This window comes from Pseudomonas sp. UFMG81, assembly GCF_015354575.1.
Lineage (GTDB): Bacteria > Pseudomonadota > Gammaproteobacteria > Pseudomonadales > Pseudomonadaceae > Aquipseudomonas.
In genome coordinates this window covers 111,512-225,568 of sequence record NZ_JACAFQ010000008.1, presented here as the reverse complement: position 1 = coordinate 225,568, position 114,057 = coordinate 111,512, and the positions used below count along the sequence as shown (strand labels likewise).

Genomic DNA, 114,057 nt, shown 5'->3' with positions numbered 1-114,057 from the left:
CCTTGGAGTCGGCGCATGGCTTGGACAGGTTCTTCAGCTCGGCGACGACAGCGGCGGTGGCCTTGTCGATGCCGCGCTTGAGGTCCATCGGGTTCATGCCGGCAGCGACGGCTTTCAGGCCTTCGTTGACGATGGCCTGGGCCAGGACGGTGGCGGTGGTGGTGCCGTCACCGGCAGCATCGTTGGCCTTGGAAGCAACTTCCTTGACCAGCTGGGCGCCCATGTTCTCGAAGGCGTCCTTGAGCTCGATTTCTTTGGCGACGGAAACGCCGTCCTTGGTGATGGTCGGCGCGCCGAAGCTCTTGGCCAGGACCACGTTGCGGCCTTTCGGGCCCAGGGTCGCTTTTACCGCGTCAGCCAGAACGTTGACACCAACCAGCATTTTCTTACGAGCGGAATCGCCGAATTTTACGTCTTTAGCAGCCATGATCGTTTAATCCTTGGAATTCTTTGGAGTAACGGGAAGTCGGGGGAAATCAGCCTTCGATGACGGCGAGGATTTCGTTCTCGGCCATGACCAGCAGGTCTTCGCCATCGACTTTCACGGTGTTGCTGCCCGAGTAAGGGCCGAAAACCACTTTGTCACCCACTTTCACGGCCAGCGCGCGCACTTCGCCGTTGTCCAGGATGCGACCGGCGCCGACGGCGACGACTTCGCCGCGGTTCGGTTTTTCAGCGGCCGAACCCGGCAGGACGATACCGCCAGCGGTTTTCGATTCTTCTTCGCTGCGACGGATGACGACGCGGTCATGCAGAGGACGAAGCTTCATTGTCGATCTCTCCCAAATTGTGGTTTTCATCGGCCGGTTTCAGCACCGGCGGGTTGATGCGGTCCGGCGTTGCCGGGGGTGGCCCGCGAAGGGCGAACCACCTGTGTCATGTCTGGTGTCGCCACCAGAAACCTTGCGGTGACCACATACATGAGGCCGGCTTATTCGATTACAAGGCTTGATACGGAAAAATTTTCATTAGGCCGCTGACTGGCCCTGTTCGACCAGCATCCTTGACGCGGAGCTGGCCGTGTAGGAGCGGCCTTGTGTCGCGAAAGGGCCGCGAAGCGGCCCCTGGGTTCTGATGGGGATCAACATTGCTGGGGCTGCTGCGCCCCCCTGTCGCGACACAAGGGCGCTCCTACAGAAGACTTGCAATTACTTGTCGCGACGTTCGTACTCGCCCTCGATCACATTGGGGCGGTGGTTCGTATCGCGAGGTTGGGCCTGGAACGGGTCATCCTGGAACGCCCGCTGACGCAGGGCCTGTTCTTCGGCGCGGCGGCGCAGCTTGCCGGCCACCAGGCGGCGGGTGAACGGCAGCAGGCACAGCAGGCCGAGCACGTCACTGATGAAGCCTGGCAGCAGCAACAGGCCACCACCGACCGCCATCATCAGCCCCTGGAACATTTCTTCGGCAGGCAGTTCGCCGCGCTGCAGGCTCTCGCGGGCACGCAGTGCGGTGGCCAGGCCGGCCACGCGCATCACCAGCACACCCAGGGCGGAGCCAGCGATGATCAGCAGCAGCGCCGGGAAGAAACCGATGGCGGCGCTGACCTTGACGAAGACGAACAGCTCCAGCACCGGGAAAATGAGAAACAGCAGTAGAAAGGCACGCATCAAGAATTCCTCGACGGAAGAGAATCTTCCTGTAAGACCTTCAGATGGATGCGTGCACGCGGATTTTCAACCCTCGACCGCTGCCGCCACCGGCCACTGGTCGGCGCGAGCCAGTAAAACCAAGGCCTCGCGTACTTGTGTCGGGGTATTGCAGGTAGTCGGGAAAGCCAGCCAGTAAACCCCTTGGCCGATGCGCAGGTGCATGCCTTCGCTGTCGATGCCGACCATTTCGGCAGCCGCGGTGCGTGGCAGGCCGCTCAATTCGACATAGTGAGCGATGGCACTTTCATGGTCGCTGTTCATGTGCTCGATCATGCTCGCCTCGGCCTGGCCAGCGAACGGGTTGGCCAGGGTCACCTGGTCGAGCCAATGGATCGCGCCGAAGCCGCCGATGTAACGGTGTCGCACCGGCTGCAGCACCCAGAAGTCGAAGTCGTGGGCCTTGTGGTAGTCGGCCGATTCCGGGAAGTAGCGGTAGTAGCGCGCGGCGGCGGCTTCGATGGCCGCTTCGTCGGTCAGCTTGTGCGCCTCGGCCATGATCGTCAGCCGCCCCACCGCCTGCACGTCCTCGGCATCGCGCTCGCCCACCAGCAGCGAGCACTTGGCGTCCTTCTGCAGGTTGTGGGTGTGCTGGGCGATGCGGCTGATCAGGATGATCGGGTGCCCGTCGGCATCGAGGCAGTACGGCACCACCGAACCGAACGGGAAGCCGGGCATCGATTTGGAGTGAGTGGAAAGCACGCCGCGGTATTCCTTGAGCAGTAGTTCCCGGGCGGGGCGAAGGGCGTTGATACTCACGAAGGTGGCTCCTGGCGATGGACGGGATGGCTGACAAGATAAGCATTATCATCCACTGCCGCCATAGCCTGCATCCCGATCGCGGGGCAAGCCCGCTCCCACGGACGAGTGTGGGAGCGGGCTTGCCCCGCGAAAACCATCTACCAGGTCACGCCAAAGCCTGCGGTATAGCGGGTCTTGTCCAGGTCACGCTCATCGGTACCCTTGATCAGGTCCTTCTCCGCCTTGAGGTTGAGCGAGGCCCAATCGGTGACTTTGTAGCGCAGGCCCACCTCGGCATCCAGGGCATAGTCGGCGACGCTGCCAAACGGCTTGCCAACCTCGCCATTGGTGAAGAACTCCACCTTCTTGCCAATCAGGTAACGGTTGTAGTCCCACTTCACCGCCGCGGCGTAGAAGTTGTCCTTGCTGCCGTCGCGGTACTCGAAGTCGGTGCGGTTGATCAGCGAGCCCAGCGAGAACGCCCCCAACTCGTTATCCCAGAACTGGTAACCCGGGCCAGTACCGACGGTGCGCTGGCGCGCCAGGTCTTCGATATGGTCGCGCTTGTACTCCACGCGCCCCTGCCAGAACCACTTGTCGGTGATGAAGCGGTCCAGAGCGTATTCACCGCTCCAGTTGTTGGTGGTGGTGACGTCGTCCTTGGTCTCGCGGTTGTACTCACCCTCGGCGTTGTGCCGCCAGCGGCCATGGCGGGCTGTGGTCTTGAAGCTGACGTCGTAGTCGTCGGTATTGTTCTCGGCGCGCTTGTAGTCCATCGCCACGTCGACATTGCCCTTCCACAGGAAGTCCTCGACCACCGGCTGCGGCTTCATGATCTGCTCGATGCTGGCCAGCTCGACGGTCTTGGGTGCATCACCGTTGGCCAGGGTGACCTTGCCCGGCTCGGCGGCCTTGAGCGACTTGGCCTTCTCGCCGGTGTAGGCGTCCTGCTTGACCAGCAGTTCCTGATCGCTTTCGAGGGTTTTCACCTGCTTCCAGTCCAGGGCGATGGCACCCCCGTAGGGTGTTTGCAGCAGTAGCTTGCCGCCATCGAACACGGTGATCTTGCCGCTCAGGCGGTCACCGTTCTTCATCCACACGGTGTCGGCAAGCGCCGGGGCGCAGAGTGAAACAGCGATGAGACAGAGCAGCGTTCTAGAGTACATAAGCAGACTACGGATTCGATTTGTCGAAAAAAGCCGGGCATTATCCGGATGCCCAGGCCCAGAGCAAGGACAGACCCAGACCATGCCGACGAGTTCCACGCGCATTCACCGTTACCGCCTGTCCGGTTTCATCCGCAGGCCAGGAATCCTCTGATGTCGACCGTTTATCCGCCGCCGCCGGAAAACGCCGAAGCCCGACGAATGGCGTTGTACTCGGTGCTCGGCCAGGTGCCGCAGGGCAAGGTGGTCAGCTATGGCCAGCTGGCCGAACTGGCCGGCCTTGGCCGTGCGGCGCGCTGGGTCGGACGCACCCTCGGGCAACTGCCAGCGGATACCCGCCTGCCTTGGCACCGCGTGCTCGGCGCCGGCGGGCGGCTGAGCCTGGCGCTGGGCACGCCCTCGGGTGACGAACAGCGCGCGCGATTGCGCGCAGAGGGCGTGAATGTAGCCAATAATCGTGTGGATATGGCGTGCCATGGCTGGCGCCCGATGGAGCACAGCGGTTAGAGTGCGCGCTTTGTTTTCGCAAACCTTGAGGCAGATGTTGGCCCATGCCCCGTAAAACCTGGCGCGCTGCGCTCGCTGCCTATGCCAGCCCGTCAACCCTGGTGCTTTTGCTGCTCGGATTCGCCGCCGGCCTGCCGTACATGCTGGTGTTCTCGACGCTTTCGGTGTGGCTGCGCGAAGCCGGTGTGGCGCGCGAAACCATTGGCTACGCCAGCCTGATCGGCCTGGCCTACGCCTTCAAGTGGGTGTGGTCGCCCTTGCTCGACCAGTGGCGCCTGCCGCTGCTCGGCGGCATGGGCCGCCGCCGCTCCTGGCTGCTGCTGTCGCAGGTGCTGGTGGTGGTGGGGCTGGTCGGCATGGGCTTCTGCGACCCGCAGAAGCACCTGTCGTGGCTGGTCGCCCTGGCGGTGCTGGTGGCGTTCGCCTCGGCCACCCAGGACATCGCCGTCGACGCCTACCGCCTGGAGATCGCCGACGACCAGCGCCAGGCCGCGCTGGCTGCCAGCTACATGGCCGGCTACCGGGTCGCCGCCCTGCTCGCCACCGCCGGTGCGCTGTTCTTCGCCGAGTGGTTCGGCTCCACCGGCTTCAGCTACCTGCACCAGGCCTGGACCGGCACCTACGTGCTGTTCGGCGTGCTCATGCTGCCGGCGGTGTTCACCACCCTGGTGATGCGCGAGCCGCCAGTGCCGCTGCGCACCCAGCTGTCCGCCGCCCGCTACGGGCTGCTGCACCAACTGGCGTCGGTGTTCGTGCTGATCATCCTGCTGGTCTCGGTACCGGCAAGCTTCACCCAGATGTTCAATACCGACTGGTCCAGCGTGGTGTTCGGCGACGCCTCCGTGCTCGACCTGCTGCTCGAGGACCGCGCCTTCCTGCGCCTGCTGCTGTATGCGCTGCTGAGCTGGGCCTGCCTGTCGTCGATGGGCCGTCGCGGCCTGGCCCCGGTGCTCACCCCGGTCAACGACTTCATCAGCCGCTATCGCTGGCAGGCCTTGCTGCTGCTGGGCTTGATCGCCACCTACCGGATGTCCGACACGGTGATGGGCGTGATGGCCAACGTGTTCTACATCGACATGGGCTTCACCAAGGACCAGATCGCCAGCGTCAGCAAGATCTTCGGCCTGATCATGACCCTGGTCGGTGCCGGTGCCGGCGGCCTGCTGATCGTGCGCTTCGGCATCCTGCCGATCCTGTTCATCGGCGGCGCGGCCTCGGCGGCCACCAACATCCTGTTCCTGATGCTGGCCGACATGGGGCCGAACCTGGAAATGCTGGTGGTAACCATCTCGCTGGACAACTTCAGCTCTGGGCTTGCCACCTCGGCGTTCGTCGCCTACCTGTCGAGCCTGACCAACCTGAAGTTCTCGGCGACTCAGTACGCGCTGCTCAGCTCGATCATGCTGCTGCTGCCACGCTTGATCGGCGGCTACTCAGGGGTGATGGTGGAGAAGTTCGGCTATCACGATTTCTTCCTGATCACCGCACTGCTGGGCGTACCAACGCTGATCCTGATCGCGCTGCACTGGCGCCAGGAGGTCGGGCGGGGAAAGCAGGTGCCGGTTCAGAACCCGGCGGCTGAACAACCCTGATCCACCCCATTCGCGGCACAAGGCCGCTCCTACAGAGAAACCACGATCTCTTGTAGGAGCGGCCTTGTGCCGCGAAAAGGGCTGCAAAGCAGCCCCAAGGATCTACAGGTAACGCAGACCAGCAAGGCCAGTAGCGATCACTGCGCCACAGCCCCCTCACCAGAACGCCCGCCCACCACGAACCACAACGGCCACAGCGCCAGCGCCCCCGCGATACCCGCAGCCAGGGCGAAGTGCAGCAGGCTCGCCCCTGCCCCCAGCATCGCCAGCACCGCGCCACCCAGGCCCAGCAGGGCGATGGTGATCATCCCCAGCATGGCCGAGACCAGGCCCTTGCTCTGCTCGCTCGAGAACAGCGTCATGCGGTACAGCACCGCGTTGGCCACGCCCAAGCCCAGGGCGTACAGGGTCATGCCCGCCACCACGCTGGGCACCGACGGCCAGCACCAGGTCGCCAGCACCATCAGGCACAGGCCAGCCAGGTAAGGCCACAGCGCACCGCGCACCAGCGCCGGCAGTGGGTAGCGGTCAGCGATGCGATTGATGATCAGGTTGCCAAGGATCAGCCCAGCGAACACCGGCAGTTGCCACAGGGCGTACTCCATCCGGCTCAGGCCCTCGTCGGTGATCAGCAGCACCGGGGACAGGCCGATCCAGCCAATCAATGGCAAGCCCACCAGGCCAAGTGCCGCGCTACCGGCCACGAAGCGGCGGTTGGCCAGCAGCTGGCCATAACCCGCCAGCAGTGGCAGCAAGTGGATCGGCGTGAACGGCAGGCGCGAACCATCGCGGCGCTCCACCCCCAGCGTCTCCGGCATCAAGCGGTACAACAACAGCCAGCACAGCACTGCGCCGCCGGCAAAGGCCACGAACAGCCAGCGCCAGTCCAGCCATTGCAGCATCAGGGTGCCCACCAGCGGCCCGAGCAGCGGCGACAGCAAGGCGATATTGGCCAGCAAGGCCATCATGCGCACCGCGTCGGCCTCGCTGAAGGCCTCGTTGAGCGCCGGGTAGCTGACCGTGACCACGAAACCCAGGCCGATGCCCTGCAACAGGCGCAGCAGGTTGAACAGGCCGATGTCATGCACCCAGAAGGTCGCCAGGCACGCCACGCCGAACACCACGCAACCGGCCAGCAGCAGCGGGCGCCGGCCATAGCGGTCGGAAAGCGGGCCGATCAGCCACTGCAACAGCACCCCGCCCAGCAGGTACAGGTTGAGGGCATGGGGAATGTATTGCGGGCTGGCATTGAGGTCCTCGACCACCACCGGCATGGCCGGCATGACCGCATCGCTGGCCAGGTAGGTGAGCAGTTCGAATAGCGCCAGCGTAAGGCCGAACAGCAGGGCTCGCAGGGGGGTGATGTACAGCAGTGGTTTCATGATGGCTTTCGGGGGGATCAGGTGGGTCAGGTTATATGCCAGAAATGACGGCGGATTGCTGTGAGCAAGTGTAAGGAGGGCAAAAGCATCGCGGGGCAAGCCCGCCCCCACAGACTCGTGGGAGCGGGCTTGCCCCGCGATTGACGCTGAAACGGAAATTACTGCAAGGCAGTCTCCTGCACCACACGGATCACCCGCTGCGGGAACGGGATGTCGATGCCTTCGGCCTTGAGCCGGTCGCGGGCATGCTCGTTGAGCATGAACAACACGTCCCAGTAGTCGGCGGTCTTGGTCCAGATACGCAGCGACACGGTGATCGAGCTGTCACCGAGGGTCGAGATCACCGCCTGCGGCGCCGGGTCCTGCAGCACCCGTGGGTCCTGGGCCAGCTCCAGCAGCACGTTACGCGCCTTCTGCAGGTCGGCCTCGTAGTCCACGCCAACGTCGAACACCACCTTGCGCGTCGGCTGGCGGTTGGTGTTGGTGATGATGCCGTTGGACAGGCTGCCGTTGGGCATGATCACCGTCTTGTTGTCACCGGTGCGCAGCACGGTGTGGAAGATCTGGATGCTGTCCACGGTGCCCGCGACACCCTGCGCTTCGATCCAGTCGCCGATGCGGAACGGGCGGAACATGAGGATCAGCACGCCACCGGCGAAGTTCGCCAGGCTCCCCTGCAAGGCCAGGCCGATGGCCAGGCCCGCGGCACCGATGGCGGCGACGAACGAGGTGGTCTCGATGCCGATCATCGACGCCACGCTGACCATCAGCAGCACTTTCAGCACGATGTTGGCCAGGGTGCTGATAAAGCCCTGCAACGCCGCGTCGGCCTTCAGGCCAACCAGTTTGCCCAACCGCTCGCTCACCCGGCTGATGATCCACCAGCCGATCGCCAGCGTGAGCAGCGCCAGCAGCAGGCGGCTGCCGTATTCCATGATCAGCGGTAGCCAAGTCTGCGACTGGCGAACCAGCTGGTCGACCTCTGCATTCAAATCCATCGTCTTTCTCTCCTGATGCCAAGCGGCAAAAAACAGTGAAGCAGGCCGCACAGCATTCAGCGACCGCAGGAACCCATGGACATCAATACGCCATCAAGGTTCCTGCCCTCCCCCGGTCAGTCGCGGAAGTTGTTGAACTGCAGCGGCATGTCGAATTCCTTGGCGCGCAGCGCCGCGATCGCCTCTTGCAGGTCGTCGCGCTTCTTGCCGGTGACCCGTACCTGCTCGCCCTGGATGGCGGCCTGGACCTTGAGCTTGGCGTCCTTGATGTGAGCGACGATCTTCTTCGCCAGCTCTTTATCGATGCCTTCGCGGAACTTGGCCTCTTGCTTCACTTCCTTGCCGGACGGGTAGGCATCCTTCACTTCCAGGCACTTGACGTCGATCTTGCGCTTGACCAGCGCCAGGCGCAGGATTTCGATCATGGCCTCAAGCTGGAACTCGGCCTCGGCGGTCAGCAGTACGGTCTGCTCCTTGTCCTTGAACTCGAAGCTGCCCTTGCCCTTGAGGTCATAACGGCGGTCCAGTTCCTTCACCGCGTTGTCCACGGCGTTGGTGACTTCGTGCTTGTCCAGTTCCGATACCACGTCGAACGAAGGCATGGTTGTTCTCCATAAAATAAAAGCGCGCTCAGCTTGAAGATGGAGCGCGTCAGCGTTGGAAGGTTAAAATGCGGGCTCATTATAACGGGTTGCGAAACGCAGATGAGCAGCACCTGGCATATTCTCGGCGCCGGTAGCCTCGGCAGCCTCTGGGCCTGCCGCCTGGCAAGGGCCGGCAAACCGCTACAGCTGATCCTGCGCGACGAGCAGCGCCTGGCCGACTACCGACGCGGTGGCGGGCTGACCCTGGTCGAGCATGACGGGCCCCGCCATTACGCGATCCCCGCCGAGACCTTCGCCGCGCCCACGCCGATCCATCGCTTGCTGGTGGCCTGCAAGGCCTACGACGCAGCGCCAGCCGTCGCGCGCCTGGCACCTCGACTGGCCAAGGGTGCCGAACTGGTGCTGCTGCAAAACGGCCTGGGTAGCCAGGATGAAGTCGCCGAACAGGTGCCTCATGCCCGCTGCATCTTCGCCTCCAGCACCGAGGGCGCGTTCCGCGAAGCCGACTGGCAGGTGCGCTTCGCCGGGCATGGTTTCAACTGGCTGGGCGACCCGGCCAACCCCAGCCCGCCGCTATGGTTCGACGACCTGCACGATGCAGGCATTCCCACCCAATGGACAGCGGATATCACCACGCGGCTATGGCGCAAACTGGCCCTCAACTGCGCGATCAACCCACTGACCGTCCTGCACGACTGCCAGAACGGGGGTCTGCTCGGGCACCTCGCCGAAGTCGACCAGCTGTGCGACGAACTCGCCATCCTGTTGCAGCGCTGTGGCCAGCCCGAGGCCGCCCAGGACCTGCATGAGGAAGTGCAACGGGTCATCGTCGCCACCGCAGCCAACTACTCTTCGATGTACCAGGATGTTCGCCACGGCCGGCGCACCGAGGTGCACTACCTGCTCGGCCATGCCTGCCGCACCGCGGCCCGCCACGGTGCCGAGGTACCGCACCTGGAACGCCTGCACCGACGCCTGGTCGATAACCTTCAGGCCCGTGGCCTGCGCAGCGAATGACACTGACCACCCATCGGATATGGACACCTACTGACCCATGACCCTGCGCCAACGCCTGGAAAACCTCCCGGTCGGGCAAAAACTGCTGGCGGCCTTACTGGTGCTGCTGGTGACCATCCTGCTGGTGGCCAACCTGGCGTTCATCAGCGCCGCCTACTGGATCACCCAGGAAAGCATGGCGCCCCAGGCGTTGCAGACCATCGGCAAGCTGGTCGCCAACCCGCAACTGTCGGCCCGCGCCGGCGACTCGCCGGAAACCGCCAGCGCACTGCTCAAGGAGCTCGGCAACTACACCCCCCTGCGCGCCGCAGCCATCTATGGCGGCGACGGGCAGATGCTCGCCCAGCTACAGCATGGCGACGCGCTGGCCCTGCCCAAGCGTTATCGCAACATCGACGGCTGGCGCCTGATGGAGTTTCGCAGCACCCAGCTGATTCGCCTGCCGCGCAACGCCAGCCCGCCCGCTCACTTGCTGCTGGTGGCCAGCAGCGAGCTGCCCACCGCGTTCTACACCGGCACCCTGACCGCCAGCCTGGCGATCCTGGTGTTCAGCATCCTGCTGTGGCTGGTCATCGCCCGGCAGATCAAGCGGCTGATCACCCTGCCGATCAACAACCTCGAAGAACTATCGCGCCAGGTTACCCGCGAGGAGAGCTATGCCCTGCGCGCCCAGCGCGGCAACGATGACGAGATTGGCAGCCTGGCCGAGGCATTCAACACCATGCTGTCGCGTATCGAAGCCCGCGAACAGCAACTCAAAGGCGCCCGCGACGAGTTCCAGCAGGCCTATGACCAAGCCCAGGGCCTGGCCGAAGAAACCCGCCACACCAACCGCAAGCTGGAGCTGGAAGTCCAGGTGCGCAGCAAGATCGAGAAAAAACTCACGGGTTTCCAGAACTACCTCAACAGCATCATCGACTCCATGCCCTCGGCACTGATCGCGCTGGATGAACAGCTCTACGTCACCCAGTGGAACCACGAGGCCACGGTGCTTTCCGGCACGCCGCTGGACGAAGCGCTGAACCAACCGATCTTCCTCGCCTTCGAACCGCTCAAGCCGTTCCTGCCGCAGCTCAAGGAGAGTGTCGAGAAGCACCGGGTGGCGAAGATCGAGCGCGTCACCTGGCCCAAGGGCGACGACCTGCGCCACTACGCCCTGACCTTCTACCCACTGACCGGTGGCGGCGGCCGCGGTGTGGTGATCCGTATCGACGACATCACCCAGCGCCTGTCGCTGGAGGAGATGATGGTGCAGTCGGAAAAGATGCTCTCGGTCGGCGGCCTGGCTGCGGGCATGGCCCATGAAATCAACAACCCGCTGGGGGCGATCCTGCACAACGTGCAGAACATCCGCCGGCGCTTGTCACCGGAGCTGCCGCGCAATCAGGAGCAAGCCACCGAACTGGGCCTGGACCTGCCGGCGGTCAACCGCTACCTGGAAAGCCGCGAAGTGCCGCAGTTGCTCGATGGCATCCAGCAGGCCGGCGCGCGGGCGGCGAAGATCGTCACCCACATGCTCAGTTTCAGCCGCCGCAGCAACCGCCAGCTGGCGCCCTGCGACCTGCCGGCACTGATCGACCAGGCGGTGGAGATCGCCGGCAACGACTTCGACCTGGCCATCGGCTTCGACTTCAAGGGCCAAGCTATTGTCCGGCAGTTCGACCCCGAGCTGGGGCCGGTGCCCTGCACCGCCAACGAACTGGAACAGGTGCTGCTCAACCTGCTGAAGAACGCCGCCCAGGCCATCCACCAGCGCCCGCAACCCAGCGAGCCTGGCCGCATCACCCTGCGCACCCGGCTCAACCCACCGTGGGCGGAAATCCAGGTCGAGGACAACGGCGTGGGCATGCCCGAGACGGTGCGCAAACGCACTTTCGAGCCGTTCTTCACCACCAAGGAGATCGGCCAGGGCACCGGGCTCGGGCTCTCGGTCTCGTACTTCATCATCACCAACAACCACAAGGGGCAGATGGAAGTGCAGTCCACGCCCGGCCAGGGCACCTGCTTCACCCTGCGCCTGCCCCTCGCCCAGCCGGCCAGCCCGGTGACGGCCAACACGGAGGCATGACATGGGCTATCGCCTGTCGAAGATCTACACCCGCACCGGTGACAAGGGCGAAACCGGGCTCGGCGACGGCCGCCGGGTGCCCAAGGACCATCCACGCATCGAGGCAATCGGTGAGGTGGACAGCCTCAACAGCCATCTCGGTGTGTTGCTGGCAGGGCTGGCCGAGGCCGGCCTGGAAGAGCTGGTCGAGGTGTTGGCGCCGTGCCAGCACCGCTTGTTCGACCTGGGTGGCGAGCTGGCGATGCCCAGTTACCAGGCATTGAACACCGTTGAAGTGGAACGCCTGGAGGCGGGCATCGACCGCTGGAACGACGAATTGGGGCCGCTGAAGAATTTCATCCTGCCCGGGGGCTCGATGCTGGTAGCGCAAGCCCATGTGTGCCGCAGCGCGGCGCGGGCGGCGGAACGGCGGTGTCAGCAGTTGAACGCGGTGGAGCCGTTGGAGGGGGTGGGGTTGGCGTATATCAACCGGCTTTCCGACCTGCTGTTCGTCGCGGCAAGGATCATCGGGCGGCGGCAGGGGGTGCCCGAAGTGTTGTGGCAGCCTGCCGACAAGCCGCTGGGCTGAAATCGCCGGGGCCGCTGCGCAGCCCTTTCGCCGGCAAGCCGGCTCCCACAGGTGACGGCGGCAATTTCGTGGGAGCCGGCTTGCCGGCGAAAGGACCGCAAGGCGGTCCCTATCAGAAACGACTCAGGCCTCAGGCCAGAACGCCCTGATCCCGGCAACGCCTTGAGCGCCAACGTCCCAGGCCTGCTCACGCTCACCCGGCCCGACGCCCCCCAGCAGGAACACCGGGTGGCTGATCCCGGCGATCAAGCGCTGTGCCTCGTCCCACCCCAGCGGCGTAGCATCCGGATGGGTCTGGGTCGCCTGCACCGGCGACAAGGTGACGAAGTCGACACCCATCTGCTCTGCCAGCGCCAGCTCTTCAGCACTGTGGCATGACGCCGCCAGCCAGCGATTGCTCGGGAATGGTCGGCCTTTGGCCGCGTACTTGCGCAACTGCGCCGCCGTCAGGTGCCAGCCGGCCGACGGGAAGTCGCCCAGCCACTCCAGCGGCCCCTTGAGCATCAACTGCGCCTTGCCCGCGCACAGCCCGACCGCGTCCACCGCCACATCGCGGTACTTGGGGTCGTACATGTCCGGCGCCCGCAGCTGGATCAGCTTGATCCCACTGGCGACCGCCTTCTGGATGCCCTTGAGCAACTGCGGCACCTCCAGCCCGTCCGGGGTGATCAGGTACTGATCCGGCAAGCGCGCCGCCGCGACGATGGGTTTGTTGGCCTCAGGGAATTCGTACTGGCCCAGGTCCCGTGGTGCCACCCAGGCCAACGGCTGGCCTTCGGCACCGTGGGGCTCGCCGCTGAAAGCGGTGACTTCACGGACATCCAGCAACACCTGTTTGTCCGGGTAATCGTGGCTGACCTTGATCAGCGGGCGCGAAGCGTCGACGTCGATCCCCAGCTCTTCGCGCAGTTCACGGGCCAGCGCCGCCTCGACGCCCTCGCCCTCCTCCACCTTGCCGCCGGGGAACTCCCACAGGCCGCCCTGGTGCTGGGTGTCGGCGCGCCGGGCAATGAGAATGCGCCCGTCGGTGCCGCGAATGACTGCCGCTACTACATGAATCCGTTTCACGCTGCACGCTCCGCCAGGCCTGCCTGCTGCCAGGCCTGGAAGGCTGGCCACTGGTAGAGGGTCTCGATGTAGGCGGCGGCTTCGGCCGGCACCTCGACCCGGTAGGTACGCAGGCGCACCGCCACCGGGGCGAAGAAGGCGTCGACCAGGGTTGGGCGGCCGAACAGGAACGGGCCGGTGTCCTTCGCCACCAGGCGGCATTCAGACCACAGCGCGACGATGCGGTCGATATCGACCTGCACGTCCAGCGGCACGCTTTCCAGCGCGGCGTCGCGGGACAGGTCGAACGGCATGGCACCACGCAGGGCGAAAAAGCCGCTGTGCATCTGCGCGCACGCCGAACGGGCCTGGGCACGGGCAGCAACGTCTTCAGGCCACAGCTTGGCTTGCGGGTGCTGTTCGTTGAGGTACTCGGCGATGGCCAGGGAGTCGGCGATCACCCCATGCTCGGTCTTGAGCAACGGTACCTTGCCGGTGGCCGAGAACGCGAGGATGCGTTGGCGGGTGTCGGGCTGGTCGAGTTTGATCAGGGTTTCTTCGTAGGGGACGCCTGCCAGCTCGAGGGCCAGGGCGCCGCGTAGCGACCAGGAGGAATACAGCTTGTCGCCGATGATCAGGTGATAGCTCATGGGGCGGCTCCATTGAATGGGTAATTGCACAGCCCGGTGGCTGCTGCGCAGCCATTCGCGGGCAAGCCCGCTCCCACAGGGATCGCATCGCTCCCAGGCCACGCATGACCTGTGGGAGCGGGCTTGCCCGCGAAGGGGCCTTTGGATCAATGCATCAAGTGCGGTATTCGGCGTTGATCTTCACGTACTCGTGGGACAGGTCGGTGGTCCAGATGGTTTCGCTGCACTGGCCGCGGCCCAACTCGATACGGATGGTGATCTCTTCCTGGGCCATCACCTTGGAGCCCTGCTCCTCGGTGTAGCTCGGGCTGCGCCCGCCTTGGCTTGCGATGCACACGCTGTCCAGGTACACGTCGATCAGGCTGACGTCCAGCTCTGGCACGCCGGCGCGGCCAACAGCGGCCAGGATACGGCCCCAGTTCGGGTCGGAGGCGAACAGCGCGGTCTTGATCAGCGGCGAGTGGGCCACGGCGTAGCCGACGTCCAGGCATTCCTGGTGGTTGCCGCCGCCGTTGACCTGCACGGTGACGAACTTGGTGGCACCTTCACCGTCGCGGACGATGGCCTGGGCCACTTCCATGCACACCTCGAACACCGCCTGCTTCAGCGCTTCGAACAGTTCGCCGCGGGCCTCGGTCACCTCAGGCACGTCGGCCTTGCCGGTGGCGATCAGCATGCAGCAGTCGTTGGTCGAGGTGTCGCCATCGATGGTGATGCGATTGAACGACTTGTTGGCGCCGTCGAGCATCAGGTCCTTGAGTACCGCAGGGGCGACCTTGGCGTCGGTGGCGATGTAGCCGAGCATGGTGGCCATGTTCGGGCGGATCATGCCCGCACCCTTGCTGATGCCGGTGACGGTGATGGTCTTGCCGTCGAACTGGAACTGGCGGCTGGCACCCTTGGGCAGGGTGTCGGTGGTCATGATGCCGGTGGCGGCTTCGGCCCAGTGGTTCTCGGACAGGTTGTCCAGTGCGGCCTGCAGGGCGCCTTCGATCTTCTCGACCGGCAGTGGCTCACCGATCACCCCAGTGGAGAACGGCAGCACCGACTCGGCAGGTACACCCGCCAGCTCAGCCAGCTTGGCGCAGGTGCGCTCAGCGGCGGCCAGGCCTGGGGCGCCAGTGCCGGCGTTGGCATTGCCGGTGTTGGTCAGCAGGTAGCGCACGGTGCCCTGCACACGCTGTTTGCTGAGAATGACCGGCGCTGCGCAGAAGGCGTTCAGGGTGAACACGCCGGCGACGCTGGAGCCTTCGGCACAACGCATCACCACCACATCCTTGCGCCCGGGGCGCTTGATGCCCGCCGAGGCGATGCCGAGTTCGAAACCGGGAACCGGGTGCAGGGTGGGCAAAGGACCAAGACCAACAGCCATTAGAGCGCTCCTAGAAAATATGCGGGGATTGGGGGGCGCTTCGCGCCCCTTTCGCGACACAAGGCCGCTCCTACAGGGGTGTTGCTATCCCTGTAGGAGCGGCCTTGTGTCGCGATGGGCTGCAAGGCAGCCCCAGGATCTCAAGCCAGGGGTGAGGTCAAATCACTCGATCTGACCATGGCAGTGCTTGAATTTCTTGCCCGAACCGCACCAGCACGGCTCGTTGCGGCCCAGCTTCAGGTCGTTGCGCACCGGTGCCGAGGCAACGGCGACTTCGGCACCTTCCTCAGCCAGCTGCTCGGCGTCCAGGCCAGGGGCTGCGGCATGCTGGAACTGCATGCGGCTGGCCAGCTCTTCGGCTTCGCGGCGCAGACGGGCCTCTTCCTCGGCCGGGTCTTCGCGGCGCACCTGAACATGCGACAGCACGCGGATGGTGTCGCGCTTGATCGACTCCAGCAGCTCCTGGAACAGGGTGAACGACTCGCGCTTGTACTCCTGCTTCGGGTTCTTCTGCGCATAGCCGCGCAGGTGGATGCCGTGGCGCAGGTGGTCCATGGTCGACAGGTGGTCTTTCCACAGGTCGTCCAGCACACGCAGCAGGATCTGCTTCTCGAAGGTGCGCAGGGCGTCTTCGCCGGCCTGGTCTTCTTTCTCGTTGTAAGCCGTGGTGATCTCGGTGATCAGCTTCTCGCGAAGAGTCTCTTCGTAGAGGTGATCGTCCTCGTCCAGCCACTGCTGGATCGGCAGCTTGATGGCGAAGTCGCTGGCCAGCGAGGCTTCCAGGCCGGCCACATCCCACTGCTCGGGCAGCGACTGCGGCGGGATGTGCTGGCTGATGGTGGCATCGAGCACTTCCTGGCGGAACTCGCCGATGGTGTCGCCGATGTTCTCGGCGGCCAGCAGGCTGTTGCGCATGTGGTAGATCACCTTGCGCTGTTCGTTGGCCACGTCGTCGTATTCGAGCAGCTGCTTACGAATGTCGAAGTTGCGGCCTTCGACCTTGCGCTGGGCTTTTTCGATGGCGTTGGTGACCATACGGTGCTCGATGGCTTCGCCGGACTGCATGCCCAGTGCCTTCATGAAGTTCTTCACCCGGTCGGAGGCGAAGATGCGCATCAGGCTGTCTTCCAGCGACAGGTAGAAGCGGCTGGAACCGGCGTCGCCCTGACGGCCGGCACGGCCACGCAGCTGGTTGTCGATACGGCGCGATTCGTGACGCTCGGAGGCGATCACGTGCAGGCCGCCCGCTTCGAGCACCTGCTGGTGACGCTTCTGCCAGTCGGCCTTGATCTTGGCGATCTGCTCGGCGCTCGGGTTGTCCAGCGCTGCAACTTCGGCCTCCCAGTTGCCACCCAGCAGGATGTCGGTACCACGGCCGGCCATGTTGGTGGCGATGGTCAGCGCACCTGGCGCACCCGCTTGCGCGATGATCTCGGCTTCTTTCTCGTGGTACTTGGCGTTCAGGACCTTGTGATCGATACCTTCCTTCTTGAGCAGGTTGGACATGTGCTCGGAGGTTTCGATGGTCGCGGTGCCGACCAGAACAGGACGGCCCTGGGCCATGCTTTCCTTGATGTCGGCGATAATCGCGACGTACTTCTCGTCAGCGGTCAGGTACACCAGGTCGTTGAAGTCCTTACGGGCCAACGGCTTGTTCGGTGGGATGACCATCACGTTGAGGCTGTAGATCTGGGCGAACTCGAACGCCTCGGTGTCGGCGGTACCGGTCATGCCGGACAGTTTTGTATAGAGGCGGAAGTAGTTCTGGAAGGTGGTCGAAGCCAGGGTCTGGCTTTCGGCCTGGATGTTCAGGTTTTCCTTCGCCTCGATCGCCTGGTGCAGGCCTTCGGACAGGCGACGGCCCGGCATGGTGCGGCCGGTGTGCTCGTCGATCAGGAGGATCTGGCCTTCCTGGACGATGTACTCGACGTTGCGGTGGAACAGCTTGTGCGCACGCAGGCCGGCGTAGACGTGCGTCAGCAGGCTCAGGTTGTGCGCGGAGTACAGGCTCTCGCCCTCGGCCAGCAGGCCGGACTGGGTGAGCATGTCCTCGATGAACTGGTGGCCGGCCTCGTTCAGTTCGACCTGGCGGCTCTTCTCGTCGATGCTGTAGTGACCTTCTTGCGTCACTTGGCCTTCGACTTCCTCGATGTGTTGCGTCAGGCGCGGGATCAGGCGGTTGATCTCGATGTACAGCTTGGAGCTGTCCTCGGCCTGGCCGGAGATGATCAGTGGGGTGCGCGCTTCGTCGATGAGGATCGAGTCGACTTCGTCGATCACGGCGAAGTTCAGCTCACGCTGGAACTTCTCGTCCTGGCTGAACGCCATGTTGTCGCGCAGGTAGTCGAAACCGAATTCGTTGTTGGTGCCGTAGGTGATGTCGGCGGCGTAGGCGGCGCGTTTTTCTTCCGGCGGCTGGAATGCCGAGACGATACCCACGGTCAGGCCGAGGAATTCGTACAGCGGGCGCATCCAGTTGGCGTCACGGCGGGCCAGGTAGTCGTTGACCGTGACCACGTGCACGCCCTTGCCGGACAGCGCGTTGAGATACACGGCCAGGGTACCGACCAAGGTCTTGCCTTCACCGGTGCGCATTTCTGCGATCATGCCCTCGTGAAGGGTCATGCCGCCGATCAGCTGCACGTCGAAGTGACGCATGCCCATCACGCGCTTGCCGGCCTCACGGGCCACGGCGAAGGCTTCTGGCAACAGCTGGTCGAGGGTTTCGCCTTTGGCCAGGCGCTCTTTGAACTCTGCGGTCTTGCCCCGCAGCTGCTCGTCGGAGAGGGCCACCATCTTCTCTTCGAAGGCATTGACGGTACCCACCGTCTTGAGCAGGCGTTTGATTTCGCGCTCGTTCTTGCTTCCAAAAAGTTTTTTTAACAAAGGCGCAAACATATCGGCAGGATCTTCCACACGTAGGGATGGAGGGCGGCCCCATGAGTCGCCCGTGCAGCCCTGAGGCCGCATGCGAACGAGCATTCTACCCGGAAACGATGGTGAGGAAAGTGGTGGATTTCCACGATGCTGGCACAGCGCTTTTAGGGGGCCTGACTAACATAGGGGCTTTTTTGCCAAGTTCAAGGTGGCGAAAGATGAAACGTATCGAGAATGACTTGCATCAATAACAGGCAGTCACTGCCTGATCGATCGCCATCGCGGGGCAAGCCCGCCCCCACATTCACGCGTGGGAGCAGCCTTGCCCCGCGATGAAGCCGCAACTGTTAGACTGCCAATCTTGCAACCCTTTGCGTAACTCCATGGCCTACAAACCCACCCTTGCCCGCCCCCCCGCCGACTTGCTGCGCAAGGCGCGCCCGCTGCGCCTGTTGCTCAACCAGGCCGAACGCCTGGAGCACCTGCAACGCCTGCTGGAAAGCCAGCTGCAACCGGCCGCGCGCGAACATTGCCATGTGGCGTCGTGGAAGGAAGGTACCTTGTTGCTGGTGGTGACCGATGGCCATTGGGCAACGCGCCTGCGCTACCAGCAGAAGCGCTTGCAGCGCCAACTCCAGGTGATGGAGGCCTTCGCCAACCTGACGCGCATCCTGTTCAAGGTGCAACCGCCCCTGGTGCCGAGCAAGCGTGAAGGGCACGGGCCGGAACTGTCTGGAAATGCCGCCGAAAGCATTCGCGGCTCGGCCGAAGGCATCAGCGACCCGAAGCTGCGTGCGGCGCTGGAGCGGTTGGCGGCCCACGGGCAGAACAAGCCCTGACCCTGTAAAAGTCTTGCAGACACCGCAATCCCTGTGGGAGCAACTGTCTTGCGCAGGTTTTCTGTAGGAGCGGCCTTGTGCCGCGAAAGGGGTGCGCAGCGCCCCAGGATCTCAAGTACACCTCAAGATCGCTGGGGCCGCTTTGCGGCCCTTTCGCGACACAAGGCCGCTCCTACAGAGATCGCGCAAGATGTGGAAGCGGCTTCAGCCGCGAAGCAGGCGACGCGGTAAATGGCACCGGCTGAAGCCGCTCCCACAGGGATCACGCAGGCTTTGCGGCAGGCATAAAAAAGGCCACCCGAAGGTGGCCTTGATCAACAACTAGAGAGTGTTCGAACTTACACGGCCGCAACAGGGCGCATGTACGAGATCGGTGCCGTGCTGGCATCTTCGAAGGTGACCACTTCCCAGGCGTCGGTTTCTGCAATCAGCTTGCGCAGCAGCTGGTTGTTCAGCGCGTGTCCGGACTTGTAGCCCTTGAACTCGCCGATCAGGCTGTTGCCCAGCAGATAGAGGTCGCCGATGGCATCGAGGATCTTGTGCTTGACGAATTCGTCTTCATAACGAAGGCCGTCTTCGTTGAGCACGCCGTCCTCATCCACCACGATGGCGTTCTCGACACTGCCACCGAGCGCGAGGTTGTGCTTGCGCAGGTACTCGATATCACGCATGAAACCGAAGGTACGCGCGCGGCTGACTTCCTTCACGAACGAGGTGCTGGAGAAGTCCACGCTGGCACTTTGCGTACGGTTACGCAAAACGGGGTGATCGAAGTCGATCTCGAAGCTCACCTTGAACCCGTCGAAAGGCAGGAAGGTGGCGCGCTTGTCGCCCTCCTCCACCGTGACTTCGCGCAGGATGCGGATGAACTTCTTCGCGGCGTCCTGTTCTTCCAGGCCGGCGGATTGAATCAGGAATACGAAGGGACCGGCGCTGCCATCCATGATCGGCACTTCCGAGGCGGAGAGCTCGACGTAGGCGTTATCGATGCCCAGGCCCGCCATGGCGGAGAGCAGGTGCTCGACCGTGTCGACCTTGACGTCACCGTTGACCAGCGTGGTGGACATGGTGGTCTCGCCAACATTGGCCGCGCGCGCCGGTATTTCGACCACAGGGTCGAGGTCGGCGCGACGGAAGACGATGCCGGTGTCGACAGGCGCAGGCTTGAGGGTCAGGTAGACCTTCTCCCCGGAGTGCAGGCCGACGCCTGTGGCACGGATGGTATTCTTCAGGGTGCGTTGTCTAATCATGGCATTGGCCGCTTCAGCGCAAATTGCGAACAGGTATCAACAAAGGCTGGGGATGATAACAGACCCGGCCTTTGCTGAACACCAATCACCCTTATACCCCTGATAAATTCCATTAATCGGCCTGACGACGCAGGAACGCCGGGATATCCAGGTAGTCCAGATCATCCTGAGGGTTGAGTTTAGCGGCTGCCGCAGCACCTGCATGCGCCTGGTTGCGCATCACGGTCGGACGCTCCAGGTCACGGTAGTTTACCGCTGGCTGTTCCTGGCGAACCGGGGCCGGGTTGGACGACTCGTACACCTGCTGGGCGGTCTGCAGGGTGTTGTCGACCACCTTGACCGGCTTCTCGATGCGCGCGCCCAGGCCGGTGGCGACCACGGTGACGTGCAGCTCGTCGCGCATGTCCGGATCGATCACGGTGCCCACCTTGACCATCGCATGGTCGGAGGCGAAGGCCTCGATGATGCTACCCACGTCGGAGTACTCACCCAGCGACAGGTCAGGACCGGCGGTGATGTTCACCAGGATGCCGCGGGCGCCCTGCAGGTTGACGTCTTCGAGCAGCGGGTTGCGGATCGCCGCCTCGGTGGCTTCACGCGCGCGGTTCGGACCGCTGGCGCAACCGGTACCCATCATCGCCATGCCCATCTCGCCCATCACGGTGCGCACGTCGGCGAAGTCGACGTTGATCATGCCCGGACGCTTGATGATGTCGGAGATGCCGCGCACGGCGCCGGCCAGCACGTCGTCGGCCTTGGCGAAGGCGGACAGCAGGCTTGCATCCTTGCCCAGGATGGTCAGCAGCTTCTCGTTGGGGATGGTGATCAGCGAGTCGACGCTCTCGGCCAGCATGCGGATGCCTTCATCGGCGATCTGCATGCGCTTGCGGCCCTCGAACGGGAACGGACGGGTCACCACCGCGACGGTGAGGATGCCCATCTCTTTCGCCACTTCGGCGATGATCGGCGCGGCACCGGTACCGGTACCACCGCCCATGCCGGTAGTGATGAACACCATGTTGGTGCCTTGCAGCACTTCGGCGATGCGTTCACGGTCTTCCAGCGCGGCCTGGCGGCCGACTTCCGGATTGGCACCAGCACCCAGGCCCTTGGTTACGCCAGTACCCAATTGCAGGATGGTGCGCGCGCCGATGTTTTTCAGCGCCTGGGCATCGGTGTTGGCGCAGATGAACTCGACGCCTTCGATGCTGCTCTTGACCATGTGGTTGACGGCGTTGCCGCCGCCACCGCCGACGCCGATCACCTTGATGACCGGACTTTGCGGGACGTTGTCTACGAGCTCGAACATTTTCCCTCTCCTTACAGTTCTCTAGTTGTTGCGCCTACCACTACTGCTTTGAAACTCAGAAGTTGCTCTGGACCCAACGCTTGAGTCGTTCAAGCACTGGCCCCTTGGGTTCATCGCCATAGCTGTTGTTGCTGCTGTTGCTGTTGCTGATACCGGTCAGGGACAAGTCCTCGGACTGCTTTTGCAGCCCGTAGGTGAGCAGGCCCACACCGGTGGAATAGATCGGGTTACGCACCACGTCGCTCAGGCCTCGAACGCTGTGCGGCACGCCCAGGCGTACCGGCATGTGGAAGATTTCCTCGGCCAGTTCCACGGCGCCTTCCATCTTCGCGGTGCCGCCGGTGAGGACGATGCCGGCCGGCACCAGGTCTTCGTAGCCGCTGCGGCGCAGTTCGGCCTGGATCAGGGTGAACAGCTCGTCGTAGCGCGGCTCGACCACTTCGGCCAGGGCCTGGCGCGACAGTTCGCGCGGCGGGCGGTCGCCGACGCTCGGCACCTTGATGGTTTCGCCGGCACCGGCCAGCTTGGCCAGGGCGCAGGCGTAGCGGATCTTGATTTCCTCGGCGTACTGCGTGGGGGTGCGCAGGGCCATGGCGATGTCGTTGGTGACCTGGTCGCCGGCGATCGGAATCACCGCGGTGTGGCGGATCGCGCCTTCGGTGAAGATGGCGATGTCGGTGGTGCCGCCACCGATGTCCACCAGGCACACGCCCAGCTCTTTCTCGTCGTCGGTCAGCACCGAGTAGGCCGAGGCCAACTGCTCGAGGATGATGTCGTCGATTTCCAGGCCGCAGCGGCGCACGCACTTCTCGATGTTCTGGGCGGCGTTGACCGCGCAGGTGACCACGTGCACTTTGGCCTCCAGGCGCACGCCCGACATGCCCAGTGGCTCGCGCACGCCTTCCTGGTTGTCGATCACGTAGTCCTGCGGCAGGGTGTGCAGCACGCGCTGGTCGGCCGGGATCGCCACCGCCTGGGCGGCGTCGAGCACGCGCTCGAGGTCGGCCACGCTCACTTCACGGTCGCGAATGGCGACGATGCCGTGGGAGTTCAGGCTGCGGATGTGATTGCCGGCCACGCCGACGAACGCCGAGTGGATGCGGCAGCCGGCCATCAGCTGGGCCTCTTCCACAGCGCGCTGGATCGACTGCACGGTCGATTCGATGTTCACCACCACGCCCTTCTTCAGGCCACGCGATGGGTGAGTGCCGATGCCGACGATCTCCAGGGTGCCGTCCTCGCCGACTTCACCCACCAGCGCCACCACCTTGGAGGTGCCGATGTCCAGCCCGACGATCATTTTGCCGCTATGCGCGTTTGCCATGGTCCTGCCTCTCTCTAATTCTTCGCAACGGCGGGTTGGGCCGCTGTCGGTGCATTCGGTTCCCGCCAGCCGACGGCTAATCCGTTGGCGTAACGCAGATCGATGCGGGCGATATTGGTGATCTGGTCTTTAAGCGATTTGTCGTAAATGGCAATGAAACGGCGCATCTTCTCCACCAGGTGGTCGCGCCCCAGCAGCAGCTCGATCCCCTGCCCGGTGCTACCGGCACCGGTGGTCAGGAACCAGCTGCCTCGCTCGCGCAGCTCCAGGCGAGCGATGGAAAAGCCCATGGGGCGCAGCATCTGGCTCAGTACCTGATACTGCTGCATGACTTGTTGCTGAGCGCGCTGCGGCCCGAACAGCTGCGGCAGGTGCTCGTAGTTGGCCAGCTCGCGCGGGGTGAAGGCCTGGCCCTGGTTGTTGAGCAAGGCCTCGTCACCCCAGCGCGCCACCGGCAACTGTTCTTCCAGGTGGATCACCACCTCGTCCGGCCACACCCTGCGCACTTCGGCGTGGGCGATCCAGGGCATCTGCTCCAGCTCCACACGCATCGCCGCCAGGTCGACGGTGAAGAAGCTCGCCGCCACATAGGGCGCGATCCGCTGCTGCACCGCCTGCTGGCTGATGTAGCTGAGGTCGCCCTGCACGGCGATCTTGGTGATCGGGCGGTCGGCATAGGGCATCAGGCGGATGGCGCCTTCATAGGCGCCAAAGCCTGCGGCCACCAGCAGCACCGGCCACAGCAGGCGCTTGAGGCCGCCGAAGTTCGGCCGTGGCAGGCGCGCCGATACGGGCTCGTCGGCCACCAGTCGGCTGGCACCGCGCGGCACCGGCTTGCTACGGCCGGGGACGGGTTGCTGCTGACGTATCATCGCGCCTTGCATGGCTGCTTAACCTCGCGTCGCTACGCTGTCGGCCAGGATCGCCAGCACCAGTTGCTGGAAGTCCAGGCCGGCCGCGCGGGCCGCCATGGGCACCAGGCTATGGTCGGTCATGCCGGGTGCGGTGTTGACTTCGAGCAGCCAGAACCGGCCCTGCTCGTCCTGCATCACGTCCAGACGGCCCCAGCCTTCGATGCCGATGGCATCGCAGGCGCGCGCGGTCAGGTCGATCAGCTCTTGCTCTTTGACGTTGTCCAGGCCGCACGGGATGCGGTACTGGGTGTCATTGGCGATGTACTTGGCGTCGTAGTCGTAGAACACGTGCGGGGTGCCCAGGGCGATCGGAGGCAGCACCTGGCCACGCAGCACCGCCACGGTGAACTCCGGGCCGTGAATCCACTGCTCGACCAGCACCTGCGAGTCGTACATGGCGGCGTCTTTCCAGGCGGCGATCAACTCTTGCTCGCTACTCACCTTGGCCATGCCGATGCTCGAACCTTCATGGGCAGGCTTGACGATCAACGGGAAACCCAGCTCCGCGCTGGCGGCGACGCAATCCTGTTCGCTGCCCAGCACGGCGTGGCGTGGCGTGGGGATACCCAGGCTCTGCCACACCTGCTTGGTGCGCAGCTTGTCCATGGCCAGCGCCGAGGCGAGGATGCCGCTGCCGGTGTAGGGGATGCCGAGGCACTCGAGCAGGCCCTGCATGCTGCCGTCCTCACCGCCACGGCCGTGGAGGATGATGAAGGCGCGGTCGATCTTCTCGCTTTGCAGGCGGGCCAGCAGATCGTCACCGACGTCGATGCCGACCACGTCGACACCGGCGCTGGTCAGCGCTTCGATCACGGCGCGGCCCGATTTCAGCGACACCTCGCGCTCGGCGCTCTTGCCGCCATAGAGCACGGCGACGCGGCCGAAGGCGTTGACGTCGAGGGTGGAGTGCAGCTTGTCGTAGGCGCTGGTCATTTCGACTTCTCCTGCTTGGCGCCTGCGAACAGCGGGCTTTTCATCAGTTGCGGGGCCAGCCCGCCGACATCACCGGCACCCTGGCACAGCAGGATGTCGCCGGCGCGCAGCAGCGGCTTGACCAGCGGCGCCAGCTCGGCGCCACGTTCGATGTAGATCGGGTCCAGCTTGCCGCGCTGGCGGATGCTGTGGCACAGCTGGCGGCTGTCGGCACCGGGGATCGGCTCTTCGCCGGCCGGGTAGACCTCCATCAGCAGCAGCACGTTGGCATCGCCGAGCACCTGCACGAAATCGTCGTACAGGTCGCGGGTGCGGCTGTAGCGGTGCGGTTGGTAGACGATCACCAGGCGGCGGCTCGGCCAGCCGCCACGCACGGCCTTGATCACCGCGGCGACCTCGGTCGGGTGGTGGCCGTAGTCGTCGACCAGCATCACGCTGCCACCGTCGACCGGCAGTTCGCCGTACACCTGGAAGCGCCGGCCGACGCCCTGGAAGCCCGACAGGCCCTGGACGATGGCTGCATCGCTGATGCCTTCGTCGGTGGCGATGGCGATGGTGGCCAGGGCGTTGAGCACGTTGTGGTTGCCCGGCATGTTGACCGACACCTCAAGCGGCTCGCAGTCGCGGCGCAGCACGGTGAAGTGGGTCTGCATGCCCTGCTGGCGCACGTTGATGGCGCGGATGTCAGCCTCTTCGCTGAAGCCATAGGTCACGGTCGGGCGCTTGACCTGCGGCAGGATCTCGCGCACCACCGAGTCGTCCAGGCACATCACTGCCAGCCCGTAGAACGGCAGGTTGTGCAGGAACTCGACGAAGGTCTTCTTCAGCTTGTTGAAGTCGCCCTCGTACGTGGCCATGTGGTCGGCGTCGATGTTGGTGACCACCGCGACCATCGGTTGCAGGTGCAGGAAGCTGGCATCGCTTTCGTCGGCTTCGGCGATCAGGTAGCGGCTGGTGCCCAGCTGCGCATTGGTACCGGCGGCGGTCAGCCGGCCACCGATGACGAAGGTCGGGTCCAGGCCACCGGCGGCGAACACCGAGGCCAGCAGGCTGGTGGTGGTGGTCTTGCCGTGGGTGCCGGCCACCGCCACGCCGTGGCGATAGCGCATCAGCTCGGCGAGCATCTCGGCGCGCGGTACCACGGGGATGCGGCGCTCAAGGGCGGTGGCGACTTCCGGGTTGGCCGGGTTGATCGCGCTGGACACCACCAGTACATCGGCCGTGGCGGCGTTCTCGGCGCGGTGGCCGACGAAGATCTCGGCGCCGAACGACTCCAGGCGCTCGGTGACCGGCGACGCCTTGAGGTCGGAGCCGGACACTTCGTAGCCCAGGTTCAGCAGCACCTCGGCTATCCCGCACATGCCCACGCCGCCGATACCGACGAAGTGGATGCGCCGGATACGGCCCATCTTCGGTTGCGGCATGGCTTTCTGGCTCTCAACCATGGGCCACCTCCAGGCAGATATCGACCACGGTGCTGGTTGCAGCAGGTTTGGCCAGGCGCCGCGCGGTGCCGGCCATGGTGTTGAGTTTCTCGGGTTGCATCAGCACCTCGTTCAGGCGTTCAGCGAGTTGCGCTGCGCCAGTTGTCGCTTGTGGCATGAGGAAGGCAGCGCCTTCACGAGCCAGATATTGGGCGTTGTGGGTCTGGTGGTCGTCGATTGCATGGGGCAACGGCACCAGCATCGAGGGCAGGCCCGCCGCCGCGAGTTCGCTGACGGTCAGGGCGCCGGCCCGGCACACCACCATGTCGGCCCAGCCATAGGCGTGGGCCATGTCCTTGATGAACGGTTCTACCTGTGCCTCGACCCCCGCCTCCTGGTAACGCTCGGCGGTGACCGGCGCGTGATGCTTGCCAGCCTGGTGGAACACCTCGGGGCGCAGGTTCGCGGGCACCTCGGACAGGGCCTTAGGCAACAATTTGTTCAATGGTTCCGCACCCAGGCTGCCGCCCATGACCAACAGGCGCGCACGGCGCTCGGCCAGGGGCGCGCGCTGCGCGTCCATGAACAGCTCCGGGCGTACCGGGTTGCCGGTGGTACGCAGCTTGTCGCTGGCTTCGAACGTGCCTGGGAAGGCTTCGCAGACCCGCGCCGACAGTGGCACCAGCAGGCGGTTGGCAGTACCCGCGCGGGCGTTCTGTTCGTGGATCACCAGCGGTACGCCGCACAGCCGCGCGGCCACACCGCCAGGGCCGGTCACGTAACCACCGAAGCCGATCACGCAGACCGGCTTGAGCTCGCGCACGATGCGCCGCGCCTGCAGCACGGCCTTGACCAGGGTGAACGGCGCCTTGAGCAGCGACAGCTTGCCCTTGCCGCGCAGGCCGGTGACCTGGATCAGGTGCAGCGGCAGGCCGGCCTGGGGCACCAGTTCGTTCTCGATGCCGCGCGGGGTACCCAGCCAGTGCACGTTGTAGCCGCGCGCCTGGAATTCGCGGGCGCAGGCCAGGGCCGGGAATACGTGGCCGCCGGTACCGCCGGCCATGATCAATACATTCTTGCCGTCAGCGGCCATGACTGGTCTCCTCGGCAAAGTCGCTTTCGTTGAACTCGTGCTCTTCGCTGCCCAGGTGCGTGCGACTCTCCCACTCGATGCGCAGCAACAACCCAACGCAGGCGCAGCAGATCACCAGCGAGCTGCCCCCGTAGCTGAGGAATGGCAGGGTCAGGCCCTTGGTCGGCAGCAGGCCGACGTTCACCCCGATGTTGATCAGGAACTGGCCGATCCACAGGAACGACAGGCCGAACGCCATGTAGGCGGCAAAGAACTGCTTGGCCTTCTCGGCCCACAGGCCGATGTACAAAGCGCGCACGGTGATGAAGACGAACAGCGCGATGGTCAGCAGCGAGCCGATCACGCCCAGCTCCTCGGCCAGCACCGAGAACACGAAGTCAGTGTGCGCCTCGGGCAGGTAGAACTGCTTCTGCACACTGTTGCCCAGGCCCACGCCCAGCCACTCGCCACGGCCGAAGGCGATCAGCGCCTGGGTGAGCTGGTAGCCGGAGCCGAACTGGTCGGACCAGGGGTCGGTGAAGGTGATCAGACGCGCCATCCGGTACGGCTGGGCCTGCACCAGGACCACCACCGAGATCACCGCCAGCACCACCATCAGCGAGAAGCGGAACAGCCCCACCCCTCCCAGGAACAGCATGGCCGCGGCAGCGCCCATCATCACCACGGTGGCACCGAAGTCCGGCTCCATCAGCAGCAGGCCGGCCATCGGCAGCAGCACGATGAACGGTTTGAAGAAGCCCATCCAGCTCTCGCGCACCTCGGTCTGGCGACGTACGAGGTAGCCGGCCAGGTAGATGACCACGAAGACCTTGGCAATCTCCGACGGCTGGACGTTGAAGAAGCTGAAGCCGATCCAGCGCATCGAACCGTTCACTTCACGGCCGATGCCCGGTACCAACACCAGCACCAACAAGCCGAAGGCGCCGATCAGCATCAAGAAGCCCATGCGCTGCCAGGTGGCGATCGGCACCATCAGGGTCAGCAGCCCGGCGCCCAGGCCGAGCACGACGTACACCAGGTGGCGGAACATGTGGTACAGCGGGTTGCCCGACTGCACCGCAGCCACTTCCGACGAGGCCGAGGTGATCATCACCAGGCCCAGGCCGAGCAGCGCCAGGCAGCCGGCCAGCAGGGCAAAGTCGATGTCGATGCCACGGCCGCTGATCAGCGGCGACGGGTACGGTTTGAGGATGCCGAAGATCATGCCAGCCCCTCCGCCGCCTGGGCGAACAGGCGCCCGCGTTCTTCGAAGTTCTTGAACATGTCTAGGCTGGCGCAGGCTGGCGACAGCAGCACCGCGTCGCCCGATTGGGCCAGCTCGGCACAGCGCTGCACGGCCTCGTCCAGGGTCTGCACGCGCACCAGCGGGACACCATCCTTGAGCGTTTCGGCCAGGCGATCGGCATCGCGGCCCAGCAGCACTACGGCGCGGCAGTACTTGCCCACCGGCTCGCGCAGCGCGCCGAAGTCGGCGCCCTTGCCATCACCGCCAGCGATCAGCACCAACTGCCCTTCGATATCGGCGCCCAGGCCTTCGATGGCGGCCAGGGCCGCGCCGACGTTGGTGGCCTTGGAATCGTCGTACCAGTTCACGCCGTTGCGTTCACGGATCCACTGGCAGCGATGGGCCAGGCCCTTGAACTCGCGCAGGGCTTCGAGCATCGGCGCGAACGGCAGCCCGGCGGCATGGCCCAGGGCCAATGCTGCCAGGGCATTGCTTTGGTTGTGGGCGCCACGAATCTTCAGCTCGCGCACGGGCATGAGCGTCTGGAACTCGAAGGCCAGGTATTTCTCGCCCTCGACTTCGCGCAACCCGAAGGCCTTGAAGTCCGGCGCGTTGAGGCCGAAGCTCCAGCACGGACGGCCTTCGACCGGCAGCGGCCGGCTCAGGGCGTCCTGGCGGTTCACCACGACCTGGCGGGCACCGCGGAAGATCCGGTGCTTGGCCAGGTGATAGGCCGGCAGGCCGCTGTAGCGGTCCATGTGGTCTTCGCTGATGTTCAGCACAGTGGCCACTTCGGCGTTGAGCTGGTCGGTGGTCTCCAGCTGGAAGCTCGACAGCTCCAGCACGTACAACTCCACCGCATCGTCGAGCAGGTCCAGCGCTGGTGTGCCGAGGTTGCCGCCCACTGCCACACGTTTGCCCGCCTTGGCGGCCATCTCGCCGACCAGGGTGGTGACGGTGCTCTTGGCGTTGGAACCACTGATGGCCACGATCGGGGCCTTGGCGTGGCGGGCGAACAGCTCGATGTCGCCGGACAGCGTCACGCCACGTGCAGCGGCCTGCTGCAGCGCCGGGGTGGCCAGGGCCAGGCCGGGGCTCACGTACAGCTCGTTGGCGCGGCACAGGAAGTCCACGTCCAGCTCACCACAGCGCACTTCCACCTGCGGGTAGTCACGGCGCAGGGTATCCAGTTCCGGCGGTTGCTCACGGGTGTCGGCGACCGCAAAGGCAATGCCCCGGCTCGCCAGGAAGCGAACCAGGGACATGCCGCTCTTGCCGAGGCCGACAACGATGCGGAATTGGTCGGAAGCGATCAGTGACACGCTCGTTTACCTCAGTTTCAGGGTGGCAAGGCCGATCAGCACCAGGATCACGGTGATGATCCAGAAGCGGACGATCACCCGAGGCTCGGGCCAACCCTTGAGTTCAAAGTGGTGGTGAATCGGCGCCATGCGGAACACGCGCTTGCCGGTGAGCTTGAACGACGCGACCTGGATGACCACCGACAGGGTTTCCATCACGAACACGCCGCCCATGATGAACAGCACGATCTCCTGGCGAACGATCACGGCGATGGTGCCCAGTGCCGCGCCCAGCGCCAGGGCGCCGACGTCGCCCATGAACACCTGGGCCGGGTAGGTGTTGAACCACAGGAAACCCAGGCCGGCACCGATCAGCGCGCCGCAGAACACGATCAGCTCGCCAGCGCCCGGCACGTAAGGGATCAACAGGTATTCGGCGAATTTCACGTTGCCCGACAGGTAGCAGAAGATGCCCAGGGCGCCGCCGACCATCACCGTCGGCATGATCGCCAGGCCATCGAGGCCGTCGGTCAGGTTGACCGCGTTGCTGGAGCCGACGATGACGAAATAGGTGAGCACGATGAACCCGGCACCCAGCGGGATGGCGAAGTCCTTGAGCATGGGGATGATCAGCGTGGTTTCGACGCTGGTCGGGGCGGTTTTGTAGAGGAACACTGCTGCCGCCAGGCCGAACACCGACTGCCAGAAGTACTTCCAGCGGCTGGGCAGGCCACGGGAGTTCTTCTCGATCACCTTGCGGTAGTCATCGACCCAGCCGATGGCGCCGAACGCCAGGGTGACGATCAACACCACCCACACATAGCGGTTGCTCAGGTCGGCCCACAGCAGGGTGCTGATGGCGATGGCGGAAAGAATCAGCGCGCCACCCATGGTCGGGGTGCCCGACTTGGACAGGTGCGATTGCGGGCCGTCGTTACGCACGGCCTGGCCAATCTGGCGGATCTGCAGGGTACGGATCATCCACGGGCCCAGCCACAGGGCGAGCGAGAGTGCGGTCAGCACGCCCAGGATCCCGCGCAACGACAGGTACTGGAAGACCGCGAAGCCCTTGTGGAACTGTTGCAGATACTCGGCCAACAGCAGCAGCATTAATGTTTCTCCCCGCTGGCACCGCACAATGCGGCCACGACGTTTTCCATCGCAGCGCTGCGCGAGCCCTTGATCAAGATAGTGGTGTCGCTGGCGGTTTCGGCGCGAACGGCATCGATCAGCTCAGCTTGAGTAGCGAAATGGCGGCCATTGGCGCCGAACGCCTGCACCGCATGGGCCATGTTGCTGCCCACTGCGTACAGCGCGTCGACCTTGCCGCGTGCGTAGTCACCTACCTGGCGGTGGCCTTCCTCGGCCCATTGGCCCAGTTCGCCGATATCCCCGAGCACCAGAACGGTGCGCCCGGAAAAGCCGGCGAGTATATCAATGGCCGCACACATCGAGGTGGGATTTGCGTTGTAGCTGTCGTCGATGACCCGCACACCGTTGGGTGCGACCTGCGCCACGGTGCGGCCCTTGACCGGTTGCACGGCATTCAGGCCGGCGGCGATGCCGTTCAAGGTCAGACCAACGGCATGGGCGGCGGCGGCGGCGGCCAGGGCATTGCTGACGTTGTGGGTACCCAACAGGTTCAGCTGCACCGGCACGCTGCCATCAGGGCCGTGAAGGGTGAACGACGGGCAACCACGGGCGTCACGGCCGATGTCGCTGGCATGGAAATCAGCCTGTGGGTTGTCCAGCGCGAAGCTGAAGAGGCGGTGGTTGCCCGCACGCTTGCGCCAGATGTCGAAGGCTTTGTCGGCCAGGTTGAGAATGGCGGTACCGCCCTCGCCCAGGCCTTCGAGGATTTCTCCCTTGGCCTCGACGATCTTTTCCGGGCCACCGAACTCGCCTACGTGGGCGGTGCCGGCGTTGTTGATGATCACCACCTGCGGCCGAGTGAGGCCGACGGTGTAGCGGATCTCACCGATACGCGAGGCGCCCAGCTCGATGACCGCCGCACTGTGCTCAGGCGCGATTTCCAGCAGTGTCAGTGGCGCACCGAGGTCGTTGTTGAGGTTGCCACGGGTGGCATGCACCGGCCCGCGGGTGCGCAGGATCGCGGCCAGCATCTCTTTGACCGTGGTCTTGCCGCTGGAGCCGGTAATGGCCACCACCGGCTTGTCGAACGCGGCGCGGTTCAGCGCACCCAGCTGGCCGAGCGCGACACGGCAGTCGGCGACCAGCAGCTGCGGCAAGTCGACATCGGCGACTTCACGCTCGACCAGCGCGGCGACGGCCCCCTTGGCCTTCACGTCGGCCAGGTAGTCGTGGCCATCGAAGCGCGGGCCGGTGAGGGCGACGAACAGCTGGCCAGTAGCAACCGTGCGGCTGTCGATGCTGACGCCGGTGAAGCTGGCATCGGCACCGACCAGGCGGGCATTCAGCGCGCCGGTCAGTTGGCTGAGGGTCATGGGCTTAAGCATGTGGAGCCTCCCAGGCGGCAAGTGCCTTGTCGGCTTCGACCAGGTCGGAGAAGTCATGGCGTTCGCCGTTGATCTCCTGGTAGTCCTCGTGCCCCTTGCCGGCCAGGACGACCACGTCGTCGGCACTGGCAGTGGCGATCAGGTGGGCGATGGCCTGGCCACGACCAGCGACGAACTCGACGTCGGCGGGTTTGGTGAAACCAGGGCGAATATCGTCGAAGATCCGCAACGGGTCTTCGGTACGGGGGTTGTCGTCGGTGACCAGCACGCGGTCGGCCAGGCGCTCGGCCACTTCGGCCATCAGCGGGCGCTTGCCGGCATCACGGTCGCCGCCACAGCCGAACAGGCACACCAGCTTGCCGTGGGCATGGGGGCGCAGGGCCTCGAGGACTTTTTCCAGGGCATCCGGGGTGTGGGCGTAATCGACCACCACCAGCGGTTTGTCGCCGCCGCCCAGGCGTTGCATACGGCCGACCGGGCCTTGCAACTGCGGGGTGACCTTGAGAATTTCGTCCAGCGAATAATCCAGGGCCAGCAGCGTTGCCACGGCGGCGAGCATATTGCTCAGGTTGAAGCGCCCCAGCAACTGGCTGCGCAGGGTACGCTCGCCCTGGGCAGTGACCAGGGTGGCGTGCACGCCATCGTCACTGAAACGGGCTTCGCGACAGAACAACGAGGCGTCCGGGTTTTCCAGGCTATAGCTGATCAACCGAGCATCGTTGTGACCGGTGATGGGGCGATTGGCAAAGTCGGCTGCCAGGCGCTGGCCGAACCCGTCGTCCAAATTGACCACCTGGCAACGCAGGCTCGGCCAGGCGAACAGCTTGGCCTTGGCGGCCTCGTAGGCCTGCATGCTGCCGTGGTAGTCGAGGTGGTCACGGGACAGGTTGGTCATCACCGCGATATCGAATTCCAGCGCGGCAACACGCCCCTGCTCCAGGGCATGGGAGGAAACCTCCATGGCCACGGCTTTGGCGCCGCCCTTCTTCAGGTCGTTGAGGGTCGCCTGCACGGCAATCGGGTCGGGCGTGGTCAGGCGGCCACTCTGCAGCTCGCCATAGAAACCAGTGCCCAGCGTGCCGATCAGGCCGCAGCGCTGACCGAGGGCATCGAGCGCCTGGGCCAGCAGTTGGGTAACGCTGGTCTTGCCGTTGGTGCCGGTGACGCCGACCAGGTCCAACTGACGGCTCGGCTCGCCGTAGAAGCGCCCAGCGATCTGCGACAGTTGGCCGATCAGGCCCTTGACCGGAATCAGCGGCACGTCGGTGATCGGCAGCACACTGGCGCCCTGCTCTTCATAGGCGACAGCCGCTGCACCACGGGCCAGGGCGTCGGCGATATGCGAGCGGCCGTCGACCTTGGCGCCGGGCACCGCCAGGAACAGGTCGCCCGGCCGCACGGCGCGGCTGTCCAGGGTCAGTTCACGGATCAGCGGGTCGCGGCTGGCGTTGGCGAACAGCTTGCTCAATGGCATCGTCATTATCCACGCCCTCCGTTAGCGGGTACTGCGTTGGCTTGCTGCGTCGAAGGCGCCGGCAGGTTGTCCGGCGGCACATTCATCAGACGCAGGGTGCCCGACATCACTTTGCTGAATACAGGGGCCGAGACCAGGCCACCGAAGTAGCCACCCTTGCTCGGTTCGTCGATGACCACGACGATCGCGTAGCGCGGGTCGCTCATCGGGCCGAAGCCGGCGAACAACGAGCGGTAGGCGTTCTCGGTGTAACCCTTGGAGCCGACGGTGGCTTTACGCGCGGTACCCGACTTGCCACCTACGTGATAGAACGGCACCTGGGCACGGAACACCCCGCGCGGCGCCTCGATCACCTGCTGCAGCATGGCCTGCACGGTTTCGGCGGTTTCTTTCGGGATCGCCTGCACCGCTTCCGGCGCCTTGTCGACCTTGAGGATGGACAGCGGCACCATCTTGCCGTCGTTGGCCAGCGCGGCGTAGGCGTGCACCAGCTGCAGCGCGGTCACCGAAACGCCATAGCCGTAAGACAGCGTGGCGGTTTCGGCCTTGCGCCACTCGCGGTGGTTGGGCAGGTTGCCGACGCGCTCGCCAGGGAAGCCGAGGCCGGTGTACTGGCCAAGCCCGACCTGGGACATCACCCGGTAGATGGCCTCGCCACCGATATCGAAGGCGATCTTGCTCATCCCCACGTTACTGGAGTTGATCAGGATGCCGGTCAGGTCGAGGATCGGGCCCTCGCTCTTGGACACGTCCTTGATGGTGTAACGGCCGATCTGCAGGCTGCCCGGATACACCTCGACCTTGTCGGTGGGTTTCCAGCGGCCGCTCTGCAACGCGGCGCTCATCGAGATCGGCTTGACCGTCGAGCCGGGCTCGAACACGTCGATGATCGCCCGGTTGCGCATCGCTGCCGGGAACATGCTGCGGCGGTTGTTCGGGTTGTAGGTGGGTTGGTTGACCATGGCCAGCACTTCGCCGGTCTTGACGTCCATGATCACCAGGCTGCCCGCCTTGGCCTCCTGCTCGGCAATGGCGTTGCGCAGCTCGCGGGTGGCCAGGTATTGCAGGCGCAGGTCAATCGACAACGCCAAGGTCTTGCCGGCCTTGGCGTTCTTGGTGACCTGGATGTCCTTGATCAACCGACCGCGCCGGTCCTTGATCACCTGCCGCTTGCCGGGCACGCCCGCCAGCCATTCGTCGTAGGCCAGCTCCACCCCTTCGCGACCGTGGTCGTCGAGGTCGGTGAAGCCGACCATATGGGCGGTGACGTCGCCGGCCGGATAGAAACGGCGGAACTCTTCGAGGCCGTAAACGCCAGGGACTTTCAGGTCGAGCACATGCTGCCCCTGCTCTGGGGTGAGGCCCCGGACCAGGTAGATGAACTCTTTGCCAGCCTGCTGCGTCAGGCGCTCGGTCAGTTGCTGGGCATTCTGCCCCAGTGCCGCGGCCAGTTGTGGCCAACGGTCCTTGGCCACCTGCATTTCCTTGGGGTTGGCCCACAGGGTGGTGACTGGGGTACTCACGGCCAGCGGTTCACCGTTGCGGTCGGTGATCAGGCCACGGTGCGCGGGGATCGGGATGTGGCGCAGGCTGCGGGCATCGCCCTGGCCTTTGAGGAAGTCGCGGTCGACCACCTGCAGGTCGATGATCCGCCAGCAGATGGCACCGACCATCAATGCCAGCAGGCCGATGACCACGCGGAAGCGCCAGGGGTAGAGTGCGCCTTCGAGCTTCATCATGGCGCCACCATCCGCACTTCGTCAGCAGCGGGGACGCGCATCTTCAGCTGTTCGCTGGCGAGGCTTTCGATACGGCTGTGGGCAGTCCAGGTGCTTTGCTCCAGGATCAACCGACCCCATTCGGCCTGGGCCTTGTCGCGCTCGCTCAGCTCACCGTACAGGGTGTTGAGCAACTGGCGATTCCAGTGCGCGCTGTACGACACGGCGATGGCCGAGACGAGCACGCCCACGAACAGCAGAAGCATCAGGAAGCTTCCGCCTGGCAGAGGTTTGGCGTACAGCCGGCTCACCGAAGCTTCTCCGCCACCCGCATCACGGCGCTGCGCGACCGCGGGTTGGCCTTGAGTTCTTCGTCGGAGGCGAACTGCGCCTTGCCGATGAGCTTGATCTTGGGCTCGAATACCTTGTGCTGGACCGGCAGGTTACGCGGCAGGTTGTCCGCCTCGCCCTTGGCCAGCTTGCGCATGAACAGCTTGACGATACGGTCTTCCAGCGAGTGGAAGCTGATCACTGCCAGGCGGCCACCCACCTCGAGCGCGTCGATCGCGGCTTCAAGGCCGACTTCGAGGTCGCCCAACTCGTTGTTGACGTGAATACGCAGGCCCTGGAACGCGCGAGTCGCCGGGTTCTTGCCCTTTTCCCAGGCGGGGTTGGCAACCTTGAGCACTTCGGCCAGGTCGCCGGTGCGGGTAAACGGCTGCTGTTCACGGCGCAGCACCACGGCGCGGGCCATGCGCTTGGCGAAGCGCTCCTCGCCGTACTCTTTGAACACACGGGCGATTTCTTCCTCCGCCGCAGTGGCGATGAACTCGGCGGCACTGATGCCGTGGTCCGGGTTCATGCGCATGTCCAAAGGGCCGTCGTTGAGGAAGCTGAAACCGCGCTCGGGGTCGTCCAACTGTGGCGAAGATACGCCCAGGTCGAGCAGGATGCCGCTGACCTTGCCGTCCAGGCCGCGTTCACGCACTTCGTCACCCAGCTCGGCAAAGCTGCGCTGCACAATGACAAAGCGGCCGTCTTCGGCCGCCAGCGCCTGCCCGGTGGCAATCGCTTGAGGATCCTTGTCGAACCCCAGCAGCCGCCCTTGCGGCCCAAGTTTGCTGAGGATCAGGCGGCTGTGGCCGCCACGCCCGAAGGTGCCGTCCAGATAGCAACCGTCGGCGCGCAGAGCCAATGCCTCGACAGCTTCGTCGAGCAGGACGGTGATGTGGTTGAAGCCGCTATCTATGGTCACAGGATCAGGTCACGCAAGTCATCGGGCATGGCGCCCGGTTGTTGAATAGCTGCAAGGTCGGCTGCCGAAACCGCGTTCCAGGCATCCTCATCCCACAGCTGGAATTTGTTCAGCTGCCCCACCAGCATCGCCTTCTTGTCGAGCTTGGCGTATTCACGCAGGCGGGGCGGCACCAGGAAACGCCCACTGCCGTCGAGCTCCAGGTCCACCGCATTGCCAATCAGCAAACGCTGCAGGCGGCGGTTTTCCTCACGCAACGACGGCAAGGCGCGCAACTTGGCTTCAATCTGTTCCCACTCATCGAGGGGATAAACACACAAGCAGGGGTCAACCGCGTCGATGGTCACGATTAACTGACCATTGCAACGCGAATCGAGCTCGTCACGGTACCGACTCGGCATGGCGAGCCGACCCTTGGCATCGAGGCTGACGGCGTTGGCTCCGCGGAACACGGCTGCGATTCCCCACAATGTTAGCTTTTTTGTGCCAGAAAACCCACTTCATCCCACTTTCTGCCACTTGCGCACACTATAGGAATCCGTCCGCCACACCGTCAAGGCACGTTCATAAGGAAAACCCTTACAGGACGTGGATTTAGCGCAACAAAGGAAGGGAAAAGGATTAGCGGAGATGAAAAGCGACGGAAAAAATCAAACGCACTCAGGCGGATAGAGTTCGAAGTTAAAGTAATTTATTAAGAGTAAGATTTTTTCGGTATTACGAAGGGGCATCTGCTATCGAATCAAGCAGGAGAAGGAGAGGTGGAGAGTCGATCTGTAAGCCGGGTTTTGTCGAGGACAGTCATTCCTCTACGACGGCCATCACTGGACGCCTCTAGCAACCTACCCGGTTCCGACGCGGGCCACGCCGTATGGAACCCTATTTGGTCTTGCTCCGAGTGGGGTTTACCTAGCCACGAACTGTTGCCAGCCGTGCGGTGCGCTCTTACCGCACCTTTTCACCCTTACCGGCACCGAAGTGCTTAGGCGGTTATTTTCTGTGGCACTTTCCGTAGGCTCGCGCCTCCCAGGCGTTACCTGGCACTCTGCCCTGCGGAGCCCGGACTTTCCTCCCCCGCCTTTTGCGGAACAAAAGACGGCAGCGACTGTCCGATCGACTCTCCGCCGCCAAGGTTACCGTCAGACGCGCTCAAGAACAAGCGATGCGACAATCAATATCATAGAGCCACTATTGGGCTTTCTGCTTTTCCAGCGCCAACTGATACAGCAGGTTCTTGCGCACACCGGTGATCTCGGCCGCCAATGCCGCCGCACGCTTGAGCGGCAATTCGGCCAGTAGCAGATCCAGCACTCGCTGCGCCTCGGTGCTGATTGCCTGTTCGTCATCAGGTGCAGTCCAGCCCGCCACCAGCACCACGCACTCACCCCGCTGCTGGTTGCTGTCACCTTGCACGAACGCGCGCAACTCACCCAGAGGCAAGCCCTTGAGCGTTTCGAAGGTCTTGGTGATTTCCCGCGCCAACACCGCCGGGCGTTCGGCGCCGAACACCACCTCCATGTCTTCGAGGCACTCGAGGATGCGATGCGGGGCCTCATAGAAGATCAGGGTCCGCGACTCCTCCCTGACCTGTTCCAGGCGCGCACGCCGCCCAGCGGACTTGGCGGGCAGAAAGCCTTCGAAGATGAAACGATCGGAAGGCAACCCGGCTGCCGACAACGCGGCGATCAGGGCGCAGGCACCCGGCACCGGCACCACCTGGACCCCCGCCGCGCGCGCCTGGCGCACCAGGTGATAGCCAGGATCGGAAATCAGTGGCGTGCCCGCATCGGATACCAGCGCCACGTCATCGCCGGCCAGTAGCCTTGTGATGAACCGCCCGCCCTCATCCCGCTCATTGTGTTCATGGCAGGCCGCCAACGGCGTATCGATGCCGAAATGCTGAAGCAGGCGCACCGAGTGCCGGGTGTCTTCGGCGGCAATCAGGCTCACCTGCGCCAGCACTTTCAACGCCCGCGCGCTCATGTCGTCAAGGTTGCCGATGGGCGTGGCGACCACATACAGCGTACCCATCGTCGATTTCGAAGCCCCTGCCACCTCAGTCACTGCGCACACCTGCCGTTCGGATCAAAGGCGCCATTGTAGCCCGAGCGCCCGCAACAGGGCGCAAAGAACTTCACTCCCCGCCCAGCCCAAGCCACCTATAGTGAAGGTTCGCGTTCGGCGAGTTCGCGCCCCGGCCCCCGCTTGGGTACAATTGCCGGCCAACTTGATCGAGTAACAGGACCTTTACATGATCGCTTGCCTGCGGCTGTTCACAGCCCTCTGCCTCGCCGCCCTGCTGGCAGCCTGCGCCAGCTCGCCCTCATCCAGCCTGGGCGAACTGCCGCGCACCCCGGATGCCAGCATCGAGCAGCTGCTCGACAAGGCAGCCACCAGCAAGTCCGCCGAAGACGCGGCGCTGCTGCGCCTGAGCGCCGCGGACCTGGCGTACAAGCAGAAGGACTTCCCACGCTCGGCGCGCATCCTCGAGCAGGTCCCGCTGGATTCGCTCAAGCCCGCCCAGCAAGTGTTCGCCTCCACCCTGGCCGCAGAACTGGCCATGAGCCGCAACCAGCCCAAGGCCGCGCTGACCGCCCTCGCCCACCCGAGCCTGCAACGCGTCGGCGAGCTACCGGAACAGCAGCAAGCGCGCACCTACAACGTCCACGCCGCCGCCCTCGAAGCCGATGGCCAGGCGCTGGCCGCCGCCCAGCAGCGCGTGCTGCTCGCACCCCTGCTCAGCGGCCAGGCCGCCGCCGCCAACAACGACTTGATCTGGGCGCTGGTCGCCGCGCTGCCGGCCGAGCAACTGCAACAGCCGAGCAACAATGAAACCCTCGCCGGCTGGACCAGCCTGGCCTTGGCGGTGAAGAGCGCCGGCACCCTGGAGCAGCAACAGGCCGCCATCGACACCTGGAAAAAACAGCACCCCGATCACCCAGCCGCCCAGCAACTGCCGCTGGCCCTCACCAAGCTTAAAGAGCTGGCCAGCCAACCGCTGACCAAGATCGCCCTGCTGCTGCCCCAGGAAGGCCAGCTGGCCGGCGTCGCCCGCGCCCTGCGCGACGGTTTCATGGCTGCCCACTTCCAGGCCCAGCAAGGCGGTCAACCGGCCCCAGCGGTGCAGGTATTCGACAGCTCGCGCATCACCTCGCTCGATGACTTCTATCGCCAGGCCCAGGCTGCCGGCGTGCAACTGGTGGTCGGCCCACTGGAAAAACCGCTGGTGAAAAAGCTTGCGGACTACCCACAGCTGCCCATCACCACCCTGGCCCTGAACTACGCCGACGCCGGCCAGAAAGCACCGCCACAGCTGTTCCAGTTCGGCCTCGCGGCTGAAGACGAAGCGCGCGAAGTCGCCCGTCGCGCCCGCGCCGACGGCAAGGTCCGCGCAGTCGCGTTGGTACCGCGCGGCGAATGGGGCGATCGCGTCCTCGCCGCGTTCCGCCAGGACTGGGAAGCCAACGGCGGCACCCTGCTGGCCGCCGAGCGCATCGCCCAGCCGGTCGCCCTCGCCCAGCAGATCGCCGACCTGTTCCAGCTGCGCCAGAGCGAAGGCCGGGCCAAGAGCCTGCAAAGCACCGTCGGTGGTGACATCGCCGCGCAACCGTCGCGTCGCCAGGACATCGACTTCATCTTCCTCGCCGCTACCCCGCAACAGGCCCAGCAGATCAAGCCAACGCTGAACTTCCAGTACGCCGGTGACGTGCCGGTGTACGCCACCTCCAACCTGTACAGCGCCAGCGGCGACGTCAACCAGTACAACGACATGAACGGCATCCGCTTCTGCGAAACCCCGTGGCTGCTGGACAACACCAACAGCCTGCGCCAGCAGGTGGTGCAACAGTGGCCACAGGCCGCCGGCAGCCTCGGCCGCCTGTATGCCATGGGCGTCGACGCCTACAGCCTGGCGCCACGCCTCGGCCAGCTCAAAGCACTGCCCGGCAACCGCATCGAGGGCCTGTCCGGCAGCCTGAGCATCAACGCCGCACAGCGTGTCGAGCGCCAACTGCCCTGGGCCGAGTTCTCCGGCGGCCAGGTCAAGCGCCTGCCGGACACCCCACGCTGATGCCCGGCGCATCGCCCAGTAGCGCGGGCCAGGCCGCCGAAGACCAGGCCCTCGGTTTTCTCGAGGGGCAGGGTCTTCAGCTGGTTACGCGCAACTGGCGATGCAAGGGTGGCGAGCTCGATCTGGTCATGCTCGATGCCGATACAGTAGTATTCGTCGAAGTCCGCTACCGGCTGCACGCGGACTTCGGCGGCGCGCTCGGCAGTATCGACGAGCGCAAGCAGAAGCGACTGGCGCTGGCCGCCACCCTTTTCCTGCATAAAGAACCCCGCTGGGCCGCTCAACCCTGCCGCTTCGACGTAGTCGCCCTGCAGGGCCAAGGCCACGCTGGGCAACCGCTTCTTTGGCTGAAAAACGCCTTCGAGTGCTGAACCCGTACCGAATTTTTCGCTCTATGTTTCGCGGGCGGAACCCTGGCGCGCGTCGCGCCGGTCAACGCCCCACTTAAGGTCTCACCAGATGGACATGCAATCCCGAATTCGCCGGCTGTTCCAGGCCAGCATCGACACCAAGCAACAGGCAATGGACATCCTGGCACCTCACATCGAGCAGGCCAGCCTGGTCATGGTCAACGCCCTGCTCAGCGACGGCAAGATGCTCGCCTGTGGCAACGGCGGCTCGGCCGGTGACGCCCAGCACTTCTCGTCGGAGCTGCTCAACCGCTTCGAGCGCGAGCGCCCGAGCCTGCCGGCCATCGCCCTGACCACCGACAGCTCCACCCTCACCTCGATCGCCAACGACTACAGCTACAACGAAGTCTTCTCCAAGCAGATCCGCGCCCTGGGCCAACCGGGCGACGTACTGTTGGCGATCTCTACCAGCGGCAACTCGGCCAACGTGATCCAGGCGATCCAGGCCGCACATGACCGCGAAATGATTGTCGTAGCCTTGACCGGGCGTGACGGTGGCGGCATGGCGTCGCTGCTGCTGCCCGAGGACGTGGAAATCCGCGTCCCCTCGACGGTCACCGCACGCATCCAGGAAGTCCACCTGCTGGCGATCCACTGCCTGTGCGACCTGATCGACAGCCAACTGTTCGGGAGTGAAGAATGATCCCCAAGCGTCTCGGCCTGATGGCCCTTACCCTGTGCCTGAGCATCAGCGGTTGCAGCTCGGTACTGACCTCGACCCGCAACTCGCCCATCGAGGATGACCGCGGCACCCGCACCATTGGTAGCAAGATCGACGACTCACTGATCGAAACCAAGGTTTCGGTGAACATCGCCAAGGCCAACCCCGACCTGGACAAGAGTTCGCACATCGTCGTCAGCAGCTACAACGGTGTGGTCCTGCTCGCCGGCCAAACCCCGCGCGCCGACCTCAAGTCGCTGGCCGAGCAGACCGCCGGCCAGGTCCAGCGCGTGAAGAAGGTGCACAATGAACTGCAAGTGATCCAGCCTTCCTCGATCCTTGCCCGCAACAACGACGCCTGGCTGACCACCAAGATCAAGACCCAGATGCTCGGTGATGCCAATGTTCCTGGCTCGCGCATCAAGGTGATCACCGAGAACGGCATCGTCTACCTGCTCGGCCTGGTCACTCAGCAAGAGGCCAACGCCGCCACCAATGTGGTGCAGGGCGTGTCGGGCGTGCAGAAGATCGTCAAGCTGTTCGAATACATCGACTGACCGGTTCACCGGCAAGGCCGACTCCTACAAACGCCGTAGGAGCTGGGCTTGCCGGCGAAGAGGCCATGACAGACAACAACGATTTCCAACCCTTGAAATGCCAGGAAACACCATGAAGAAGTACCTGCTCCCCACCCTGCTGATCGGCGCCTTCGCCGCCCTGGCCGGCTGCTCCAGCCCGAGCATCATCACCCTCAACGACGGTCGCGAACTGCAGACCCTCGACACGCCGCACTTCGACCGCAACTCGGGCTTCTACGAGTTCAAGCAACTCGACGGCAAGCAGAACCGCATCAACAAGGACCAGGTGCAGAGCATCAAGGACTTGTAAGCGCGAACGGCAGCAACAAAAAAGGCGATCCACTCGGATCGCCTTTTTTGTTACTTGACCACCTTGAGGCTGGGTCGACCACTGGGGCGCGGCGGCTGCCCACCGCCTTGTGGCGGGCCGTCGTCATCCGGCTCGACACCGTCATCCTGCAGATCGTCCTCATCGTCGATCGGCGACTCCAGCTCGAAGACCATGCCCTGGCCATTCTCCCGGGCGTAGACCCCCAGGATCGCGCCTGTCGGCACGTAGAGCGAACGGGATACGCCACCAAAGCGCGCCTCGAAGCTCACCGCCTCGTTGTCCATGTGCAGGTTGCGCACGGCACTGGGGGACATGTTCAGGACGATCTGGCCATCGCTGGCAAAGCCATCGGGCACCTGGACACCGGAATACTCGGCATTGACCAGCATATGGGGCGTGCAATCGTTGTCGACGATCCACTCGTACAGCGCGCGAACCATGTAGGGGCGACTGGAGTTCATCAACGGCTCCTTATTAAACCTTGCGCATTATCAAACCTTGCGCATTTCACGTTCGGCAGCGGACAGGCTCGCCTGGAAAGGCTCGCGGGCGAACTGTCGCTCCATGTAGTCCAGCAGCGGCTTGGCCTGCCGCGGCAATTCGATCCCCATCACCGGCAAACGCCAGAGGATGGGCAGTAGACAGCAATCGACCAGGCTTTGCTCCTCGCTCATGAAGCAGGCCATCTCACCGAACAGCGGTGCTACGCCGGTAAGGCTCTCGCGCAGCTCCTTGCGTGCCTGGCTGCGTGCCGCGTCGCTGCTGCGTGGATCGAGTACGGTGTCGGCCAGCGAGCACCAGTCACGCTGGATGCGGTGCATCAGCAAGCGGCTATTGCCACGGGCCACCGGATAGACCGGCATCAGCGGCGGATGGGGGTAGCGCTCATCGAGATACTCCATCACCACAGTCGATTCGTACAGCGCCAGGTCGCGATCGACCAGGGTCGGCAGGCTGCCATAGGGGTTCACTTCGACCAGCTTGGGCGGCAGGCGTTTGGCGTCGACGTCGATGATCTGCACGGTGACGCCTTTCTCGGCGAGCACCAGGCGTACCCGATGGGAGTAGTGATCAGCGGGGTCGGAATAGCAGGCTAACCTGTTGGTTGCGCCCATGTAGCGCCTCCTCGCACGGGATGCTTGTAAAACGGTAAATGAAAACGCGCCCGGGGCGCCCTGGCAGTATTGCCAAGGCGCCCCGGGCGCGTTCAACAACCAGAAACTACTGCGTGATCAGTGCACGTCCTTCCAGTATTCGCGCTTGAGCAAGTAGGCGAACACGAAGAAGAAAGCCAGGTACAGAAGCACATAGGTACCGATGCGCTGGCTTTCCAGTTTGACCGGGTTGGCCGAATAGGCCAGGAAGGTCACCAGGTTCTTGACCTTCTCGTCGAACTGCTCGGGCGTCAGGGTACCGGATTTCTCCTCGACGGTCAGCTGGTCGCATGCTTCATGGGTCAGCGGGCTGCCGGTCAGGGGGTCGAATTGCTTCTTGCCATCGACCACGGTCTGCACCTGCTTGCAACCAATCACCTGGTTGCCCTGCAAGCCCACCAGCACGTTAGGCATACCCACGTTGGGGAACACCTTGTTGTTCACCCGGTAGGGGCGCGATGGGTCCTCGTAGAAGCTGCGCAGGTAGGTGTACAACCAGTCATTGCCGCGCACCCGGGCCACCAGCGTCAGGTCGGGCGGCGCCGCACCGAACCAGGTCTTGGCATCGTTGGGCTGCATGCCGATCTTCATGTGGTCACCGATCTTGGCACCGGTGAACACCAGGTTCTCGAGCATCAATTCATGGGGGATCCCCAAGTCATCGGCCACCCGCTCATAACGCTGGAACTTGGCGCTGTGGCACCCCATGCAATAGTTGGCGAAGGTGCGCGCCCCGTCCTGCAGGGCAGCCTTGTCAGTGAGGTCGACGTCGACCTTGTCCAGCTCCAGGCTATGCTCGGCAGCGAAAGAAAGCCCCGGCATCAGTGCCAGCAAGCATACTGCAATAAACTTTTTCATCAGCCAGTCACCCTTTCCGGAACCGGTTTGGTCTTCTCGAGCCTTGTGTAGAACGGCATCAGCAGGAAGTAGGCGAAGTACAGCACCGTGCACACCTGCGACAGCAAGGTACGCCCCGGCGTCGGCGCCAGCACGCCCAGCACACCGAGAATGACGAAGGCCACGCAGAACACCAGCAGCCAGATCTTGCTCATCCAGCCCTTGTAGCGCATGGAGCGCACTGGGCTACGGTCGAGCCAGGGCAACACGAACAGCACGGCGATCGCGGCGCCCATGGCGATGACGCCGAACAGCTTGTCGGGCACCGCACGCAAGATCGCGTAGAACGGCGTGAAGTACCACACCGGGGCGATATGCTCAGGCGTCTTGAAGGCGTTAGCCTGCTCGAAGTTCGGTTTTTCCAGGAAGTAACCACCCATTTCCGGGAAGAAGAACACCACGGCACAGAACACGAAGAGGAACACCACTACGCCGGCGATATCCTTGACGGTGTAGTACGGGTGGAAGGGGATGCCGTCCAGCGGGATGCCGTTCTCGTCCTTTTTCTTCTTGATGTCGACACCATCGGGGTTGTTCGAACCCACCTCGTGCAGCGCCAGGATGTGCAGCACCACCAGGCCGAGAATCACGATCGGCAGGGCCACCACATGCAGGGCGAAGAAGCGGTTCAGGGTGATGCCGGAGATCAGGTAGTCGCCACGAATCCACTGGGTCAGGTCACCCCCGATGACCGGGATCGCACCAAACAGCGAGATGATCACCTGGGCGCCCCAGTACGACATCTGCCCCCACGGCAGCAGGTAGCCCATGAACGCTTCGGCCATCAGCGCCAGGTAGATCAGCATGCCGAACAGCCAGACCAGCTCGCGCGGCTTCTGGTAGGAGCCGTACAGCAGGCCGCGGAACATGTGCAGGTACACCACGATGAAGAACGCCGAGGCGCCGGTGGAGTGCAGGTAGCGCAGGATCCAGCCGTACTCGACGTCGCGCATGATGTACTCGACCGAGGCGAACGCCTCTTCCGCCGAGGGGGTGAAGCTCATGGTCAGCCACACACCGGTGACGATCTGGTTGACCAGCACCAGCAGGGCCAGCGAGCCGAAGAAGTACAGGAAGTTGAAGTTCTTGGGCGCGTAGTACTTGCTCAGATGGTCTTCCCACATCTTCGTCGCGGGGAAGCGCGCATCGATCCACTCCATGAACTTGCTCATCATGCTTTCTCCTGGTCGATGCCGATGACGATGAGGTCGTCCGACTCGTACGAGTGCGGTGGCACTGGCAGGTTGAGAGGCGCTGGCTGGGACTTGTAGACGCGGCCAGCCAGGTCGTAGTGCGAACCGTGGCACGGGCAGAAGTAGCCACCGACCCACTTGGGCCCCAGGTCAGCGGGCGCGACTTCGGGGCGGAACGTGGGCGAGCAGCCCAGGTGGGTGCACAGGCCGACCAGGATGAGGATCTCGGGCTTGATCGAGCGATTCTGCGGATCGACGTAGGTGGGTTGCACCGACGCCTTGGACTCGGGATCGGCAAGCTCGCCGGCGATTTTTTTAAGATTACCGAGGATCTCTTCGGTTCGCCGCACGATGAATACAGGTTGGCCGCGCCACTCGGCCACCATCTGCTGGCCGGGCTCGACCTTGGCGATATTGACCTTCACCGGTGCACCGGCGGCTTTCGCCTTGGCACTGGGAAACCATGACCCCACGAACGGTACCGCAGCCCCCACTGCCCCCGCTGCCCCGACCACGGATGTCGCGGCTACGAGGAAGCGGCGCCGGCCTGCGTTGACGCCGTCATTGCTCATTCAGTCCTCTCCCATCAGCTTGCTTGGCCTGTTTGAACAGGCATCTACTTAGGTGTGTCTGTGGCACTAAAAAGTGGTCGCAATGGTAAGGAACAAATCCACACACTGACAAGGTGATTACCCGCTCGTCGGGTCACTACCCTCGCTTTGCTTGATCTGCGTCTATGCGACAAGTTGCCACCGACGGTGGCCTGCGGGGTGAGCTCGAAGCCGGTGCAGCCGTGAGGCGAAGTTGAGCAAGCGAACTAACCGCGCAGGGCGCTAGAGGACAGGTTAGTTCAAGACATAAAAAAAGCCCGGTTCCAGAGGAACCGGGCTTCTTCGACTGCCGAAGCGGTATTAACGCTTGGAGTACTGAGGACGCTTACGCGCTTTACGCAGACCCACTTTCTTACGCTCGACTTCACGAGCGTCGCGGGTGACGTAGCCAGCACGACGCAGAGCGCCACGCAGGGTTTCGTCGTATTCCATCAGGGCGCGGGTGATACCGTGGCGGATCGCACCGGCCTGACCGCTGACACCACCACCGGAAACGGTGACGTAGATGTCGAACTTCTCAACGGTCTCGGTCAGTTCCAGCGGCTGGCGAACAACCATGCGAGCGGTTTCGCGGCCGAAGAACACGTCCAGAGAACGGTTGTTGATGGAGATGTTACCGGTACCCGGACGCAGGAAAACGCGAGCGGTTGCGGTCTTGCGACGGCCAGTGCCGTAGTTTTGAGTCGCCGACATAATGAACTATCCCGTTAGATCTTCAGTTCTTGAGGCTGCTGAGCAGTGTGTGGGTGAGCAGCACCCGCGTACACTTTCAGCTTGCGGTACATGTCGCGACCCAGCGGGTTCTTCGGCAGCATGCCTTTGACCGCGGTTTCGATGACACGCTCAGGGGCCTTGGCGATCAACTTCTCGAAGTTGATTTCCTTGATACCGCCCGGGAAGCCGGAGTGGGAGTAGTACATCTTGTCGGAAGACTTGGCACCAGTCACACGGATTTGCTCGGCGTTGATGACGACGATGTAGTCGCCGGTGTCAACGTGAGGGGTGTATTCTGGCTTGTGCTTGCCACGCAGGCGGCTAGCGATTTCGGTAGCCAGACGACCCAGGGTCTGACCAGCGGCGTCGACTACGAACCACTCGCGCTTTACTGTTTCCGGTTTAGCAGTAAAAGTTTTCATTCTCTAAAGCCTCAGAGGCCGCCCAGCGAAAAATAGACGGCGAATCTTACTGGATAGTGCACGGCTTGCCAAGGGCAAACGCGCAGCCGAACGCTGACGCTTTTGGGGGCTCGGGTCGGGCACGCCAATGTTCGACAAAGGTTCTTCTAGCGTGGTGGTGCATCACTTCCGCCACGCGAAGAGCTGCAGAATTATCCAGATTGCGCGAAAAATTTCAACCTGCTTTTATGGGCTTCTTTGCCAGGAGCGTCCTTTCGATGGAATACCGCAAGCTCGGTCGTACCGACCTCAACGTCAGCGCCCTGTGCTTGGGCACCATGACCTGGGGCGAGCAGAACACCCAGGACGAAGCCTTCGCCCAGATCCGCCTGGCCAAGGACAGCAACATCAATTTCATCGACACCGCCGAGATGTACCCGGTGCCGCCGCGCCCAGAGACCTACGCCGCCACCGAGCGCATCATCGGCAACTGGTTCGCGAAAAACGGCGACCGCGACGACTGGTTGCTGGCCAGCAAGGTCGCCGGCCCCGGCAACGGCATCAGTCATATCCGCGACGGCCAGCTCAAGCACAACCGCCAGCACATCGTTGCCGCACTCGATGCAAGCCTTGCGCGCTTGCAGACCGACCGCATCGACCTGTACCAGTTGCACTGGCCCGAGCGCAGTACCAACTTCTTCGGCAAGCTGGGTTACCAGCACCTGCCCCAGGACCTGTTCACCCCACTGGAAGAAACCCTGGAAGTACTCGACGAACAGGTGCGCGCCGGCAAGATCCGCCATATCGGCCTGTCCAACGAAACCCCGTGGGGCACCATGAAGTTCCTGCATTTGGCCGAAACCCGCGGCTGGCCACGTGCGGTTTCGATCCAGAACCCCTACAACCTGCTCAACCGCAGTTTCGAAGTGGGCCTGGCAGAAGTGGCGATCCGCGAACAGTGCGGCCTGCTGGCTTACTCACCGCTGGCCTTCGGCATGCTCTCGGGCAAGTACGAGAATGGCGCCCGCCCGGCAGATGCCCGCCTGACCCTGTTCAGCCGCTTCGCCCGCTACTCCAACCCACAAACCGTGGCGGCGTGCAGCCGTTATGTGCAACTGGCCCAAGCGCATGGGCTGGATCCTGCGCAGATGGCCCTGGCGTTCGTGACCCGGCAGCCGTTCGTGACCAGCAACATCATCGGCGCGACCACGGTCGAGCAATTGCAGAGCAACATCGATAGCCAGGCGCTGAACTTGAGCGACGAGCTGCTGGCGGCGATCGAGGCGATTCATCAGGAGCAGCCCAATCCGGCGCCCTGAGCCGAGCCCTGTGTCGCCTGCTTCGCGGGCAAGCCCGCTCCCACAGGATCTCACTACGCTCGAGGCCTGCGGGGTACCTGTGGGAGCGGGCTTGCCCGCGAAGCAGGCGACGCCGTGCATTGGGGTAGACACAATCGCCAAAAAATAAGACGATCCAGCCGGTGATTGACCACTCTACCCTATAAGAACAATGACAATGATGTTTACCCAACCCCCCGCGTCGCTGCGGCGCGTCAGCATCCTGGCCATTGATAAAGTGTTCGCTTCGACACTGATGCAGGCCAAGGACTTCTTCCACCTGGCCAGCCTGCGCTACAGCAAGCAGCTGGGCCTGGGCCTGCAACCGATGTTCGAGATCGGCCTGGTGAGCCCCGACGGCCTGCCCGTGGACAGTTTCAGCAACGTGCAGCTACCGGTCGACAGCGGCCTGAACGATGCCGACGTGATCATCCTCCCGGCCTTCTGGGACGACTTCGACAATCTCCTGCAACGCTACCCGCAAGTGCTGCCCTGGCTGCGCGCGCAACATGCCCGTGGCGCGGTGCTGTGCGCCGAGGCCAGCGGGGTGTTCTGGCTGGCTGAGTCCGGCCTGCTCGACGGCAAGGAGGCGACTACCTACTGGCGTTTCTTCGCCAGCTTCGCCGAGCGCTTCCCGAAGATCCGCCTGAACCAGGACAAGCACCTCACCGATGCCGACAACCTCTACTGCGCCGGCGGCACCACGTCGGCCTGCGACCTGTACATCTATCTGATCGAACGCTTCTGCGGCGCCAACGTCGCCCGCGCCGTGGCCCGCGACATCCTCTACGAAGTGCAACGCAGCTACACTCCCGGGCGCATGGGCTTCGGCGGGCAGAAGCTGCACCAGGACCTGATCATCCTGCAGATCCAGCACTGGCTCGAAGAGCACTTCGCCGACAAGTTCCGCTTCGAGGATGTGGCACGCAACCACGGCATGAGCATCCGCAATTTCATGCGCCGCTTCCAGAGCGCCACCGGCGACAAACCGCTGCACTACCTGCAACGGCTGCGCATCGAGACCGCCAAGGGCCTGCTGTCGAGCACGCGCAAGAGCATCAAAACCATCAGCTACGAGGTGGGGTACGACGACGCGAGCTTCTTCGCCCGCCTGTTCCGCCAGCACACCGAACTGTCGCCGAACCAGTATCGCCAGCAGTTCATGCAGGAAGCCTGAAAGCATCGCGGGGCAAGCCCGCTCCCACGCCATGAACCCATGGTGTGGGAGCGGGCTTGCCCCGCGATGCCTTGCAACGTCGATTTAAGGCTTGTGCGCCCGCGCCAGGAACTCGTGGGACTGCATCTCGAGCAAGCGGCTGAGGGTGCGCTGGAACTCGAAGCTCAGGCGCCCGCCGGTGTACAGGTCCTTCAACTCCACCTCGGCCGAAATGATCAACTTCACGTTACGGTCGTAGAACTCGTCGACCATGTTGATGAAGCGACGCGCGATGTCATCGGTAGTGACGCCCATCTGTTCGACGTTGCTCAGCAGCACCGCGTGGAAGATCTTGCCCAGCTCGATGTAGTCGTTCTGGCTACGCGGGCCGTCACACAGCGCACGGAAGTCGAACCAGGCGACGTCGTCGCAGGTACGCAGCGCGTGGATCTCGCGGTTTTCGATCATCAGCACGTCGTTCTCGACCGCCTGGGTACACTCGGGCGTCAGCGCCTTGAAGCTTGCGCGCAGGCTCTCGTGGGCGGCGGCGTCGAGCGGGAAGTGGAACAGCTCGGCCTGCTCCAGGTGACGCAGGCGATAGTCCACGCCACTGTCGACGTTCACCACGTCGGTGAACTGCTTGATCATGGCGATGGCCGGCAGGAAGCGCGCGCGCTGCAAGCCGTCCTTGTACAAACCGTCCGGCACGATGTTGGAGGTCGCCACCAGCGACACGCCATTCTTGAACAGTTCTTCCATCAGCGTGCCGAGGATCATGGCGTCGGTGATGTCGGAGACGAAGAATTCGTCGAAGCAGATCACCTTGGCTTCATCGCTGAAACGCTTGGCGATGATGGTCAACGGGTTCTTCTCGCCCTTGAGGGTCTTCATCTCCTCGTGCACCCGCTTCATGAAGCGGTGGAAGTGCGTGCGCATCTTCTGCTTGAACGGCAGCGCTTCATAGAAGGTGTCGACCAGGTAGGTCTTGCCTCGCCCTACCCCGCCCCAGAAGTACAGGCCCTTGACCGGGGTCTGCTCCTTCTTGCCGAACAGCTTGCCGAACATGCCCGGCTTGTTGTTCTGCGCGTGCACCAGGTCGTCGTACAGGCGCTGCAAGTGACGCACCGCAGTTTCCTGCGCCGCGTCATGGAAGAAGTCGGGGCGTTTCAGATCGGCTTGGTATCGTTCTAGGGGCGTCATGATTTCGTTAGCGAGGCAACAAAAAACGGGCCGTCACTTTAGCGACCGGCCCGCTTGATGGCAATGATACATGCGGCCATTGTCCGCCTGCATGCATTCCCTGTGGGAGCGGGCTTGCCCGCGAACACCGGCGAAGCCGGTGCCAAGCACCGCGTCGCATGCTTCGCGGGCAAGCCCGCTCCCACAGTCTTTATGCCTCAGTCCGCTTGTGGCGCCAGCGCCTCGCGCAGGCTCTGAATCGCGGCTTCACGGGCCTCGGCATTGTCGAACTGCGGCCCCTCGGCCACTTGCTCGCCATCCAGCCACAGCGCAAAGCCCAGGCCTTCGACCCGCACATCCGCCTCGCCACCCTGCTGCAACTGCTTGCTCACCGCGCCAGCGCTCTTGCCGTCGGCAAAGCTGCGCGACAGCAGCAGCTGCTCGCCATCGGCGGCCAGCAGGCGGAAGCGGAAGCTGCCGTCTTCGTCGCGGAAGCTGACGAAACGCGCGCTCTTGGCGGCCTTCTTCTTCACTTCGCTGGTGGCCTGCACGGCGGTGCGGAACGAACGCAGGCCTACGGCCTCGCGCAGCTGTTCGAGGAACGGAGTGGCGATCTTGCGCGCCTTGGTGGCACCGGCCAGGAGGATGTCCTCCAGATCGGACGGGCGCGAAATCAGCTGGTGGTAATGCTCGCGCTTTTCGGCCAGCTGTCCGTCGAGCAGTTGGAACAGGCGCTGCTTGGCTTCGCCCCAACCCAGGCCCTGCACCAGCTCTGCGCGGAACTCGGCGCATTGCGCCTGGGTGGAGAAGGCCTGGAACAGGGTGAACAGGTGCGAATTGTCCGGGTCCTTCGCCTCGCCTGGTGCCTTGGAGTCGGTGACGATGCGCGAGATCGCGTCCTTCATGTCCTTGGCGCTGGTGAACAGTGGGATGGTGTTGTCGTAGCTCTTGGACATCTTGCGACCGTCCAGGCCCGGCAGCGTGGCCACGCTCTCTTCGATCACCGCCTCGGGCAGGGCGAAGAAGTCCTTGCCCTGGCCGAACAGGTGGTTGAAACGCTGGCCGATGTCGCGGGCCATCTCCACGTGCTGGATCTGGTCGCGGCCGACCGGCACCTTGTGCGCGTTGAACATCAGGATATCGGCGGCCATCAGCACCGGGTAGCTGAACAGGCCCATGGTCACGCCGGCATCCGGGTCTTCACCGGCCTCGACGTTCTTGTCCACCGAGGCCTTGTAGGCGTGGGCGCGGTTGAGCAGGCCCTTGGCCGCGACACAGGTCAGCAGCCAGGTCAGCTCGGGGATCTCGGGGATGTCCGACTGGCGGTAGAAGGTCACCTTGTCCGGGTCCAGGCCACCGGCCAGCCAAGTGGCGGCGATTTCCAGGCGCGAGCGCTGGATGCGCTGCGGGTCGTCGCACTTGATCAGCGCGTGGTAGTCGGCCAGGAAGTAGAACGAATCGGCACCAGGCTGCTGGCTGGCCAGGATTGCCGGGCGGATGGCACCGGCGTAGTTGCCTAGGTGCGGGGTGCCGGTGGTGGTGATACCGGTGAGAATGCGCGTCGTCATGGGTGTTCGCTTGTTCAGGCTTGCTCAGTTCGAAAGGCGCGGCAGCAGCAGATCCTTCAGATCGGTCAGCTTGCCATGGAAGAAGTGTCCGCATTCTGCCACTTTCAGCAGCTCGTGGGGGCGCGTCAGCGCCGCAGACCAATCGTAGACCAGCTGCGGGTCGACCACTTCGTCGGTGTCCGGCTGCACCACCGTGAGGGCAACGCGGCCAGGTAGCGGGAACTGCTCCGTCAGGCGCATCACCGCCGGGGCGATCATGAACAGTTGCTGCAGCTCGACGCCTTCGGCCTCCAGGTGCCCAGCCAGGCTGGCGGCGACGAAGCCGCCGAAGGAGAAGCCCATCAGTACCAGCGGCAGCTCGGGGTGCTGATCACGCAGCCAGGCGGCTGCGGCTTGCGCATCGGCCACTTCACCGGCGCCCATGTCGTGGCTGCCGGCGCTCTGGCCGACGCCACGGTAGTTGAAACGCAGGGTGACGTAACCGGCGTCGCGGGCGGTGCGTTGCAGGGTCGAGACCACCTTGTTGAGCATGGTGCCGCCCTGGACCGGGTTGGGGTGGCAGATCAGCACCGCGCCACGGGCATCGGCCACGTCCAGGTACAAGGCTTCCAGCTGGCCACATGGGCCATCGATGAACATAGGTGTTTCGCGGATAAGCAAGGCACTACTCCGTGACCTCGGGGTGGGTCGACTCGTCTAGCAGAGGAATTCTGTTCTGATTTGCGATTGCTCGCGGTATACAGCGCAGGTCTGAGCCGTTAACGTAAAGCAAAGCCGTTTATAGAGGAAGGACTCGTGGAACACTCGCTCCTTGTTTGGTTGCTGCCGACCCTGGCCCTGGTCATCGGTGTCGTCGCAGGTTTCGCGCTGGCCCGCCTGCTGCCCAACGCGGCGCCCAGCAATACACAACGCCAGCTGGATGACATCCAGCAGCGTTTCGACACCTATCAAAATGAGGTGGTCACCCACTTCAACAGCACCGCGTCGCTGGTGCAGAAGCTCACGCAAAGCTACCAGGACGTGCAGGATCACCTGGCCGACGGCGCCAACCGCCTGGCCCTGGACGAGCTGACCCGTCAGCGCCTGCTGGCTGCCCTGCACTCGGAAGCGGCGCAAGCGCCACGCGACCGCCTGACCCCACCGAAAGACACCGCCGAAGTGCCGCGTGACTACGCCCCTAAGGCACCGAACTCGCCGGGCATGCTGGATGAGAGCTACGGGCTCAAGCGTTGATCGGATGAAATGAAAAAGGCCTCGTCAGAGGCCTTTTTTGTGGGCGCGGTTTACTGGCCCTATCGCCGGCAAGCCGGCTCCCACATCTTACGCGGTCAGTGTAGGAGCGGCCTTGTGTCGCGAAAGGGTCGCAAAGCGGCCCCTGGTTTCTCTGTGGCATTCAAAATTACCGGGGCTGCGATGCAGCCCTTTCGCGGCACAAGGCCGCTCCTACAGAGACCGCGCAAGGCTTTGGGTGGGGGGCTTGCTGGCGATAGGGTCAATACAGCCAGGGCCATCATCGATACCAGGATGCGCCTTCATCCGTGATGGCATACCTTGCCTGGGCCTGCGCCAATACCTCTTTGGGCAAACGCCCCTGCCGCACCAGGCCATACAACGCCGCCATCACCACCGCATACCTGTCCACCTCGAAGAACCGCCGCAACTGCTGGCGTGTGTCGCTGCGCCCAAAGCCATCGGTGCCGAGGGTGATGTAGGGTGCCTGCACATACTCGGCAATCAGTTGCGGCCAGGCGCGCACATAGTCGCTCGCCGCGATCACCGGCGCATCGCCGGGCAGGCACTGGCGCAGGTGGCAATGCTCATCCTCACCGGCAATGCCGCTGCGCCGAGCATCCCGCGCATCACGCGCCAACTCGCTGAAACTGGTCACGCTGAACACCTCGCAGTCGACCTGCCACTCGTTCACCAGCAGCTCGCCCGCCGCGATGACCTCGCGCAGGATCGTGCCCGAACCCAGCAAGCGCACCTGGCCCCGCGGCTGCTCCGCTTGCTGCCGGGTGTACAGATACATGCCACGCAACACCGCCTCCCGCACGCCATCGGGCAACGATGGCTGTGGATAGTTTTCGTTCATCACCGCCACGTAGTGGAACTCGTCGCGCTGCTCCACCAGCATGCGCCGGGCGGCATGGTCGAGGATCAGCGCCAGCTCCCCGGCGAAACACGGGTCCCAGGCCCGGCAGTTGGGCACCATCGAGGCCATCACCAGGCTCGAACCGTCCTGATGCTGCAAGCCCTCCCCGCCCAGGGTGGTGCGCCCGGCGGTGGCGCCCAGCAGCAGGCCGCGGGCGCGCTGGTCGGCGGCGGCCCAGATCAGGTCGCCAACGCGCTGGAAGCCGAACATCGAGTAATAGATGTACACCGGCAACATCGGCTCGCCGTGTACCGCATACGAGGTGGCCGCCGCGACCCACGACGAAATCGCCCCGGCCTCGGTGATGCCCTCCTCGAGCAACTGGCCGTCGCGGGCCTCCTTGTACACCAGCAACGAACCGGCATCCTCGGGCTCATAGCGCTGCCCGGCCGGAGAATAGATGCCGATCTGGCGGAACAGGCTGGCCATGCCGAAGGTGCGCGCCTCGTCAGCGACGATCGGCACCACACGCGGCCCCAGCCCAGGCGCCTTGAGCCAATGGCCGAGCAGACGCACGGCGGCCATGGTGGTGGACATCTCCTTGCCATCGGCGTGCAGGGCGAAACCGGCAAATGCATCGAGTTCGGGCAGAGGCAACGTGGCACAGTCACTGCGCCTGATGGGTAACGCCCCACCGAGGGCAGCACGGCGCTGGCGCAAATAGACCATCTCCGGGCTATCCTCGGCCGGGCGGTAGAAACGCAGCTGCTCCACCGCCTCATCCGACAGCGGCAGGTGGAAGCGATCGCGAAACGCCAACAGCGCCTGCACATCCAGTTTCTTGGCCTGGTGCGCGGTCATCCGCGACTCGCCGGCACTGCTCATGCCATAGCCTTTCTTGGTCTTGGCCAGGATCACCGTCGGCCGGCCCTTGCACGCCTTGGCGGCGGCGTAGGCCGCGTGCAGCTTGCGGAAATCGTGGCCACCGCGCTTGAGCGCGTTGATCTCGTCGGAGCTCATGTGCGCCACCAGGCGCTGCAAGGCCGGGGCCTGGTTGAAGAAATGCTCGAGGTTGTAACTGCCATCTTTGGCGCCGAGGGTCTGGAACTGGCCATCGGGGGTGGCCGCCAACTGGCGCAGCAGCGCGTGCTCATGGTCGCGGGCGAACAACGCGTCCCACTCCGAGCCCCACAGCACCTTGATCACGTTCCAGCCGGCGCCGCTGAACAGCGCCTCCAGCTCCTGGATGATCTGGCCATTGCCGCGTACCGGGCCGTCCAGGCGTTGCAGGTTGCAATTGACGATGAAGGTCAGGTTGTCCAGCCCCTCGCGGGCCGCCAGGGTCAGGCCGGCGGTGGACTCAGGCTCATCCATCTCGCCGTCGCCGAACACGCCCCACACATGCCGGCCCGAGGTATCCAGCAGGCCCCGGTGCTGCAGGTAGCGCATGAAGCGCGCCTGGTAGATGGCATTGAGCGGGCCGATGCCCATGGAGCCGGTGGGGAACTGCCAGAAGTCGGGCATCAGCCAGGGGTGGGGGTAGGAGCACAGGCCATTGCCCGCGACCTCCTGGCGATAGTTGGCCAATTGCTGCTCGCTCAAGCGCCCTTCGAGAAACGCCCGGGCATAGATGCCCGGGGCCGAGTGCGGCTGGAAGAACACCAGGTCGCCGGTGCGTTGCTCGCCACCGCTTTCGCCACGGAAGAAGTGCTGGAAACCGACCTCGAAGATCTCCGCCGCCGAGGCGTAGCTGGCGATATGCCCGCCCAGTTCGCCATAGGCATGGTTGGCCCGCACCACCATGGCCAAGGCGTTCCAGCGCAGGATGCCGGTGATCCGCTCATCCAGCTCCAGATCGCCCGGATAGGCCCCCTGCTGCTCCACCGGCAAGGTGTTGCGGTAGGCAGAGAAGGCCTGCGCCTCGCGCTCCAGGCCCAGCTCAAGGGCGTGGGCTTGCAGGCGCTGCAACAGGTAGCGCGCCCTCGCAGCGCCGCAGTGGGCCAAGGTGGACGCCAGCGCCTGGCACCATTCCTCGGTCTCGGCCGGATCGCTGTCCAACGCCGCATCGAGGGGCGTCAACGGCTCGTTCGGGTTCATCATCGCTACCATTGCGCAAGCCTCGTCCGTGGCAGTTCAGGCACAGGCCTTCAGGGCCTGGTCGATATCGGCCAGCAGGTCGTCGATGTCCTCCAGCCCCACCGACAACCGCACCAGCCCCTCGGAGATACCATGGTGCGCCCGCTCCTGCGGGGTGTAGCTGGAGTGGGTCATGCTCGCCGGGTGCTGGGCCAGCGACTCGGCGTCACCCAGGCTCACCGCCCGGCTGAACAGCTGCAAGGCGTTCATGAACCGACGCCCGGCTTCGATACCGCCCTTGAGCTCGAAGGCGATCATCCCGCCTGGCAGGCGCATCTGCCGTTGTGCCAGCGCGTACTGAGGGAACGACGGCAGGCCCGGGTAGTGGATCAGCTCGACCTGCGGCTGGCGGGCCAGGTGCTCGGCCAACCGCTGCGCATTGGCGCAGTGCCGGTCCAGACGCAGGGCCAGGGTTTTCATGCCACGCATCAGCAGCGAGGCGTCGTGGGGCGAAAGCACCGCGCCGGTCATGTCCTTGAGCCCTTGCAGGCGAATGCGATCGACCAACGCCTTGCGCCCCACCACCAGGCCGGCGGTGATGTCGCCATGGCCGGACAGGTATTTGGTGGCCGAATGCACCACCAGGTCGGCGCCCAATTCCAGCGGGCGCTGCAAATACGGGGTGCAGTAAGTATTGTCGACCACGATGCTGATGTCGTGGCCACGCACCGCGTCGGCCACTGCGGCAATATCCACCAGTTGCATGTTGGGGTTGGCCGGGGTTTCGAAGTAGATCATCCGCGTTTTGGGCGTGATTGCTGCTTTAAGCGCCTGAGGGTCGTTGAGGTCGACATGCTGGATCTTCACCCCGAACTCACCGATGCCGTGGTGCAGGTAGGCGAAGGTGCAGCCGTACAGGGTGCGGCCGACGATCAACTCGTCACCTGGGCGTAGCAGGGTCCACAGGGTGGAGGTGATCGCCCCCATGCCCGAGGCCAGCGCCAGCCCGGCCTCGCCGCCTTCGAGCGACGCCATGCGGTGTTCCAGCAAGGCCAGGGTGGGGTTGGAAATACGGCTGTAGAAGTGCCCGCCCTCCTCCCCGGCAAAGCAGGCGGCGCCGTACTCGACGGTAGGGAAAGCGAAGGTAGCGGTCTGGTAGACCGGCGGCACCAGTGCGCCGCCGTGGGACAGCGGGTCGTATCCGTAATGGATGGCCCGCGTGGAAAAACCGGTGTTGTTATTGGAGTCGCGCATGGCAACAGCCTCGTGTGGTTTGCTATAAGCTTATGCCACCGAGCTGCTGCACATTTTCCAAATTGGCCCACGGTTATGGGCCCTGATTGGAAGAAAAACAATAAATACAAAAGCTGGAGGGCAAACCATGCCTTCGTCACTCGACCGCACCGACCGCGCCCTGCTAGCCGCCCTGCAGGACAACGCCCGCCTGACCGTGTCCGAACTCGCCGACCAGGTCGCGCTGACCACCTCGCCCTGCTGGCGACGGGTCAAGCTGTTGGAGGACAACGGCTACATCACCGGCTACCAGGCCATCCTTTCGCCCAAGTCGCTGGGCTTCGGGGTAACCGCCTTCGTCAGCATCATGATGGACTCGCATACCAAGGAGATAGCCTTGGCGTTCGAACGACGCTTGATGGAGATCCCCGAGATCGTCGCCTGCCACAACATTTCCGGGCGCTATGACTTCTTGTTGGAAATCCTGGCGCGGGATCTGGAGTCGTTCGGCGAATTCACCCGCGAAGTGCTGCAGCGGTTGCCGGGGGTGAAGGAAATCTATTCGAGCTTTTCGTACAAGGCGGTGAAGGAGCGGCGGGTGATTCCGGTGTCGGAGCAGCATATCTAGGGGCGCTAGGCGGCCCCATCGCCGGCAAGCCGGCTCCCACATGAACTGCGCCGAACCTTGTGGGAGCCGGCTTGCCGGCGAAAGGGCTCAATGCCTCATGCCAAGCTCGGCATCATCCATCAGCGCCTTGGCCAACGCGCTCAAGTAATAAGAGGCCCAGAGCAACTGCGGCTTCTCCTCCATGATCCCGGCGATGGTCAGGTCGCGCACGCAGCCCATCAGCTCCGAGGCTTGATCGCGGGCATGCTGGCAAGGGATGCCAGGTTCGATGCAGAACAGCGGGGCAGTCATGCCCTCGCCCTGGTAGAACTTGGTCTTGCCCGCGGTGGTTTTTATGTTGTCTGTCGTCATCGTGATAGCTCCCTGAAATGTTCGTTGTCTAGTGCAACGCCCCGGCCTGGGCCGGCATCTGCACCTGGATCAATGCCGATTCGAGCAGCACCCGCAGCGACTCGATCTCATGCATCGACGCCAGCATCAGGATCGAAGCCGGGGATTTGGGCTGCAACAGCACCGCCTGGTGGGCCACGGTCACGGCGCACAAGGCGTACTCGGTGGCCTGGATCAGGGTGTCTTCAAGGGAATGATGGTTGTGGGGTGGATCGGGGACGATCTTGAGCATGGTAGGGTTCTCTCGAATAAGGCCACCACCACCTGCTGTCAAACAAAGGGTGAGGTGCCCCACGCACAACCGCCATAACGCGACAGCCATGCTTAAGTTCTCAGCGGCCTGTCAAAGCCGATCGCTGATTTTGCAGCGACCGCCCGAGACTAGAGGCCAACCCAGAGCACCGCAATGGCTTGAAAGGGGTGAGGAGTATGTTTGGGAAATGGACTACAGGGAATAGGGCAAGTCTTGATTTCTGGGTAGGAAATTCAGCAGAGGTAACCTTTGGGTCCAGCGTTTTCTGGGGCCATAGCGACTATTGCATCAGGGCGTCCAGGCGCTGGACGAAAGCCTTGCAGCGCGCTTGAGATCGAGCGCCGCCCGCGCGGCGCATCGCTGGCAAGCCAGCTCCCACATCTGTTTCGGGCCAGTTATTCCTAGTCCATCTCCACTGTCCGCCCTGTTTGTACGACGCAGTTTCTGCGTGGATGCTTGCGCCGCCCCACATGACTTAAGACATGCACCAAAGCGGACAGTGGAGACCTCACAGGATGGATTGGCCCGAAACAGATGTGGGAGCTGGCTTGCCAGCGATGCGCCGCGCGGGCGGCGCTCGATCTCAAGAGCACAGCAGGCCCCCCGGCAGGCGCTCGATCTCAAGAGCACTGCAGAACCCTCGGCAGGCACCTACCCGCAACAACCGCGCCTATCGCCAGACACAAACAAAAAACCCCGCCGAAGCGGGCGCTCGATCTCAAGAGCACAGCAGGCCCCCCGGCAGGCGCTCGATCTCAAGAGCACTGCAGAACCCTCGGCAGGCACCTACCCGCAACAACCGCGCCTATCGCCAGACACAAACAAAAAACCCCGCCGAAGCGGGGTTTTTCACATCAAGCGATCACTCAGATCGCGCCACGCTGACGCAACACATCCAGCACCAACTTCACGCCTTCATCCACGCTGACCGACTGGGTGTCGATCACCAGGTCCGCATCCAACGGCACGTCGAACGGGAAGCTCTCGCCCGGAATGTTGTCGCCGCCCGCAGCATACAACCCCTGCGGGTCCCGCTCGCGGCAAGCCAGCGGCGAAGCCTGGACGTAGACCGTCACCAAGCGCTCCTTGCCGATCAGCGCCTTGGCCTGTTCGCGGCCTTCGGCATCCGGCGCAACGAACGCGGCCAATGTCAGCAGGCCGGCTTCGTTGAACTGGCGCGCCACATGGGCGGCGCGGCGCCAGTTCTCGGTGCGCCCGGCGCGGTCCTGTGGCAGGCCCTTGTTCAGGTCGTGGCGCAGGTTCTGGCCATCGAGCACATAGACCGCACGGCCCATGTCGAACAGCTTGCGCTCCACCGCATAGGCCAAGGTGCTCTTGCCGGCGCCGGACAGGCCGCTGAACAGCACGGTAGCCGGCTGCTGGCCGAAGCGCAGGGCGCGCTCTTCGGTGGACACGTGGGCGGCCTTGCCATGCTGGCCGGTGCTGCCGTGGGGCAGTACCGGCGGGGCGATGATCATGCCGGCGCCAACGGTGCCGTTGGTCAGGCGGTCGATGACGATGAACGCACCGGTGGTGCGGTTGCTGTCGTAGCCGTCCAGGGCAATGGCACTGTCCAGCGCCACCTTGACCCGGCCGATCTCGTTCAGCTGCAGCGCGCTGGCGGCGCCCTGCTCCAGGGTGTTCACATCGACCTTGTGGGTGATGCTGGCAATCGAGCCCGGCACATAGCTGGTGGCGCGCTTGATGTCGTATTTCTTGCCCGGGAGCATCGGCTCCTCGGCCATCCACACCAGCATGGCGTCGAACTGGTCGGTCACCTGCGGCACGTTGTCGGCATGCACCAGCAGGTCGCCACGGGAGATGTCGATCTCGTCTTCCATGGTCAGGGTCACGGCCTGGCCGGGGCCGGCGTTCTCCAGCTCACCTTCGTAGGTGACGATGGACTTGACCCGGCTGCTCTTGCCCGACGGCAGCACCACGATCTCATCGCCCTTGTGCACCACGCCACCGGCGATGGTGCCGGCAAAGCCGCGGAAGTTCAGGTTCGGGCGGTTGACGTACTGCACCGGGAACCGCAGGTCGGTGACATTGCGGTCGGCGGCGATCTCGACGGACTCGAGAATCTCCATCAGCACCGGGCCGGTGTACCACGGCGACTGCTCGCTGCGGTTGACCACGTTGTCGCCCTTGAGCGCCGACATCGGCACGAAGTGCAGGCTCGACGGTTTGAGGTTGATGCTCTCGGCGAACTTCAGGTAATCGGCCTTGATCGACTCGAACACCTGCTCGTCGAAGCCCTTGAGGTCCATCTTGTTGACCGCGACGACGATGTGCTTGATGCCCAGCAGCGAGGCGATGTAGCTGTGCCGGCGGGTTTGCGTCTGCACGCCGTAGCGGGCATCGACCAGGATGATCGCCAGGTCGCAGGTGGACGCGCCGGTGGCCATGTTGCGGGTGTACTGCTCGTGGCCCGGGGTGTCGGCGATGATGAACTTGCGCTTGGCGGTGGAGAAATAGCGGTAGGCGACATCGATGGTGATGCCCTGCTCGCGCTCGGCCTGCAGGCCATCCACCAGCAGCGCCAGGTCGACCTCTTCGCCGGTGGTGCCGGATTTTTTCGAATCGCGGGTGATGGCCTCGAGGTGGTCCTCGTAGATCATCTTCGAGTCGTGCAGCAGGCGCCCGATCAGGGTGCTCTTGCCGTCGTCCACGTTGCCGCAAGTCAGGAAGCGCAGCAGTTCCTTGCGTTCGTGCTGGGCCAGGTAGGCGAGGATGTCCTCGCTGATCAGATCAGATTGGTGCGACATGACGAAACCCTGAAATTAGAAGTAGCCTTGGCGTTTTTTGTCTTCCATCGAGCCTGCACCATCGTGATCGATGACACGGCCCTGGCGCTCGGACGTCCGGGTCAGGAGCATTTCCTGAATGATGTCCGTCAGGGTCTCGGCTTCGGACTCGACCGCACCCGTCAACGGGTAGCAGCCCAGGGTACGGAAACGCACCTTCTTCTTGACGATGCGCGCCTTCTCCTCATCGCTGAGGTGCTCGAGGATGCGCTCGTCGTCGATCATGATCAGGGTGCCGTTCTTCTCGATCACTTCGCGCTCGGCGGCGAAGTACAGCGGCACGATCGGGATACCTTCGAGGTAGATGTACTGCCAGATGTCCAGCTCGGTCCAGTTGGACAGCGGGAACACGCGGATCGACTCGCCCTTGTTGACCTTGCCGTTGTAGATGTTCCACAGCTCGGGGCGTTGGTTCTTCGGGTCCCAGCGGTGCTTGCTGTCACGGAACGAGTACACGCGTTCTTTGGCCCGCGACTTCTCTTCGTCGCGGCGCGCGCCACCGAAGGCGGCGTCGAAGCCATGCTTGTCCAGCGCCTGCTTCAGGCCCTGGGTCTTCATGATGTCGGTGTGCTTGGAGCTGCCATGGGTGAACGGGTTGATGCCCTGCGCCACACCCTCGGGGTTGACGTGGGTGATCAGTTCCAGGCCCATCTCCTCGACCATCTTGTCGCGGAAGCTGTACATCTCCTGGAATTTCCACTGGGTGTCGACGTGCATCACCGGAAACGGCAGCTTGCCTGGGAAAAAGGCCTTGCGCGCCAGGTGCAGCATGACCGCGGAATCCTTGCCGATCGAGTACAGCATCACCGGGTTGTCGAACTCGGCGGCCACCTCGCGGATGATGTGGATGCTCTCCGCCTCCAGCTGTTTCAAGTGCGTCAGATTGTCGACCATGGCTACTCACGAAAAACGATCTTATGGACGGCCTGCGGGCCGTGTTCGAGCGAGCCACTTTATCACAGCGCCTGATTCTATTTAGGCGGCCCACTAGATCGAAACAATCTAACGATATGACTGGGGGTTTGGGCATTTACGCCGCGTCATTGTAGGAGCGGCCTTGTGTCGCGAAAGGGGCGCGCAGCGACCCCAGATTTCGGGATGATGCAGAGATTGCCGGGGCCGCTTCGCGCCCCTTTCGCGACACAAGGCCGCTCCTACAGAGACCGCGCTATGGCAATGGTCAGATCGGATTCGGGCAATCGATGAACAGATGCTCCAGGGCAAAGCGCCGCGCCAGGTAGTCACCCAACGCCTGCACACCATAGCGCTCGGTGGCGTGGTGCCCGGCGGCGATGAAGCTGATGCCGTTCTCGCGCGCACTGTGGAACGTCTGCTCGGAGGCCTCGCCACTGAGGAACAGGTCCACCCCGGCGGCGATAGCGGTGTCGATGTAACCCTGGCCGCCACCGGTGCACCAACCCACCCGGCTGATCATCCGCTCGCCCTCGATCACCAGCGGCTCACGGCCCATGACCTCCTGCACACGGCGTGCAAAATCACGCGCCGACAGCGGCTCGGCGAGCGAGCCGACCAGGCCGACCACCTTGGGGTTGCTCGGGTCCAGCGGGCCTTCGACGGTGATGTCCAGCTGGCGCGCCAGCTGCACGTTGTTGCCCACCTCCGGGTGCACATCCAGCGGCAGGTGGTAGGCCAACAGGCTGATATCGTGCTTGAGCAAGGTTTTCAGGCGGCGCTGCTTCATACCGGTGATGCAAGGGTTCTCGCCCTTCCAGAAGTAACCATGGTGTACCAGGATCAGGTCGGCCTCGGCCTCGACCGCCGCGTCCAGCAGCGCCTGGCTGGCGGTCACGCCACTGACGATGCGGCTGACCTGGGGGCGCCCCTCGACCTGCAGGCCGTTGGGGCAGTAGTCCTGGATCTTCGCGCTGGCAAGATAGCGCTCGGCTTCCTCGACCAGGGTGTTGAGGGCGACGGCCATGAAAAATCTCCTCGAATTCGGCGTTGCACCAGGGCACCAGGCCCTATAATGGCCGCCATTATGGGCCGTCGCCAGCGCCGGGGAAACCGCTGGCAAGTGCTTGGGGGAGTATCCCATCGCGGGGCAAGCCCGCTCCCACGCCATTGATATCTGGCGTGGGAGCGGGCTTGCCCCGCGATGAGGCAGCCGTCGCCGATCGACTTGTTCACGTGTATGATCGCGCGCGCTCGCACCCTGGGCCGCCTTGATGTGGCCCCCGCCCTACTCCCAGGACCCATTCATGTTCAAGGCTCTGCGTTACTTCGGCTGGCCCCTGCTCACCGGCGTGCTGATCGCCATACTGATCATCCAGCGCTTCCCGCAATGGGTCGGCCTGCCCAGCCAGGACGTCAACCTGCAGCAGGCCCCGCAGACCACGCGGATCATGCAGGGCCCGGTCTCCTACGCCGATGCCGTGACCCTGGCCGCCCCGGCGGTGGTCAACCTGTACACCACCAAGGTGGTGAACAAGAGCGCCCACCCGCTGTTCGAAGACCCGCAGTTCCGCCGTTTCTTCGGCGACAACCTGCCCAAGCAGCGGCGCTGGGAGTCGAGCCTGGGCTCGGCGGTGATCATGAGCCCCGAGGGTTACCTGCTGACCAACAACCACGTCACCAGCGGCGCCGACCAGATCGTCGTGGCGCTCAAGGATGGCCGCGAAACACTCGCCCGGGTAATCGGCAGCGACCCGGAAACCGACCTGGCGGTCCTGAAGATCGACCTCAAGAGCCTGCCGGCGATCACCATCGGCCGCTCCGACAACATCCACATCGGTGACGTCACCCTGGCCATCGGCAACCCGTTCGGCGTCGGCCAGACCGTGACCATGGGCATCATCAGCGCCACCGGCCGCAACCAGCTGGGGCTGAACAACTACGAAGACTTCATCCAGACTGACGCGGCAATCAACCCGGGCAACTCCGGCGGCGCGCTGGTCGATGCCAATGGCAACCTGGTGGGTATCAACACGGCGATCTTCTCCAAGTCCGGCGGCTCGCAGGGCATCGGCTTCGCCATCCCGGTCAAACTGGCCCTGGAGGTGATGAAGTCGATCGTCGAGCATGGCCAGGTGATCCGTGGCTGGCTGGGTATCGAAGTGCAGCCGCTGAGCCAGGAACTGGCCGAGTCGTTCGGCATGCAGGGCCGCCCAGGTATCGTGGTGGCGGGCATCTTCCGCGATGGCCCGGCGGCACGTGCGGGGCTGCAGCTGGGGGATGTGATCCTGAGCATCAATGGCGAGCCAGCCGGTGACGGGCGCAAGTCGATGAACCAGGTGGCGCGGATCAAGCCTACCGAAAAGATCACCATCGAAGTGGTGCGCAATGGTCAGCAATTGAAGCTGATCGCCGAGGTGGGGCTGCGGCCGCCGCCGGCGCCGGTGGCCGCAAAAGAAGAGAACTGAGTCTAATCGTTGGAGCTGCTTTGCAGCCCTTTCCGGCCGGTCCGGCGCCCCGGCAAGGCCGCTCCTACAGGGGAACGCGATCTCCTGTAGGAGCGGCCTCGTGCCGCGAAAGGGCCGCGTAAGCGGCCCCAATTGCATCAATGCAGGATCTGACTCAGGAACAACTTGGTCCGATCACTGCGCGGCCGGTCGAAGAAATCATCCGGCGCCGCCTGTTCCACGATCTCCCCCTTGTCCATGAAGATCACTCGGTTCGCCACGGTGCGGGCGAAGCCCATCTCGTGGGTTACGCAGAGCATGGTCATGCCGTCTTCGGCCAGGCTGACCATGGTGTCCAGCACCTCCTTGACCATTTCCGGGTCGAGGGCTGAAGTCGGTTCGTCGAACAGCATGATCTTCGGCTTCATGCACAGCGCCCGGGCAATCGCCACGCGCTGCTGCTGACCACCGGACAACTGCCCCGGGTACTTGTGCGCCTGCTCCGGAATGCGCACGCGCTCCAGATAATGCATGGCAATTTCCTCGGCCTTGCGCCGCGGCAGCTTGCGCACCCACATGGGCGCCAGGGTGCAGTTCTCGAGGATGCTCAGGTGCGGGAACAGGTTGAAGTGCTGGAACACCATGCCCACTTCGCGGCGGATCGCCTCGATCTGCTTGAGGTCGTTGGTCAGCTCCACGCCGTCGACGACGATGCGCCCCTGCTGGTGCTCTTCCAAACGGTTGAGGCAGCGGATGGTGGTGGACTTGCCCGAACCCGACGGCCCGCACAAGACGATACGCTCGCCCTGGCGCACGTTCAGGTTGATGTCCTTGAGCACATGGAACTGGCCGTACCACTTGTTCACGCCCTGCATCTGGATGATGCCTTCGGGGCCGGCAGGCTGCTTGATCGCTTCACTCATTTCGAAACTCCTAACGCTTGTGGCCAGTGTCCAGCTTGCGCTCCAGGTGCATGGAGTAGCGGGACATACCGAAACAGAAAATCCAGAACACCAGGGCGGCGAACACGTAGCCCTCGGTCGCCATGCCCAGCCAGGCCGGGTCGGCAGCCGCCTGCTTGACGCTGTTGAGCAGGTCGAACAGGCCGATGATGATCACGAGGCTTGTGTCCTTGAACAGGGCGATGAAGGTGTTGACGATGCCGGGGATCACCAGCTTGAGCGCCTGGGGCAGGATCACCAGGCCCATGGCGCGCCAGTAGCCCAGGCCCATGGCCGCGGCGGCTTCGTACTGGCCCTTGGGGATGGCCTGCAGGCCGCCACGCACCACCTCGGCGATGTACGCCGACTGGAACAGGATCACGCCGATCATCGCCCGCAGCAGCTTGTCGAAGCTCATGCCCTCGGGCAGGAACAGCGGCAGCATCACCGACGACATGAACAGCACGGTGATCAGCGGCACGCCCCGCCAGAACTCGATGAAGGTGACGCAGACCACCTTCACCGCCGGCATGTTCGAGCGGCGCCCCAGCGCCAGCAGGATGCCCAGCGGTAGCGCGCCGACGATGCCGACCGTGGCGATCACCAGCGTCAGCATCAGCCCGCCCCACTGGCTGGTGGGCACGGTCTCCAGGCCCAGCACGCCGCCATGCAGCAGGATGTAGGCGATGATCGGGTACAGCACCAGGAAGCCCAGGCCGTACACCGCCTTGCGCGGAAAGCGCTTGATGAACAGCGGTGCGGCGCCGAGCACGGCGAGCCATACGGTGAGGTCGACACGCCAGCGCAGTTCCGCCGGGTAGTAGCCGTACATGAACTGGCCGAAGCGCTGTTGGATGAACACCCAGCAAGCGCCCTCCTTGGTGCAGTCGGCACGGGTGGTGCCGACCCAGTTGGCGTCGATGAACGCCCACTGCACCAGCGGCGGCACGATCAGCCACACCAGGTACAGGGCGAACAGCGTGAGCAAGGTGTTGAGCCAGCTGGAGAACAGGTTGGCCCGCATCCAGGCCAGCACGCCGACGGTCTTCACCGGTGGCGGCATGTCAGGTTTGAAAACATGAGCTGTCACGGAAGTACCCTCACCGTTCGATCAGCGCAATGCGCTTGTTGTACCAGTTCATCAACAGCGAAATGCTGATGCTGATGGCGAGATAGACGCTCATGGTGATGGCGATCACCTCGATGGCCTGGCCGGTCTGGTTGAGCACGGTGCCGGCGAACAGCGAAACCATCTCCGGGTAGCCGATACCGGCGGCCAGCGAGGAGTTCTTCGCCAGGTTCAGGTACTGGCTGGTCAGCGGTGGGATGATCACCCGCAGCGCCTGGGGGATGATCACCTTGCGCAGGGTCGGGCCTTCGCGCAGGCCCAGCGAGCGGGCCGCTTCGGTCTGGCCATGGCTAACCGAACGGATGCCGGAGCGCACGATTTCGGCGATGAACGCCGCGGTGTAGATGGTCAGCGCCAGCGTGAGGGCCAGCAGCTCGGGGATCAGCACCCAGCCACCAACGAAGTTGAAGCCCTTGAGCTGCGGCACTTCCCAGTGCACCGGGCTGCCGAACAGCAGCGCGCACACGCCAGGGATGCCGATGAGCAGCAACAGCCCCACCCAGAACTTGTGGAAGGGTTCGCCGGTTTCGTCGAAGCGTTTGTTGGCCAGGCGCACCATCAGCACGATGGCGACGACGGCCAGCACCAGCGCCACCACGAATGGCCAGAAGCCCTCCGCCATTGCAGCGCCGGGCATGTTCAGCCCGCGGTTGCTGATGAAGAAGGTGTCGTCGATGTTGATGCTGCCCCGTGGCCCAGGCAGTGTCAGGAACACCGCGAAGTACCAGAACAGGATCTGCAGCAGCGGCGGGATGTTGCGGAAGGTCTCCACGTACACCGTGGCCAGCTTGTTGATCATCCAGTTCGGCGATAGCCGTGCCACGCCGACGATGAAGCCCAGCAGCGTGGCCAGGATGATGCCGATGAAAGTGACCAGCAGCGTGTTGAGCAGGCCGATGACGAACACCCGGGCGTAGCTGTCCGATTCCACGTAGGGGATCAGGTGCTGGGCGATGCCGAAGCCGGCGCTGCGCTCGAGGAAGTCGAAGCCGGAGGTGATGCCCCGGTGCTGCAGGTTGGTTTGAGTGTTGTGGAACAGGTACCAGCCCAGGCCGACCACGAAGACCACCGTGACGATCTGGAACAGCCACGCGCGCACACGTGGATCGCTAAGGGAAAACCCTTTCCGTGCGCCGATTTGATTTTGCATGAAGTGCCCCGAAAAGAAGGGATTCGAACGACCCGCGGCGGCTGGATGCCGCCGCGGGGTGCAACCATCAGCGCACCGGTGGTGCGTACTGGATGCCGCCGTTGTTCCACAGGGCGTTCATGCCACGGTCGATCTTCAGGTCGGTGCTCTGGCCCAGGTTCTTCTCGAACACTTCGCCATAGTTGCCGACTTGCTTGACGATCTGCACTACCCAGTCCTTGGGCAGCTTGAGGTCCTTGCCGTACTCGCCATCGGCGCCCAGCAGGCGGGCGACGTCTGGGTTCTTGGTGGACTTGGCTTCAGCCTCGACGTTCTTCGAGGTGACCCCGGCTTCCTCTGCGTTGAGCATGGCGAACAGGGTCCACTTGACGATGCTGAACCACTCCTCGTCGCCCTTGCGCACGACCGGGCCCAGCGGTTCCTTGGAGATGGTTTCCGGCAGTACCACGTACTCGGTCGGCGCGGCCAGCTTGGAGCGCTGGGCGAACAACTGCGACTTGTCCGAAGTGAGCACGTCGCAACGGCCGGACTCCAGCGACTTGGCGCTCTCGTCGGAGGTGTCGAAGGTGATCGGGGTGTACTTGAGGTTGTTCGCGCGGAAGTAGTCCGAGACGTTCAGTTCGGTGGTGGTACCGGCCTGGATGCAGATGGTTGCACCGTCGAGCTCCTTGGCGCTGGAGACGCCGAGCTTCTTGTTGGCGAGGAAACCAACGCCGTCGTAGTAGGTGACACCGGCGAACACCAGGCCCATGCCGGCATCGCGCGAGCTGGTCCAGGTGGTGTTGCGCGACAGCACGTCGACTTCGCCGGACTGCAGCGCGGTGAAGCGTTCCTTGGCGTTGAGCTGGCTGAACTTGACCTTGCTGGCGTCGCCGAATACTGCGGCGGCTACGGCGCGGCACACGTCGGCGTCAATGCCGACGATCTTGCCTTGCGCATCCGGTACCGAGAAGCCTGGGAGACCATCGCTCACGCCACACTGGACGAAGCCCTTCTTCTTCACCGCATCGAGGGTGGCGCCGGCCTGGGCGAAGCTGGTGGCGCCCAGCGCGGCGGCGGCGGTGAGCACGGCCAGAGTGGTTTTCAACATCTTCATCAACAACCTCCAAATCGCTCTTGTTGTACGAGCCGGAATTGCACCGCACCCTTATGAGGCGCATCCGACCCCTTGTTGGCTTGTTTTTGGGTCAATTGGCGCAATGGGCTGTTCTGTGACAGCCTTTGTATCCACACGAGGGGTGTTACCGTGACTGGCCCACTCCTTCGCATACCAAGCACATAGCAAAGGGCGTACCACAGTTGAAGGCTTAAGCGATTAAGCAGGCGTCAAGTAGGAAAAGTTGTAGAGTTGCGACATCTTTTTCTGGCATTAACCCCTATCGCCTTCTTTTTACGCACTCAATGCGCACGCACGCACTTTTTCGGAGCAGTCATGACCAACCCGCTGATTCTCGAACCCCAGAAGACCGCAGACGCTTGTGTGATCTGGTTGCACGGCCTGGGCGCCGACCGTTACGACTTCCTACCGGTGGCCGAGTTTCTCCAGGAGCGCCTGCTCAGTACCCGTTTCGTCATGCCCCAGGCCCCTACCCGCCCGGTCACCATCAACGGCGGCTACGAGATGCCCAGCTGGTACGACATCAAGGCCATGACCCCGGCGCGGGCCATCGACGAAGCCCAGCTGGAAGAATCGGCCGAACAGATCATCGACCTGATCAAGGCGGAGCAGGCCAAAGGCATCAACCTGACGCGGATCTTCCTGGCGGGTTTCTCCCAGGGCGGCGCCGTGGTGCTGCACACCGCCTATATAAAGTGGCAGGAAGCCCTCGGCGGGGTGATCGCCCTGTCCACCTATGCCCCGACCTTCACCGACGCCCAGCAACTGAGCGCCTGCCAGCAGCGCACCCCGGCGCTGTGCCTGCACGGTGTGCACGACCCGGTGGTGATCCCGTCGATGGGCCGCACCGCGTTTGAATACCTCAACACCTGGGGCGTGGCCGCCCGCTGGCAGGAGTACCCCATGGAGCACGAAGTGGCGGTCGAGGAGCTGAACGACATCCACGACTGGCTGAGCCGCCAACTGCAGTGACCCTGTAGCCCGCCCAGCATTGCACTACGCCGCGCCCGATTCTTGCATTACACTGCCCGGCGTACATTCCTTAACCAGTTGACGAGACGACCGTGCTCAAGGCACTCAAGAAAATATTCGCCAAGGGAGACGCCGCGCCGCAGGCCGAGCCCGCCGAACAACCGCGCGCAGAACAGCCGGCCAGGGAAAAGCCGCGCCGTGAACGCAAACCCAAGCCCCAGGCCAGCCTGTGGAAGCCCGAAGACTTCGTGGTGGAGCCGCAGGAAGGCAAGACCCGCTTCCACGACTTCAAGCTCTCCAACGAGCTGATGCATGCCATCCACGACCTTGGCTTCCCCTACTGCACGCCGATCCAGGCCCAGGTGCTTGGCTACACGCTGCGCGGCCAGGACGCCATCGGCCGGGCCCAGACCGGTACCGGCAAGACCGCCGCGTTCCTGATCTCGATCATCTCGCAGCTGCAGCAGACACCGCCGCCCAAAGAGCGCTACATGGGTGAGCCACGGGCGCTGATCATCGCCCCGACCCGCGAGCTGGTGGTGCAGATCGCCAAGGATGCCCAGGCCCTGACCAAGTACAGCGGCCTGAACGTGATGAGCTTCGTCGGCGGCATGGAGTTCGACAAGCAGCTCAAAGCGCTCGAAGCGCGCCATTGCGACATCCTGGTCGCCACCCCAGGCCGCCTGCTGGACTTCCAGCAACGCGGCGAAGTGCACCTGGACATGGTCGAGGTGATGGTGCTGGACGAAGCCGACCGCATGCTCGACATGGGCTTCATCCCCCAGGTGCGGCAGATCATCCGCCAGACCCCGCCCAAGAGCGAGCGCCAGACCCTGCTGTTCTCCGCCACCTTCACCGACGACGTGATGAACCTGGCCAAGCAGTGGACCACCAACCCGGCCATCGTCGAGATCGAGCCGGAGAACGTCGCCAGCGAGACCGTCGAACAGCATGTCTATGCCGTGGCCGGCAGCGACAAGTACAAGCTGCTGTACAACCTGGTCACACAAAACCAGTGGGAACGGGTGATGGTCTTTGCCAACCGCAAGGACGAGGTGCGGCGCATCGAGGAGAAGCTGGTGCGCGACGGCATCAACGCCGCCCAGTTGTCGGGCGATGTGCCCCAGCACAAGCGCATCCGTACCCTGGAGAACTTCCGCGAGGGGCGCATCACCGTGCTGGTGGCCACCGACGTGGCCGGCCGCGGTATCCATATCGACGGCATCAGCCACGTGATCAACTTCACCCTGCCGGAAGACCCGGACGACTATGTGCACCGTATTGGCCGCACCGGCCGCGCGGGTGCCGAGGGTGTGTCGATCAGCTTCGCCGGTGAAGACGACTCCTACCAGCTGCCGGCCATCGAAGAGCTGCTGGGGCGCAAGATCAAGTGCGAGATGCCGCCGGACGAACTGCTCAAGCCGGTGCCACGCAAAGGGCACTGATCAGCCCGCCATGCAATTGGGGCCGCTTTGCGCCCCATCGCCGGCAAGCCTCCCACCTGGTAGCACGCCCCCTGTAGGAGCGGCCTTGTGCCGCGAATGGGGTGCGCAGCGCCCCCAGGATCTCGATGACACCTCAAGATCGCCGGGGCCGCTTTGCGGCCCTTTCGCGACACGAGGCCGCTCCTACAGAGACCGCGCAAGATGTGGGCGCCGGCCAGCGCTTTTTTATGCCCGCGATATTGTCCAAATAAACAAAAAGTCCATAATGGACAAAACAGTTTATCTGGAGCCTCGCATGACCGCGCCCCTCGTCATCGATCGACCACACGCCCGCCAACTGCTCGACCAGCTGGACGTGCCGCAGATCCTGCGCAAGCTGTTCCGTGAACTGGCCGCCGGCCAGGCGGTGCAGCCGCCACAGCAACTGGTGGAGTTCCCCGCCGGCGGCGGCGACTTCATCAACTACGGTGGGGTGCTGGCCGCGGAGCGGGTCTACGGGATCAAGACCTCGCCCTACATCGTTCGCGAACAAGGTCCACTGGTCACGGCCTGGACCCTGCTGATGTCCATGGACAACGGCCAGCCGCTGCTGCTGTGCGATGCCGGTGAGCTGACCACCGCGCGCACCGCCGCCACCACCGCCGTGGCCGTCGACGTCCTGGCCCCACACGGGGCCCGGCGCCTGGCCGTGATCGGCAGCGGCGCCATCGCCCGTGCCCACGTGCACTACGTGCGCGAGCTGCGCGCCTGGCAGGACATCCGCCTGTACTCGCCCAGCCTGGCACGCCAGGACGCAGAGCAGCGCCGGCAACTGACCGACCTGGACCACCGCGTGCAACTGGCCGACAGCCTGGAGCAGGCCCTGCACGACGCCGATGTGATCCTGCTGTGCACCTCTTCGGCAGGCCCGGTCATCGACCCCCTGCAACTGAGCAAACCGGCGCTGATCACCTCGATCAGCACCAACGCCGTGCGCGCCCACGAAGTCCCGCCCGCCAGCCTGGCGCACATGGATGTCTACTGCGACTACCGGGTGACCACCCCTTCCAGCGCCGGCGAAATGTTGATCGCCAAGGAGCAGCACGGCTGGCAAACCGAAGCGATCGCCGGCGACCTGGCGCAACTGCTCAGCGGCCAGGCCCCCGAGCCGAGCTACCAGCGCCACGTGTTCTTCCGCTCCATCGGCCTGGGCCTGGAAGACATCGCCCTGGCCAACGCCCTGTATCGCCTGCAACAGGCCCGCTGAGGACACCCCATGCAGACTGCCGACTACATCATCGTGGGTGCCGGCATCGCCGGCGCCTCCACCGGCTACTGGCTGGCCGCCCATGGCCGGGTGCTGCTGCTCGAACGCGAGTCGCAACCCGGCTACCACTCCACCGGCCGCTCGGCGGCGCTCTACACCGCTGCCTACGGCACACCGCAGGTGCGCGCGCTGACCCTCGCCAGCCGGGCCTTCTTCGACAGCCCGCCCGCCGGTTTCAGCGAACACCCCTTGCTGACCCCGCGCGGGGAGATGACCGTGGACTTCACCGGCGACCCCGACGAGTTGCAGCGCCAGTACCAGAGCGCCCGCGCCTGCGTGCCCGAAGTCGAGCTGCTCGATGCCGACCAGGCCTGCGCGCGGTTGCCGGTGCTGCGCCGTGACAGCGTGCATGGCGCGCTGTACGACCCGAGCGCCAGCGATATCGACACCGATGCCTTGCACCAGGGCTACCTGCGCGGCATTCGTCGCCAGCAGGGCGAAATCCACAGCAACTGCGAGGTGCAACGCCTGGAGCGTGACGGCGAAGGCCACTGGCGGGTGCACACCAACCGTGGTGAGTTCCGCGCACCGGTGCTGATCAACGCCGCCGGCGCCTGGGCCGACCACATTGGCGAACTGGCCGGCGCTCGCCCGCTGGGCCTGCAACCCAAGCGCCGGGCGGCATTCATCTTCGCCGCCCCTGAAGGCGTCGACAGCCACGCCTGGCCCATGCTGGTCAGCCTCGACGAGTCGTTCTACATGAAGCCCGACGCCGGCATGCTGCTGGGGTCACCGGCCAATGCCGACCCGGTGGTGCCGCACGACGTGCAGCCCGAAGAGTTGGATATCGCCCTGGGCATCTACCAGATCGAGCAGGCCACGACCCTGAGCATCCGCCGCCCCACCCGCACCTGGGCCGGCCTGCGCAGCTTCGTCGCCGACGGCGACCTGGTGGCCGGCTACGACCCAAAAGTCGCGGGTTTGTTCTGGGTTGCCGCGCAAGGCGGCTATGGCATCCAGACCTCGCCGGCCATGGGCCAGGCCAGCGCCGCACTGGTGCGCGGCGCGCAACTGCCCGAGCACCTGTGCGGCTTTGGCCTCAGCGCCCGCCTGCTGTCGCCGGGGCGCCTGACAAGATGACGTGTCGCCGCGATTGCGGCACACTCCCAGCGCCCTGGGTACCAGGGCGCTGATACCGCAAGGAGCCTGCCGCAATGCCCTCACCTCGCCCCGATTCGACGCTGGACAACTACCGGGCCATCGCCGATGCGATCGCCACGTTGTTCTTCCCCCATGCCGAGGTGGTGCTCCACGACCTGCGCAGCCAGAAGATCGACTACATCGCCAACAACCTGTCCAAACGCGAGATCGGCGACGACGCCGCGCTGGAGGACATGCTCGAGCAAGGCACCGATGAAACCAACATCGGCCCCTACGAGAAACTCAACTGGGACGGGCAGAAGATCCGCTCGCTGAGCACCGTGCTGCGCGATGGCGCGGGGGCGCCGCTGGCGCTGCTGTGCATCAACCTGAACATCTCGCTGTTCGAGAACGCTCGGGCGGCGCTGGACTTGTTCCTCTCGCCAAGCCGGCTGATCCCGCAACCCGACGCACTGTTCCGCGACGACTGGCAGGAGCGCATCAACACCTTCCTCAACAGCTGGTTGCGCCAGCACCAGCTGAGCCTGGGCGTGCTGAGCCGCGACCACAAGCGCGAGCTGGTGCTGGCCCTGCACGCCGAAGGCGCGTTCAAGGGCAAGAGCGCGGCCAACTACGTGGCCAATGTGTTGGGGATGGGGCGGGCGACGGTGTACAAGCACCTGAAGGAACTCAAGGCCTGAAACGGATCAGGCCTCGAGCGGGGCCGGCTCAGTCGCCGTAGATGTCCGACTTGAAGTACTTGCCTTCGATCTTCTGGTATTCGCCACTGGCACGCAGGGCGTCGATGGCGGCGTTGAGCTGCCCGACCAGCGCGCTGTTGCCCTTGCGCACGGCAATCCCGGCACCTTCGCCGACGTATTTCGGGTCTTTCAGTTCAGGGCCGACGAACGCGTAGTCGGCGCCGCGCGGCATCGACAGGAAGTCGTCCAGCGGGATGGTATCGGCGAAGATCGCATCCACACGCCCGGACGCCAGGTCCATGTAGATTTCTTCGTTGTTGCTGTAGCGCTTGACCTTGACGCCCTTGGGCTCGAGCACTTCGGTGGCGTAGCGGTCGGTGGTGGTGGCGCGCTGCACGCCGATGGTCTTGCCGACCAGGCTCTGATACTGGTCGTCGACCACCGCGCCCTTCTTCATCACCAGCCGCGAGGAGGTGAAGTAGTACTTGTGGGTGAAGTCCACAGACTTCTTGCGCTCGTCGGTGATGGTCATCGACGACAGGGCCGCGTCGATCTTCTTCACCTTCAGCGAGGGGATCAGCCCGTCGAACTCGACCTCGTGCCACACGCACTTGACCTGCATCTGCGCACACAGGGCATTGCCGATGTCGTAGTCGAAGCCGACGATCTCGCCCTTGTCATTCTTCGAGGCGAAGGGCGGATAGGCGGCCTCGATGCCGATGCGCAGGGAATCGGCGGCGTACAGGTTGCTGCCGGCCATCAAGGCCAGGGCCAGGCCGCTGATCAGGGTGATTTTCTTCATCGGTTTCTCGCTCGCTCGTTATTGGAGGTGTGGTGCAAGACAGAGGTAAAAGTGAAGGCCGCAAGACGGCGGGGAATCATATTGTACTTATGATTCCATACTGGACTTTTCTGTCTTGGAACGCAACGACTGGCAACACTGGGGGGGCGCTACGCACCTCTTTCGCGACACAAGGCCGCTCCTACAGGGAATCGCGATCTCCTGTAGGAGCGGCCTTGTGTCGCGAAAGGGCTGCAAAGCAGCCCCGGCAGTCCCGAACTTGAATCACCTTGATGGGCTGCCCCCCTGAAAGACGAGCAATCACGCCTCACCAACGCCGGGCAGCATCCTCGTCGCTCTGCCTGCCCTCGACCCAGCGCGGGCCGTCGCCGGTCTGCTCTTTCTTCCAGAACGGCGCCCGGGTCTTGAGGTAGTCCATGATGAAGTTGCAGGCGTCGAAGGCTGCCTGGCGGTGGGCGCTGGCCACGCCGACGAAAACGATCGGCTCGCCCGGCTCCAGGGCACCGATGCGGTGCAGCACCTCGACCTTGAGCAGCGGCCAGCGGCCTTCGGCCTCGACCACGATCTTGTGCAAGGCCTTCTCGGTCATGCCGGGGTAGTGCTCGAGGAACATCCCCGCCACGTCCTGGCCATCGTTGAAGTCCCGTACATAGCCGACGAAACCGACCACCGCGCCCACGCCGACATTGGCGGCGTGCATGGCATTGACTTCGACACCGGGGTCGAACGCCGCTTGCTGTACCCGTACACCCATGCTCAACCTCCGGTCACCGGCGGGAAGAACGCGACCTCGTCGCCATCCTCCAGCGGTTCATCGAGCTTGCACAGCTCTTCGTTGCGCGCGCACATCAGGTTCTGCTCGGCCAGCACGGCATATTGGCCGCCCTTGGCCACCAGGGCCTGGCGCACATCGTCCAGCACCTTGAATGCACCCTCGATCCGCTCGTCATCGACACCCAGCAACTCGCGATAACGGGCGAAATACATCACCTTGACCTTCATCACCCCTCCACCTTGTAGTGGCCGCTCTTGCCGCCGGTCTTCTCCAGCAGGCGCACCTGCTCGATGACCATGCCCTTGTCCACCGCCTTGCACATGTCGTAGATCGTCAGTGCAGCCACGCTGGCGGCGGTCAGCGCTTCCATCTCGACGCCGGTCTGCCCGGCCAGCTTGCAGCGGGCGACGATGTGCACCACATCCTCACCCTCGGCGGCCAGCTCGACCTTGACGCTGGTAAGCATCAGCGGATGGCACAGCGGAATCAGGTCGCTGGTCTTCTTCGCCGCCTGGATGCCGGCAATGCGCGCCACGGCGAACACGTCGCCCTTGGGGTGCTCGCCGTCGACGATCATGCGCAATGTAGTCGGCAACATGCGCACCCGCGCCTCGGCCAGCGCCTCGCGGGCGGTCACGGCCTTTTCAGTGACGTCGACCATGTTGGCGCGCCCCTGGGAATCAAGATGAGTCAGCACAGCTCTGCTCCTGTGAAGGGAGTACAGAGTGTAAACCTGCAGGTCAGCTTTGAGCAGAGGGGTATTTCGACGCACCGGCCTGCTCGCCGGCAAGGCCGGCGAACAGGCTGATGAACGTTTACAGGTGCGACTCGGCGTACTCGGCCAGCACCGAGCGCGGCACGCCCTGCAGGGTGATATGAACGCCGTGGGGGAAGTCCTTGAAGCGTTCGGTGAGGTAGGTCAGCCCGGAGCTGGTGGCCGACAGGTAGGGGGTGTCGATCTGCGCCAGGTTACCCAGGCAGACCACCTTCGAGCCGGTCCCGGCACGGGTGATGATGGTCTTGATCTGGTGCGGCGTGAGGTTCTGGCACTCGTCGATCAGGATCAGGCTCTGCTGGAAGCTGCGCCCGCGGATGTAGTTCAGCGACTTGAACTGCAATGGCACCCGCTCGAGGATGTACTCGACGCTGCCGTGGGTGCTCTCGTCATCCATGTGCAGGGCTTCGAGGTTGTCGGTGATGGCGCCCAGCCAAGGTTCCATCTTCTCCGCCTCGGTGCCCGGCAGGAAACCGATCTCCTGGTCCAGCCCCTGCACGCTGCGGGTGGCGATGATGCGGCGGTAGCGCTTGCTGACCATGGTCTGCTCGATGGCCGCGGCCAGCGCCAGGATGGTCTTGCCGGAGCCGGCGGCCCCCGTCAGGTTGACCAGGTGGATATCCGGGTCGAGCAGGGCGAACAGCGCCAGGCTCTGGTGTATATCGCGCGGCTTGAGCCCCCAGGCTTCCTGGTGCAGCAGCGGCTCCTGGTGCAGGTCGAGCAGCAGCAGTTCGTCGTTGCGGATGCCCTTGATCCAGCCGACGAAGCCCTGCTCATCGATGATGAACTCGTTGACGTGCACCGCCGGCAGGTTGTCGGTCAGCTGCACCCGGTGCCAGGTGCGCCCGCGCTCCTGGCGGGTGTCGACCTTGCTCACCCGGTCCCAGAACGAGCCGGTGACCGAGTGGTAGCCCTTGGACAGCAGCGAGACGTCATCCACCAACTGGTCGGTGCTGTAGTCCTCGGCGGCGATCCCGCAGGCGCGCGCCTTGAGGCGCATGTTGATGTCTTTGGTGACCAGCACCACGTCCAGGTCCGGGCGCTTGGTGCGCAGGTCCACCAGCTGATTGATGATGATGTTGTCGGCGAGGTTTTCCGGGAGCAGGCGATTGGGTTCGTTGCGCGTGCTCATGAGGATGGACAGGAAGCCCTTGGGCCCGCTCTTGCCACGCTGGATCGGCACACCCTGCTCGACATCGCTGGGCGAGGCATCACCGAGGGTCTGGTCGATCAGGCGGATGGCCTGGCGACATTCGGCGGCGATGGTCTGTTTACCGGTCTTGAGCTTGTCGAGTTCCTCCAGCACCGTCATCGGCAGGGCGACGTGGTGCTCCTCGAAGTTGAGCAGGGCGTTGGGGTCGTGAATCAGGACGTTGGTATCGAGCACATAGAGGATTGGCTGGGTGGAGGAAGGGTTGCGTCCTTGGTCATCCATACTCGGTCACCTTATGTGAAAGCCGCACGGCGCATACGGCTGCGCCGCAGAGTGACTGCCGTTCCCCCCGTATCCGCGTTGTTACGGGCGGGGAGTTCACCTGGCAAAGGGGCGTGGATGACGCCACCTGTGCTGCAGGATTCGGCTGTCTGACTCCTTGATACCGCAAAAACCATGACGGTAAAAAGTCTTTTTACGCTCAGGTGAAGTTTATTTTTCCGATTGACGAACAGGGCTTGGCGCGAGGGTTGGGTGGGACTACGCTCAGAGATCAAATGCCGGGTTTTTCCTTCTTAGCGATCTGTTTGAGAGTTGCAGCGCCTATCAGATCGAGCGCCGCCCGCGCGGCGCATCGCTGGCAAGCCAGCTCCCACATCTGTTTCGGGCCAATTACTCCTGTTGCTTCATCGCTGTACGCCTTGTTGGCGTGACGCGGTATCGAGGTGGGCGTTACCGGCCCCTCACAAGACTTGAGGCATGCACCAAGGCGGGCAGCGGTACCCTTACAGGCATAACTGGCCCGAAACAAATGTGGGAGCTGGCTTGCCAGCGATGCGCCGCGCGGGCGGCGCTCGATCTCAAGAGCGCTGCATCTCTATCGCCCTACTCATAGCAGCCAACACACGATCAACCGCCAACCCTATTCCCCCACCCCATACTCCCGACACCCCTCCCAGCCAATCCCGCTCTGCGCCGTATGCTGCAACAGCCACTCCAGCGCCGGCTGCGCCTTGGGCAAGCTGTCTCGAAACTGAATCACCCCCTTGCGCCACAACAACATCAGCGTCATCACCCGCTGCGCCGAGGCCTCGGCAGTCAACGGCCCGTCATCCTGGGCGTCGATATCCCACAACGACACCCGCAACTGCTGGCTGGCCATGAACGCCTCGCCATCCCCGCGCCGCTGCCCATAGGGCGGGCGGAACAACGGTACATATTGCTCCGGCAGATCTGCCTGAACCCGCGCCTGGCTGCGCCGCAGCGAGTCCTGCCAGCCCTGCCACTGCGCATGAGAGCGGTACTCCCAGCCCTGGATGCCCACGCACTGGCCCGCATACAGCCCGGCCAGCGGCCCACTGTCACGGCGCTGCTGCAGCCGATTGCCGAGCACGAAGAAGATACCGTCGAGCTTCTGCCGGCGCAGGTAGTCGGTCATCGCGTCCGTGCTCCCCCCTTGCGCCGCAGGGCCACCGACGAAGGTCAGCAGGAACATGCGGTCGTTGAGTTCGTCACCATTGCGCTCGTGCTCGGAGAGCTTGTCCACCTCGCTGGTGGACTGTGCGAACACCGCCGCCTTGCGCAACTGTTCGTCCAGGTAGCGGGTATGAAACTGATGGCTCGGCTCGACCCACCCCGTATAGAACGTGCCGACATCACCAGCGAACGTGGCGGCTTGCATACGCAAGTCCGCCATCGACTCCACCGGGTAGCAGAACGATGCGTCCTGCTCGCAACTGCGCTGCGCCTGCTGGTAGCTGGTCAGCAACCGCTGCCACAGCCGCGCACGCACGGCGCGGACCACAGGCAGGTTGACCTGACGCAGGCCCAGCCGCGTCGCCAGGGCCTGTTCATCGAGCATCTCGCTCTCGTGCAGTACCCGGGCGAACGAGAGAATTTCGGCCCGCGAGGCCACATCGAACAGCGTCGGGCTGTCCAGTTGCTCGGGCCACAGGCTGCGATCGAAACTGACGAAATCCGCCGGAGCGGCCTGCACGCCCAGGCTCAGCAGCCCGGCGAACAGGGCAAACGCGATACGCACGGTGCGCATTCTCCTTGAAAGCATGGCGCGCACTATAGATGTTCCGTGACTATCGTCGCCATAGTTTGGACTTGCCCCGCCAGCCCCGTAGAATCCGCCCATTGATTCCAGGAGCCGACCCGATGCTGACGGTGATTTCCCCCGCCAAGACCCTCGACTACGACACCCCGCCGGTAACCCAGCGCCATACCCTGCCCCAGTACCTGGACGACTCCCAGGAACTGATCGTGCAGCTGCGCGAGCTGTCGCCGGCGCAGATCGCCGAACTGATGCACCTGTCCGACAAGCTCGCCGGCCTCAACGCCGCGCGGTTCGGCAGCTGGACCCCGGCCTTCAGCCCGGCCAACGCCAAGCAGGCGCTGCTGGCATTCAAGGGCGACGTGTACACCGGCCTCGACGCCGAAACACTGAGCGAGGACGACTTCAGCTACGCCCAGGACCACCTGCGCATGCTTTCCGGGCTGTATGGCCTGCTGCGCCCGCTCGACCTCATGCAACCTTACCGCCTGGAGATGGGCACCAAGCTGGCCAACGCCCGCGGCAAGGACCTCTACGCATTCTGGGGTACGCGCATCAGCGAATGGCTGAACCAGGCGCTGGCCGACCAGGGCGACGACGTGCTGCTCAACCTGGCCAGCAACGAGTACTTCAGCGCGGTGAAAAAGAGCGCGCTCAATGCCCGAGTGATCAACGTCGACTTCAAGGATTTGAAGAACGGCCAGTACAAGATCATCAGCTTCTACGCCAAGAAAGCCCGCGGGATGATGAGCCGTTTCGTGATCGAGCAGCGCATCAGCGACCCCGAGCAGCTCAAGCGCTTCGATGTGCAGGGCTACTACTACAGTGCCGAGCAGTCCAAGCCCGACCACCTGGTATTCCTGCGCGATCACGCCGAAGGCTGAGTTTCTTCAATCGCGGGGCAAGCCCGCTCCCACAGCCCAGTGGGAGCGGGCTTGCCCCGCGATTGCATTGATGGCCCTGCAATGGGGCACACCTTGAAAAACGCCATTTAAATAGCGCCAAAAAATCACCACTCATACCGTTATCGCAAAACGCCATAAGACCGTTCGTAGTTTTTTGACGAAATTTCAAAAAAAATTTCACATGCTGGCACTTGAACATCCCGCTTCGTTTTCGCCCTTTACCGCCGGGGATGAAACTAACACGTGCCATCAAATTGAAAGTATTCATCACTGAAAAAATATTTAGAAATGTTTCATCAAGGTGGAACCACGCTCGGAACTTCTACTACGAGCAACGGCTCATAGCACCCGTAACGCAGATCAAGCGCCTAGCGTGAGAGATGACTTACAGATGACAAGGGCCGACATCCGCAACCGGCTCATAAAACTTCAACGGCGGTACAGGAAGTGCCATAAGCCATGATCCATGCAGGAGACAAGCGCCCCCTAAAACTCGTCCTAGTGGTTGATTTCAAAGGATTTATCCACTTGAAAGAACAAGCACTGCAATCCGCCAAGTGCGCTTTGCAATAACGACGGCTGCATTTCAGGGCACGCCTTTTTAATACTGGCCTTTGACTGCCATACAAGAGTGCATAACTTTCTGCGCTCCGGATTTATTCATGCCTGCGCGCGGTGAAGTGTCAATTCGCCATGGATCCGTGCGCCCGAAAACTGCTGGTCAATCAACCCGGTCGGCTCTTCGCAACAGGGCTGGCGTGATTAACACACGAGGTGAATGCGATGCGTATCAGCATCTTTGGTTTGGGTTATGTGGGTGCAGTCTGTGCAGGTTGCCTGTCGGCACGTGGCCATGAAGTGATCGGTGTGGACGTGTCCCGCACCAAGATCGACCTGATCAACCAGGGCAAGTCGCCCATCGTCGAACCCGGCCTGGAAGCGTTGCTGCAACAAGGCCTGGCCAACGGCCGCCTGCGCGGCACCACCGACTTCGCCGAAGCCATCCGCGCCAGCGACGTGTCGATGATCTGCGTGGGTACCCCAAGCAAGAAAAACGGCGACCTGGGCCTGGAGTACATCGAGTCGGTATGCCGCGAGATCGGCTACGTGCTGCGCGACACCACCCGCCGCCACACCATCGTGGTGCGCAGCACCGTGCTGCCGGGCACCGTGAAGAACGTGGTCATCCCAATCCTCGAGGATTGCTCGGGCAAGAAGGCCGGCGTCGATTTCGGCGTGGCGGTCAACCCCGAGTTCCTGCGTGAAAGCACCGCGATCAAGGACTACGACCACCCGCCGATGACCGTCATCGGTGAACTGGACAGCGCCAGCGGCGACGTGCTGCAAGCGCTGTACGAAGAGCTCGACGCGCCGGTCATCCGCAAGCCGATCGAAGTGGCCGAGATGATCAAGTACACCTGCAACGTGTGGCACGCCACCAAGGTCACCTTCGCCAACGAGATCGGCAATATCGCCAAGGCCGTTGGCGTGGATGGCCGCGACGTGATGGACGTGGTCTGCCAGGACAAGGTGCTCAACCTGTCCCAGTACTACATGCGCCCAGGCTTCGCCTTCGGCGGCTCGTGCCTGCCCAAGGACGTGCGCGCCCTCACCTACCGCGCGTCCAGCCTGGATGTGAAGGCACCGCTGCTCGACTCGCTGATGCGCAGCAACGAGTCCCAGGTGCAGAACGCCTTCGACATCATCGAAAGCCACGACAAGCGCAAGGTCGCCCTGCTGGGCCTTTCGTTCAAGGCCGGCACCGACGACCTGCGCGAAAGCCCGTTGGTCGAACTGGCCGAGCGCCTGATCGGCAAGGGCTACCAGCTCGATATCTACGACCAGAACGTCGAGTACGCCCGGGTGCATGGCGCCAACAAGGACTACATCGAGTCGAAGATCCCCCACGTGTCCTCGCTGCTCAACGCCAACTTCGAGCAGGTGGTGAGCAACGCCGAGATCATCGTCCTGGGCAACCGTGACGAGCAGTTCCGCGCCCTCGCCCAGCAGGCGCCGGAAGGCAAGCAGGTGATCGACCTGGTCGGCTTCATGAACAAGCCGACCTGCACCACCAGCCGTACCGAAGGTATCTGCTGGTAACCCGGTCGGGCGGCGCGTCCCTCCCCAGCGCGCCGCCCGTCCACCCCCCGAATTCTCGACGGATGCCGAACATGCAAAGGTTCCAGACAGTGCTGTTGCAGTGCGCCGGCTGGCTGCTCTACATGAGCCTGCTCATGCTGATCGCCCTGGCCCTGCCCAGCGACATCTTCGACTCGCAGTCGAAGCACTTCATCTTCCTGGTCGGTGCTGTCGGCATCTGGCGCTACTCCATGGGCGCCACCCATTTCATCCGCGGCATGCTGTTCCTGTACATCGTCTACCCCTACCTGCGCCGCAAGGTGCAAAAGCTGGGCAAGGCGGCCGACCCGTCGCACGTGTACCTGATGGTCACCAGCTTTCGCATCGAGGCGCTGACCACCGCGCAGGTGTACAGCTCGGTGATCCGCGAGGCCATCGACTGCGGCTTCCCCACCACCGTGGTCTGCTCGCTGGTGGAGAAGTCCGACGAGCTGCTGGTGAAAAGCCTGTGGGCCAAGTACAACCCGCCCGCCCACGTCACCCTGGACATCGTGCGCATCGCCGGCACCGGCAAGCGCGATGGCCTGGCCTATGGTTTTCGCGCCATCTCGCGGATGCTCCCGGACGAGAACGCCGTGGTGGCAGTGATCGACGGCGACACCGTGCTGGCCGAGGGCGTGGTACGCAAGACCGTGCCGTGGTTCAAGCTCTACCCCAACGTTGGTGGCCTGACCACCAACGAGTTCTGCGAAGTGCGCGGCGGCTACATCATGAGCGAGTGGCACAAGCTGCGCTTCGCCCAGCGCCACATCAACATGTGCTCGATGGCCCTGAGCAAACGCGTGCTGACCATGACCGGGCGCATGTCGATGTTCCGCGCAAGCGTGGTGACCAACCCCGAGTTTATCGCCGACGTCGAGAGCGACTCGCTGATGCACTGGCGCCTGGGCCGCTTCAAGTTCCTCACCGGCGACGACAAGTCCAGCTGGTTCAGCCTGATGCGCCTGGGCTACGACACCTTCTACGTGCCCGATGCCGCCATCAACACGGTGGAGCACCCGCCGGAGAAGAGCTTCGTCAAGGCCAGCCGCAAGCTCATGTACCGCTGGTACGGCAACAACCTGCGGCAGAACTCCCGCGCCCTGGGCCTGGGCCTCAAGCGCCTGGGGCTGTTCACCAGCATCGTCTTGTTCGACCAGCGCGTGTCGATGTGGACCAGCCTGCTGGGGCTGACCGTGGCGGTGATCGCCAGCTTCAAGTTCGGCCTGCAGTTCTTGCTCGTGTACCTGCTGTGGATCGGCATCACCCGCCTGATCCTCACCGTGATGCTGCTGTGCTCGGGCCACAACGTCGGCCCCGCCTACCCGCTGATTCTCTATTACAACCAGATCGTCGGTGCGGTGATGAAGATCTACGTGTTCTTCCGCCTCGACAGGCAGTCCTGGACCCGCCAGCCAACTGCCCTCAAGCGTGACCTCGCCAGCTTTCAACAATGGTTCAACACCTGGTCCTCGCGGACCATGACCTTCTCGGCCGCGAGCATCTTCGTCGCCGTGCTGTTCATGGTCGTGTGAGCCCAACCCGGATCGGATAACAGGAACGAAATCGCCATGAATACCGCCGTGAACGTCAATGTCGTGCATGAGTCCGAAGCGCAGCGCCAGCACGCCCGGGTGCGCATCCCCGCCAAGCTGCGCTACCTGGACGGCAACCGCGAGCCGCACGATGTGAAGGTGGACGATCTTTCCGCCGGGGGCCTGTCCTTCCATGCGAAAAAGCCGCTCGCCGAAGGTGAAGTGCTGCGCGGTCGCCTGCAATTCGTGGTCGACAACCTCGGCCTGTCGATGGACGTCGAGCTGCTGGTGCGCACCAGCAGCCGCGACAGCGGCCGCACCGGCGTCGAGTTCCAGAACCTGGAGCCACGCGACATCGCCACCCTGCGCCACATCATCACCAGCCACCTGTCCGGCGAGTTGATCAGCGTGGGGGACGTGCTCAGTACCCTGCAACGCGACAACTTCACCAAGGCGCGCAAGCAGAAGGACGGTGGTGCCGGCCTGTCGGCCTTCGGCCGCCTGCGCGCGGTCACCGTCACCGCCGGGGTGTTCGTGGTCGGCCTGGTGGCCTTCGGTTTCGTCGCCAAGTCGCTGTACGGCCTGTACTTCGTCAGCCACGCCGAAGCCGGCGTGGTCGCGGTGCCCACCACCAACGTCACCATGCCCCGCGACGGCAGCCTGCAAAGCCTGGTGCAAAGCGGTGCCAGCGTGGCCAAGGGCGCGCCGCTGGCCACCTTCAACACCAGCATGCTCGACCTGCTCAAGGGCCACCTGGACGACTCGCAACTGGAGCCGGCCAAGGTCGAGGAACTGTTCGGCAAGCAGCTCTCCGGCACCCTCACCAGCCCGTGCGACTGCGTGGTGTCGCGCCAGCTGGTGGACGACGGCCAGTACGCCAGCAAAGGCCAGCCGGTGTTCGCGCTGATCCCGCGTACCACCACCCCGACCGTCGAGGCGCGCTTCAGCTACCGCCAGTTCGATGAAGTGAAGCCAGGCACCCGGGTCAACTTCCAGGTCGCCGGCGAAGACGATGTGCGCACCGGCAAGATCGTCGGCAGTTCGAGCCTGGACACCGACAACCTGGCCTCTGACATCCGCGTGCAGATCCAGCCCGACGAAGGCCTGCCGGCCGAGCTCGCCGGCCGCCCGGCCGCGGTCAACAGCGACCGTGGCCCGTCGCTGAACTGGCTGATCGACAAGGCCGTGGCCCGCGGGCTGTAAGAGGAACGGATAATGACCAGCGGACACCGCCCAATGTGTGGGAGCCGGCTTGCCGGCGATCGAGTGCGCAGCACTCGCCCTACGGATGTAGCGCCTGCACTGGCCAATCGCCGGCAAGCCGGCTCCCACAGTGATTTCATCAGCCTCGGGCTATGTGCCCTGGCCCTGGCCATCACCCTGGCCGGCTGTACCGGCCTGCCCGACCAGCGCCTGGCCAACGAAGCGCTCAAGCGCGGCGACACCGCCACCGCCGAGCGCAACTACAAGGCCCTGGCCGACCTGGGCTACAGCGATGCGCAAGTGGGCCTGGCCGATATCCAGGTCGCCACCCGCGAGCCGGCCAAGCTCAAGCAGGCCGAGGCCACTTACCGCGCCGCCGCCGCCACTTCGCCCCGCGCCCAGGCCCGCCTTGGCCGCCTGCTGGTGGCCAAGCCCGACAGCAGCCAGGCCGAGCGTGAAGAAGCCGAGCGCCTTCTCAAGCAGGCGGCGCAACAAGGCGAAGGCAACACCCTGATCCCGCTGGCGATGCTCTACCTGCAATACCCGCAGAGCTTCCCCACCATCAACGCCCAGCAACAGATCGACCAGTGGCGCGCCGCCGGCAACCCAGAGGCGGGCCTGGCCCAGGTGCTGCTGTACCGCACCCAGGGCAGCTACGACCAGCACCTGGGCGAGGTGGAAAAAATCTGCAAGGCCGCATTGGCCACCACCGACATCTGCTACGTCGAGCTGGCCACGGTCTACCAGAAACGCGCCCAGCCCGACCAGCAGGCCGCCCTGCTCGGCCAGCTCAAGGCCGCCTACGCCCGTGGCGCGGTGTCGGCCACCCGGGTCGACAGCGTCGCCCGCGTATTGGCCGACCGCAGCCTGGGGCAGACCGACGAGAAGACCGCCAAGGACCTGCTCGAACAGGTCGCCCCGGCCAACCCGGCCTCGTGGGTGAGCCTGGCGCAGCTGCTCTACGACTTCCCCGAACTGGGCGACACCGATCAGCTGATGGGCTACATCGACAAAGGCCGCAAGGCCCAACAGCCCCGCGCCGAACTGCTGCTGGGCCGCCTCTACTACGAAGGCAAGACCGTACCCGCCGACGCACAGAAGGCCGAGCAGCACCTGCAAGCCGCCGCCGACGCCGGCGAGGTCAGCGCCGACTACTACCTGGGCCAGCTCTATCGCCGTGGCTACCTCGGCGACGTCGAGCCACAGAAAGCAGTCGACCACCTGCTCGCCGCTGCCCGTGGCGGGCAGAACAGCGCTGACTACGCCCTCGCCCAACTGTTCAGCGAAGGCCATGGCATTCGCCCGACCCCGACCAACGCCTGGGTCTTCGCCCAGCTCTCCCAGGCCAACCCGACGCCCCAGTCGACCGAACTTGCGCAACAGCTCGACCAGCAGCTAACGCCCGAGCAGCGCAGCCAGGCCCAGCAACTGCTGGCGCAGGAACAACGGGCGCGCACCCGCCTGTTCCAGGCCGGCAACAGCACCCTGGCCATCGAGGCCCTGCAAGACGACGAACACGCCGTAGACGCCGAGGATTCGCTATGACGCTCAACCCCTTCGTGAAAGCCGGCATCGGCCTGAGCTTCGCCTTGCTCTGGTCCATGCCGACCCTGGCGCAGGAAACCGCGCAGAAGAACTTCGGCCTGGACGTGAAGATCACCGGTCAGTCCGAGGACGACCGCGACCTGGGCACCCGCTCCGGCGGCGACGTCAACGGCGTGGGCCTGGACCTGCGCCCCTGGGTGTACGGTGAGCGCGGCAACTGGAGCGCCTTCGCCATGGGCCAGGCAGTGGCCGCCACCGACATCATCGAAACCGACACCCTGCGCCAGAACGACGACGGCACCACCAGCGACGACGGCGACGACAGCCGCAAGCCGGATAAAAGCTACCTGGCCATGCGCGAGTTCTGGGTCGGCTACAGCGGCCTCACCGCCTACCCCGGCGAGCAATTGCGCCTGGGCCGCCAACGCCTGCGCAGCGACGACGGCATGTGGCGCGACACCAATATCGAGGCGCTGAACTGGACCTTCGACACCACCCTGCTCAAGGCCGACCTGGGCGTGGCCCAGCGCTTCAGCGAGTACCGCACCGACCTCACCGAGCTGGCCCCGGAAGACAAGGACCGCACCCACCTGTACGGCAACATCGCCACGCAGTGGACCCCTGGCCACTGGGTCGGTGTACGCGCTCACCACACCCACGACAGCGGCAGCCTGAAAAGCCCCGGCGAAACCGTCGACGCCCTCGACAAGACCCGCACCGGCGACCTCACCTGGCTGGGCCTGGAGGCCAACAGCGACGCCTACAACTGGCGCAACGACCACACCGTCAACTACTGGGGCAGCGTCACCTGGCTGACTGGCGAGCGCGACACCCTCAGCAGCCAGGCAGTGGGCAACGAGCAGGTCGCCACCGGCAAGCAGAGCGGTGACGTCAATGCCTGGGCCACCGACCTCGGCATCCGCCTGCGCCTGGACCCCAACTGGCAGGTTGGCGCGGCCTACGCCCGGGGCAGCGGCGGTGGCGGCAGCGACGGCTCGAACAACTTCGAGCAGACCGGCCTTGAGAGCAACCGCTCCAACTTCACCGGCACCCGCTCGCGCGTGCACCGCTTCGGCGAAGCCTTCCGCGGCGAACTGGGCAACTTGCAGGCGGCGACCCTGTTCACCTCCTGGCAGCTGCGCGACGACTATGACGCCAGCCTGATCTACCACAAGTTCTGGCGCGTCGACGGCAAGCAGAACATCGGCTCCAGCGGCATCAACGCGGTGGTCGACGACGGCGGTATCAGCCGCCCATTGGTGCAGGGCGAGAAAGACCTGGGCCAGGAAATGGACGTGGTCGTCACCAAGTACTTCAAGCAAGGCCTGCTGCCGGCCTCGCTCAGCCAGTCGATCGACGAGCCGTCCGCCCTGGTGCGCCTGCGCGCCGGTGTGTTCAAGCCGGGCGACGCCTACGGCAAAGAGGCCGACTCGTACATGCACCGCGCCTTCGTCGACGTGATCTGGCGCTTCTGAGGCCGGGAGAGGACCCTTATGAACCTGCACCCGAACCTTCGCCACAGCCTGCTCGCCAGCGCCCTGCTGCTGGCCGCGGGCATCGCCCAGGCCGCCGAGCCGGAAATGGCCAAGGGGCTGCAACAGGCCAAGACCTACACCGTTGCCAGCGCGCCCATCGAGCCGCTGCTGATGGACCCGCCCAAGCTGCCCGACCTGTCCGGCTACACCGCCGCCGCCGTGCAGCAGAAAATCGACCGCACGCACAAGGGCAAGGTCAGCGTGCGCCGCATGCTGCAAGAAGACACCCTCAAGGAGTTCATCGGCGGCGACAACAAAGGCGCCGAATGGGTGCGCCGCCAGCACGGCATCCCCCAGGCGATCTTCGTCGATGACGGCCATGTCGACCTGGTGGAACTGAGCAAGAAGGTCCCCAACCAGTACCTGCGCGAAACCGCGCCGGGCGTGTACCTGGCGCGCCTGCCGATCGTGGTCGGGCGCAAGGGCGTGCTGGAAATCGACGGCAAGGTGAAGGAACTGCGCCTGTCCGAAGAAGGCGGATCGTTCATCGTCAACGACGGCAAGCTGTTCGTCAGCGACACCAAAGTCACCGGCTGGCGTGAACAGGCCAACGGCCCGGCCACCTTCAGAAAGCCCGACGACTTCCGCCCGTTCCTGCTCAGCTGGGGCGGCACCGAGACCTACATCGTCAACAGCAAGATGGCCAGCTTCGGCTACGCCAAGTCCAAGTCGTACGGTGTGAGCATTTCGCAGTACACGCCGAACATGGCCAAGCAGATGGGCCGCCCGGAACCTACCGGCTGGATCCTGGGCTCCGAGTTCAGCGACATGTGGTACGGCTTCTACTGCTATGAGACCAGCGACTTCGTGGTCAAGGACAGCACCTACCGCGACAACATCGTCTACGGCATCGACCCCCACGACCGCTCGCACCGGCTGATCATCGCCGGCAACACGGTGTATGGGACCAAGAAGAAGCACGGGATCATCGTTTCGCGCGAGGTCAACGACAGCTGGATCATCAACAACAAGAGCTACGACAACAAGCTCTCGGGCGTGGTGATCGACCGCAACAGCGTCAACAACCTGATCGCCTACAACGAGATCTACCGCAACCACACCGACGGCATCACCTTGTACGAGAGCGGCGACAACCTGATCTGGGGCAACAAGCTGATCAACAACCGCCGCCACGGCATCCGCGTGCGCAACAGCGTGAACATCCGCCTGTACGAAAACATCGCCATGGCCAACGGCCTGGTGGGGGTGTACGGGCACATCAAGGATCTCTCCGACACCGACCGCGACATCGCCCTCGACCCCTTCGACACCAAGGTGTCGCTGATCGTGGTGGGCGGCGAGCTGGCGGCCAACGGCTCCGGCCCCTTGTCGATCGACTCGCCGCTGTCGGTGGAGCTGTACAAGGTGTCGATGCTGATGCCGCGCAAGGCCAACGGCATCAGCTTCAACGGCGTGCTTGGCGAGCGCCAGGACGAAATCCTCGACCTGCTGGTGCGCCAGCAGAAGGCCGTGCTGATCGACCCGGTCGAACGCCAGACCGAAATGATCGATTAAGGAAGCCCAGACCATGACCCCACACCTGATCAAACTGCTGGGCCTGTCCGCCGCCCTCCTGGCCATCAGCCAGGGCGTGCGCGCCGAGGACGTCAAGGCGCCGACCTTCAGCGCCGAACCCTGCTGCCAGCTGTGCCCCGAGGCCCACGACGCCCGCCGCTACACCACGCGCTACCAGCAGAACTTCACCACCCTGGTGCAAGCCCAGGGCGACTGGCTGTTCCGTACCCGTGAAGACCTGCGCACCGAGTTCGACACCACCGCCGGCGGCTACAAGCGCCTGCAACAGGTGCACGATGCGTTCAAGAAACGCGGCGTCGAGCTGGTGGTGGTGTACCAGCCCACCCGTGGCCTGGTGAACCGCAACATGCTCAAGCCCGAAGAGAAGGCCGCGTTCAATTATCAGAAGGCGCTGCACAACTACCAGGCCATGCTCGCCCGCTTTAGCAAGATGGGCTACAACGTGCCTGACCTGTCGCCGCTGACCAACGAGCAACTGGCCGCCGCCGACCAGGGCAAGGACTTCTACTTCCGCGGCGACCAGCACTGGACGCCGTATGGTGCCGAGCGCGCGGCGAAGATCGTGGCCGACACCGTGCACAAGATGCCGGCTTTCGAAGGCATCCCGCGCAAAGAGTTCGAGACCAAGAAGTCCGGGCGCATGGGCAAGACCGGCACCCTGCACAACGTCGCCGGCCAGCTGTGCGGCACCAGCTACGCGGTGCAGTACATGGACCAGTTCGCCACCGAACCGAAAGGCGGCGCCAGCGGTGGCGACGACCTGTTCGGCGACTCGGGCAACGCGCAGATCACCCTGGTGGGCACCAGCCACAGCGGCAAGAACTACAACTTCTCGGGCTTCCTGGAGCAGTACATCGGCGCCGACGTGCTCAACGTCGCCTTCCCCGGCGGCGGCCTGGAGGGCTCGATGATCCAGTACCTGGGCAGCGAAGAATTCCAGAAGAATCCGCCGAAGATCCTGGTCTGGGAGTTCTCGCCGCTGTACCGCCTGGACCAGGAAACCATCTGGCGGCAGATCCTCGGCCTGCTCGACGACGGCTGCGACGACCGCCCTGCGCAGATGAGCGCCAGCGCCACCCTCAAGCCCGGCAAGAACGAGCTGATGGTCAATGGCAAGAACGGCGTGATCAAGGACCTGATCAACCGCAACCACCAGCTCGACATCCGCTTCGAAGACACCTCGGTGAAAGTTTTGCAGGCCACCCTGTGGTACCTCAACGGCCGCCACGAGGACATCAAGATCGAGAAGCCCGAGACCTCCGACACCGATGGCCGCTTCGTCTTCCAGATGCGCGAGGACGAAGACTGGGCCAGCCAGAACCTGCTCGCCCTGGAGGTCCAGGGGCCGGAAAGCGGCACCCAGAAAGTCGAAGCCAAACTCTGCAAACGCAACAACTTCGCCAGCCCTGCGCAGCACACCGCGCAGGCTGGCCAGTGAGGCGAACCATGACCCCGATCAGCCGCAAGACCGCACCCGCCCTGCTCGCCCTCGCCCTGTTCGGCGGCGCCGCGCAGGCCGCCCTGGTGCCGCCCCAGGGTTACTACGAGGGCATCGAGAAGCTCAAGACCAGCGACGGCAACTTCCGCTGCGAACGCGCACCGAAGCCCTACACCGGCGCCCTGCAGTTCCGCAGCAAGTACGAAGGCTCGGACAACGCCCGGGCGACGCTCAACGTCGCCTCGGAAAAAGCCTTCCGCAAGTCCACCGAGGACATCACCACCCTCGAAAAAGGCGTCAGCAAGATGATCGGCCAGTACATGCGCGACGGCCGCCCGGCGCAGCTCGACTGCGCGCTGACCTGGCTCGACAGTTGGGCCCGCGCCGATGCGCTGATGTCCAAGGACTACAACCACACCGGCAAGTCCATGCGCAAATGGGCGCTGGGCAGCATGAGCGGTTCGTGGCTGCGCCTGAAGTTCTCCAACTCGCAGCCGCTGGCCGCGCACCAGGCCGAGGCCGAGCAGATCGAAAAATGGTTTGCCCGCCTGGCCGAACAGACCGTGCGCGACTGGAGCGACCTGCCGCTGGAGAAGATCAACAACCACAGCTACTGGGCGGCCTGGTCGGTGATGGCCACCGCCGTGGCCACCGACCGCCGCGACCTGTTCGATTGGGCGGTGAAGGAATACAAGGTCGGCGCCAACCAGGTGGACGAGCAGGGCTTCCTGCCCAACGAGCTCAAACGCAAGCAGCGCGCCCTGGCCTACCACAACTACGCCCTGCCACCGCTGGCGATGATCGCCAGCTTCGCCCAGGCCAACGGCGTGGACCTGCGCAAGGAAAACAACTTCGCCCTGCAACGCCTGGGTGAAGGCGTGCTGGCCGGGGCCCGCGACCCCCGCCAGTTCAGCGCCCGCGCCGGCAAGCAGCAGGACCTCAAGGACCTGAAGGTGGACAGCAAGTACGCCTGGCTCGAGCCGTGGTGCGCGCTGTACCAGTGCGTCGGCGACACCCTCAAGCGCAAGCACGGCATGCAGCCGTTCAACAGCTTCCGGCTGGGGGGTGATGTAACCCGGGTCTACGACCCGAGCGCGGAACAGAAAAAGAAGTAACGCAAGACCCGATGACCCGAAGAACCCTGTGGGAGCGGGCTTGCCCGCGAATGCGATCGATCTGGCAACGCTGCTGCTGCGGCTGACGCCTTCGCGGGCAAGCCCGCTCCCACCGGGATCGCATGGCCATCGATGACTAGGTGACCTTCCACTTTTTTGTGGGGGGTTTGGGGGGCGCTGTGCCCCAGGTGCTGTGCATAACTAGGAGAACCGGGATGGTCTTCTCGTCCAATGTGTTCCTGTTCCTGTTCCTGCCGGTTTTCCTCGGCTTGTACTACATAAGCGGGAACCGCTATCGCAACCTGCTGCTGCTGGTTGCCAGCTACATCTTCTACGCCTGGTGGCGGGTGGACTTCCTCGCCCTGTTCGCCGGGGTGACCCTGTGGAACTACTGGATCGGCCTGAAGGTGGGCGCCGCCGGCGTGCGCACCAAACCCGCGCAGCGCTGGCTGCTGCTCGGCGTGGGGGTCGACCTGTGCATCCTCGGCTACTTCAAGTACGCCAATTTCGGGGTGGACAGCCTCAACGCGATCATGACCTCGATGGGCCTGGAGCCGTTCATCCTCACCCACGTGCTACTGCCGATCGGCATCTCGTTCTACATCTTCGAGTCGATCAGCTACATCATCGACGTGTACCGCGGCGACACCCCGGCCACCCGCAACCTGATCGACTTCGCGGCGTTCGTGGCGATCTTCCCGCACCTGATCGCCGGCCCCGTGCTGCGCTTCAAGGACCTGGTCGACCAGTTCAACAACCGCACCCACACCCTGGACAAGTTCTCCGAAGGCTGCACCCGCTTCATGCAGGGTTTCATCAAGAAGGTGTTCATCGCCGACACCCTGGCGGTGGTCGCCGACCACTGCTTCGCCCTGCAGAACCCCACCACCGGTGATGCCTGGCTCGGCGCCCTGGCCTACACCGCGCAGCTGTACTTCGATTTTTCCGGCTACAGCGACATGGCCATCGGCCTGGGTCTGATGATGGGCTTCCGTTTCATGGAGAACTTCAAGCAGCCGTACATCAGCCAGTCGATCACCGAGTTCTGGCGGCGCTGGCACATCAGCCTGTCGACCTGGCTGCGCGACTACCTGTACATCACCCTGGGCGGCAACCGCAAAGGCACCTTCGCCACCTACCGCAACCTGTTCCTGACCATGCTGCTGGGCGGGCTGTGGCACGGCGCCAACTTCACCTACATCATCTGGGGCGCCTGGCACGGCCTGTGGCTGGCGATCGAACGCGCACTGGGCCTGGACACCAACCCGCAGCGCTTCAACCCGGTGAAATGGGCCTTCACCTTCCTGCTGGTGGTGGTCGGCTGGGTGATCTTCCGCGCCGAGAACCTGCACGTGGCCGCCCGCATGTACGGCGCCATGTTCAGCTTCGGCGAATGGCAGCTGTCGGAACTCAACCGCGCCCAGCTCACCGGCCTGCAAGTGGCGACCTTGATCGTGGCCTACCTGAGCCTGGCGTTCTTCGGCCTGCGCGACTTCTACCGCAATGCCAAGCCCACGCCCATCGCCACCCCGGTGCACGTCAACGCCGACGGTTCGGTGGGCCTGGACTGGGCGCGGATCATGACCCGCGCACTGGTACTGCTGCTGTTCATCGCCTCGGTGCTCAAGCTCTCGGCGCAGAGCTACTCACCGTTCCTGTACTTCCAGTTCTGAGGCCCGACACATGAACCGGACACTTCGCATCACCTATTCCCTGTCGTTCATGGGCCTGCTGGTCGGGCTGGGCGCCTGGTCGGTCGGCGGGCTGGACAGCTTCACCCGCACCGGGCAGATGAGCCTGCTCGACGGCAAGCTGGCCAAGGCCGCCGAAACCCACTACGACGAGCAGTTCCCGATCAAGCGCCTGGGCACCAACCTGTGGGCCGCGCTGGACTTCAAGCTGTTCAACGAAGGCCGCCCCGGCGTGGTGCTGGGCCGCGACCAGTGGCTGTTCAGCGACGAGGAGTTCAACCCCACCGTCGGCGCGCAGCAGCAGATGCAGGACAACCTGGCGCTGGTGCGCGGCATCCGCGACACCTTGCAGCGCCAAGGCGTGCAACTGGTGCTGGCGATCGTCCCGGCCAAGGCCCGCCTGTATTCCGAATACATCGGCAAAGAGGCGCCGGCCAGCCTGCACGACGAGCTGTTCAACCAGTTCCACGCCCAGGTGCGCCAGGCCAATGTGTTCGCCCCCGACCTGTTGGCGCCGCTGGAGCAGGCCAAGGCCCGCGGCCAGGTGTTCCTGCGCACCGACACCCACTGGACGCCGATGGGCGCCGAGGTGGTCGCGCAGTCCCTGGCCGAAGCCGTCAACCGCCAAGGCCTGCTCACCGGCGAGCCCCAGGCGTACATCACCGAGGCCGGCGCCAGCGCGCCATACAAGGGTGATTTGACCAACTTCCTGCCGCTGGACCCGCTGTTCAGCAACCTGCTGCCCACCCCGGACACCCTGCAGCAACGCAAGACCCATCCGGTGCAGGCCGAGGGCGAAGCCGGCGACGCACTGTTCGCCGACAGCAGCATCCCGGTGGCACTGGTGGGTACCAGCTACAGCGCCAACCCGCACTGGAACTTCCTCGGCGCCCTGCAGCAGGCCCTGCGCAGCGATGTCGCCAACTACGCAGAAGACGGCCATGGCCCGCTGCTGCCGATGCTCAAGTACCTGCAAAGCGACGCCTTCAAGAACGCCCCGCCACAGGTCGTGGTGTGGGAATTCCCCGAACGCTATCTACCCATGAAAAACGACCTCAGCGGCTTCGACCCACAGTGGATCGCGCAGCTGAAGAACACCCGCAAATCCGAAGAAAACCTGGCCCTGTCGTCCAACCGGACGGACCACTGAAGATAGAGAGGAACACGCACATGACCACCAAGACTTCCATTGCCAAAGCCCTCACCCTCGCTGCCGGCCTGACCGTGGCCTCGATGCAGGCCTTCGCCGGTGCCGACGCTGCCCTGTACGGGCCGAGCGCGCCGAAGGGCTCGACCTTCGTACGTTTGTACAACGCCGCAAGCAGCCCCACTGCCGCGAGCGTGGGCAACACCCAGATCAAGCAGGTCGGCGCCCAGGCCAGCAGCGACTTCAGCTTCCTGCCCGGCGGTGACTACACCGCCCAGGTCGGTGGCAAGAACGTCCCGGTCAAGCTGGCCGCCGACAAGTACTACACCCTGGTCAACAACGCAGGCGGCAACCCGCAACTGATCGAAGAACCGCCGTTCAAGAACAAGCAGAAAGCCCTGGTCCGCGTGCAGAACCTCAGCGACCAGCAACTGACCCTGAAAACCGCCGACGGCAAGACCGAAGTGGTCAAGCCGGTGGCGGCCAAGGGCCGTGGCGAGCGCGAGATCAACCCGGTCAAGGTCAACCTCGCGCTGTATGCAGGCGACAAGAAAGTCGGCGACGTCAAACCCGTCGCCCTGGAGCGCGGCGAAGCGGCCGTGCTGTACGTCACCGGTTCCGGCAACAGCCTGTCGCCGGTGTGGGTAACTCGCCCCGTGGCTAGCAACTGATCCCCCTGCCTCTAAACGACTATTGGAGAAACATGATGATCCCGGTAATTCTTTCTGGTGGTAGCGGTTCGCGTCTGTGGCCTTTGTCGCGCAAGCAGTTCCCCAAGCAGTTCCTGGCCCTGACCGGCGAGCACACGCTGTTCCAGCAGACCATCCAGCGCCTGGTGTTCGACGGCATGGACAGCCCCATCGTGGTCTGCAACAAGGACCACAAGTTCATCGTCCAGGAGCAGCTGGGTGCGCTGAAGCTGGAGACCCAGGCCATCCTCATGGAACCCTTCGGCCGCAACACCGCGCCGGCCGTGGCAATGACCGCCATGAAGCTGGTCAACGAAGGCCGTGACGAGCTGATGCTGGTGCTGCCGGCCGACCACGTGATCGAGGACCAGAAGGCCCTGCAACGCGCCCTGGCCCTGGCCACCGTGGCTGCCGAACGTGGCGAGATGGTGCTGTTCGGCGTACCGGCGACCAAGCCCGAGACCGGCTACGGCTATATCCGCTCAAGCCAGGACGCGCTGCTGCCCGAGGGTGTGGCGCGGGTCGCGCAGTTCGTCGAAAAGCCCGACGAGAAACGCGCCAACGAGTTCGTCCGCGCCGGTGGCTACTTCTGGAACAGCGGTATGTTCCTGTTCCGCGCCAGCCGCTTCCTCGAAGAGCTCAAGCGCCACGATGCCGACATCTACGACACCTGCCTGCTGGCCCTGGAGCGCAGCGACGAAGAGGCCGATGTGCTGAGCATCGACGAAGCCACCTTCGCCTGCTGCCCGGACAACTCCATCGACTACGCGGTGATGGAAAAGACCCAGCGCGCCTGCGTGGTGCCGCTGTCGGCCGGCTGGAGCGACGTGGGCTGCTGGTCGTCGCTGTGGGACGTGCACGAGAAAGACGACAACGGCAACGTCACCAAGGGCGACGTGGTGGTGCAGGACAGCCACAACTGCATGATCCACGGCAACGGCAAGCTGGTGTCGGTGATCGGCCTGGAGAACATCGTGGTGGTGGAGACCAAGGACGCCATGATGATCGCCCACAAGGACAAGGTCCAAGGCGTCAAGCAACTGGTCAATACCCTCGATGCCCAGGGCCGGACCGAGACCCAGAACCACCTGGAGGTGTACCGCCCGTGGGGCTCGTACGACTCGGTGGACATGGGCGGGCGCTTCCAGGTCAAGCACATCACCGTCAAGCCGGGTGCCGCGCTGTCGTTGCAGATGCACCACCACCGCGCCGAGCACTGGATCGTGGTGTCCGGCACCGCCGAGGTAACCTGTGACGAGAACGTGTTCCTGCTGACCGAGAACCAGTCCACCTACATCCCCATCGCCTCGGTGCACCGCCTGCGCAACCCGGGCAAGATCCCGCTGGAGATCATCGAAGTGCAGTCCGGGAGCTACCTGGGCGAGGATGACATCGAGCGCTTCGAGGATGTGTATGGGCGTACCTCCACGCCGGTGGAGCGTGGGGTTTCGGTGAAGACCATCGCGCAGTAAGCACCCCGGTCCGTTCTGGCCACTTTGCGTGAACCCGAATGGGTACGCGCAAAGTGGCCAGATGGCGAACGCGCTCATGCCCGAGCTAGCTGAACTTGATGTCGATGAGCCCCTCTGTCACCGCATGATCCTTCTCAGGCCCTTCAGTTATCCATTCAAAGCTGAAGGATATATGTTCTTCAGGTTTCCATACTTTGACTTCAAATTTGGCCTGTCGACTCGGCAGTAGATGGTTATTCAGAACAACAACACCTGATTTGACATTAAGCTGACCACCCGCGCTATTCAGATAGAATGTCAGCCCCAGGTTCGTGTAGTCACCCTGCCCTGAAATTGCTTTATAGGCGAACACGTAGTGATCGGTCAGCCCTTCCGGCGAGTACCGCACTTCATCTGCCACATAGTTCTCTACGCCGACTAGAGACGGCGTGATGGTCATCACTGCCTGCCCATCAACCCGTTTTGCTTTCAGCCGCATCGCATCAAATTTTTCCTGACTGTAGTCACTCATGACGCATCTCCATGTCTCTATCATTCAAGACTTTTCTTCAACGTTGGATGAACGTACTGTTCGCCTGAGCTGGGTATCAGTAGGTGATGGAAAATTCACCGTCCTCTGCGGAAAAATTTCGTTCGAAAGCATCCATCCCCTGAAAGGCAAACCGTCCAGAAAGCGTACGCTTCTCTTTATCCCACTTGACGTTCGTCAGCTTGCCTGAGCGTGCATTGCCGTTATAGCGGCTTTTCAATTCTGCCCATGCCTTGCCGGGACCACTACCCAGCGGGGCAATGTCATATTCGTCTTTCATAACGGTGCGCGGCACGCCAATCACAATATGTTGAGGGCTCTGATTTTCCACCTCGTGTGTCGCATGGACATTGGCGTGCGTGTCATCGTCATGATCCGAAAACTCTATGAGCTCTGTCTTGAACTCCCTGTCCGCAGATCCACTGAACTTGAGCTGAGCCGTGACTTCGCCACTGACAGCTATTCGCTTGTGCGAGTTCTTGCCTGTCTTCGATGCATTGTTCATCAGTAGTCTCCTCCTTCCATCATTTAACTATCCGGTCATGAACAGCAGGCCTCGCGAATACACTAAGGCTGCTACCACCGCTCCACAACTGGCAGAAATAACAGTTCGGCTGCTGATCGTGAGTTTTCGGTAAGACGGAAGTGGTTTTGGATGCGCCCGTGCAATCGCGCTAGGATGAGGCCATCCCTGTTGTCGAGATGCACTGCCCATGATCATCGGCGCCCTGCTTGTCCTCACCTGGCTGGTCCTGCTGCTGCGCTACCCGGCCAAGGCATTGCCGATATCCCTGGCGGCCGTGTGCGGCCTGGGGCTGGTGGCGCTGTGGGTGGTGTGGCAGGACACCCGCGAAGCCTCGCAACTGGCGCGCCTGGATCTGCGCCTGAGCTACGCACCCGAGCAATGCCCCGCCGACCGCGCGCTACAGGTGCGCATGAAGAACGGCAACAAAGCCCCGCTCAGCGAACTGCGCTGGCGCGTGGGTGCCTATGCACCGGGCGATACCGTGAACCTGGCCGAGAACACCTACGCCGCACCGCGCTACCGTGGCCCTGGCGAATTGCAGCCCGGTGCCGAGTGGCGCGACTGCCTGCCGCTGCCGCCACTGCGCTCGGGGTATCGGCCGCAGACGCTTGAGTTTCGGGCAGAACATCTGCAAGGGACGTTTGCCAACTGACCGTTCGCCTCTATTGACCTTGCAATAACCGAGGCACGTTGGCGCCATCGGTGTATCGGTTATCGTTTGCCTGGCGTGTCAGCCTGGGAATACGAAAAGGGCTCGATGATCACTTTAAACGGCCTGCCATCATTCAAAACGCCGCTGGCATCAACCGATGAAATACTTACCTGCGTATCCGTCACATAGAGAACCGACGCCTCACCGCTACTGGCGAATCCGCTCCAATGGTTGGAGAGTATAGATCTGACATTCAAGGCTGAGATCTGAGGGTCCGTCATGAACTCCGGAAGACGTATTTCAAACTCTTTTTTCTCCTCCGTCCGTGGAAGGTATATGTCGATAACCAGGGCCGACCTATCCTCACCTTCGCCTTCGTCCTGAAGCGCACGTAGGATCATACGTCCACTTCCAGGAGAAAAATGGACTCGATCACCCTCAAACTCAATGACCTCTTTATCAATGGTTAGAGATGCCTTCAGCGGATCAACCACCCTTACACATTGCGCGTCCAAATCGCTGGCTTCATTTTTCATCTGCGTGTTTCCTGCACTATGTCAATAGGATCGCCATTCGCAGCAGGATCTACTGCCCATGACGCGCCGCGTGGGCTCAAAAATGCTCACCTTTGCTACTTCGCCTGACAATGTTGGCTACCAAACGCTATGCCAGCGGATTGGGCTGCACAACGGGAAAAAGTGTTAGTTCGCACGCTCGTACTTGCGCCGCGCGAAGACAGGGGCAGTATCACTGTGCGGCAAGGCAATGCTGAAGTCCCCAGTGGCAGATCGTCCGCATACCACCACGCAACCGTTATCGGCCGCTCGCACTTGAGTGTCAGCGCAGCCCTCGAGAGAGCATGCACTCCCTATCTCAACGATTGCTTCAGCATTATTAAACTCAACAGCACTAAGCATTCCACAGGGCGCGTGCTTAATTTTTAGTCCTCGTAGACATGTTACTTCCACTTAGGATATTTACAGTGGCTGCCTGTACGTTACCCCGTTGGGTCGTGCTACTCAACTGGTAGAACTGATAGCTCGCCATCTCGTTTCCTGGCGTACTTTATGCCTGAGAAATTCTGAGCGATTGAGAACCAACACAACAGCAAGGCCCCGATGAAGCCGGTGCTTCACGCGGCATTACGGTTTCAGGCCGCTGACTTTGGAGTTTCGGGCGAAGCCTGTGCAAGGTACATTCGTCCATTGTTCCGCTGTCTGTGCCGGCCTATTCGCCGGCGAGCCGGCTCCTACAGGGGGGTAGCCCCCCTCACTCTGATCACAAGGCCCCGTTCATGCCCACCGTCCTCATCACCGGTTGTTCCAGCGGCATCGGCCGCGCCCTGGCCGACGCCTTTCGCGATGCCGGCCACGAAGTCTGGGCCACCGCCCGCAAGCTCGACGATGTCGACACCCTGCTCGCCGCCGGCTTCGCCGCACGGCAACTGGATGTGAATGACGGCGAGGCCTTGACCCGCCTGGCCGACGAACTGCAAGACCGCCATGGCGGCCTCGATATCCTCATCAACAACGCCGGTTACGGCGCCATGGGCCCATTGCTCGATGGTGGTGTCGAAGCGATGCGCCAGCAGTTCGAGACCAACGTCTTCGCCCTGGTTGGCGTGACCCGTGCGCTGTTCCCGTTGCTGCGTCGCTCGCGAGGGCTGGTGGTGAATATCGGCAGCGTGTCGGGCGTGCTGGTGACCCCGTTCGCCGGTGCCTACTGCGCTTCGAAAGCGGCCGTGCACGGGCTGACCGATGCCCTGCGCCTGGAGTTGGCGCCATTCGGTATCCGCGTGATGGAAGTGCAGCCGGGGGCGATTGCCTCGCAGTTCGCCAGCAATGCCCAGCAGCAGGCCGAGCAGGTGCTGGCGAGCGACTCGCCGTGGTGGCCGTTGCGCGAGCAGGTACAGGCCCGGGCACGGGCTTCGCAGGATCGGCCGACCTCGGCGGCGGTGTTTGCCCAGCGGTTGCTGGCCGCTACGCGCAAGTCGCCGGTGCCGGCGTTGGTGCGTATCGGCAATGGCAGCACGGCGTTGCCGTTGATGGCGCGGGTGTTGCCGCAGCGGTTGCTCGATTGGGTGTTGCGCAAGCGCTTCGGGTTATTGCGGCCGCTCTAGGGCCATCGCGGGGCAAGCCCGCTCCCACGCTAACCGTGGGAGCGGGCTTGCCCCGCGATGCTTGTCAGGCGTTGTCAAACGCCTGCCAGCCCCCACCCAGGGCCTTGTACAACCCCACCAACGCCTGCGACACCGCCGCCGAACTGTCGATCCACTGCTCCTCGCTGGCCAGCAGCGCACCCTGCACCGTCAGCACATTGAGAAAGTCCACCGCCCCTTCGACATACTGGCGCTGCGCGGTCTCCAGGGCGATACGGTTCTGCCGTACCGCTTCGGCCAGGTGGTCGCGGCGCAGCTGGCTGGCGTTGTACAGGCGCAGCACGTCGTCGATCTCATGCCAGGCACCGAGCACCACCTTGTGGTAGTTCAGCGCCGCTTCCTGCTGCTGGGCTTCACGCAGTTCCAGCGTGCCCTTGAGCCGCCCACCTTCGAAAATCGGCAGCGACAGTTGCGGCCCGAAGGCGAAGCGTCGTGAATCCCAACCGCCGAAATCGGACAGCTGCATGGCCTGGAAACCCACACTGCCCGACAGCCGAATGCTTGGATAGAAGTCGGCCTTGGCCACGCCGATGCTGGCGGTAGCGGCATGCAACCGGGCTTCGGCCTGGCGGATATCCGGGCGGCGCTCGGCCAGCTCCGACGGCACGCCGATGGCAAAGCGTTGCTGCGGCTCGGGCAGCTCGCCGCTTTGCAACAGCTCGTTTTGCAGGCTGCGCGGGGGTTCGGCGGCGAGCAGGCTGAGGGCGTTGATCAAGTCATCGCGGCGCGCCTCCAGGGTCGGTAGCCGGGCCTCGATCGACGCCACCTGGGCGCTGGCCTGGGCCACGTCGAGCCGGGTGGCGACGCCTTGGGCCTGGCGGTCCTCGGACAGCTTCAGGCTGTGGCGGGCCACCTTGAGGTTGTCCTGGGTCACGTCCAGGGTGTGCTGCACGGCGCGCAGCTGGATGTAGTTGCCGGCGGTCTCCGACAGCAGCGCCAGCAGCACGCCACGGCGGTCGTTCTCGGCCACTTCGACGGTGGCGTCGGCCGCCTCGACCTGGCGCCGTACACGGCCCCACAGGTCCAGCTCCCAACCGGCGACCAGGTCGCCCTGCCAGAGGTTGAAGGCCGACCTGCCCGCCTTGCCCGACGGATCGCTCAGGCCTTCGGCGCTGTTGCGCGCCCGGCTGTAGCCGGCATTCACGTCCACCGACGGCGCTTCGTCCGCCGCCACGGTGCTGCGCAGGGCACGGCTTTGCAGCAAACGCGCGCTGGCCATCTGCAAGTCGAGGTTGCGCTCGGCGACCTTCTGGATCAGGGCACTCAGGCGTGGGTCGTGGAAGCTGTCCCACCAGCGCAGTTCCAGTGGTTCGGCAACCGGTTGGCTCGCGGCAGCCTGGGCCTGCAGCGCAGCCCAGTCTTTTGGCGCTTCGCTGGCAGGGCGCTGGAAGTCGGGCCCGAGGGTACAGCCGACCAGCAACATGGCCAACAGGACGGGGGCCGCTGCGCGCCCCTTTCGCGGCACAAGGCCGCTCCTACAAGCGACCGCGATCCCCTGTAGGAGCGGCCTTGTGCCGCGAAAGGGCTGCGCAGCAGCCCCGGCGCTCTCGAAATGTTCAACCGCATCGTTCATCGCGCAGTCACCTCTTTACCGCCCAGCTTGTCACCCTGGGTGTCGATGGTCGCTTCCACCGACATCCCCACCCGCAGGCGCGCGAGCAATGGCTGGCCGTCATCGAAGACGATCTTCACCGGAATGCGCTGCACCACCTTGGTGAAGTTGCCGGTGGCGTTGTCCGGCTTGACCGCAGCGAAGGTCACCCCGGTGGCCGGGGCAATGCTCTCGACATGCCCGTGGAGTTTTTCGCCCGAGAAGGTATCGACGCTGATGCTCACCGGCTGGCCCGGCTGCACGTGGGTCAGCTGGGTTTCCTGGAAGTTGCCGACGATGTAGGCGCGCTCCAGGGGCACCACCGACAACAGCCGCGCCCCTGGATTCACGTAGGCGCCCACGCGCAGGGCGCGTTCGCCGACCATGCCGTCCACCGGCGCAGTAATGCGGGTGTAGGAAAGGTCCAGCTGCGCTTTCTCCAGCCCCGCTTCGGCACGCTTGAGCTGGCCGTCGGCACTGGCCACCTGGGCACTGAGGATGTCCACCTGCTTGCGCGTAGCCACCAACGCGGCCTGGGCATTGGCCAGCCTCGCCCGGGCCTGGTCAACCCGACTCCGTGCCTGCTGGGCATTCTGCACGGTGCCGGCGCCCTGCTCGGCCAGGCGGCTGTAGCGGGTCACTTCATGGTCGGCGAAAGCGGCCTCGGCCTGTGCCGCTTTCACCGCCGCTTCGGCCTGGGCAATCAAGGCCGCCTGGCGCTCCAGGGTCGCGCGGGCATCCAGACTCTGGGCTTTGGCCACCAGCAGCTGGGCCAGGGCGGCGTCGAGGGCAGCCTGGTAGTCACGCGGGTCGATGGTCGCCAATAACTGGCCGGCCGTGACCTGCTGGTTGTCCTCCACCAGCACCTCTTTGATGAAGCCCGCCACCTTGGGTGCGACCACGGTGTAGTCGGCAGTGACGTAGGCATCGTTGGTGCTCTGGCGATGATCGCTGCCGAGCATCCAGGGCCCGACGATGGCGGCCAGCACGGCGACGGCCAGTGCCGAGCCGATGAAGAGCGTTTTACGGTTGTTGGTCATTTGCAGTTTCTCGAATTCATCCACAGGCTCAGGCCACCGCACGCGGTGGGTAGATCCGGGTAGGCACGAAGGGGATCAGGCAGATCAGGGCGACGGCGAAGCCCGCCATCACCAGGTACAGGTCGGCCGAGGTCAGCACCAGGGCCTGGTCATGGATGCGCTTGGCCAGGCCGGCTGTGTTGTCGTCGATCAGCGGCGCATTGCCCAGGCTGTCGACCAGGTGGTTGGAATGGAAATGCCGGCGCACGGTGCCCAGGGCATCGAGCAGGCCACCGGCGATCACCGCCGACAGCCCCTTGACCGTGTTGAACCAGCTCGACGCGAACGGGCCTTCCTGTGGGGTCATGCCATTGGTCGAGAGCATCAGCAGCGGCAGCACCGCCATCGGCTGGCCGAACACCTGCAGCAGGTAGAAGGGGTAGAAGTCGCCGCGGATCCACTGCGAGGTCAACAGGCTGCTGCCCACACACGAGGCAGCGAGCATCGCCAACCCGAGCGCCAGTACCCAGCGGCAATCCACCGCGCGGATATTGCACAGCGCTGCCGTCAACGGCAGGGCAATCAGCTGGGGCATGGCCACCAGCAGCATCAGCGGGCTGGTTTGCGCCGGGCGATAGCCTTGGATCTGTGCCAGGTAAGCCGAGGGTATGCTGCCCACGCCGGAGAGCACGATCAGCACCCCGGCCAAGGTCAGCAGGGCGAAGCTCAGGTTGCGCCGCGACAGCATGCGCAGCTGGAAGAACGGCAACGGTTCGGACCATTCGTTGTACAGGAACAGCACCAGCAACAGCAGGCCGCCACCGAGCAGCCAGCAGATCAGCGGCGAGTCGAACCAGCCCCAGCGATCACCCAGCGACAGCCCGAGCACGATGCAACTGATCGCCGGCAAACCGAGTAGCACGCCGCGCCAGTTGAACTGCTTGAAGCGCTCCAGGCGCAGCGGGTCCTGGGGCAGGCCCCAGCCCACGCAGGCGATGGCCAACAGCGACGGCAGGATGATCTGCCAGAACGCCCACTGCCAGCCTACGTACTCGGTCCACAGGCCCGCCAACGGCGTGCCCAGGTTTGGACCGAACGTTGCGGTCAATGCGTAGCAGGCCAGACCGTAGATTTTGATACCCGGCGGCAGGAAGCGCAGGGCCACGCTCATCAGCATGGGTGGCAAGGCCCCCGAGGCGAAGCCTTGCAGAATGCGCAGCAGCATCAGGCTGTGCAGGTTGGGGGCGAAGGGTTGGATCAGGCCGAGCAAGGCGAACAGGCCGACGGCCGTCATGGTGAAGCGGCGCAGCGAGAAGGTGGTGGCCAGCCAGGGTGCGAAGGCCATGGCCGACACCGACGCGGCGCTGTACACCGCCAGCAGCCAGGCACCTTCGTCGGCACCGATGCCCATGGCACCACGGATGTCGCCCAGGGAAATCTTGGTCACCGCCTCGTTGAGGCCGGCGCACAGCACCGCCAGCAACACGCCGAACAGCCCTATCACCACCCGCAGGCCGAACGCCGTCTGCGCAGGGGCGGCCGGCGCGGGAGCGGCGGCCAGCGCGGCAGAAGGCGCGGTCAGGGAACTCATGGAATGACATCTCCAGCAACATATTCAGGGCTGGGAGAAGTCTAAGAAGGTCGAATGCTGACGAAAACTGACTTGTTGGCAGGTTTATGTTGCGTCAGACGCAATCGGTACCGATCGCGAGGCAAGCCCGCTCCCACGTGAATGCGTGGGAGCGGGCTTGCCCCGCGATCATTTCACGGATCCAGGCTCCCGCACGCCTTCAACGTGCGCCGCAACCAGCGATGCGCCGGGTCATTGTCGAACCGTGGGTGCCACGCCTGCATCACATTGACCTTCTCCAACGGCACCGGAATCTCGAACGAGCGCAACGGCAACTTCAGCCGCTGCACGCTGTTGAGGATATTGGCCGGCATCGGCAGGATCAGGTCCGAGTCCGGCAACGAGAACATCGCCGAATGGAAGCTGGTGGTGATCAACGCCACCCGCCGCTCCACCTTGTAGTTGGCCAGCGACACATCGATGGGCCCGTTGGCCCGGCCACGCCGGGACACACTGATCTGTGGATAGGCGGCGAACCGCTCGGGGGTGATCGGGGCATCGAAGATCGGGTGGTCGTCGCGGGCCAGCCCGACGAAGTAAGTGTTGAACAGGCTCTGCACCTTGATCTCCGGCCCCAGCTCGACGGCCGAGCTGATGATCAGGTCGATCTGCCCGTTGCGCAGCACTGCATCGTCATCGCCGCTGCCCTCGGGCACGAAGCGCAGCACCGTGCGCGGCGCCTGAGCCAGCATCATGCGCAGCAGCTGGGCGCCGTACAGGGCGATGAACAGGTCATTGGTGCGGATGTTGAAGGCGCGGTCGAGGTTGGCCAGGTCGACGTCCTCGCGGCTGCGGAACACCAGCCCGGCCTGCTCCACCAGCCCGTGTACCTGGTCGCGCAGGGCCAGCGCCCGGGGCGTGGGCACCAGGCCACGGCCGGCGCGCACCAGGATCGGGTCGCCCAACGCCTCGCGAATGCGCCCCAGGGTGCGGCTCATGGCGGCCGGGCTCAGGTTCATGCGCTGAGCGGCGCCGACCACACTGCCCTCGTCGAGCAGCACATCGAGGGCGACGAGCAGGTTCATGTCCGGGAGTTGCATGGCTGTTGTCCGTGACAGCTGTGGGAAACGCGATGGTAGCAGGTTGCCGATTGCGTCAGACGCAACGGCGCCGTGCGTGGGGGGCCATTTATTCGACGGCGTGAATGACTCGACAATGGCGTGAGCCTCTTCGCGGGCAAGCCCGCTCCCACAGTGTGCGCATCACCTGTGGGAGCGGGCTTGCCCGCGAAGAGGCCAGCACTGCCACCCACCTTCCAAAGGATTGCGCATGCCCCACCCGGTCCTGATCGCCATCGACGCCTCCCCCACCGCCGCCAGCCTGCTCACCCTCGCCCAGCGTTACTGCCGCCCGGGCGAGCACACCTTGCACGTGCTGCTCGCCATCGACGCGACCTTCGCCGTGCACGAACAGCGCACGGCCTACACCGAGCAAGAGCTGGAGGAATACCCCGCCGCCTGCGACGAACAGCAGCTGGCTGAACATGCTGTGAGCAGCGCCGTGCAAACCTTCCGCGAAGCCGGCTTCGACAGCCTGGGCTGCATGGTTGCCGGGCAGCCGGAGGACGTCATCGTCGCCAAGGCGCAAGCGCTGGGGTGTGAGCTGATCATCATCGGGCACCGGCATCTGTCACGGCTTGGGCGATTGCTGGATCCGTCGATCAGCGCCAAGGTGATTGACCGAGTGGCAGTGCCAGTGTTGGTCGGGCCGGCTGGATGAACCATGCCAACCATTCATCAGCTGATGACTCATGAGGTAATGCAACTGCATTGACCAGGTAATGCACTCGCATTACCTTGATCGGCATTACCCATCGCAGATGAATAGACCATGACCACTACTTTCGAAGTCGAGTCGACCCTGACCGAGCGCTATCAGACCACGGTCCCCGAAACCGTTCGCCGCGCCTTGGGCCTGAAAAAACGTGACAAGATCCATTACTCGATCCGCCCAGGCGGAGAGGTGATACTCACCCGCGCAGAGGCAGCCGAGGAAGATCCTGCCGTGGGGCAGTTCCTCGAATTCCTGGAACGGGATATCGCCACGAACCCGCAACATTTGAAGGTTGTCGATGCAGAGTTTGTCGCTCGCCTGAAGGCACTGGTTGGCGATGAGGAACTCGATCTAGATCAACCTCTTTCGGCGGATGATGAATGACAGATGCTGACCTCCCCCCCGTTTCTTCAACTGGCTGGACGGTGTTCGCACACCCCATGTTCCTCGATAAGCTGGACCAGCTGATAAACGAACTGGAGGTCCTGAAGCGCAAGGCCCCCGATAGCTACACCAGGAAGAATGCCTGGAAACGGCTGACTGCAATTATTCGCCTGGCTTTTGATGGCATCGCGCAGGATCCAACCAAAACCGAGTATCGCCAGGGCAACACCCTGGGAGATGCCCACCGGCACTGGTTCCGGGCGAAGTTCTTCCAACAATATCGTTTGTTTTTCCGTTATCACGCGTCGAGCAAGATAATCGTCCTGGTTTGGGTAAACGATGACGACAGCAAACGCGCTTACGAAAGCAGTGACGATGCCTACAAAGTGTTCCGTCGCATGCTTGGCACCGGATACCCGCCTGATGACTGGAATCAGCTGTTACAGGAAGCGACTGCGGCAACAGCCCGATTCAACGCCAGCCTCAAACGCTGACACCTGCCTGCCAATGCACAGATGGCGTCAGCGCGAGAACTGGATCATCCCTCGCTCGGCTTGACCACCACCGTACAGGTCGTCCCTGCCGCCAGCAGGTACCCCTCCGGCACCTCATCGATATGGATCCGCACCGGCACCCGCTGCGCCAGCCGCACCCAGTTGAACGTCGGGTTCACATCGGCGATCAACTCGCGGCTCTGCGGGTTGTCGCGGTCATAGATACCCCGGGCAATGCTCTCCACATGCCCGCTCAGGCGCTCACCACTCATCATTTGCAACTCGGCGGTATCGCCCACCTTCACATGGGGCAGCTTGGTCTCCTCGAAGAAGCCATACACCCAGAATGAGTGTTCATCCACCACCGCCATCACCGCCTCGCCGGTGCGGGCGTAGTCGCCCTTGTGGATGTTCAGGTTGGTCACGTAGCCATCGACGGTGGCGACGATCTGCGTACGCTTGAGGTTCAGCTCGGCGGCCGCCAGCTGGGCCTGGGCCTGCTGGTAGTCGGCCAGGGCGGAGCTGGCGATATTGCTGGCGTCGTCGCGGTTCTCCTTGGAGATCACCAGGTTGTCCATGTCGGCACGGCGCTTGGCATTGACCTTGCGCATCTCCCAGGTGGCCTTGCGCGAGGCGACCTGCGCCTTGGCCTGGTCCACTGCGAGCTGGTAATGCTCAGGGTCGATGCGGATCAGCACGTCACCCTTCTTCACCCGCTGGTTGTCCTTGACCGGTACGTCCACCACATAGCCCGGCGCGTCGGCGGCGACGTTGATGATGTCGGCGCGCACCCGGCCGTCGCGGGTCCAGGGCGTGGTCATGTAGTGCAGCCACAACTGGCGGCCGATCACCACGGCAGCGGTCAGCACCAGTAGGGTGGCGATCAGGCTGAAGAACTTTTTCATCGAAGGTTTCTCACCAGTAGAGCGACAGCGCCAGGGCGCCGAACAGGCAGACGAACAGGGAAAGGCGCAGCAGCGCCGGGTGCCAGAAGAAGCGGTAGCCGTCATGGCTGGCAATGAACCGGTCCAGCCCCCAGGCCAGGCCCAGGGCGAACAGGAACATCAAGGTCATGGTCGGCATGTACACGCCATGGAAGGCGATCTCACGGGGCATGATGCAATCCTTTCGCCGGTGCCAGCGGCGACTGATGGTCGAGCAGGGAGGTACGGATGAAGTGCAGGTAGCTCTGCGCGCGGCGCAGCACCGAGGTGTCGAAGTGCCGGGCAAAGGGTTCGTCGGTGGCCTGCACGCGGCTGATGGCGTGGTCCACCGCCACCAGGGCGCGTTCGTGGTTGCTGGCGCTGGGTTGCAGGAACAGCCGCGCCAACGCCCGGCCCATCACGCGGATGGCTTGGCGCCACGGCTGCGACTCGGCGTAGGCCGGGTGCACCGGCGCCCGGTCTTGCTCCTTGCGCAGTTCGATGACGGCGTGGCCGATCTCCAGCACGGTGAACATCCAGCCCATCAGCTCGCTCTGCACTTTCGGCTGGCCAGCGGCCAGGCCATAGGCCTGGTGCAGCAGGTCGCGGGTGCGGCTTTCGAAGGCCGAGCCCAGGCCGCGCAGGCGCCCGCTGATGGCGAACAGCACCTGCTCGCGCAGTTCCTGCTCCAGGCGGCTCCATAGCCAGCGGCTGTTGGGTGGCAGGATGATCGCCCCGGCGGCAGCGCAGACGAACATGCCGATGACCATGCCGATGTAGTCGTTGATGAAGGTGTAGGGGTTGTACACGGTGAGGTTGTTGGGCACCGAGCCGATGGCGAAGAACACCAGCAGCCCCAGACCGTAACCGGCGTAGGCAGGGCGCGAGGCGAGGAACGCACCGAGCACGAACACCGGCGCCAGCACCATGCACAGCAGCGGGAAACCGTCGATCCAGGGGAACACGAAGAAGGTTTCGAAGAAGCCGATGAAGGCGCCGATGGCGGTGCCGCAGGCCATCTGGAACGACATGCGCTTGGGGTTCGGCGAGGCTGCCGACAGGCCCACGGTGACCGTGGCGATCAGGGTCATCATGGCGCCGCTGGGCCAGTCGCTGAGCAACCAGTAGCTGCCCAGCAGCAACAACACCGCCGAGGCCCGCACCCCGGCGGCCAGCGACACCAGCCAGCTGGTCTGGGCCACGTAGGGCTCGTCCCATTGTTCGCGCTCGTGGCTGTGCGCAGCCAGCGAGGCGTGGGTTTCGGCGTAGCTGTACATCTCGTCGACGAAGCGGTAGAGCAGCTCGAAGGCGGTGTGGAAATCGAGCAGGTCGGACTCGCTGGGGTTGGTTTCCAAGTAGTCCGCCCGCAGCCCACGGACCTGGGTTTGCAGGCCCTCTTTATAGGTACCCAGTTCCAGTGCCAGGCGCAGCGCATCGGCATCGGTAAGCGCACGGCCCACGTAGGGTTTCAGCAGTTCGGCCAACGTCTCCAGGCCCGGCTCGATGGCGCCGACGATCTGCAACGGGCCGCGTGCACGCAGGCGCTCCAGCAACCGGTGCAGGGCATTGAAACGCGTGGTGATGGCCATGAACTCGCTGTTCATGCGCACCAGCCGGCCAGAACGGCGGCGCATGTGCGGGTCTTCGAAGGCGGTCACGTTGCGCAGGCTCTCAAGCCCTACCGCCTCGGCGACGAAGCGCACGTTGCTGGTCTCGTAGCGGTCGCGCTGGCTGTCACCGCGCAAGGCCTCGACCACCACCCCGGCAAAGGTGCCGAAGCGCTGGTACAGGGCGTTGCGCATGGCGGCGCTGGCCGACTGCGGCAGGATCGCGGCGCTGACGAAGGTCGACACCAGGATGCCCAGGGCAATCTCCAGCACCCGCCACACCGCCGCCATGAACGCCTGGTCGGGGTGCTCCAGCACCGGCAGGCCGATCATCGCCGCGGTGTAGCCGGCCAGCACGAAACCATAGGCGCGGAAGGTGCGGTAGCGCATGGCGCCGGCCGAGCACAGGCCCACCCACAGCGCCAGGCTGGGCAGGAACAGCTCGGTGTTCTGCGGGAAGATCGCGATCAACGCGACCATCATCGCCGAGCCGGCCAGGGTGCCGAGCACCCGGTAGAAGCTCTTGGCGAACACATGGCCGCTTTGCGGCTGCATGACGATGAACACGGTGATCATCGCCGTGCGCGGCTGCGGCAATTCCAGGCGCATGGCCAGCCACAGGGTGATGAACGCGGCGGCCAGGACCTTGAAAATGTACACCCAGGTAACGCCGTCGGTGCGCGCCCAAGCGAAGAAGCCCCGGCGCCATTCCAGGCTTTGCAGCCAGCGCAGGGGCAAGCTCGATGTGCTCATTGGGCGTGGTCCGGGGTGTCGAAGATGGCCAGGGTGGCCGGGGTTTTCGGCGCGGCCTGGTGTTCTTCATCCGGCACGTCGTTGCCCGCCTCAAGCCCGCCACCCAGGGCGGTGACCAGCTCGGCATGGGCGATCAGCCGTGCGGCCTGCACCTGCTGCTGCACCTGTTGCTGGCGGAACAGCAGGGTTTGGGCGTTGAGCACGTTGAGGTAGTCGGTGAGGCCGCGCTGGAAGGCCACGGTGGCGATGTCGTAGGTCTTCTGCGCGGCGGCCACGGATTCGGCGGCGAAATGCGCCTGCTCCTTCATCGACTCGCGGCGGATCAACTGGTCGGAGATGTTCTTCAATGCGCCGATCACCGTCTGGTTGTAGCGCGCCACGGCCACGTCGTAGCCAGCCGAGGCCACACCCAGTTGCGAGCGCAGGCGGCCGCCGTCGAAGATCGGCAGGGTAATGGCAGGCCCGACGTTGTAGTTGAACTTGCGCCCGGTGAGGAACTCCAGCGGGCCACCGCCGGTGGCCATGAAGCCGAGGCTGCCGACCAGGTCGACATTGGGGAAGAACCCGGCGTGGGCCACATCGATACCGCGCGCCTGGGCGGCGACCTGCCAGCGGCTGGCGACCACGTCGGGGCGCTGGCCGACCAGTTCGGCAGGCAGGTTCGACGGCAGCTTGAGCGGCGCGCCGAGGGTCAGGGTCGGGCGCTGCAACCTGGCGCCCTCCCCTGGCCCTTTGCCGGCCAACGCAGCCAGCTGGTTGCGGGTCAGGGCGATCGCTTCGTTGAGGCTGTCGATCTGACGGTGGGTCTCGGG

The 114,057-nt window shown here is 64.0% G+C and carries 106 protein-coding genes and 1 other RNA gene (2 of these 107 only partly in view); 39 read left to right on the top strand and 68 right to left on the bottom strand.

The window, feature by feature from the left end:
* The 5 genes from groL to IX761_RS09010 form a co-directional block, all read right to left on the bottom strand.
* A protein-coding gene (gene groL / locus IX761_RS09030) for a chaperonin GroEL (protein ID WP_194789243.1) crosses the window boundary here: on the bottom strand, positions 1-427 show its start. 1,217 nt of this gene lie to the left of the window's left edge; the window shows 427 of its 1,644 coding nt (coding positions 1-427); its start codon is at positions 425-427; its stop codon lies off the left edge, out of view.
* 49 nt (positions 428-476) lie between these two features.
* Complete coding sequence (locus tag IX761_RS09025) at positions 477-770, bottom strand: co-chaperone GroES (protein ID WP_016395539.1); 294 nt, start codon at positions 768-770, stop codon at positions 477-479.
* 378 nt (positions 771-1,148) lie between these two features.
* Positions 1,149-1,610, bottom strand: a complete 462-nt coding sequence (locus tag IX761_RS09020) for an FxsA family protein (RefSeq protein WP_194789242.1) — start codon at positions 1,608-1,610, stop codon at positions 1,149-1,151.
* 66 nt (positions 1,611-1,676) lie between these two features.
* Positions 1,677-2,408 carry a HugZ family protein gene (locus IX761_RS09015; RefSeq protein WP_194789241.1) on the bottom strand — a complete coding sequence of 244 codons (732 nt, stop codon included), beginning with the start codon at positions 2,406-2,408 and terminating at the stop codon, positions 1,677-1,679.
* Positions 2,409-2,548: 140 nt separating this feature from the next.
* Positions 2,549-3,556 (bottom strand): DUF481 domain-containing protein, encoded by a 1,008-nt coding sequence (locus tag IX761_RS09010; protein ID WP_194789240.1) that lies wholly within the window; start codon positions 3,554-3,556, stop codon positions 2,549-2,551.
* Between the two features lie 153 nt (positions 3,557-3,709).
* On the opposite strand from IX761_RS09010, the gene IX761_RS09005 reads away from it, so the two are divergent.
* A complete protein-coding gene (locus tag IX761_RS09005; protein ID WP_194789239.1) occupies positions 3,710-4,063 on the top strand; it encodes an MGMT family protein in 354 nt (117 codons plus the stop codon).
* A 44-nt stretch (positions 4,064-4,107) separates the two neighbouring features.
* Positions 4,108-5,655 carry an AmpG family muropeptide MFS transporter gene (locus tag IX761_RS09000; protein ID WP_194789238.1) on the top strand — a complete coding sequence of 516 codons (1,548 nt, stop codon included), beginning with the start codon at positions 4,108-4,110 and terminating at the stop codon, positions 5,653-5,655.
* A gap of 137 nt (positions 5,656-5,792) precedes the next feature.
* Here the strand turns inward: IX761_RS09000 and IX761_RS08995 are convergent, their stop codons facing one another.
* The 3 genes from IX761_RS08995 to IX761_RS08985 form a co-directional block, all read right to left on the bottom strand.
* A complete protein-coding gene (locus IX761_RS08995) occupies positions 5,793-7,037 on the bottom strand; it encodes an MFS transporter (protein WP_194789237.1) in 1,245 nt (414 codons plus the stop codon).
* 158 nt (positions 7,038-7,195) lie between these two features.
* The gene (locus IX761_RS08990) at positions 7,196-8,035 is read right to left on the bottom strand and encodes a mechanosensitive ion channel family protein (RefSeq protein WP_194789236.1); all 840 of its coding nucleotides are present in this window, start codon (positions 8,033-8,035) and stop codon (positions 7,196-7,198) included.
* Positions 8,036-8,151: 116 nt separating this feature from the next.
* Positions 8,152-8,637, bottom strand: coding sequence for a YajQ family cyclic di-GMP-binding protein (locus tag IX761_RS08985; RefSeq protein WP_194789235.1), 486 nt, complete (start codon positions 8,635-8,637; stop codon positions 8,152-8,154).
* A gap of 102 nt (positions 8,638-8,739) precedes the next feature.
* Between IX761_RS08985 and IX761_RS08980 the strand changes: the two genes are divergently transcribed.
* Genes IX761_RS08980 through IX761_RS08970 form a run of 3 tightly spaced genes read left to right on the top strand, consistent with a single transcriptional unit; the run spans position 8,740 to position 12,293 of the window.
* Positions 8,740-9,657, top strand: a complete 918-nt coding sequence (locus tag IX761_RS08980) for a putative 2-dehydropantoate 2-reductase (protein ID WP_194789234.1) — start codon at positions 8,740-8,742, stop codon at positions 9,655-9,657.
* Between the two features lie 37 nt (positions 9,658-9,694).
* Positions 9,695-11,725 carry an ATP-binding protein gene (locus IX761_RS08975; RefSeq protein WP_194789233.1) on the top strand — a complete coding sequence of 677 codons (2,031 nt, stop codon included), beginning with the start codon at positions 9,695-9,697 and terminating at the stop codon, positions 11,723-11,725.
* A gap of 1 nt (position 11,726) precedes the next feature.
* Positions 11,727-12,293 carry a cob(I)yrinic acid a,c-diamide adenosyltransferase gene (locus IX761_RS08970; protein WP_194789232.1) on the top strand — a complete coding sequence of 189 codons (567 nt, stop codon included), beginning with the start codon at positions 11,727-11,729 and terminating at the stop codon, positions 12,291-12,293.
* Between the two features lie 123 nt (positions 12,294-12,416).
* Here IX761_RS08970 and IX761_RS08965 read toward each other — a convergent pair whose 3' ends face one another.
* The 4 genes from IX761_RS08965 to secA all read right to left on the bottom strand — a co-directional run bounded on the left by IX761_RS08965 (position 12,417) and on the right by secA (position 18,260).
* Positions 12,417-13,361: a Nudix family hydrolase gene (locus tag IX761_RS08965; RefSeq protein ID WP_194789231.1), complete on the bottom strand. Its 945-nt coding sequence runs from the start codon at positions 13,359-13,361 to the stop codon at positions 12,417-12,419.
* Positions 13,358-13,990 carry a glutathione S-transferase family protein gene (locus tag IX761_RS08960; RefSeq protein ID WP_194789230.1) on the bottom strand — a complete coding sequence of 211 codons (633 nt, stop codon included), beginning with the start codon at positions 13,988-13,990 and terminating at the stop codon, positions 13,358-13,360. Before IX761_RS08960 ends, IX761_RS08965 begins: the two co-directional genes overlap by 4 nt.
* Before the next feature lie 154 nt (positions 13,991-14,144).
* Positions 14,145-15,362: a bifunctional glutamate N-acetyltransferase/amino-acid acetyltransferase ArgJ gene (argJ, locus tag IX761_RS08955; RefSeq protein WP_194789229.1), complete on the bottom strand. Its 1,218-nt coding sequence runs from the start codon at positions 15,360-15,362 to the stop codon at positions 14,145-14,147.
* A 162-nt stretch (positions 15,363-15,524) separates the two neighbouring features.
* The gene (gene secA, locus IX761_RS08950; RefSeq protein ID WP_194789228.1) at positions 15,525-18,260 is read right to left on the bottom strand and encodes a preprotein translocase subunit SecA; all 2,736 of its coding nucleotides are present in this window, start codon (positions 18,258-18,260) and stop codon (positions 15,525-15,527) included.
* Positions 18,261-18,622: 362 nt separating this feature from the next.
* On the opposite strand from secA, the gene IX761_RS08945 reads away from it, so the two are divergent.
* The gene (locus IX761_RS08945; protein ID WP_194789227.1) at positions 18,623-19,078 is read left to right on the top strand and encodes a DUF721 domain-containing protein; all 456 of its coding nucleotides are present in this window, start codon (positions 18,623-18,625) and stop codon (positions 19,076-19,078) included.
* Positions 19,079-19,416: 338 nt separating this feature from the next.
* Here IX761_RS08945 and lpxC read toward each other — a convergent pair whose 3' ends face one another.
* The 18 genes from lpxC to rsmI all read right to left on the bottom strand — a co-directional run bounded on the left by lpxC (position 19,417) and on the right by rsmI (position 38,806).
* Positions 19,417-20,328, bottom strand: a complete 912-nt coding sequence (lpxC, locus tag IX761_RS08940) for a UDP-3-O-acyl-N-acetylglucosamine deacetylase (protein ID WP_194789226.1) — start codon at positions 20,326-20,328, stop codon at positions 19,417-19,419.
* A gap of 112 nt (positions 20,329-20,440) precedes the next feature.
* Entirely contained in the window at positions 20,441-21,637 is a 1,197-nt protein-coding gene (ftsZ, locus tag IX761_RS08935; RefSeq protein WP_027917991.1) for a cell division protein FtsZ, read from the bottom strand.
* A gap of 55 nt (positions 21,638-21,692) precedes the next feature.
* Positions 21,693-22,961, bottom strand: coding sequence for a cell division protein FtsA (ftsA, locus tag IX761_RS08930; protein ID WP_194789225.1), 1,269 nt, complete (start codon positions 22,959-22,961; stop codon positions 21,693-21,695).
* A gap of 14 nt (positions 22,962-22,975) precedes the next feature.
* Positions 22,976-23,845 (bottom strand): cell division protein FtsQ/DivIB, encoded by an 870-nt coding sequence (locus IX761_RS08925; RefSeq protein WP_194789224.1) that lies wholly within the window; start codon positions 23,843-23,845, stop codon positions 22,976-22,978.
* 6 nt (positions 23,846-23,851) lie between these two features.
* Positions 23,852-24,808, bottom strand: coding sequence for a D-alanine--D-alanine ligase (locus IX761_RS08920; RefSeq protein WP_194789223.1), 957 nt, complete (start codon positions 24,806-24,808; stop codon positions 23,852-23,854).
* A complete protein-coding gene (gene murC, locus IX761_RS08915; protein ID WP_194789222.1) occupies positions 24,805-26,253 on the bottom strand; it encodes a UDP-N-acetylmuramate--L-alanine ligase in 1,449 nt (482 codons plus the stop codon). The genes IX761_RS08920 and murC overlap by 4 nt, the downstream gene beginning before the upstream one ends.
* Complete coding sequence (murG, locus tag IX761_RS08910) at positions 26,246-27,325, bottom strand: undecaprenyldiphospho-muramoylpentapeptide beta-N-acetylglucosaminyltransferase (protein WP_194789221.1); 1,080 nt, start codon at positions 27,323-27,325, stop codon at positions 26,246-26,248. Before murG ends, murC begins: the two co-directional genes overlap by 8 nt.
* A complete protein-coding gene (ftsW, locus tag IX761_RS08905; RefSeq protein WP_228533370.1) occupies positions 27,315-28,529 on the bottom strand; it encodes a putative lipid II flippase FtsW in 1,215 nt (404 codons plus the stop codon). The genes murG and ftsW overlap by 11 nt, the downstream gene beginning before the upstream one ends.
* Complete coding sequence (gene murD / locus IX761_RS08900; protein ID WP_194789220.1) at positions 28,526-29,872, bottom strand: UDP-N-acetylmuramoyl-L-alanine--D-glutamate ligase; 1,347 nt, start codon at positions 29,870-29,872, stop codon at positions 28,526-28,528. Before murD ends, ftsW begins: the two co-directional genes overlap by 4 nt.
* A gap of 6 nt (positions 29,873-29,878) precedes the next feature.
* On the bottom strand, positions 29,879-30,961 hold the full coding sequence (gene mraY, locus IX761_RS08895) for a phospho-N-acetylmuramoyl-pentapeptide-transferase (protein ID WP_194789219.1): 1,083 nt from the start codon (positions 30,959-30,961) through the stop codon (positions 29,879-29,881).
* Positions 30,961-32,328, bottom strand: a complete 1,368-nt coding sequence (locus tag IX761_RS08890) for a UDP-N-acetylmuramoyl-tripeptide--D-alanyl-D-alanine ligase (protein WP_194789218.1) — start codon at positions 32,326-32,328, stop codon at positions 30,961-30,963. The genes mraY and IX761_RS08890 overlap by 1 nt, the downstream gene beginning before the upstream one ends.
* Complete coding sequence (locus tag IX761_RS08885; RefSeq protein ID WP_194789217.1) at positions 32,321-33,808, bottom strand: UDP-N-acetylmuramoyl-L-alanyl-D-glutamate--2,6-diaminopimelate ligase; 1,488 nt, start codon at positions 33,806-33,808, stop codon at positions 32,321-32,323. The genes IX761_RS08890 and IX761_RS08885 overlap by 8 nt, the downstream gene beginning before the upstream one ends.
* Positions 33,808-35,538, bottom strand: a complete 1,731-nt coding sequence (locus IX761_RS08880) for a peptidoglycan D,D-transpeptidase FtsI family protein (RefSeq protein WP_194789268.1) — start codon at positions 35,536-35,538, stop codon at positions 33,808-33,810. Before IX761_RS08880 ends, IX761_RS08885 begins: the two co-directional genes overlap by 1 nt.
* On the bottom strand, positions 35,538-35,831 hold the full coding sequence (ftsL, locus tag IX761_RS08875; protein WP_194789216.1) for a cell division protein FtsL: 294 nt from the start codon (positions 35,829-35,831) through the stop codon (positions 35,538-35,540). Before ftsL ends, IX761_RS08880 begins: the two co-directional genes overlap by 1 nt.
* Positions 35,828-36,775, bottom strand: coding sequence for a 16S rRNA (cytosine(1402)-N(4))-methyltransferase RsmH (gene rsmH / locus IX761_RS08870; protein WP_416366765.1), 948 nt, complete (start codon positions 36,773-36,775; stop codon positions 35,828-35,830). The genes ftsL and rsmH overlap by 4 nt, the downstream gene beginning before the upstream one ends.
* Positions 36,772-37,227 (bottom strand): division/cell wall cluster transcriptional repressor MraZ, encoded by a 456-nt coding sequence (gene mraZ / locus IX761_RS08865; protein ID WP_011535546.1) that lies wholly within the window; start codon positions 37,225-37,227, stop codon positions 36,772-36,774. Before mraZ ends, rsmH begins: the two co-directional genes overlap by 4 nt.
* A 309-nt stretch (positions 37,228-37,536) precedes the next feature.
* An RNA gene (gene rnpB, locus IX761_RS08860) (RNase P RNA component class A) lies at positions 37,537-37,896 on the bottom strand.
* A gap of 67 nt (positions 37,897-37,963) precedes the next feature.
* A complete protein-coding gene (rsmI, locus tag IX761_RS08855; protein WP_194789266.1) occupies positions 37,964-38,806 on the bottom strand; it encodes a 16S rRNA (cytidine(1402)-2'-O)-methyltransferase in 843 nt (280 codons plus the stop codon).
* A 220-nt stretch (positions 38,807-39,026) separates the two neighbouring features.
* Here rsmI and IX761_RS08850 point away from each other — a divergent pair, with 220 nt between their 5' ends.
* The 5 genes from IX761_RS08850 (at position 39,027) to IX761_RS08830 (ending at position 42,803) form a co-directional block, all read left to right on the top strand.
* Positions 39,027-40,844 (top strand): penicillin-binding protein activator, encoded by a 1,818-nt coding sequence (locus IX761_RS08850; protein ID WP_194789215.1) that lies wholly within the window; start codon positions 39,027-39,029, stop codon positions 40,842-40,844.
* Positions 40,844-41,215, top strand: coding sequence for a YraN family protein (locus tag IX761_RS08845; protein WP_194789214.1), 372 nt, complete (start codon positions 40,844-40,846; stop codon positions 41,213-41,215). Before IX761_RS08850 ends, IX761_RS08845 begins: the two co-directional genes overlap by 1 nt.
* Before the next feature lie 88 nt (positions 41,216-41,303).
* A complete protein-coding gene (locus IX761_RS08840) occupies positions 41,304-41,897 on the top strand; it encodes a phosphoheptose isomerase (RefSeq protein ID WP_011535550.1) in 594 nt (197 codons plus the stop codon).
* The gene (locus IX761_RS08835; protein WP_194789213.1) at positions 41,894-42,472 is read left to right on the top strand and encodes a BON domain-containing protein; all 579 of its coding nucleotides are present in this window, start codon (positions 41,894-41,896) and stop codon (positions 42,470-42,472) included. Before IX761_RS08840 ends, IX761_RS08835 begins: the two co-directional genes overlap by 4 nt.
* Positions 42,473-42,584: 112 nt before the next feature.
* On the top strand, positions 42,585-42,803 hold the full coding sequence (locus IX761_RS08830) for a YgdI/YgdR family lipoprotein (RefSeq protein WP_194789212.1): 219 nt from the start codon (positions 42,585-42,587) through the stop codon (positions 42,801-42,803).
* 50 nt (positions 42,804-42,853) lie between these two features.
* Here IX761_RS08830 and IX761_RS08825 read toward each other — a convergent pair whose 3' ends face one another.
* From IX761_RS08825 to rplM, 7 genes are all read right to left on the bottom strand, one after another.
* Positions 42,854-43,285, bottom strand: coding sequence for a ClpXP protease specificity-enhancing factor (locus tag IX761_RS08825; RefSeq protein WP_194789211.1), 432 nt, complete (start codon positions 43,283-43,285; stop codon positions 42,854-42,856).
* Between the two features lie 30 nt (positions 43,286-43,315).
* A complete protein-coding gene (locus IX761_RS08820) occupies positions 43,316-43,939 on the bottom strand; it encodes a glutathione S-transferase N-terminal domain-containing protein (protein WP_194789210.1) in 624 nt (207 codons plus the stop codon).
* A gap of 117 nt (positions 43,940-44,056) precedes the next feature.
* Entirely contained in the window at positions 44,057-44,836 is a 780-nt protein-coding gene (locus IX761_RS08815) for a cytochrome c1 (protein ID WP_194789209.1), read from the bottom strand.
* The gene (locus tag IX761_RS08810) at positions 44,836-46,047 is read right to left on the bottom strand and encodes a cytochrome b (protein ID WP_194789265.1); all 1,212 of its coding nucleotides are present in this window, start codon (positions 46,045-46,047) and stop codon (positions 44,836-44,838) included. Before IX761_RS08810 ends, IX761_RS08815 begins: the two co-directional genes overlap by 1 nt.
* Complete coding sequence (gene petA, locus IX761_RS08805) at positions 46,047-46,640, bottom strand: ubiquinol-cytochrome c reductase iron-sulfur subunit (protein ID WP_194789208.1); 594 nt, start codon at positions 46,638-46,640, stop codon at positions 46,047-46,049. Before petA ends, IX761_RS08810 begins: the two co-directional genes overlap by 1 nt.
* Before the next feature lie 339 nt (positions 46,641-46,979).
* Positions 46,980-47,372, bottom strand: a complete 393-nt coding sequence (rpsI, locus tag IX761_RS08800) for a 30S ribosomal protein S9 (protein ID WP_003260797.1) — start codon at positions 47,370-47,372, stop codon at positions 46,980-46,982.
* Between the two features lie 14 nt (positions 47,373-47,386).
* Positions 47,387-47,815: a 50S ribosomal protein L13 gene (gene rplM / locus IX761_RS08795; RefSeq protein ID WP_008097538.1), complete on the bottom strand. Its 429-nt coding sequence runs from the start codon at positions 47,813-47,815 to the stop codon at positions 47,387-47,389.
* A 257-nt stretch (positions 47,816-48,072) separates the two neighbouring features.
* On the opposite strand from rplM, the gene IX761_RS08790 reads away from it, so the two are divergent.
* Both IX761_RS08790 and IX761_RS08785 read left to right on the top strand, forming a co-directional pair.
* The gene (locus tag IX761_RS08790) at positions 48,073-49,113 is read left to right on the top strand and encodes an NADP(H)-dependent aldo-keto reductase (protein WP_194789207.1); all 1,041 of its coding nucleotides are present in this window, start codon (positions 48,073-48,075) and stop codon (positions 49,111-49,113) included.
* Between the two features lie 298 nt (positions 49,114-49,411).
* Positions 49,412-50,308 (top strand): GlxA family transcriptional regulator, encoded by an 897-nt coding sequence (locus tag IX761_RS08785; protein WP_194789264.1) that lies wholly within the window; start codon positions 49,412-49,414, stop codon positions 50,306-50,308.
* A gap of 84 nt (positions 50,309-50,392) precedes the next feature.
* On the opposite strand, the gene zapE is transcribed toward IX761_RS08785, so the two are convergent.
* From zapE to IX761_RS08770, 3 genes are all read right to left on the bottom strand, one after another.
* Positions 50,393-51,487, bottom strand: coding sequence for a cell division protein ZapE (zapE, locus tag IX761_RS08780; protein ID WP_194789206.1), 1,095 nt, complete (start codon positions 51,485-51,487; stop codon positions 50,393-50,395).
* 197 nt (positions 51,488-51,684) lie between these two features.
* Positions 51,685-53,034 (bottom strand): tryptophan--tRNA ligase, encoded by a 1,350-nt coding sequence (locus IX761_RS08775; RefSeq protein WP_194789205.1) that lies wholly within the window; start codon positions 53,032-53,034, stop codon positions 51,685-51,687.
* A 24-nt stretch (positions 53,035-53,058) separates the two neighbouring features.
* Entirely contained in the window at positions 53,059-53,694 is a 636-nt protein-coding gene (locus IX761_RS08770; RefSeq protein WP_194789204.1) for an alpha/beta hydrolase, read from the bottom strand.
* Between the two features lie 135 nt (positions 53,695-53,829).
* Here IX761_RS08770 and IX761_RS08765 point away from each other — a divergent pair, with 135 nt between their 5' ends.
* Positions 53,830-54,267 carry a YhcB family protein gene (locus IX761_RS08765; protein WP_110991640.1) on the top strand — a complete coding sequence of 146 codons (438 nt, stop codon included), beginning with the start codon at positions 53,830-53,832 and terminating at the stop codon, positions 54,265-54,267.
* A 277-nt stretch (positions 54,268-54,544) separates the two neighbouring features.
* Here IX761_RS08765 and mdeB read toward each other — a convergent pair whose 3' ends face one another.
* Both mdeB and IX761_RS08755 read right to left on the bottom strand, forming a co-directional pair.
* A complete protein-coding gene (mdeB, locus tag IX761_RS08760; RefSeq protein ID WP_194789203.1) occupies positions 54,545-57,235 on the bottom strand; it encodes an alpha-ketoglutarate dehydrogenase in 2,691 nt (896 codons plus the stop codon).
* 24 nt (positions 57,236-57,259) lie between these two features.
* A complete protein-coding gene (locus IX761_RS08755) occupies positions 57,260-58,456 on the bottom strand; it encodes a methionine gamma-lyase (RefSeq protein WP_194789202.1) in 1,197 nt (398 codons plus the stop codon).
* Positions 58,457-58,583: 127 nt separating this feature from the next.
* Between IX761_RS08755 and IX761_RS08750 the strand changes: the two genes are divergently transcribed.
* Positions 58,584-59,063 carry an Lrp/AsnC family transcriptional regulator gene (locus IX761_RS08750; protein ID WP_194789201.1) on the top strand — a complete coding sequence of 160 codons (480 nt, stop codon included), beginning with the start codon at positions 58,584-58,586 and terminating at the stop codon, positions 59,061-59,063.
* Positions 59,064-59,150: 87 nt separating this feature from the next.
* Here IX761_RS08750 and IX761_RS08745 read toward each other — a convergent pair whose 3' ends face one another.
* The 5 genes from IX761_RS08745 to IX761_RS08725 all read right to left on the bottom strand — a co-directional run bounded on the left by IX761_RS08745 (position 59,151) and on the right by IX761_RS08725 (position 64,452).
* The gene (locus tag IX761_RS08745; RefSeq protein WP_194789200.1) at positions 59,151-59,414 is read right to left on the bottom strand and encodes a DUF3077 domain-containing protein; all 264 of its coding nucleotides are present in this window, start codon (positions 59,412-59,414) and stop codon (positions 59,151-59,153) included.
* Positions 59,415-59,442: 28 nt separating this feature from the next.
* The gene (locus IX761_RS08740) at positions 59,443-59,685 is read right to left on the bottom strand and encodes a hypothetical protein (RefSeq protein ID WP_194789199.1); all 243 of its coding nucleotides are present in this window, start codon (positions 59,683-59,685) and stop codon (positions 59,443-59,445) included.
* 887 nt (positions 59,686-60,572) lie between these two features.
* The gene (cysN, locus tag IX761_RS08735; protein ID WP_194789198.1) at positions 60,573-62,474 is read right to left on the bottom strand and encodes a sulfate adenylyltransferase subunit CysN; all 1,902 of its coding nucleotides are present in this window, start codon (positions 62,472-62,474) and stop codon (positions 60,573-60,575) included.
* 15 nt (positions 62,475-62,489) lie between these two features.
* Positions 62,490-63,407: a sulfate adenylyltransferase subunit CysD gene (cysD, locus tag IX761_RS08730; protein ID WP_194789197.1), complete on the bottom strand. Its 918-nt coding sequence runs from the start codon at positions 63,405-63,407 to the stop codon at positions 62,490-62,492.
* Positions 63,408-63,693: 286 nt separating this feature from the next.
* On the bottom strand, positions 63,694-64,452 hold the full coding sequence (locus IX761_RS08725) for a Nif3-like dinuclear metal center hexameric protein (RefSeq protein WP_194789196.1): 759 nt from the start codon (positions 64,450-64,452) through the stop codon (positions 63,694-63,696).
* Positions 64,453-64,732: 280 nt separating this feature from the next.
* On the opposite strand from IX761_RS08725, the gene algW reads away from it, so the two are divergent.
* On the top strand, positions 64,733-65,893 hold the full coding sequence (algW, locus tag IX761_RS08720; protein ID WP_194789195.1) for a Do family serine endopeptidase AlgW: 1,161 nt from the start codon (positions 64,733-64,735) through the stop codon (positions 65,891-65,893).
* Positions 65,894-66,030: 137 nt separating this feature from the next.
* Here the strand turns inward: algW and IX761_RS08715 are convergent, their stop codons facing one another.
* The 4 genes from IX761_RS08715 to IX761_RS08700 all read right to left on the bottom strand — a co-directional run bounded on the left by IX761_RS08715 (position 66,031) and on the right by IX761_RS08700 (position 70,188).
* A complete protein-coding gene (locus tag IX761_RS08715; RefSeq protein ID WP_194789194.1) occupies positions 66,031-66,795 on the bottom strand; it encodes an amino acid ABC transporter ATP-binding protein in 765 nt (254 codons plus the stop codon).
* Between the two features lie 10 nt (positions 66,796-66,805).
* Positions 66,806-67,903, bottom strand: coding sequence for an amino acid ABC transporter permease (locus IX761_RS08710; RefSeq protein ID WP_194789193.1), 1,098 nt, complete (start codon positions 67,901-67,903; stop codon positions 66,806-66,808).
* Positions 67,904-67,913: 10 nt separating this feature from the next.
* Positions 67,914-69,092: an amino acid ABC transporter permease gene (locus IX761_RS08705; protein WP_194789192.1), complete on the bottom strand. Its 1,179-nt coding sequence runs from the start codon at positions 69,090-69,092 to the stop codon at positions 67,914-67,916.
* A 67-nt stretch (positions 69,093-69,159) separates the two neighbouring features.
* Positions 69,160-70,188 (bottom strand): amino acid ABC transporter substrate-binding protein, encoded by a 1,029-nt coding sequence (locus IX761_RS08700; RefSeq protein WP_194789191.1) that lies wholly within the window; start codon positions 70,186-70,188, stop codon positions 69,160-69,162.
* A 336-nt stretch (positions 70,189-70,524) separates the two neighbouring features.
* Between IX761_RS08700 and IX761_RS08695 the strand changes: the two genes are divergently transcribed.
* The 5 genes from IX761_RS08695 to IX761_RS08675 all read left to right on the top strand — a co-directional run bounded on the left by IX761_RS08695 (position 70,525) and on the right by IX761_RS08675 (position 75,713).
* Entirely contained in the window at positions 70,525-71,181 is a 657-nt protein-coding gene (locus IX761_RS08695; protein WP_194789190.1) for an alpha/beta hydrolase, read from the top strand.
* 92 nt (positions 71,182-71,273) lie between these two features.
* Positions 71,274-72,626, top strand: a complete 1,353-nt coding sequence (gene rhlB / locus IX761_RS08690) for an ATP-dependent RNA helicase RhlB (protein ID WP_194789189.1) — start codon at positions 71,274-71,276, stop codon at positions 72,624-72,626.
* Positions 72,627-72,921: 295 nt separating this feature from the next.
* Entirely contained in the window at positions 72,922-73,872 is a 951-nt protein-coding gene (locus IX761_RS08685; protein ID WP_194789188.1) for an ornithine cyclodeaminase family protein, read from the top strand.
* Positions 73,873-73,881: 9 nt separating this feature from the next.
* Positions 73,882-75,012 carry an NAD(P)/FAD-dependent oxidoreductase gene (locus tag IX761_RS08680; protein WP_194789187.1) on the top strand — a complete coding sequence of 377 codons (1,131 nt, stop codon included), beginning with the start codon at positions 73,882-73,884 and terminating at the stop codon, positions 75,010-75,012.
* A gap of 74 nt (positions 75,013-75,086) precedes the next feature.
* A complete protein-coding gene (locus IX761_RS08675) occupies positions 75,087-75,713 on the top strand; it encodes a helix-turn-helix transcriptional regulator (protein ID WP_194789186.1) in 627 nt (208 codons plus the stop codon).
* Between the two features lie 28 nt (positions 75,714-75,741).
* On the opposite strand, the gene IX761_RS08670 is transcribed toward IX761_RS08675, so the two are convergent.
* From IX761_RS08670 to IX761_RS08645, 6 genes are all read right to left on the bottom strand, one after another.
* Entirely contained in the window at positions 75,742-76,515 is a 774-nt protein-coding gene (locus tag IX761_RS08670) for an ABC transporter substrate-binding protein (protein WP_194789185.1), read from the bottom strand.
* A 307-nt stretch (positions 76,516-76,822) separates the two neighbouring features.
* Positions 76,823-77,269, bottom strand: a complete 447-nt coding sequence (gene moaE, locus IX761_RS08665) for a molybdopterin synthase catalytic subunit MoaE (protein ID WP_194789184.1) — start codon at positions 77,267-77,269, stop codon at positions 76,823-76,825.
* 2 nt (positions 77,270-77,271) lie between these two features.
* Positions 77,272-77,517: a molybdopterin converting factor subunit 1 gene (moaD, locus tag IX761_RS08660; RefSeq protein ID WP_194789183.1), complete on the bottom strand. Its 246-nt coding sequence runs from the start codon at positions 77,515-77,517 to the stop codon at positions 77,272-77,274.
* The gene (gene moaC / locus IX761_RS08655; RefSeq protein WP_194789182.1) at positions 77,517-77,987 is read right to left on the bottom strand and encodes a cyclic pyranopterin monophosphate synthase MoaC; all 471 of its coding nucleotides are present in this window, start codon (positions 77,985-77,987) and stop codon (positions 77,517-77,519) included. The genes moaD and moaC overlap by 1 nt, the downstream gene beginning before the upstream one ends.
* Positions 77,988-78,105: 118 nt before the next feature.
* Entirely contained in the window at positions 78,106-79,500 is a 1,395-nt protein-coding gene (locus IX761_RS08650; protein ID WP_194789181.1) for a PhoH family protein, read from the bottom strand.
* Positions 79,501-80,140: 640 nt separating this feature from the next.
* Positions 80,141-81,259: a polysaccharide deacetylase family protein gene (locus IX761_RS08645; RefSeq protein WP_194789180.1), complete on the bottom strand. Its 1,119-nt coding sequence runs from the start codon at positions 81,257-81,259 to the stop codon at positions 80,141-80,143.
* 122 nt (positions 81,260-81,381) lie between these two features.
* Between IX761_RS08645 and yaaA the strand changes: the two genes are divergently transcribed.
* The 13 genes from yaaA to IX761_RS08580 all read left to right on the top strand — a co-directional run bounded on the left by yaaA (position 81,382) and on the right by IX761_RS08580 (position 99,206).
* On the top strand, positions 81,382-82,161 hold the full coding sequence (yaaA, locus tag IX761_RS08640; protein WP_194789179.1) for a peroxide stress protein YaaA: 780 nt from the start codon (positions 81,382-81,384) through the stop codon (positions 82,159-82,161).
* Between the two features lie 804 nt (positions 82,162-82,965).
* Entirely contained in the window at positions 82,966-84,282 is a 1,317-nt protein-coding gene (locus tag IX761_RS08635; RefSeq protein WP_194789178.1) for a nucleotide sugar dehydrogenase, read from the top strand.
* 71 nt (positions 84,283-84,353) lie between these two features.
* Positions 84,354-85,835, top strand: a complete 1,482-nt coding sequence (locus tag IX761_RS08630) for a glycosyltransferase family 2 protein (RefSeq protein ID WP_194789177.1) — start codon at positions 84,354-84,356, stop codon at positions 85,833-85,835.
* A gap of 36 nt (positions 85,836-85,871) precedes the next feature.
* The gene (locus tag IX761_RS08625; protein ID WP_194789176.1) at positions 85,872-87,038 is read left to right on the top strand and encodes an alginate biosynthesis protein Alg44; all 1,167 of its coding nucleotides are present in this window, start codon (positions 85,872-85,874) and stop codon (positions 87,036-87,038) included.
* 12 nt (positions 87,039-87,050) lie between these two features.
* Positions 87,051-88,583, top strand: coding sequence for an alginate biosynthesis TPR repeat lipoprotein AlgK (algK, locus tag IX761_RS08620; protein WP_228533367.1), 1,533 nt, complete (start codon positions 87,051-87,053; stop codon positions 88,581-88,583).
* Entirely contained in the window at positions 88,580-90,058 is a 1,479-nt protein-coding gene (locus IX761_RS08615) for an alginate export family protein (protein ID WP_194789175.1), read from the top strand. Before algK ends, IX761_RS08615 begins: the two co-directional genes overlap by 4 nt.
* A gap of 18 nt (positions 90,059-90,076) precedes the next feature.
* Positions 90,077-91,633 carry a mannuronan 5-epimerase AlgG gene (gene algG / locus IX761_RS08610; protein WP_194789174.1) on the top strand — a complete coding sequence of 519 codons (1,557 nt, stop codon included), beginning with the start codon at positions 90,077-90,079 and terminating at the stop codon, positions 91,631-91,633.
* Positions 91,634-91,646: 13 nt separating this feature from the next.
* The gene (locus IX761_RS08605; RefSeq protein ID WP_194789173.1) at positions 91,647-93,092 is read left to right on the top strand and encodes an alginate O-acetyltransferase; all 1,446 of its coding nucleotides are present in this window, start codon (positions 91,647-91,649) and stop codon (positions 93,090-93,092) included.
* Between the two features lie 8 nt (positions 93,093-93,100).
* Positions 93,101-94,207: a mannuronate-specific alginate lyase gene (locus tag IX761_RS08600; protein ID WP_194789172.1), complete on the top strand. Its 1,107-nt coding sequence runs from the start codon at positions 93,101-93,103 to the stop codon at positions 94,205-94,207.
* Positions 94,208-94,422: 215 nt separating this feature from the next.
* Positions 94,423-95,880 (top strand): MBOAT family O-acyltransferase, encoded by a 1,458-nt coding sequence (locus tag IX761_RS08595; RefSeq protein WP_194789171.1) that lies wholly within the window; start codon positions 94,423-94,425, stop codon positions 95,878-95,880.
* A gap of 10 nt (positions 95,881-95,890) precedes the next feature.
* Entirely contained in the window at positions 95,891-97,048 is a 1,158-nt protein-coding gene (locus IX761_RS08590) for an alginate O-acetyltransferase (RefSeq protein WP_194789170.1), read from the top strand.
* 20 nt (positions 97,049-97,068) lie between these two features.
* Positions 97,069-97,716, top strand: coding sequence for an alginate O-acetyltransferase AlgF (locus IX761_RS08585; RefSeq protein ID WP_194789169.1), 648 nt, complete (start codon positions 97,069-97,071; stop codon positions 97,714-97,716).
* A gap of 35 nt (positions 97,717-97,751) precedes the next feature.
* On the top strand, positions 97,752-99,206 hold the full coding sequence (locus IX761_RS08580) for a mannose-1-phosphate guanylyltransferase/mannose-6-phosphate isomerase (protein WP_194789262.1): 1,455 nt from the start codon (positions 97,752-97,754) through the stop codon (positions 99,204-99,206).
* An 85-nt stretch (positions 99,207-99,291) separates the two neighbouring features.
* On the opposite strand, the gene IX761_RS08575 is transcribed toward IX761_RS08580, so the two are convergent.
* Together IX761_RS08575 and IX761_RS08570 are read right to left on the bottom strand one after the other, a co-directional pair.
* A complete protein-coding gene (locus tag IX761_RS08575) occupies positions 99,292-99,717 on the bottom strand; it encodes a hypothetical protein (protein ID WP_194789168.1) in 426 nt (141 codons plus the stop codon).
* 76 nt (positions 99,718-99,793) lie between these two features.
* The gene (locus IX761_RS08570; protein ID WP_194789167.1) at positions 99,794-100,240 is read right to left on the bottom strand and encodes a hypothetical protein; all 447 of its coding nucleotides are present in this window, start codon (positions 100,238-100,240) and stop codon (positions 99,794-99,796) included.
* Positions 100,241-100,448: 208 nt separating this feature from the next.
* On the opposite strand from IX761_RS08570, the gene IX761_RS08565 reads away from it, so the two are divergent.
* Positions 100,449-100,913 carry a multidrug transporter gene (locus IX761_RS08565; RefSeq protein ID WP_194789166.1) on the top strand — a complete coding sequence of 155 codons (465 nt, stop codon included), beginning with the start codon at positions 100,449-100,451 and terminating at the stop codon, positions 100,911-100,913.
* A gap of 59 nt (positions 100,914-100,972) precedes the next feature.
* Here IX761_RS08565 and IX761_RS08560 read toward each other — a convergent pair whose 3' ends face one another.
* Entirely contained in the window at positions 100,973-101,449 is a 477-nt protein-coding gene (locus tag IX761_RS08560) for a hypothetical protein (RefSeq protein ID WP_194789165.1), read from the bottom strand.
* A 758-nt stretch (positions 101,450-102,207) separates the two neighbouring features.
* Here IX761_RS08560 and IX761_RS08555 point away from each other — a divergent pair.
* Positions 102,208-103,032 (top strand): SDR family oxidoreductase, encoded by an 825-nt coding sequence (locus IX761_RS08555; RefSeq protein WP_194789164.1) that lies wholly within the window; start codon positions 102,208-102,210, stop codon positions 103,030-103,032.
* 64 nt (positions 103,033-103,096) lie between these two features.
* Here the strand turns inward: IX761_RS08555 and IX761_RS08550 are convergent, their stop codons facing one another.
* The 4 genes from IX761_RS08550 to IX761_RS08535 all read right to left on the bottom strand — a co-directional run bounded on the left by IX761_RS08550 (position 103,097) and on the right by IX761_RS08535 (position 108,351).
* A complete protein-coding gene (locus IX761_RS08550) occupies positions 103,097-104,494 on the bottom strand; it encodes an efflux transporter outer membrane subunit (RefSeq protein WP_194789261.1) in 1,398 nt (465 codons plus the stop codon).
* A 146-nt stretch (positions 104,495-104,640) separates the two neighbouring features.
* Positions 104,641-105,702 (bottom strand): HlyD family secretion protein, encoded by a 1,062-nt coding sequence (locus IX761_RS08545; protein ID WP_194789163.1) that lies wholly within the window; start codon positions 105,700-105,702, stop codon positions 104,641-104,643.
* Positions 105,703-105,730: 28 nt separating this feature from the next.
* On the bottom strand, positions 105,731-107,272 hold the full coding sequence (locus tag IX761_RS08540) for an MFS transporter (protein ID WP_194789162.1): 1,542 nt from the start codon (positions 107,270-107,272) through the stop codon (positions 105,731-105,733).
* Positions 107,273-107,445: 173 nt separating this feature from the next.
* Positions 107,446-108,351, bottom strand: coding sequence for a LysR family transcriptional regulator (locus IX761_RS08535; protein ID WP_194789161.1), 906 nt, complete (start codon positions 108,349-108,351; stop codon positions 107,446-107,448).
* A gap of 229 nt (positions 108,352-108,580) precedes the next feature.
* On the opposite strand from IX761_RS08535, the gene IX761_RS08530 reads away from it, so the two are divergent.
* The 3 genes from IX761_RS08530 (at position 108,581) to IX761_RS08520 (ending at position 109,962) form a co-directional block, all read left to right on the top strand.
* Complete coding sequence (locus tag IX761_RS08530; RefSeq protein ID WP_194789160.1) at positions 108,581-109,030, top strand: universal stress protein; 450 nt, start codon at positions 108,581-108,583, stop codon at positions 109,028-109,030.
* Positions 109,031-109,141: 111 nt separating this feature from the next.
* Complete coding sequence (locus IX761_RS08525; protein WP_194789159.1) at positions 109,142-109,468, top strand: type II toxin-antitoxin system PrlF family antitoxin; 327 nt, start codon at positions 109,142-109,144, stop codon at positions 109,466-109,468.
* Positions 109,465-109,962 (top strand): type II toxin-antitoxin system YhaV family toxin, encoded by a 498-nt coding sequence (locus IX761_RS08520; protein ID WP_194789158.1) that lies wholly within the window; start codon positions 109,465-109,467, stop codon positions 109,960-109,962. Before IX761_RS08525 ends, IX761_RS08520 begins: the two co-directional genes overlap by 4 nt.
* Positions 109,963-110,006: 44 nt before the next feature.
* Here the strand turns inward: IX761_RS08520 and IX761_RS08515 are convergent, their stop codons facing one another.
* The 4 genes in view from IX761_RS08515 to IX761_RS08500 are tightly spaced (at most 10 nt apart) and all read right to left on the bottom strand, a layout consistent with a single transcriptional unit that may run on beyond the window.
* Positions 110,007-110,867, bottom strand: a complete 861-nt coding sequence (locus IX761_RS08515) for an HlyD family secretion protein (RefSeq protein ID WP_194789157.1) — start codon at positions 110,865-110,867, stop codon at positions 110,007-110,009.
* A 10-nt stretch (positions 110,868-110,877) separates the two neighbouring features.
* A complete protein-coding gene (locus IX761_RS08510) occupies positions 110,878-111,078 on the bottom strand; it encodes a DUF1656 domain-containing protein (RefSeq protein WP_008097766.1) in 201 nt (66 codons plus the stop codon).
* The gene (locus IX761_RS08505; protein WP_194789156.1) at positions 111,068-113,245 is read right to left on the bottom strand and encodes an FUSC family protein; all 2,178 of its coding nucleotides are present in this window, start codon (positions 113,243-113,245) and stop codon (positions 111,068-111,070) included. Before IX761_RS08505 ends, IX761_RS08510 begins: the two co-directional genes overlap by 11 nt.
* On the bottom strand, positions 113,242-114,057 hold the 3' portion of the coding sequence (locus IX761_RS08500) for an efflux transporter outer membrane subunit (protein ID WP_194789155.1). 711 nt of this gene lie beyond the right edge of the window; the window shows 816 of its 1,527 coding nt (coding positions 712-1,527); its start codon lies beyond the right edge, outside the window — the gene reads right to left on this strand; the stop codon is at positions 113,242-113,244. Before IX761_RS08500 ends, IX761_RS08505 begins: the two co-directional genes overlap by 4 nt.

Excerpts from the sequence above, each read along its gene's own strand:
- IX761_RS08750 (WP_194789201.1), top strand. The coding sequence starts at position 58,584 with ATGCCTTCGTCACTCGACCGCACCGACCGCGCCCTGCTAGCCGCCCTG.
- IX761_RS08820 (WP_194789210.1), bottom strand. The coding sequence starts at position 43,939 with ATGGGCGCAACCAACAGGTTAGCCTGCTATTCCGACCCCGCTGATCAC.
- IX761_RS08555 (WP_194789164.1), top strand. The coding sequence starts at position 102,208 with ATGCCCACCGTCCTCATCACCGGTTGTTCCAGCGGCATCGGCCGCGCC.
- IX761_RS08615 (WP_194789175.1), top strand. The coding sequence starts at position 88,580 with ATGACGCTCAACCCCTTCGTGAAAGCCGGCATCGGCCTGAGCTTCGCC.
- IX761_RS08920 (WP_194789223.1), bottom strand. The coding sequence starts at position 24,808 with ATGACCAGCGCCTACGACAAGCTGCACTCCACCCTCGACGTCAACGCC.
- rplM (WP_008097538.1), bottom strand. The coding sequence starts at position 47,815 with ATGAAAACTTTTACTGCTAAACCGGAAACAGTAAAGCGCGAGTGGTTC.
- IX761_RS08825 (WP_194789211.1), bottom strand. The coding sequence starts at position 43,285 with ATGAACTCCAGTCGCCCCTACATGGTTCGCGCGCTGTACGAGTGGATC.
- IX761_RS08580 (WP_194789262.1), top strand. The coding sequence starts at position 97,752 with ATGATCCCGGTAATTCTTTCTGGTGGTAGCGGTTCGCGTCTGTGGCCT.
- IX761_RS08700 (WP_194789191.1), bottom strand. The coding sequence starts at position 70,188 with ATGAAGATGTTGAAAACCACTCTGGCCGTGCTCACCGCCGCCGCCGCG.
- IX761_RS08880 (WP_194789268.1), bottom strand. The coding sequence starts at position 35,538 with ATGAAGCTCGAAGGCGCACTCTACCCCTGGCGCTTCCGCGTGGTCATC.
- IX761_RS09005 (WP_194789239.1), top strand. The coding sequence starts at position 3,710 with ATGTCGACCGTTTATCCGCCGCCGCCGGAAAACGCCGAAGCCCGACGA.
- IX761_RS08830 (WP_194789212.1), top strand. The coding sequence starts at position 42,585 with ATGAAGAAGTACCTGCTCCCCACCCTGCTGATCGGCGCCTTCGCCGCC.
- IX761_RS08925 (WP_194789224.1), bottom strand. The coding sequence starts at position 23,845 with ATGCAAGGCGCGATGATACGTCAGCAGCAACCCGTCCCCGGCCGTAGC.
- IX761_RS08505 (WP_194789156.1), bottom strand. The coding sequence starts at position 113,245 with ATGAGCACATCGAGCTTGCCCCTGCGCTGGCTGCAAAGCCTGGAATGG.
- IX761_RS08685 (WP_194789188.1), top strand. The coding sequence starts at position 72,922 with ATGACCGCGCCCCTCGTCATCGATCGACCACACGCCCGCCAACTGCTC.
- IX761_RS08835 (WP_194789213.1), top strand. The coding sequence starts at position 41,894 with ATGATCCCCAAGCGTCTCGGCCTGATGGCCCTTACCCTGTGCCTGAGC.
- IX761_RS08520 (WP_194789158.1), top strand. The coding sequence starts at position 109,465 with ATGACAGATGCTGACCTCCCCCCCGTTTCTTCAACTGGCTGGACGGTG.
- algW (WP_194789195.1), top strand. The coding sequence starts at position 64,733 with ATGTTCAAGGCTCTGCGTTACTTCGGCTGGCCCCTGCTCACCGGCGTG.
- IX761_RS08650 (WP_194789181.1), bottom strand. The coding sequence starts at position 79,500 with ATGGATGACCAAGGACGCAACCCTTCCTCCACCCAGCCAATCCTCTAT.
- IX761_RS08845 (WP_194789214.1), top strand. The coding sequence starts at position 40,844 with ATGCCCGGCGCATCGCCCAGTAGCGCGGGCCAGGCCGCCGAAGACCAG.
- cysN (WP_194789198.1), bottom strand. The coding sequence starts at position 62,474 with ATGTCGCACCAATCTGATCTGATCAGCGAGGACATCCTCGCCTACCTG.
- cysD (WP_194789197.1), bottom strand. The coding sequence starts at position 63,407 with ATGGTCGACAATCTGACGCACTTGAAACAGCTGGAGGCGGAGAGCATC.
- moaD (WP_194789183.1), bottom strand. The coding sequence starts at position 77,517 with ATGAAGGTCAAGGTGATGTATTTCGCCCGTTATCGCGAGTTGCTGGGT.
- ftsA (WP_194789225.1), bottom strand. The coding sequence starts at position 22,961 with ATGGCAAACGCGCATAGCGGCAAAATGATCGTCGGGCTGGACATCGGC.
- IX761_RS09010 (WP_194789240.1), bottom strand. The coding sequence starts at position 3,556 with ATGTACTCTAGAACGCTGCTCTGTCTCATCGCTGTTTCACTCTGCGCC.
- rpsI (WP_003260797.1), bottom strand. The coding sequence starts at position 47,372 with ATGTCGGCGACTCAAAACTACGGCACTGGCCGTCGCAAGACCGCAACC.
- IX761_RS08540 (WP_194789162.1), bottom strand. The coding sequence starts at position 107,272 with ATGAGTTCCCTGACCGCGCCTTCTGCCGCGCTGGCCGCCGCTCCCGCG.
- IX761_RS08585 (WP_194789169.1), top strand. The coding sequence starts at position 97,069 with ATGACCACCAAGACTTCCATTGCCAAAGCCCTCACCCTCGCTGCCGGC.
- IX761_RS08995 (WP_194789237.1), bottom strand. The coding sequence starts at position 7,037 with ATGAAACCACTGCTGTACATCACCCCCCTGCGAGCCCTGCTGTTCGGC.
- IX761_RS08625 (WP_194789176.1), top strand. The coding sequence starts at position 85,872 with ATGAATACCGCCGTGAACGTCAATGTCGTGCATGAGTCCGAAGCGCAG.
- IX761_RS08970 (WP_194789232.1), top strand. The coding sequence starts at position 11,727 with ATGGGCTATCGCCTGTCGAAGATCTACACCCGCACCGGTGACAAGGGC.
- IX761_RS08550 (WP_194789261.1), bottom strand. The coding sequence starts at position 104,494 with ATGTTGCTGGTCGGCTGTACCCTCGGGCCCGACTTCCAGCGCCCTGCC.
- IX761_RS08670 (WP_194789185.1), bottom strand. The coding sequence starts at position 76,515 with ATGAAGAAAATCACCCTGATCAGCGGCCTGGCCCTGGCCTTGATGGCC.
- murC (WP_194789222.1), bottom strand. The coding sequence starts at position 26,253 with ATGGTTGAGAGCCAGAAAGCCATGCCGCAACCGAAGATGGGCCGTATC.
- IX761_RS08810 (WP_194789265.1), bottom strand. The coding sequence starts at position 46,047 with ATGAGCAAGTTCATGGAGTGGATCGATGCGCGCTTCCCCGCGACGAAG.
- IX761_RS08715 (WP_194789194.1), bottom strand. The coding sequence starts at position 66,795 with ATGAGTGAAGCGATCAAGCAGCCTGCCGGCCCCGAAGGCATCATCCAG.
- IX761_RS08590 (WP_194789170.1), top strand. The coding sequence starts at position 95,891 with ATGAACCGGACACTTCGCATCACCTATTCCCTGTCGTTCATGGGCCTG.
- IX761_RS08565 (WP_194789166.1), top strand. The coding sequence starts at position 100,449 with ATGATCATCGGCGCCCTGCTTGTCCTCACCTGGCTGGTCCTGCTGCTG.
- IX761_RS08675 (WP_194789186.1), top strand. The coding sequence starts at position 75,087 with ATGCCCTCACCTCGCCCCGATTCGACGCTGGACAACTACCGGGCCATC.
- IX761_RS08975 (WP_194789233.1), top strand. The coding sequence starts at position 9,695 with ATGACCCTGCGCCAACGCCTGGAAAACCTCCCGGTCGGGCAAAAACTG.
- IX761_RS08990 (WP_194789236.1), bottom strand. The coding sequence starts at position 8,035 with ATGGATTTGAATGCAGAGGTCGACCAGCTGGTTCGCCAGTCGCAGACT.
- IX761_RS08850 (WP_194789215.1), top strand. The coding sequence starts at position 39,027 with ATGATCGCTTGCCTGCGGCTGTTCACAGCCCTCTGCCTCGCCGCCCTG.
- IX761_RS08525 (WP_194789159.1), top strand. The coding sequence starts at position 109,142 with ATGACCACTACTTTCGAAGTCGAGTCGACCCTGACCGAGCGCTATCAG.
- IX761_RS09000 (WP_194789238.1), top strand. The coding sequence starts at position 4,108 with ATGCCCCGTAAAACCTGGCGCGCTGCGCTCGCTGCCTATGCCAGCCCG.
- IX761_RS09025 (WP_016395539.1), bottom strand. The coding sequence starts at position 770 with ATGAAGCTTCGTCCTCTGCATGACCGCGTCGTCATCCGTCGCAGCGAA.
- IX761_RS08980 (WP_194789234.1), top strand. The coding sequence starts at position 8,740 with ATGAGCAGCACCTGGCATATTCTCGGCGCCGGTAGCCTCGGCAGCCTC.
- IX761_RS08545 (WP_194789163.1), bottom strand. The coding sequence starts at position 105,702 with ATGACCAACAACCGTAAAACGCTCTTCATCGGCTCGGCACTGGCCGTC.
- petA (WP_194789208.1), bottom strand. The coding sequence starts at position 46,640 with ATGAGCAATGACGGCGTCAACGCAGGCCGGCGCCGCTTCCTCGTAGCC.
- IX761_RS08600 (WP_194789172.1), top strand. The coding sequence starts at position 93,101 with ATGACCCCGATCAGCCGCAAGACCGCACCCGCCCTGCTCGCCCTCGCC.
- IX761_RS08960 (WP_194789230.1), bottom strand. The coding sequence starts at position 13,990 with ATGAGCTATCACCTGATCATCGGCGACAAGCTGTATTCCTCCTGGTCG.
- secA (WP_194789228.1), bottom strand. The coding sequence starts at position 18,260 with ATGTTTGCGCCTTTGTTAAAAAAACTTTTTGGAAGCAAGAACGAGCGC.
- IX761_RS08510 (WP_008097766.1), bottom strand. The coding sequence starts at position 111,078 with ATGCCCCGTGAGATCGCCTTCCATGGCGTGTACATGCCGACCATGACC.
- ftsZ (WP_027917991.1), bottom strand. The coding sequence starts at position 21,637 with ATGTTCGAGCTCGTAGACAACGTCCCGCAAAGTCCGGTCATCAAGGTG.
- algK (WP_228533367.1), top strand. The coding sequence starts at position 87,051 with ATGACCAGCGGACACCGCCCAATGTGTGGGAGCCGGCTTGCCGGCGAT.
- algG (WP_194789174.1), top strand. The coding sequence starts at position 90,077 with ATGAACCTGCACCCGAACCTTCGCCACAGCCTGCTCGCCAGCGCCCTG.
- IX761_RS08560 (WP_194789165.1), bottom strand. The coding sequence starts at position 101,449 with ATGAAAAATGAAGCCAGCGATTTGGACGCGCAATGTGTAAGGGTGGTT.
- IX761_RS08985 (WP_194789235.1), bottom strand. The coding sequence starts at position 8,637 with ATGCCTTCGTTCGACGTGGTATCGGAACTGGACAAGCACGAAGTCACC.
- IX761_RS08635 (WP_194789178.1), top strand. The coding sequence starts at position 82,966 with ATGCGTATCAGCATCTTTGGTTTGGGTTATGTGGGTGCAGTCTGTGCA.
- IX761_RS08740 (WP_194789199.1), bottom strand. The coding sequence starts at position 59,685 with ATGCTCAAGATCGTCCCCGATCCACCCCACAACCATCATTCCCTTGAA.
- IX761_RS08630 (WP_194789177.1), top strand. The coding sequence starts at position 84,354 with ATGCAAAGGTTCCAGACAGTGCTGTTGCAGTGCGCCGGCTGGCTGCTC.
- IX761_RS08840 (WP_011535550.1), top strand. The coding sequence starts at position 41,304 with ATGGACATGCAATCCCGAATTCGCCGGCTGTTCCAGGCCAGCATCGAC.
- IX761_RS08680 (WP_194789187.1), top strand. The coding sequence starts at position 73,882 with ATGCAGACTGCCGACTACATCATCGTGGGTGCCGGCATCGCCGGCGCC.
- IX761_RS08745 (WP_194789200.1), bottom strand. The coding sequence starts at position 59,414 with ATGACGACAGACAACATAAAAACCACCGCGGGCAAGACCAAGTTCTAC.
- IX761_RS08570 (WP_194789167.1), bottom strand. The coding sequence starts at position 100,240 with ATGAACAATGCATCGAAGACAGGCAAGAACTCGCACAAGCGAATAGCT.
- IX761_RS08885 (WP_194789217.1), bottom strand. The coding sequence starts at position 33,808 with ATGACGATGCCATTGAGCAAGCTGTTCGCCAACGCCAGCCGCGACCCG.
- IX761_RS08945 (WP_194789227.1), top strand. The coding sequence starts at position 18,623 with ATGGCCTACAAACCCACCCTTGCCCGCCCCCCCGCCGACTTGCTGCGC.
- IX761_RS09020 (WP_194789242.1), bottom strand. The coding sequence starts at position 1,610 with ATGCGTGCCTTTCTACTGCTGTTTCTCATTTTCCCGGTGCTGGAGCTG.
- IX761_RS08530 (WP_194789160.1), top strand. The coding sequence starts at position 108,581 with ATGCCCCACCCGGTCCTGATCGCCATCGACGCCTCCCCCACCGCCGCC.
- IX761_RS08775 (WP_194789205.1), bottom strand. The coding sequence starts at position 53,034 with ATGACGACGCGCATTCTCACCGGTATCACCACCACCGGCACCCCGCAC.
- IX761_RS08705 (WP_194789192.1), bottom strand. The coding sequence starts at position 69,092 with ATGCAAAATCAAATCGGCGCACGGAAAGGGTTTTCCCTTAGCGATCCA.
- IX761_RS08575 (WP_194789168.1), bottom strand. The coding sequence starts at position 99,717 with ATGAGTGACTACAGTCAGGAAAAATTTGATGCGATGCGGCTGAAAGCA.
- rsmI (WP_194789266.1), bottom strand. The coding sequence starts at position 38,806 with ATGGGTACGCTGTATGTGGTCGCCACGCCCATCGGCAACCTTGACGAC.
- mdeB (WP_194789203.1), bottom strand. The coding sequence starts at position 57,235 with ATGGTAGCGATGATGAACCCGAACGAGCCGTTGACGCCCCTCGATGCG.
- zapE (WP_194789206.1), bottom strand. The coding sequence starts at position 51,487 with ATGACGCCCCTAGAACGATACCAAGCCGATCTGAAACGCCCCGACTTC.
- IX761_RS08595 (WP_194789171.1), top strand. The coding sequence starts at position 94,423 with ATGGTCTTCTCGTCCAATGTGTTCCTGTTCCTGTTCCTGCCGGTTTTC.
- murG (WP_194789221.1), bottom strand. The coding sequence starts at position 27,325 with ATGGCCGCTGACGGCAAGAATGTATTGATCATGGCCGGCGGTACCGGC.
- IX761_RS08755 (WP_194789202.1), bottom strand. The coding sequence starts at position 58,456 with ATGCGCGACTCCAATAACAACACCGGTTTTTCCACGCGGGCCATCCAT.
- IX761_RS08790 (WP_194789207.1), top strand. The coding sequence starts at position 48,073 with ATGGAATACCGCAAGCTCGGTCGTACCGACCTCAACGTCAGCGCCCTG.
- moaE (WP_194789184.1), bottom strand. The coding sequence starts at position 77,269 with ATGGGTGTACGGGTACAGCAAGCGGCGTTCGACCCCGGTGTCGAAGTC.
- IX761_RS08605 (WP_194789173.1), top strand. The coding sequence starts at position 91,647 with ATGACCCCACACCTGATCAAACTGCTGGGCCTGTCCGCCGCCCTCCTG.
- IX761_RS08695 (WP_194789190.1), top strand. The coding sequence starts at position 70,525 with ATGACCAACCCGCTGATTCTCGAACCCCAGAAGACCGCAGACGCTTGT.
- IX761_RS08890 (WP_194789218.1), bottom strand. The coding sequence starts at position 32,328 with ATGCTTAAGCCCATGACCCTCAGCCAACTGACCGGCGCGCTGAATGCC.
- mraY (WP_194789219.1), bottom strand. The coding sequence starts at position 30,961 with ATGCTGCTGCTGTTGGCCGAGTATCTGCAACAGTTCCACAAGGGCTTC.
- yaaA (WP_194789179.1), top strand. The coding sequence starts at position 81,382 with ATGCTGACGGTGATTTCCCCCGCCAAGACCCTCGACTACGACACCCCG.
- IX761_RS08535 (WP_194789161.1), bottom strand. The coding sequence starts at position 108,351 with ATGCAACTCCCGGACATGAACCTGCTCGTCGCCCTCGATGTGCTGCTC.
- argJ (WP_194789229.1), bottom strand. The coding sequence starts at position 15,362 with ATGGCTGTTGGTCTTGGTCCTTTGCCCACCCTGCACCCGGTTCCCGGT.
- ftsW (WP_228533370.1), bottom strand. The coding sequence starts at position 28,529 with ATGATCTTCGGCATCCTCAAACCGTACCCGTCGCCGCTGATCAGCGGC.
- IX761_RS08515 (WP_194789157.1), bottom strand. The coding sequence starts at position 110,867 with ATGAAAAAGTTCTTCAGCCTGATCGCCACCCTACTGGTGCTGACCGCT.
- IX761_RS08725 (WP_194789196.1), bottom strand. The coding sequence starts at position 64,452 with ATGGCCGTCGCCCTCAACACCCTGGTCGAGGAAGCCGAGCGCTATCTT.
- lpxC (WP_194789226.1), bottom strand. The coding sequence starts at position 20,328 with ATGATTAGACAACGCACCCTGAAGAATACCATCCGTGCCACAGGCGTC.
- IX761_RS08815 (WP_194789209.1), bottom strand. The coding sequence starts at position 44,836 with ATGAAAAAGTTTATTGCAGTATGCTTGCTGGCACTGATGCCGGGGCTT.